This is a genomic window from Microbispora sp. H10836 (assembly GCF_012999525.1).
Taxonomy (GTDB): Bacteria; Actinomycetota; Actinomycetes; order Streptosporangiales; family Streptosporangiaceae; genus Microbispora.
In genome coordinates, this window is sequence record NZ_JABBWU010000019.1 from 1 (window position 1) to 112,863 (window position 112,863).

Below are 112,863 nucleotides of genomic sequence, written 5' to 3' on the forward strand. Positions count from 1 at the left end.
CACCACCTACTCCCTGTTCCTGCTCGTGCCCCGCCTGCGCCGCCACTGGAGACGCCCACAGCACCAGGCCTCCCCCTTGTGGTGGTCATGGGCACTCGCCCTGACCATGACCTACCTCCTAGCGCTCACCACAGCGACCTTCATCAGGAAGCACGCCCTCGTCTGGCCCGCACTCGGCAACGCCAGCACCGACATGCCCTACCACCTGGCTCTGATCGGCGAGCTGCGCAACCACATGCCGCCGAGCGTGCCGATGGTCGCCGGCGAACCGCTCTTCTACCACTGGTTCGTCTACGCCCACTTCGCCGCGTCGAGCTGGATCACCGGCATCGACCCGCTCGTGCTGCTGTTCCGCCTCGGCATGCCGCCCATGCTGGCTGCGCTGGTCATCCTGTCGGGCATGGTGGCACGGCGGGTCATCGGCTCCTGGACCGGAGCGTTCCCCGCGGTGATCTCAGCGGTCGCCGTCGGCGCCGTGAGCCTGTACACGGGCGCCGGTTACCTCTTCACCTGGGGAGGTATCGCGGACGCCTCCTGGACGAGCCCCACGCACGCTTTCGGAGGCGTCTTGTTCGCCCCCGCCGTCCTCCTCGTCATCGATCTGCGGCACCGGGGCGACACACGCGGATATGTCCTGCTCGGCGTTTTCCTGGTGGCCGTTATGGGAGCGAAGGCCGTCTTCCTTCCCATGCTTGGAGCGGGACTGGTGACAGCGGTCGCACTGGAGGTGGCTACGCGGCGCAGGCCCTCGGGGCCGACACTGGCGGCACTCGGGATGACCACGAGCTGTCTCCTCTTCGCGCAGGTCGTGCTGTTCCGAGGGGTGCGCAACGGAATGGTCTTCGACCCCGCTTCTTTTGCGAAGGTCTCGTGGACGGAGCTGACCGGTCTCCGCGACCAGCTGCCCACGATGCCCGGGCAGGTCGGGGTCACCTCGATCTATGTGCTGTGCTGGGTCATCGCGTGGGGAGGAATCCTCGGGCTGGCGAGTGCGCCGCGGTCGCTGACCCGGCCCGGGATCGCACTCATGCTCGGGATGGGCGCGGCCGGGCTGGGCGCCGCGGTCCTGTTCGGGCATCCTGGCCGCAGTCAGCTCTTCTTCCTCTACGGCGCCTACCCGTATCTCGCGGTCATCTCGGTCTGCGGAACCCTTGTGCTCGCGCGGCGAGCCCGGGTCTCGCGCCGGATGGCCGTCTGCTCCGGCGTGGCCGGAACGGCCGTCGCCTACCTGATCACCTTTGGTTGCGGGGTCACGCTTCCGCTGGGCCCGGGCAAGCCGGACGGCCTGCTCTATCGCCCCTACGCCCTCCTCCTGGCCGTCCTCCTCCTGGCCGCCGTCCTCCTCACCGTCGTCTGGGGCCGCCTTCGCGCGTGGGCGCTCATCACGATCGCATGCACGGCGGTCGGCATGACCGCGTACGTGCACGCGCGGGTCGTGTCAGCCGTCGGCCTCGCCACCGATGACACCCATCTGGTCCGGGGGACAACCGAAGCGGTCATCCCGGAGGGGGTGGCGACGGCCGCACGATGGCTGCGCGATCACTCGGCCCCGGACGACGTGGTGGCCACGAACGCGCATTGCCGCTGGAACATCCCCGGTGCCTGCGACAGGGGCCAATCCTGGATCGCCGCCCTGTCCGAGCGGCACATGCTGGTCGAGGGATGGAGCTACACCAGCACCAATCTCCTCCGGTGGCGGCCCGGGCTGGATCCGGAGCGCCTTCCATTCTGGGACGCCGAACGACTCCGGTTGAACGACGCCGCCTTCCACGCGCCGACGGCGGCGGGTGTGCGCGCCCTCCGGCATCGGTACGGCGTGCGGTGGCTGCTGGCCGTCGACCGCCTCCCGGAAGTCAACCCCCGGCTCGGAGAATTCGCGACACTCGCCTTCCACTCCAGCGACTGCTCCGTCTATCGGCTGAGCGACGGCTGAGTTCGCCATCATCGCGACACAACCACCCTGACATGGAAGCCAACATGAATATCCCTGGACGTCATCCTCGGCCCGAGCCGCGCATCTGCGAAGTGATCAAGACTCTGGACGTCGGCGGCGCCGAGGTGCTGCTGGTCGAGAGGCTGCTGTCCACGCCGCCATCGGGGAAGCGCTACACGGTGGTGTGCCTGCGCGCGTCCACCGACGAACTGACCAGACGGCTCCGGGGGGCCGGCGTCGAGGTCGTCGACCTCACCTCGAGCCCCGCCTGGCTTCGCCCGGCCCGTCTCGCTGGCGTGGTCCGCGCGCTTCGGCCGGATGTCGTCAACGTGCACTCGCCGCTTCCGGCGTCGTTCCTGCGGCCCCTCTCCCGACTCGCCAGGCCGCGTCCGGCCCTGATCTCGACGATTCACAACGTGCGCTACCGCCTGCCCACCGCGCTGCTCGACCGGGCCACGAGGTGGATGGACGCCTACACCGTGGCCGTCTCACCGCAGGTCGCCCGCGCCTGGGGCGGGCACTCGCGGAAGTTCGCGATACGCGTGCACGGGGTGCGGGTGGAGGAGCAGCGCCGGTGGGCGGCCGAGGCCGCGGCGACCAGGCGGAGCTGGGACGTGCCTCCCGGCGCGTTCCTCGTCGTGCACGTCGCGAACTTCCATCCGCAGAAGAACCACGCGCTGCTCGTCGAGGCCGCGGCGCGGGTGGTGGACCGTGATCCGCGCGCGGTGTTCCTGCTCGCCGGATCCGGGCCGCTGCTGCCCGAGGTGAGCCGCCGTGTGGCCGAGCTGGGCCGAGAGGGCATCCGGCTGCTCGGCCACCTGCCCTCCGCCGGACGGCTGATCGCCGCGGCCGACCTGCTCGTGCTCAGCTCCGGGTACGAGGGGCTTCCCGTCGTCGTCATGGAGGCCTTGGCCGCGGGAGTGCCCGTCGTGTCGACGGCCGTCGGAGGGGTGCCCGACCTGGTCGTAGACGGCGAGAACGGCTTTCTCGTCGAGCCGGGGAAGACCGCCGCCCTCAGCGACGCCATCCTCCGCGCGCTGGACCCCGAGACGCATCTGAAGCTGCGCGCGGGCGCGAGCGCGAGCGCGGAGCTGGTGGACATCCGCCGCGCTGCGGAATGGTTCGACCGGCTCTACGACGAGATCAGGGCCCGCCCATGAGAGACGTCCTCCGCCGGGCCGTCCGGCGGGTCCCGGTCCTGGGGCACCTGCGCACCTTCACCTCCCTGAGCGCGGCCGGGCTCGGAGAGGCGGTGCTTCCCGCGCTCAGCCTGATCGCTCTGGTCCGCACGACCGGCACGCAGACCTCGGGCCAGGTCATCTTCGCCCAGTCCGTGGCCGGGCTCTGGTTCCTGCTCTCCAATCCCTGCCTGGAGAACGCCGCGCAGCGGTTCGTCCCCGTGGAACAGCGCCAGACCGGGCAGGGATCGGCGCTCTTCCTCCTGCTGCTCCGGTGGAGCGCCGGCCTCGGCGCGGCGGCGACGGCGGTCGCCCTCGTGGCGGTGCTAGCCCTCGGGCTGCCAGGTCTGATCTCGGACGACGCCGCGCTGATGATCGCTCTGTCCGTGGTGGGCCGGCAGGTGACGGCGCCGTACGCCACGGCCGGCGCCGGGTTCGCCCTGGCGGATCGCCTGCGGGTCTTGGGAACGCTCCGGATCCGGGCCGCGCTGCTGTCCTTCTGCCTGTCCCTGGCGGGGCTGTACGCGGGCGGTCCACTGCTCTACCTCGCCGGGCAGGCGGTGGGCTCGCTCCTCATGACCGCCGTGATTTGCCGGGCCGCCACCCGGGCGGCGGTGTCGGCGCTCGGCCCGCCGACCGGCCGCCCGCGGCTGCCCGCGGGGCTGGCGGCGTACACGGTCCAGACGTCGCTGGGGACCGCCGTCGCCGGGATCTCGGACACGGGCATCCTCACGGTCGCCGGGCTCGTCGGCGGCCCGGCCCTCGTGACCACACTCAAGATCGCGTCGGCGCCGGGCCGTTTCTACGCCAACTTCGCCGTTCCGGTCGCCGCCATGCTCTACCCGCGGATCGCGCGGGCGGCGGCCGACGGCGAGGGCGGCGTGCGGATCAGGCGGGACGTGCTGCGTGCGACCCTCCTGCTCACGTTGGCCGGCGTCGTGGTGGTCACCACCGTGTTTCCGCTGATGAGCACGGTCATCGCCGTGGCCTACGGAAAGCAGTACGCCGGAGTCGCCGCCGCTGCGACGCCGCTGCTCGCCGCCGCTTGCGTGAAGGGGGTGGTGTGCTGGTCGAACGTCCTCCCCCTCGCGGTGGGACGGGCGGGCCGCCGACTCGCGTACCTCTCGGCGGAGGCGGCGCTTCTCGTCGCGCTGCTGGCCACCGCGAATCTGGCCGCGTCCGGCACGCTGCCCGCCGCGGCAGCGTACGGCTGGGGCGCGCTGGCGCTCGCCGCGGCCTGCTCGGCGTTCTGGATCGCGTCGCTCCCCGGCCTCGTCGAGCGGATACGCCTGCCGGAGCACCCGGTGCGGCCCGCGGCACCGGCGGAGAGCGGCGGCCCACGGACCGTGGTCTAAAGCGACGCTCGACGGCCCGCAGGCCGGAGCCCGTGACGCCGATGTACTTGCCCTCGTACGGGGAAGACGTGGAAGTGCGGCTGCCGCTCGGTGTACTCCCGGAAAACCAGGTTGTCCTGGATGTCGTCCATCACCAGCACGTGCCTGCCGGTCAGGTGGGACCGCACCCGGCGGAGGAAGTACTCCCGCCCGTCCCTGGTCTTGTCCGAGTCGTAGTGGACGTGGTCGACCATCGTGTCCGGGCGGAGGAACTCCTCGAGGTTGCTGCGGTCGCCCTTGATGCGCAGGCTCCACCGGCTCTTCAGATCGTCCGGCACCACGTAGCCGATGTAGCGTTCCGGGTCTGCAAGGGAAGTCGCTGGACATCAGCCGGCGGTTCCGTTGGCCCGCATCGCGGCGAGCATCGCCGCGGTGGACCAGTCTGCTGCCACCCCCGTCTCCAGGGCGAGGGCGGGGCGCAGCAGCCTGGTCAGCAGGTAGAGCAGCTCGATGCCGCCCGCCCCGCCCGGTCCACCCCGGCGGCGGCGAGTGCCTCCATACGCGGCCGAGCGGCGTTTTGCGAGGGACTCGACGAACTCCTTGCCTCCCGCCACAGGATGGGATCGATCCCGCTCCCCCAGGCGTCCATATCCTCGGCGTGTTTCACTGCCCAGGCGCGGGCGGCAATCCTCTCTCGGTCGTGTCCATGGCTTAGCCACGACCATATTTTCCGCGTCATTACGGGGAGATAAGCAGGGCTGACGGCATTTCGAGCGATGACGCGGATATTCATGGTCGGATGGTACGCGACCCGTTTAATCGCCCTGCGGAGCGCAACGCCAATATCTCGGAAACGGATCGGCATGGATTTTCACCCGATCGCGGGGATCGCCCACGGCCGAGCAGCCCGGCGGCTCGATTGCGGCCGGAACGAAGAAGAGCGATTTCAGAGCGCTGCTGATGGACCGATGAACGGGCAGGGCCTCGATCATGCCTCGGTAGGGAATGCGAAAAGGCTTCGCCGCCGCCGTGACGGTGTCGGCGAAAAGCTCAAATCGCGGGTTAGCGTCTCCGACGTGAACAGGCTCATCATCGAGGAGCCCGTGGTGAGACCGGACGGCCGAATTCGGGTCATGGAAATCATCGCGCGCATGAACATCGGCGGCCCGGCGACTCAGATCCTGGGACTGCGCGAACGGCTGAACACCGAGGAGTTCGATCACCGCCTCTACACCGGGCAGGTCGAGGAGACCGAGGGCGACCGGCTCGGGGAAACGGCGGCACGGGTGCACCGCGTCCCGGGCCTGGGCCGCTCCATCCGGCCGGGCGACGACTGGCGCGCGCTGTGGCGACTGGCCGCCGAGATGCGCGAGTTCCGGCCGCACATCGTGCACACCCGCACGGCCAAGGCGGGCGCGCTCGGCCGGGCGGCCGCCCGCCTCGCCCGGGTCGGTTCGGCCCGGGTGCACGTCTTCCACGGCCATCTGCTGGACGGCTACTTCTCGCCGGCCAAGCGCCGCCTCTATGTGTGGGTGGAGCGGCGGCTGGCCGCCATGACCGACCGGCTGGTGACGGTGGGCGCCAACGTGCGCGACGACCTGCTCGCGGCCGGGATCGGGCGGCCGGAGCAGTACGTCGTGATTCCGCCCGGTGTGGCGCTGGGCCGGCTTCCCGACCGGGATGCGGCCCGCGCCGGCCTGGGTCTGCCCCCGGACGCACCCGTCGTCGCCTTCGTCGGCCGGCTCACCGGGGTGAAGCGGCCCGACCGGTTCCTCGACACCGCTCGGGCCGTGCTCCACCGGCTGCCCGCCTGCCGGTTCGTCGTCTGCGGGGGCGGCGAGCTGACCGGTGAGGTGGAGCGGGTGGCCGCGGCCGCGCCGGGCGCCTTCCACCTGCTGGGGTGGCGGGCGGACGTCGAGGCCGTGTACGCGGCGGCCGACGTCGTCCTGCTGACCTCCGACAACGAGGGCACGCCGCTGACGTTGATCGAGGCCGGCATGGCCGGCACACCCGTCGTCGCCACCCGCGTGGGCAGCGTCGAGGAGGTCGTCCGTCACGGCGTCACCGGCCTGCTGGCCGCCCCGGACGCGGGCGAGCTGGCCGAGCACGTCTTCCGGCTGCTGACCGACCCGGTGCTCGCCTGCCGCATGGGCGAGTCCGCCCGCCGCTGGACGACGGAGTCCTTCGCGGTCGAGCGCCTGGTGGCCGACACCGAGGCGCTCTACCGGTCGCTGTATGCCGCGTCCAGCCCGTCGTTCCCGAGGAGCATCGCATGAGAGTCCTCGTCACAGGAGGCGCCGGCTTCATCGGCGCCAACCTCTGCCGGACGCTGACCACCCGGCCCGAGGTCGAGAGCGTCACCGTGCTGGACGACCTGAGCAGCGGGGACGCGGCCAACCTCGCCGACGTCGGGGCCGACCTCGTGACCGGCAGCATCCTCGACCGGGACCTGCTGGCCGAGCTCGTGCCCGGCGCGACGCATGTGATCCACCTCGCCGCGCGGCCCTCGGTGCCCCGGTCGGTGAAGGACCCGCTCGCCTCACACGCCGTCAACGCTACGGGGACACTCCACGTCCTGGAGGCGTGCCGGGCGTCCCGCCCGCACGTGATCCTGGCGTCCTCCTCCTCCGTGTACGGCGACTGCGCCGAGCCGTACAAGCATGAGGACCTGCCGACCCGGCCGCTGAGCCCGTACGGCGCGAGCAAACTCGCGACCGAGGCGTACGCGCTGGCGTACGCCGCCAGCTACGACCTGCCGGTTCTGCCGTTCCGCTTCTTCAACGTGTACGGCCCGCTGCAGCCGGCCGGGCACGCGTACGCCGCCGTCGTGCCGGCGTTCGTCAGCGCCGCCCTCCGCGGCCTTCCCGTGCCGATTCACGGCGACGGGCGGCAGGCACGGGACTTCACCTATGTGGGATCGGTGGCGCAGGTGGTCGCCGACGCCGCTGTCCGCCGGGTGACCAGCGTCATGCCGGTCAATCTGGCGTTCGGCACGCGGGTGTCCCTGCTGGACCTCAAGGACGCGCTCGCGCGGATCCTCGGCCGGCCGGTGGAGGCGGAGTTCCTGCCATCCCGCGCTGGGGACATCCGCGAGTCCCAGGCCTCCTCACGTCTGCTGCTCGATCGGTTTCCGGACGTACGGCCGGTGCCGCTGGAGGAGGGGCTCCGGCTGACCGTGACCTGGTTCGAGAAGGCGTCCGGCGCCTGTGGCGCATGACGCACCACTTTTGCGCACGAAGTCCTATTGCGATCCTGTCAACCTCCACTTGCTGGGAGAGATCCTTGACCACGTCAAGCGGGAACACATATCTGATCACCGGCGGGAGCGGATTCGTCGGATCCCACCTGACCGACGCCCTGCTCGCTCGCGGCGACTCGGTCGTCGCTCTGGACGACATGTCGACCGGCCGCCCGGCCAACCTCGCGCACCACGCCGGTCACCCGCGGCTGCGCGTGGTCCAGGGCTCGGTTCTGGACGAACTCATGGTGGACGAGCTTGTGCACGAGTGCGACGTCGTGGTCCACCTCGCCGCCGCCGTCGGGGTGAAACTGATCGTCGAGCGACCGCTGCGGTCGCTGACGACCAACATCCGCGGCTCGGAGATCGTGATCGGGGCCGCGCACCGATACAGGCGGAAGATCCTCGTGACCAGCACGAGCGAGATCTACGGCAAGAACTCCGGCGGGCCGCTCGCCGAGACGGCCGACCGCATCCTGGGCAGCCCCGGCATCGTCCGGTGGGCCTACAGCACGGCCAAGGCCGTCGACGAGATCCTGGCCAACGCCTACCACCGGGAGCGGGGGCTGCCGACGATCGTCGTACGGCTGTTCAACACCGTAGGCCCCCGGCAGAGCCCGGCATACGGGATGGTCATCCCGCGGCTCGTCCGGCAGGCGGTGTCCGGCGTGCCGCTCACCGTCCACGGCGACGGCACGCAGACCCGCTGTTTCGCGCACGTACGGGACGTGGTGCAGGCCCTTGTCCTGCTGCTCGACGACGAGCGCGCCGTCGGGCAGACCTTCAACGTCGGCTCCAGCGACGAGGTCGGCATCCTGGAACTCGCCAAGCTGATCATCGAGCTGTCCGGGAGCACGTCCGGCGTCGACCTCGTCCCGTACGCCGAGGCGTACGGCCGCGGATTCGAGGACATGACCCGCCGGGTGCCCGACACCGGCAGGCTGCGCGGGCTGACCGGGTGGACGCCCGCCCTGTCGCTCGACGACATCCTGCTGGAGACCATCGCCGAGGCCCGCGCCGAACTCGCGGCCACCGGCCGGTGAACGGCCACGCCGCCCTGGTCACCGCGGTCGCCGCGTTCACCGCCTGCACGCTCGCTACCCCCGTGCTGCGGCGCCTCGCGCTCCGCTGGGAGCTCACCGACCGTCCCGGAGGGCACAAGTCGCACCGAAGGCCCACCCCCTACCTCGGCGGGATCGCCATCATGCTGGCCACGGTCGTCCCCACGCTCGCGCTCGCCGGCCCGGCCGTCCCGCGGATCGCCGGCATCCTCGTCGGCGCCGTCGCCATGGCCCTGCTCGGCCTGATCGACGACGTCGCGCCGCTCCCCCCGCCGACCCGGCTGGCCGTACAGGGGCTGGCGGCCGGGGTGGTGGTGACGAGCGGGGTGGTGGCCCCGGTCACCGGAGGACGCCTCGACGTGGTGATCACGGTGCTGTGGATCGTCGTGGTGACCAATTCCTTCAACCTGCTGGACAACATGGACGGCGTGCTCGGCGGCGTCACCGCGGTCGGCGCCGCGCTTCTGTCGGCCGCCGCCTTCGTGTCCGGGCAGCCGGAGACCGGTCTGCTGCTGGCCGCCCTGTCCCCCGCCGCCCTCGGGTTCCTGCTGTACAACTGGGCGCCGGCGCGCATCTTCATGGGGGACGCCGGGTCGCTGTTCATCGGGTTCACGCTGGCCTCGTCGGCGGCCCTGCTGGTCACCGGAACGGGCCCTGGCACCGCCGTCGCCGGCCTGCTGCTGCCGACCTTCGTCGCGACCGTCGACACCGGGATCGTGCTGCTGGCCAGGCGCAGGGCGGGCCGGCCGCTGCTGCAGGGCGGCTCCGACCACCTCTCGCACCGGCTGCACCGGCTCGGGCTCAGCAAGCGGCTCACCGCCCTCGCGCTGACCGCGCTCGCGGCCGCCGCCGGCCTGGCCGACCTGGCGATGACGCTGGGCTTGATCGCCCCGGCCATCGCGGCCATCGGCGGCGTCGCCGCCGTCTTCGTCGCCGTCGTGCTGCCGCAGCGCGTCCCGGTCTACCCGTCGATCCGTCCTCGGACCTCTATCCGTGTAAGGGGCTGACTGCACCAATGGAACTGCTCTATTACGCGCGGCTGATGCGCAGACACTGGCCGCTCCTGCTGCTCTCGCTCCTCGCGGGGACGGGAGTGGCCTTCGCCGTGACCACCCACGCAACACCGAGGTACGTCGCCGGGATCACCATGCTGGTCTCGGCGGACGACCGGGAGGGCAGCCTCTCGACTGCCCTCCAGGCGGGGGCGCTGTCCCAGCAGCGGGTGCAGTCGTACGCCGCCCTGCTGACCAGCCGCCGGGTGGTCGGCCGGATCGCCGGCGGCGAGGACGTCCGGGACCTGCAGGACGCCATCACCGCCAGCCCGATCCCCAACACCAACCTGCTCCAGGTCACCGTCGCCGACAGCGACCCGGCGCGCGCCGCCCGGCGGGCCGACGCCCTGGGCTCCGCGTTCACACGGGTGATCGACGAGATCGAGCGGCCCACTCCGAAGACCCCGCCCACGGTCAGGGTCACGGTGGTCGACAACGCGGAGGTCCCCGAGGTTCCGGTCTCCCCCCGGCCCTTGGTCAACCTCGCGCTCGGCGCGCTGATCGCGCTGTTCACGGTCGTCGGAGGGATCGTCCTGCGCGACCACCTGGACACGACCGTGAAGACCGCCGACGCCCTGCGGGAGATCGCCGGCAGCTCGATCCTCGGCGTGATCGGCTACGAACGGGACGCCCGGCGGCATCCGCTGATCCTGCGCGGCCATGGCCGGTCGTCGCGGGCGGAGGCGTTCCGGTCGTTGCGGACGAACCTCCAGTTCATCGGCGTGGACAGGCAGCCGAAGTCGCTCGTCGTGACCAGTTGCCTGCCAGGCGAGGGCAAGTCGTCCACCTCCGTCAACCTCGCGATCACCATGGCGCAGGCGGGCTGGCGGGTGATCCTGGTCGACGCCGACCTGCGCCGCCCCAGCGTCCCCCGCTATCTCGGCATCGAGGGCGGCACCGGCCTCACCGACGTCCTCATCGAGCGGGCCCGGCTGCACGACGTCGTCCAGACATGGGGGCAGCCGGGCCTTTCCGTGCTGCCCAGCGGCCGGATTCCGCCCAACCCCAGCGAGCTGCTCGGCTCTGGGGGTATGCGCTCGGTGCTGGCCCAGCTCACCGAGGAGTACGACATGGTGATCGTCGACGCGCCACCGCTGCTGCCCGTCACCGACGCCGCCGCCCTCGGGGCGATCTGCGACGGCGCGCTGCTCGTCGTACGGCACGGCAAGACCCGGCGCGAGCAGGTGCTCCGTGCCGGTGAACTGTTGTCGTCGATCAACGCCCGCCTCGTCGGCACCGTGCTCAACTTCGTGCCCGCTAAGCACGGCTCCTACTACGGCTACGGCTACGGCTACGACTCGGCTGACCAGGAGACGGCACCGGAGACCCCGCAGACCCAGGCGCCCCTGCCGGTGTAGCGGGCGACTACGTGCGTGAGGCCGAGTCGTGTGACGCGGCCCCACGCGTTTCTGTGTGGTGACGGCCTCGCTCAGGCCGGCACGTGCGTCAGCAGGCGGATCGGGACGGCGAGCGCGTCCGCGATGCGGCGGGCCGCCTCCCGATAGGCCCTGCGGGAACGCCCGTAGGGGTCCGCGATGTCGGGCTGGTCCACCCGGACCAGCCCTCGTAGCGCCGCCGCCTCCGCCAGCAGGGCTCGCGCCCGTCCGGCGGGATGCCGGTGGCTCAGCACTCTGCCGGAAGGGACGGCGCCGGCGAGCGCGCCGAACTCGGCGATGGTGAACGCGCACGCGGCCGCGCGATGACGCAGGGCGACGACCTCGGCGCGATGCTCGGACGAGGCCGCCAGCACGAGATCGGCGCCGGCCACCGCCTCGGCGGTGAGCGGACGTGACGCGAAACCCGCCGGGTCCCCGCCGTGCCGCAGGAGCACCGTTCGTGCCCGTTCGGCCATCGGCAGCCCCGCCCTGGCGCGGGTTCCCGCGCTGCCCACGAGGATCGGCGAGTCCGGCCCGAGCGCGGCCAGGGCGAGCCGCTCGGCCATGGCCGACCTGCAGATGTTGCCCGTGCACACGAACAGGATGCGGAAGGTCCCCGAGCCCTCCGTATGCGTACGTTCCATGGGCGGGACGCTAGGCGGCGCCCGGCGTGCCGCCGATCGCGGCACGCCGGGTTTTACGGATCCTGTCGGTTCCCGTCGGCGCTCGTCAGGAGGAGCAGCCCCTGCTGTCGGCCGTCACCCTCGTCCGCTGCGGGCGGACGAGCGGCTGCGAGGGCACCACGGGGGCCGCCGCCGAGTACGGTTCGAGCAGGTCGATCTCCAGCGTCCTCGACTGGCCGGGCGCGAACTCCAGGACCTTGGAGTAGACGGGATGGGACCGCTCGGTCTCCGCGTAGTACGAGATGGGCCGCCCGTCGAGCCGCACCGCCGTCGCCTTGGCGCCGACCGCCGCGTACAGCGACACCCAGAGCAGGTTGGACCCGGCGGCGTGCGGGTGCCCGGGGTCGTCGAGCCGGTCGGTGACGTACGTCGGCAGCGGCCCGCGCGGCGCGTCGTTGGTCAGCCGGATCCGCACCCGGGAGGTGCGCTGCCCGTCCGGGCGGCACGGGCCGAGTTCGTAGCTGAGCGAGCGGTTCAGGTAGTAGTCGAGCTTGGTGCCGGCCGAGTTGTTGACCACCAGCCCGGCGTACGGCCCCCGCCGCTCGGGCAGCACCCCGCCGAGCGGGGTGGCCGCCAGGCGGCGCTGCTCGTCCTCGGCCCGGCTCCAGACCCGGAGCCGGTGCTCGCTGACCATGCGTTCCAAGGCGGGCAGCAGCCGCGTGGGCCGGTCCAGCGATCCGGTCAGCGCCTCGCTGACCGCGCCGGCGATCCTGATCAGGTATTTCTTGCGCTCGGCGGGATCGGGGTAGCGGGCGTAGGCCGCCCGTTCGGTGAGGTCGACGACGTTGCCGGCCGTCACCGTTTCGCCTCCGGGAAGTTTCACCGGCCCGATCGCGCCCAGGATGTAGGAGAGGGCGACCGGGTCGGTCGCGATGGCCCCGTCGAGCTCCTGGCCGGTCTGACGGCGCCACAAGCCGGTCCAGGTGACCGCCGCGTAGGGGAAGTGCGGGGAGAGATTGGACACTGACAGAGTCGTGGTCGCGCCCCGGCCGTACCGCGAGGCGAACCCCCGGCCGTGGTCGGCGACGGGCTTCGCGCTCGCCGCCATGCCGGTGTTCGCGGACAGCCGGGTGACGGACACCCTGCCGCCGTCGGCCTTGAGGATGCCGAACGCGCCGACGAGGCCCCCGGTGCCGCGGGCCTCGGCGTTGGTCTCGAAAGCCAGGAAGTAGCGGCGGGGGCCGCCACCGCCGAGCATGGGCGGCAGGAGAGCCGCGGCGTCCGCTCCCCCGCTCAGCAGGCCCCTGAGCCGGACCGTCTCGCGGAGCACGATGTCGCGCGCGCCGTCCAGGGCGGCCAGCCCCGTCGACGCCGGCGTGCGCGCGACGCGCGACCTCGCCGCCTCCACGCGGACGACGCCGTCCCGCAGCACGGGTGCCATCGCGTCGAGTGCGGCCAGCGCGCGCCGCAGGTCCCCCGGCGACTGCGCGCTCGTGGACAGCAGCGGCGCGGCGGCGCGCTCCACCCGGGTCAGCACGTCGGTGACGTCCGCTACGGACGCGGCCAGCCCCCTGGCCGTCGCCGCGCCGTCGCCCACCACCGGAAGGTGCGTGAGCAGCCCCCAATAAAGGCCGCCGGTCAGCCGCCGCGCCTCGGCCGCGTGCGTACGGGCGTCCGCGAGCGCCCTGGCGGCCGAAGCCGACCTGACGTCGCCCGCGCGCAGCCGGAGCAGGGCGGCCCGCGTCGCCTCGAGATGGTCGCGCACGCTCATCCCGAGATGGGCCGCCCAGCCCCCGGCCATCACGAGGCCGAGGGCCAGCGACGGCAGGCCGACGACGACCAGCCGGCGATTCCTCCTACTAGGCACCGCTGGACCGGCGACGCCTCGCGGACATCAGCGTGCAGCCCAGGGCGACGGCCAGCAGACCCGCACCCGCGGCGGCGACGCCCATCGGCGCGCCCGTGAACGGCAGCTGCGGGCCTCCGGCCGGGCCACCCGCGGCGACCGGTGCCGGACCGCCCCCGCCCATGGTCTCCTCGGGGCCCATGCCCGCCGCCTCGTCGAAGTCCTCGTCCTCGAAGTCCTCGTCGTCGAAGGTCTCCTCCTCAGGCATCTCCTCCTCAGTCTCCTCCTCCGGCACCTCCTCCGACTCCTCCCCGACGGGCCCGGCCGCCTCGGGCGCGCCCTGGGCGGACTGCACCGCGTTCTGCACCGGCATGACCCCGCCGTTGCCGCCCGCGCCGACGGGTGCGACGACAGGCTGCGCGTTGCTGTTCGTGGTGTCGTTGTTGGTGTAGGCCTGCGGCCAGTTCCAGCCCTGCCAGTTGTTCTGCGGCCAGATCCAGCCGTTGTTGTTGGGCTGCGTCACCTGGTTGTCGCTCACCACCACCGGCTCCGTCGGCGTCTGGACGTTCTCCACCACGACGGGCCTGGGCGGATAGACGCCGTCGCCCGACGGGAGGACGGTGAAGCCGACGGACTGCGCCGCCGCGGCCCCGGGGATCCCGAGGGCCAGCCCGCCGGCGACCGCCGCCGCCACGAAGATAGGTATTTTAGTTCGCGCCACTTGGACTCCCGATAACGGCCGCTCAATTTATTGAGCATTTGCGCTGATTGCCAGCGACATTTCGCTGCTCGACTGTTATATGCGTCCAGGGAAGACTCTCTCCATCACGGCGCACGGTGCTTACCGAAGGATCGTCCAGGTTTTCGCTTCGTTGACCACAGCCGAATAACCCCGGCGGAATGGTGCGAGACGCACACCGTACGGCTCGCGGGGGCCGTACGGCGCGGGACACGCGACGGACTTACCGCTCCTGTGCTCGACGTCTGGACAGCGAGCGGCCTCGGCCGGCACGAAGACGAGGGCCGACGACGGCGAACGGCGTTGTCCTCGCCGTCTACTCGGCGTCTGCGGAGCGGCGGCGCCGGGAGAACAGCAGGGCGCAGCCGAGGGAGAGGGCGGTGGCGAGCAGGCCCGCGCCCGCGGCGGCGACTCCCGTCGGCGCCCCCGTGAACGGCAGGGCGGCGCCACCGGCCGGACCGCCCGCGGGCGCCGCCTCCTCAGGGGTCACCCTCATCGGCACCTCCGGCACCGTCTTCTCCGGAGCATCCTCGCCGGAAGTCTCCTCGGGCTCCTCCTCCGGTGTGTTCTCGAGGTCGCTTGCGCCGGGCGCGGCCTGCGGCGCCCCCGGGGCGCTATGCGCGGCGTTCTGCGCCGGAGCGATCCCCGCGTTGCCGCCCGTGCCCAGAGGCGCGACGACGGGCTGAGCCGGTGCGTTGCCGTTCGGCGTCTGGTTGTTCGTCCGGACGCCGGGTCCGTTGCCGCCACCCCACGCGGGCTGGTTCCACGTCGGCCACCCGCCGTTGTGGTCGCTGGGCTGTGCGACCACCTGAGTCTCCGGCACAGTCGTCGGTCGCTGCTCCCGAACCGCCGCCGGCACGACCGGTTCGACAACGGTGTCCGCGTCGACGGGCCCGGCCTCCGCGTCCACCGGGGGCTTGGTCTCCGCCTCGGTCTTCTCCGGAGCAGGCCCGGCCGCAGGCTGGGACGGGGTCTCCGGTTCGGCCTTCACCACAGGCTCGACCCGGCTCTCCGGCTGGGTCACCGGCCTGGTCACCGGCTTACTCTTCTCCGGAGCCGGCCCGGCCGCATCGGTGGCAGGGACGCAAACGCAATCCGCGTCCGCCGCAGTCCCGATCGCCGCCTTCACGGCAGTCCCGATCGCCGCGTTCGCGGCAGGCTCGACCCGCACTCCTACGCCGGCCGAGGACTTAGCCCCTACCCCTACCCCCAGCCCCAGGCCCAGGCCAAGCGACAGGAGGCCCGGGCGCAGGTGGGGCGGGTTCGAGTGCCTCTCCTCCCGGGCTGTGCCGCCGGCGTTTCCGTTCCCGGCGACCACGGGGTCGCAGGGTCCGGGTCCGCACCGATCCGGATGGGTGGCGAGCCCTGGCGCCGAAGAGTGGGACTGGGCATTGGCGATGCCGTTGGCGCCGAGTGTCAGGCCGCCCGCAACCGTCACCGCCAGAAGAACAGGTACTGTGTTTTGTCGCGCCACTTTGGACTCCCGATAAAGCCGGCTCAAGCGAATAAGTATTTACTGAGTCACCAGCGGTATTTCGCCGCTCTACCGTTGTACTCATTCGGGGAAGAGCCTCCAGGTCCGGCACTCAGTGCTTAACGAAAGGATCGTTTACCTTTTCACGGCGTTGACCGATCACTCTCCACCGCAGGTGGGGCGACGGACCGCGCACACGATCGAACGGCGCGGGCCATACGGCGCGGAACACGTGACGAACTCACCGCCCCTTGGCCGGCGTGCCAAAGATTCGACCAACGCCTGTTCCAGCGCCACCGCGAGCCTGTGCGTGAAGGCGATACTCGGTCCGTGCGGGAAGAAGACGACGGGGCCGTGCGGACGGTCGTACGGGTCATCGGCGAGCTGTGCCTGCCCGCGGGGCTGGTCCTGCTGCTGTTCTACGCGTACCTGCTCTGGGGCACCGGCGCGGAGACCGAGCGGGAGCAGCGCGTGCTCCAGCAGAGGCTCGGCGAGGTGTTCGACAGGGACCGGGGGCACGCGGGCCCCGGCGCGGTGCGGCTCGGCGACGCCCTGGCGCTGCTGCGCATCCCCCGGCTGGGGGCCGGATACCGGTTCGCGGTCGTCGAGGGCGTCGGGCCGGCGGAGCTGCGCAAGGGCCCCGGTCACTTCCCCGGCACGGCGCTGCCCGGTCAGGTGGGCAACTTCGTGCTCTCCGGGCACCGCACCACCTACGCCGCGCCGTTCAACCGGCTCGACGAACTGCGGCGCGGCGACGACATCGTGGTGGACGCGCGGGACGCCCGCTACACCTACGAGGTCACGCGCAAGGAGGTCGTCGAGCCCGGGGAGGTCGACGTCGTCGACCCCGTTCCCGGCCATCCCGGGCGGCGGCCCACGACCGCGGTGATGACCATGACCACCTGCCACCCCGAGTTCTCCGCGGCGCAGCGCCTGGTCGTCCAGGGCGTGCTCGTGCGCCGCGAGGAACGCCAGGACTGACCGAGGGAGAACCGGCGTGTACAGATTCCTCTGGCGGCGGCTGCCCGGCGGCACCGCGCTCCGGCTGGCCGTCGTCCTGCTGCTGACCGGCGTGACGGTGGCCGCGCTGTGGTACGTCGTGTTCCCCTGGCTGGCCCCACGGGTGCCGATCGGGTGAACGCCCCGCCTTCCATAACGCGGTAGTAGGGGGAAATTGGCCTGTCCTCCCCCAGGCCCGCCGAACGTACGTTGGCGGCAGCCCCACCCGAGACACCCCGATCACCGGCGGGCCTCGTGGTGGTCATCCCCCAGCCGAGGAGACCCCCCATGCGAATGTCCCCGATGCGAATGTCCACGGTGCGAATGTCCCCGATGCGAGTGTCACGGTTCCTCCGGACCGTCGCGGCCCTGCTCACGGGAGCGGCCGTGCTGCTCACGGTGTCGCCGGCCCGGGCGGCCGGACCGGCCGGCACCACGGCGGCGAACACGGCGGCGAACACGGCGGCGAGCACGGCCGCGAACGCGGCGGTGCTCGTGCTGCGGTACGACGCGAGCAGGGCCGCCGAGTTCCGCACGGTGATGGACCAGGCCGCACAGGTCTGGAACGCCTCCGTCAGCAACGTCCGGCTCGTGGCGGGCACACCCGCCGACTTCGTGGTGCTCGCCGACAACGGCTGGCCCCGCACGAGCGTCACCAGGCTGGGCCGGGGCACCATCTGGATGGGCAGGGAGGCGACCGCCGAGGGCTTCTATCCCCTGCGCATCGCCACCCATGAAATCGGCCACATCCTCGGTCTGCCCGACCGGCGCACCGGCCGCTGCACCGACCTGATGTCCGGTCACAGCGCCCCGGTGAGCTGCACCAACGCCAACCCCAGCGCGGCGGAGAAAAGCGCGGTCGAGGCGAACTTCGCCGGCTCCGCCCTCCGCGCGGAGGAACCCGCCGGCGAGCTCTTCGTCGACCGTCCTGACACCGCTCGCGACCTGGTTCCCGCGCCGTAGAGCGCGTCCGGCGTGGTCGCCGTCCCCGGGTCAGGCCCGTCGTGGCCGCGGCCCGGGGACGGCCCGTGCCGCCGGGGCGAGGGGCGCCCGTGCCGTCAGGGCGAGGGTCAGAGGGCGACGCCGAGGAGCGCGTCGGCGATGTCGCGCACCAGCGCCGGTGAGGAGGCGTCGTCGCCCTCCGCCGCCGCCCAGGCGTCGATCGCCGCGAGCGCGCCCGGGGCGTCGAGGTCGCCGGTGAGGCGCTCGCGCACCGCCGCCAGCACCGGGCCGCCCGCGGGGCCCGCCGGGCGCGCCACCGCCGCCCGCCACCGCGCCAGCCTCTCCTCCGCCGTGGCGAGCTGGTCCGGCGTCCACTCCCAGTCCGTGCGGTAGTGGTGCGCCAGCAGGGCCAGCCGTACGGCCATGGGGTCGGCCGTCTGCCGCAGGCGGGAGACGAACACGAGGTTGCCCTTGGACTTGGACATCTTCTCGCCGTCCAGGCCGACCATGCCCGCGTGGACGTACGCCCGCGCGAACGGCCACTCGCCGGTGGCCACGTGGCCCTCACAGGCGCCCATCTCGTGGTGGGGGAAGATCAGGTCCGAACCGCCGCCGGCGACGTCGAAGCCGCTGCCCAGGTTGCGCAGGGCGATGGCGGTGCACTCGACGTGCCAGCCGGGCCTGCCGGGGCCGAACGGCGACTCCCAGGACGGCTCTCCCGGTCGTTCCGCCCGCCAGAGCAGCCAGTCGAGCGGATGGCGCTTGTCCTGCCTGCCGGGGTCGCCCCCGCGCTCGCCGAACAGCTCCAGCATGGTCTCCTCGGAGTAGCCCGAGACCGCGCCGAACTTGGGTGCGGCGGCGACGGAGAAGTAGACGTCCCCGTCGATCTCGTACGTGGCGCCCCGCTCGGCCAGCCGGACGATCAGATCGACGATCTCCCCGACGGTCTCGGTGACCCCGACGTACTCGCGGGGCGGCAGGATGCGCAGCGCCTCCATGTCGGACCGGAACAGCTCGATCTCGCGCTCGCCGAGGGAGCGCCAGTCGGTCCCGGTCGCCTCGGCCCGCTCCAGGAGCGGGTCGTCCACGTCGGTGGCGTTCTGGGTGTAGTGCACGTCGTGGCCGGCGTCCCGCCACACCCGGTTTACCAGGTCGAAGGCGAGGTAGGTGTTGGCGTGCCCGAGGTGGGTGGCGTCGTACGGCGTGATGCCGCAGACGTACAGACGGGCCTCGCCGGAGGGGGCCGTCTCCCGCACCTCACGGGCGGCGGTGTCGTACAGACGGAGCGGAAGGCCCGGACCAGGCAATCTGGGGACATTCGGAGCAGACCACGATCGCATGGTGTGAAGCCTATCCGCGAGGCCGGCGGACCGGTTCAGCCGGTCTGGTCCACGAGGTGTCGATCTGGTGCCAGGTGTCGGGATCGTCCGGCTGGGGGCAGAAGTCGTAGCGCAGCCCCTGCTCCGCGAGGGCGACCAGCGTGACCGACAGGCTGGCGAAGACCCGGCCGTCCGGCAGCCGCCGCCGCATGACCAGCGCGCGGGGATCGTCCCAGGCCAGCCCGGCGCCCGACGCGGGGTCGAGCCACTCCCCCCAGAACCGTTCGGACGAGCCGCCCGTGGTCCATCCGGGCCGGGCGGCCCGGGCGAACCGGGGCCGGAACCAGGCGGTGCGCGGCGCGCTCTCGCCGCGGTCCCAGCCCGTGTTCACGATCATGTGAACACCCTCGGGCAGCTTCTCCTCGGTCAGGATCTCGCCGTCCCAGCTCCACAGCCGTACGCCGTCGAGCCCGCCGAGAACGAGGTGGAAGGGGTCGTACCAGGACAGGTCGAGCGACGGGAGCTCCCCCGTGGCGGCGGCCAGGAGGGGCAGTTCGCCCCGTGAGTGACGCCGGCCCGCCGGAGCCGCCGTCCCCTCTCCGTTGAGCAGCGCCGCCACGCGCCGCCCCGCGGGATCGGCGGCCAGCCAGGTGCCGCCCGCCTCCAGGTCGCGGCCGCCGACCAGGCCGGGATACGCGGGCCAGTGCCGGTCCGGCGACATCCACGGCCGCACGACGAACTCGTCACGCACTCCCGCGAGGAGCACGGGCGTACCGGACTCCGGCTCAACGCTCACGATGACCGTACACAATGCGCGTTCCCTCCAATATCGGTAGAGACCCCTGCAGAGTGCACAATCCGCACGTTTTGCGCAAGCCTGTCTGCGGCGATCAAATCGGGGGCCACGGGATCGCGGGCCAGTCCTCGGAGGGGTGCGGGTGGACCCCGGTGGCCAGCAGCCTCTTGACCCGCTCCCACGTGGCCTCCACCTCGGCCTGGGTCAGCAGCTCACGCAGGCGCCGGCCGAGGCGGCCCCGCTCGATCTCGCGCTCCAGCCGCACCAGCACGTTGACCGACTCGCGCGGCAGCGTCTTGCCGCGCCACTGCCACAGCACGGTGCGCAGCTTGTCCTCCACCGCGAAGCAGACCCCATGGTCGACCCCGTAGACGTGCCCGTCGGGCAGCGGCAGCAGGTGGCCGCCCTTGCGGTCGGCGTTGTTCACCACGGCGTCGAAGACGGCCATGCGGCGAAGCGCGGGGTTGCGGCTGCGCATGAGGGCCATCAGGTCGGCCTCGGGATCGGCGTCGATCCACAGCTGCACCATCCCCGGGCCGAAGGGGCCGTCCCGGTAGACGGTCGGCGGCACGATGCGCCATCCCGTGGCGGCCGCCACCTCGTAGGCGGCCACCTCACGGGCCGCCAGCGTGCCGTCGGGGAAATCCCACAGGGGGCGCTCCCCGCGCACCGGCTTGTACACGCACGCCGCCGCGTGCTCACCGTCGCTGATGGAGCAGTAAAGCGTCATGTTCGTGGCCTCGACGAGTCGCCCGGCCACTTCTAAGGTGCCCTCCCGCAGCAGGCGCATGGCCGCCGCGTCGTCCAGCCCCGGCCCGTCCACGTCGCTGATGCTCGCCTCGTCCTCCGTCGTCATCCGGTTCCTCGCCCGCGCGGCGCGCCGCCGCCCTTCCAGCCGTTCACGCCGTGCCTCTCATGCCGAGAACACCCCGGGATGGTGGCCGTTGAGGCGGACGCAGATGTGCCCCTCGGGATCGAGCGGCCGGCCGCACAGCGGGCACGGCGGGCGGCCCGCTGCGACCACCTCGAGCGCCCGGCGGCTGAAGGCGCGGGCGGCGGCGGCGCTGATCCGCACCCTGAGGACGGCGGGCTCGGGCCGGTCGTCGTCCAGCGGCGGCTCGTCCTCCTCGTCGCCCTCCGTCGCCTCCTGCGCCTCGATGATCACCTGCGCGGTCTCGGGATCCCAGGCGAGCGCCATCGTCCCCACCCGGAAGTCCTCGTCGATCGGCAGGTCGAGGGGGCCCTCGTCGGCCAGTTCCGCCGGGGCCATGGCCGGGACCGGCGCGCGCCCCCCGCTGCGCCGCAGCACCTCGTCGAGCAGCTCGTCGAGGCGGTCGGCCAGCACGGCGACCTGGAACTTCTCGAGCGCCACCGTGGTGATCCTGCCCTGGCCTCGGGCCTGCAGGAAGAAGGCTCGTGCGCCCGGTTGCCCCACGGCACCGGCCACGAACCTGTCAGGCGGATCGTAGTCGAAGACCGGCATAGCCCGACCTTATGTGGTCCCGGGTCCGCCGCCGACGGCGGCGTCGCTTCCGGTGAGGGTTTCTCCCCCGTCTTCGTCCTCCGACACCTCCGGTGGGGGCACCAGGTTGGCCACTCCCCCGCCCACGTCGTTCGCCCTGAGCAGGAAGGGACGCAGGGGGGTGTAGCGAATCACCGTGACGGAGGCGGGGTCGGCCGTGATGCGCTGGAACTGGTCCAGGTGGAGGCCGAGCGCGTCGGCCACGATCGCCTTGATCACGTCCCCGTGGCTGCACACCATGTAGGTGGCCTTCTCGCCGAGCCGCTCGTTCCAGTCGCGTACGGCCCGCACGGCGCGGTTCTGCACCTCCGCCAGGGCCTCACCGCCGGGGAACACCGCCGCGCTGGGATGGGCCTGCACGACCCGCCACAGCGGCTCCTCGGCGAGCTCCTTCAACGGCCTGCCCGTCCAGTCGCCGTAGCCGCACTCGCCGAACCTGTCGTCGGTCTCGACCGTGAGCGCGCGCCCCTCGGCGACGGCGGCGGCGGTCTCCCGGCACCGCTCCAGCGGGCTGGACACGATGGCGTCCAGTTCCAGGGGCGCGAGCCGTTCGGCCACAGCGCGCGCCTGCTCCCTGCCGCGCTCGTCGAGGTGGACGCCCGGGGTCCAGCCGGCCAGCACCGGGCCGGTCATCGCGGTGAGCCCGTGCCGTACGAGCAGAACGGTCGTCATGACTGCACCACCCCGAGGGTCAGCAACGTGAGGAGGAACGTCCCCGCGAAGACGCGGTAGACGACGAAGACGATGGTCGAGTGGCGCGCGACGTAACGCAGCAGCCAGGCGATCGAGGCGTACCCGACGACGAACGACACGACGGTCGCGATCAGGGTCGCCGCCACCGGCGGGCCGCCGCCGTCGCCGACGTGCCGCAGCTCGAACAGCCCCGACAGGATCACCGCCGGGATCGACAGCAGGAAGGAGTAGCGGGCGGCGGCCTCGCGCGTGTACCCGAGGAACATCGCGCCGGTCATCGTGGAACCCGAGCGGGAGGCGCCCGGAATCAGCGGCAGCATCTGCCACGCGCCGATGATCAGGCCGTCGCGCATGTTGAGGTCGGCGACTTCCTTCTTCTTGCGGCCCATCTGGTCGGCCGCGAGCAGCAGCAGGCCGAAGACGATGAGCATGGCCGCGTTCAGCCACAGGTTGCGGGCCGGGCCCTCGATCGCGTCCTTGAACAGCAGGCCGGCGACGCCGATCGGGATCGTGCCCAGGCCGATGTACCAGCCCATGCGCGCGTCGAGGTCGCCCCGCAGCTCCGGCGTCCACAGGCTGCGCAGCCACGTCCAGGTGATCCGGACGATGTCGCGCCAGAAGTAGATGAGCACCGCGAGCATGGTGCCGAGCTGGATCACCGCGGTGAACGGGGCGCCGGGATCGTCCCATCCCGCCAGCTTGGGCACGATCAGCAGGTGCGCCGAGCTGGAGATGGGCAGGAACTCGGTGAGACCCTGCACGAGCCCGAGCACGATCGCCTGTAGTACGTCCATGGTGCGGACAGCCTATCGGCTAGTCTGTCCGCACCATGGACCAGCGACTAGTCGGGCGCAGCGGTCTGTCGGTGTCCAGGATCGGGCTCGGCACGATGACCTGGGCCCGCGACACCTCCGCCGAGGAGGCGACGGCACAGCTCACCGCCTTCGCCGAGGCCGGCGGCACGCTGATCGACACCGCGGACGTGTACGGCGGCGGCGACGCCGAGCGCCTGATCGGCCGGCTCATCCGCGACGTGGTGCCGCGCGGGGAACTGGTGATCGCCACCAAGGCGGTGCTCACCCCCGGCGGGGAGCGGGACGCCTCCCGCCGACACCTCATCCAGGCGCTCGACGCCTCCCTGGCCCGGCTCGGGCTGGAGGAGGTCGACCTGTGGCAGCTCCACGCGTTCGACCCCCGGGTGCCGCTGGAGGAGACGCTCGCCGCCGTCGACTTCGCCGTCTCCACCGGCCGTACGGCCTACGCGGGCGTGTGCAACTACACCGGCTGGCAGCTCGCGGCCGCCGCCACCTGGCAGCGGTGCGGCGACGCGCGGGCCCCGATCGTCGCGGCGCAGGTGGAGTACTCCCTGCTGGCCAGGGACGCCGAGGAGGAGCTGCTGCCGGCCGCGGGGCACGTGGGCGCCGGAGTCCTCGCCTGGTCGCCGCTGGGACGCGGCGTGCTGACCGGCAAGTACCGCACCGGGATCCCCGCCGACTCCCGCGCCGCCACCCCGCACTTCGCCGAGTTCGTCCGGCCCTACCTGGACGAGCGGTGCCGCAGCATCGTGGAGTCGGTGACCACGGCGGCCGAGGGGCTCGGCGTGTCGCCGCTCGCGGTGGCGCTCGCCTGGGTGCGCGACCGCCCGGGCGTGTCGTCGGCGATCGTCGGCGCGCGCACCCACGCGCAACTCCTCGGCGTGTTGCAGGCGGAGAAGCTGACGCTGCCGTGGGAGATCCGCGAGGCTCTGGACGACGTCTCCGACCCGTGAGCGCCGCGCCCGGTCGCGAGGCGAACGAGAATCGTCCTCACGTATCACACATCGATACCGAACTGCAACTTTCTACTGCATAACCCCGCGCTCTGGCGAAGAGTGACGGGTATGTCGGGGGATGGACCAGAGACTGCGGAAGGGGACACATGGGGATCGTAGGCAAGGCCTCCGCGATCTCCGCCGGGGCTCTCGCGATCGCCCTGGCCGGAGGACTCCCTCTCGCCGCATCCCCGGCACAGGCGCTCGACTGCACGGGGGGCGGTGGCCTGCTCTCGGGCGTCACCGGCGGTGTCTGCTCCCTGGTCGACGGCGTGGGCAAGCTGACGGACGGCGTGACCGACGTCACGGACAAGGCCACGGGCGGGTTGACGGAACCGGTCACGAAGGTCGTGGACGACACGTTGACGACGACCACCAGCGCCGCGGGCACGGCGGTCCACGACGTCGGCAAGGCGGTCGACGAGGCCGGCCAGACGCTGACCGGAGCGGCGGACACCGCGGTCGGCGCGGCGAGCGGAGCCGCCGACACGGCGACCGGAGCGGCGGCGCAGGCGGTGACGGGCGGATCCGCCGCCACGCACAGCCCCGCCCCGAGCGTCCAGAAGCTCACCGACGGGCTGACCCGCGCCGTCCAGGGGACCTGCCTGCCCCTGGTCGCCGGCGAGGGCTGCGCGTCCCAGGGGCACCGCGAGAGCGGCGAGGACGCGGACGGCGCGCGGCACGCACGGCCGGCCGGCGAGAAGCCGGCCCGGCCGAAGGCGTCCATGACCCCCGAGGGCACCCTTCCGCGCGAGCCGTACCGGCCGCGTCTCGTCGCGGCGCACGAGGACGCGCCGGACACGACGCACCGCCGGTCCAAGGTGGACCCGGACGAGGACGGCGTGATCCCCCTCCTGTGGCCCGGGCAGAAGCTGCCCGAGCTGCGCGGCGGCCCCGCGGGGGCGCCCGCGCACGCCTCCCGGTCCTACGACGCGGCGGGGACGGCCCTCACCGCGGCGCTGCTGCTGTCCGCGCTGCTGGCCACCCGCGTGGTCTCGGCACGGCGGGCGCGCGCCGGGCAGCAGGAGCCGCGCGAGTCGATCCCGCTCGAGGGCGGCCTGCGGCTGCCCGGCAGGTCGGGGCGTCACCGGCTCGCCTGAGCCCGGCCTCCCCGGCGCTCAGGAGTACCAGGTGGGCTCGGGAATCTCGTCCCGGAGGCGGTAGACCCCCACCTCGCGGCGCTTGTACGCCACGGGGTCGTGCAGGGTGTGGGTGCGCACGTTGCGCCAGAACCGGTCGAGCCCGTGGCGGGACGCGGTCGATCGGGCGCCGGTGGCCTCGAAGACACGCGAGGTGACCTCCAGGGCCACGTCGGTGGCGTGCGCCTTGACCGCGGCCACCCGCACCTCGTGCTCCCCGCGCAGCCGGGGGGTGACCTCGTCCGGGTTGAGGTGGAACCACAGGCCCTCCCGGGCGACCTCGTCGGCCAGCGCCTCGGCCGCCCACAGCTTGGCGGTGAGGTCCCCATAGAGGTCGATGACGTACGGCTCATCGACCGCGCGCTCGTGACCGCCGTGCAGCCACGGGCGGGTGTGCTCCCTCGTGTACGCCAGCCCGGTCTCCAGCGCGCCGCGGGCGATGCCCAGGTAGAAGTTGACGAACACGAGCTGGATGGTCGGCACGTTGAGAGTGGCGTAGACGCGCGGCCGGAACTCCTTGTCCACGTATCCCAGGGCGTCGCTCCACGGCGCGCGCACGCCGGAGACGGTGACGCTGCCGCTCTCGGTCAGCCGCTGGCCGATGTTGTCCCAGTCGTCGTGGAAGGCGAGCCCTTCGGAGTCGGAGGGGACGACGGCGAAGACGTGCTTGTCAGTGCCCTCCAGCACGCCCTCAAGGACGGTGACGTCGGAGACCTTGCTGCCGGTGGAGAAGGTCTTGCGGCCGTCGAAGACGAGGGTGTCGCCCTCGTCGCGCACGACGATGTCCCGGTCGCGGGGGTTGACGGCCCCGCCGAAGAACCACCGGTGCCGTGCGGCGCCGGCCTCGATCCGCTCCCACTGCTCGCGGGTGCCCACCAGTCGCGCCGCCCAGTTCCACAGGTAGTGGTAGCCGAGCAGCTGACCGATCGAGCCGTCGGCCGCGGCCACCTCGCGGACGACCCGGTAGGCGGTGGGCCAGTCCTGCCCCGCGCCACCGTGCCCGGCCGGGCCGAGCAGCGTGACCAGACCCGAGTCCTTGAGCAGCCCGATCTCGGCGTACGGGGTCTTCGCGGCCCTGTCGCGCTCGGCGGCGTCCACCGCGAGGACGGCCGCCACCTCGCCGGCGCGCGCGATCCACTCGTCGGGAGTGCGCGGCGCGGGGCCGTCCGTCCACTCCGTCCGGCTGGCGTGAGCGATGGTCACGTGTCGTCTCCTCTCGTGTGCGGCGCGTCGCGCCGGCTGTCGCTCACCAGGTTAGGCAACATTCTCTACTTGTTGAGTAGGGAAATCGCCGAACGGCCGGTAGGGTCGCCCTTGAACACCCCCTGACAAGGTGGACGACGATGCGCATCGAGCAGCTTGAGTACATCCGCGCGGTGACCCGCCTCGGCTCGTTGCGCCGGGCGGCCGACCATCTGCACCTGTCCCAGCCGGCCCTGAGCGAGACCGTGCGCAACCTGGAGCGCGAGCTCGGCGTCGATCTGCTGGAGCGGCGCCGGTCCGGCGCCACGATCAGCGACAAGGGCCGCGAGCTGCTGCCGTACATCAACGGCGTGCTGGAGGCGGTGGACCGCCTGCGCGGCGCCGCCGACGAGCAGCACCACATGGCCCGCATGGTCAGGCTGGGCACGGTCAACGCGGCCACCGTCCCGCTGCTGATCCCCGCCGTACGGGCCTTCCGCGAGGCCCATCCGGCGACACAGGTCGAGGTCGTCGGCGCGCAGCAGGCCGAGATCCACCGGCGCATCCGGGAGGGCAGCTTCGACCTGGGGCTGGTGAACTACCTGAGCGGCGACGACCTGCCGCCCGACCTCGCCACGACCGAGCTGCTGCGCGGCCGCCCGGTCGTGTGCGTACGGCCGGACAGCCCGCTGGCCTCGCTGCCCGCGGTCGAGGTCGCCGACCTGCTCCGCGAGCCCCTGATCGTGATGCGCGCCGGCTATGTCATGCACCGTCTGGTGCACCGTCTCCTCGGCGGGCGGGCGCCGTCGTTCTCGTATTCGACCGACGGCGCCGAGATGGGCAAGCTCATGGTGGCCGAAGGGCTCGGCGCCACCGTGCTTCCCGAGTTCAGCGTGGCCGGCGACCCTCTCCTGCGCAACGGCGCCATCACCTACCGGCCGCTGGCGCAGCGCGTGGCGGAGGTCCTCCTGGTGATCCAGTCGCAGCGCTCCGCCTCGGGCCCCCGGGTGGCCCGCGACCTCCACCGGCTCCTTGTGGACCGGGCACGCGAATGCCGCACCGGCGCACGGGCACGCGCCGCCGGGTGACAGGGCGGCCCTATCACTCCCCCGCCGATCGCGTGTGGAACTCCGGGCGGCGTCGCCGTAGGATCCCGAGTATCTGAGTAGGAAATACCTGGAAGGGGTCCTTCGTGTCCGCGAACGTCAGTCCCGAGCCGCTGCGGTTCGCCTACTGGGTGCCCAACGTCAGCGGCGGGCTCGTCACCAGCACGATCGAGCAGCGCACCGACTGGAGCTACGACTACAACCGGAAGCTGGCGGTGCTCGCCGAGGACAACGGCTTCGAGTACGCGCTGTCCCAGGTGCGCTACATGGCCAGCTACGGCGCCGCGTACCAGCAGGAGTCGACGAGTTTCAGCCTGGCGCTGCTGCTCGCCACCCGGCGGCTGAAGGTGATCGCCGCCGTGCATCCGGGCCTGTGGCACCCGGCGGTGCTGGCCAAGCTGCTGAGCACCGCCGACCACCTGTCGGGCGGCCGGGTCGCCGTCAACGTGGTGAGCGGCTGGTTCAAGGGTGAGTTCACCGCGCTGGGCGAGCCGTGGCTGGAGCACGACGAGCGCTACCGCCGGGCCGAGGAGTTCATCCGCGTCCTGCGGGCGAGCTGGACGGAGGACAAGGCGGAGTTCCAGGGCGACTTCTACCGGCTGCACGGGTACGACCTGCAGCCCAAACCGCTCTCCGCACCCGGCCGCCCGCACCCCGAGATCTTCCAGGGCGGCAACTCCACCGCCGCGCGAGCCATGGCCGGCCGGGTGTCGGACTGGTACTTCAGCAACGGCAAGGACTTCGACGGCGTCACCGAGCAGGTCGAGGAGGTCGGCGCGGCGGCGCGGGCCCACGGCCGCCGGGTGAGGTTCGGCCTGAACGGCTTCCTCATCGCCAGGGACACCGAGGCCGAGGCGCGCGCGACGCTGCGCGAGATCGTGGCCAAGGCCGACGTCGAGGCCGTCCACGGGTTCCGCGACGCGGTCCGCCAGGCGGGCAGGTCCGCCCAGGACGGACGGGGGATGTGGGCCGACTCCTCGTTCGAGGACCTGGTGCAGTACAACGACGGCTTCCGCACCCGCCTCATCGGCACGCCGGAGCAGATCGCGTACCGGGCGATCGAGTACAAGAAGCGCGGCGTCGACCTGCTGCTGCTCGGTTTCCTGCACTACCACGAGGAGGTCGAGTATTTCGGCCGCCACGTGCTGCCCATCATCCGCGAGCTGGAGGCGGAACTCGCGGCGCAGGGCGCGTTCCCGGTGGAACCGGCCCGGGCCTGACACCATGACCGATCTCACGACCGTCCCCGCACCCGTTCACGCATCGGGGACCGCGCACGTCGTCACCGGCGACGAGGAGGCCCTCGCCGTCGCCGCCGAGCTGGCCGGGCGGTTCGCGAGCGGCGCCGCCGAACGGGACGCCCGCCGGGTGCTCCCGGTCGCCGAGCTGGCCGAGCTCTCGCTGAGCGGCCTGCTCGGCATCACCGTCCCCCGTGAGCACGGCGGCGCCGACGTGCGGACCGCCACGCTGGCCGAGGTCGTCCGCCTGCTCGCCGCCGCCGACCCCAACATCGCCCAGATCCCGCAGAGCCACTTCGTGTACGTCAACGTGCTGCGGCAGCGGGGGTCGGCGGCGCAGCGGGCGTTCTTCTTCGCCGAGGTCCTGGCGGGCAGGCGGTTCGGCAACGCCCAGTCGGAGGCGGGTACCAGGCACGTGCAGGACTACCGCACCCGCCTGCGCCCCGCCGAGGACGGCGGCTTCGTCCTCGACGGCGTCAAGCACTACTCCACCGGCGCCCTTTTCGCCGACTGGATCACCGTGCTGGCCAAGGACCCCGCCGACCGGCTCGTCGTCGCGTATGTGCCGGCCGGCGCGCCCGGCCTCACGGTCGTGGACGACTGGGACGGCATGGGCCAGCGCACCACGGCCAGCGGCACGGTCCGGCTGGAGGGCGTGCGGGTGCCCGCCGACCGCGTCGTCCCCCACCACCTGACCTTCACCGGGCCGCAGCTGCACGGCGCCCACGCGCAGCTGCTGCACGCCGCGATCGACGTGGGCATCGCCCGCGCCGCGCTCACCGAGGCGGCCGAGTTCGTCCGCACCCGCAGCAGGCCGTGGTTCGAGAGCGGGGCCGACCACGCCGCCGACGACCCCCTGACCATCCAGCGCTTCGGCGAGCTGGAGGTCTCCGTACGGGCCGCCGAGGCCCTGCTGGGCGAGGCCGGGCGGGCGGTCGACCGCGCGCGGGAACGGCTCGACGAGGAGACCGCCGCGGCGGCGTCCATCGCGGTCGCCACGGCGAAGGCCTTCGCCGATCCGGCCGCCGTCGAGGTGACCGGCGCGCTGTTCGAGGTGTCCGGCACCAGGTCGGCGCTGGACTCGCTCAACCTGCACCGGCACTGGCGCAACGCCCGCACCCACACCCTGCACGATCCCGTCCGCTGGAAGATCCAGCACATCGGCAGGTACGCGCTGAACCGGACCCTGCCCCCGCGGCACGGCCTGATCTGATCCGGTCCCATCTGACGGAGGTTCCGCCATGTCCACCATCGTCGTCCTGTCCGGCAGCCCCTCGGCGGTCTCGCGTACCGCCGCCCTCTGCGCGCACCTCGCCGACCGGCTGCGCCTCCTCGGCCACGAGGTCGACGGCGTGCAGGCGCGCGACCTGCCGGCGGAGGCGCTGCTGTCGGCCGACACGCGGCATCCGCGCATCGCCGAGGTCGTCCGCCTCGTCGAGGAGGCGGACGGCGTCCTGGTCGCCTCCCCCGTGTACAAGGCCGCCTACAGCGGGCTGCTGAAGACGGTGCTCGACCTGCTGCCGCAGTTCGCGCTCGCGGGCAAGGTCGTGCTGCCGGTCGTCACCGGCGGCAGCCCCGCCCATGTGCTGGCCATCGACTACGCGCTCCGCCCGGTCCTGACCTCGCTCGGGGCCGACCACGTCGTGCCGGGATGGTTCGTCCTGGACCGGCACATCGCGGTCCGCGACGGCGAGGCCGGCCTCGACCCGGAGCACGCCGCCCCGCTCTACCGCGTGGTCGACGCCTTCGCGTCGGCCGTGGCCGCGCGCCGCCCGCTGCTGGCCGCGTCCTGAAGGGAATGCCATGACACTGACGTTCCACTGGTTCCTGCCCACGTACGGCGACAGCCGTCACCTCGTCGGCGGCGGGCACGGCACCGACATCACCACGGCCGGCGGGGACCGGCCGGCCTCGCTGGCGTACCTCGGCCAGATCGTGCGCGCCGCCGAGCAACTCGGCTTCGAGGGCGCGCTCACCCCGGCGGGGGCCTGGTGCGAGGACGCCTGGCTGACCACCGCCATGCTGGTCGCCGGGTCCGAACGGCTGAAGTTCCTGGTCGCCTTCCGGCCGGGGCTGCTGTCGCCCACGCTCGCCGCGCAGATGGCCGCCACGTTCCAGCGGCATTCGGGCGGGCGCCTGCTGGTCAACGTCGTCACCGGCGGCGAGGACCACGAGCAGCGCGCCTACGGCGACTTCCTCACCAAGGACGAGCGCTACGAGCGCACCGACGAGTTCCTCACGGTCGTACGCGCCCTGTGGCGCGGGGAACGGGTCACCCTGGCGGGCAGGCACGTCGGCGTCACGGACGCCGCGCTGAGCCGGGTGCCGTCCCCGGTCCCCGCGGTGTACTTCGGCGGGTCGTCCCCGGCGGCCGGGCGGGTGGCGGCGCGGCACTGCGACGTCTACCTGACCTGGGGCGAGCCTCCCGCGCAGGTGGCGGAGAAGATCGGCTGGATCCGCCGGGAGGCGGCCGCGGCCGGCCGCGAGGTGCGCTTCGGGATCCGGCTGCACGTCATCAGCCGGGACACCTCGGCGCAGGCGTGGGCGGAGGCCGAGCGCCTGCTGTCCGCGCTCGACCCGGCGGTCATCGCGTCGGTCCAGGCAGGTCTCGCGCGCAGCGGGTCGGAGGGGCAGCGGCGCATGCGGGCCCTGCACGGGGGCCGCACCGACACGCTGGAGGTCTCGCCGAACCTGTGGGCCGGGGTCGGCCTGGTCCGCGGTGGCGCGGGCACGGCGCTCGTGGGCAGCCACGCCGAGGTGGCGGAGCGCGTCGAGGAGTACCACGCGCTCGGCGTCGACGAGTTCGTGCTGTCCGGTCACCCGCACCTGGAAGAGGCCTACTGGTTCGGTGAGGGCGTCGTGCCCCTGCTGCGTCGCAGGGGGCTGTGGCGGCACCCGGTGGACACGCTGGAGGATCCGGCTCCTGCCGCCATCCCGTTCGCCGGCGCCCCGTCCCGGTGAGTGTTCCGGTGACGCTTGTTTCGGTGACGCTTGTTCCGGTGACGCCGTCCTGATGCCGTGCCGCGGGCCCCGGGCGGGACCGGCCGATCGATTCGCGCCGGCCCGCCGGACGTCAGGAGCCGGCATGCGGCCGGCGGACGCCGTCAGGCGCCCATCGCGTGGACGCCGCCGTCGACGTGGACGATCTCACCGGTGGTGGCGGGGAACCAGTCGGACAGCAGCGCGACGCACGCCTTGGCGGCGGGGGCGGTGTCGGCCAGGTCCCAGCCGAGCGGGGCCTTCTCCGGCCAGGAGTCCTCGAACTCCTTGAACCCGGGGATGCTCTTGGCCGCCATCGTGCGCAGCGGACCGGCGGCGACGAGGTTGACCCGGATTCCGTGCTTGCCGAGGTCGCGGGCGAGGTAGCGCGAGCAGGACTCGAGCCCTGCCTTGGCCACGCCCATCCAGTCGTACACGGGCCACGCCTTGGTCGCGTCGAAGTCCAGGCCGACGACCGCGCCGCCCTCCTTCATCAGCGGCAGGCAGGCGACGGCGAGCGACTTGAACGAGAACGTCGAGACGTGGACCGCCGTGGCGACGTCCTCCCACGAGGTGTTGAGGAAGTTGCCGCCGAGGCAGGACTGCGGGGCGAACCCGATCGAGTGGACGACTCCGTCCAGCCCGTCGAGGTGCGCGCCGACGCGGTCCGCAAGGGTGTCGAGGTGGTCGTTGTCCTGCACGTCGAGTTCGATCACCGGCGGCGGCTCGGGCAGCCGCTTGGCGATGCGCTCGACCAGGCTGAGACGGCCGAAGCCGGTCAGCACGACCTGGGCGCCCTCCTCCTGGGCCAGCTTCGCCACGTTGAAGGCGATCGACGCGTCGGTGAGGACGCCGGTGACCAGCAGTCGCTTCCCGTCCAGCAAACCCATGTCCAGCTCCAGTCTGTCGTCCGCTCGGTGGCCTGTTCGGTGGCCTGTTCAGTGGCCTGTTCAGTGGCCCATGCCGAGGCCGCCGTCGACGGGGATGACCGCCCCGGTGATGTAGGAGGCGTCGTCGCTCGCCAGGAACCTGACGACCCGGGCGATCTCCTCCGCCTGCGCCTGCCGCCCGAGCGGGATGCTCTTGCGGATCTGCTCCTGCTGCGCCTCGTCGAGCACCGCGGTCATGTCGGTCTCCACGAACCCCGGCGCGACCACGTTGACCGTGATGCCGCGCGAGCCGAGCTCGCGGGCCAGCGACCGGCCGAAGCCGACCAGGCCGGCCTTGGAGGCGGCGTAGTTGGTCTGGCCGGCCGAGCCGGACAGGCCGACGACGGAGGAGATCAGGACGATGCGCCCGCGCCGCAGCCGCAGCATGGGCCGCACGGCCCGCTTGGCGACGCGGTACGCGCCGGTCAGGTTCGTGTCGATGACGTCGGTGAAGGTCTCCTCCTTCATCATCGGCAGCAACGTGTCCTTGGTGATCCCCGCGTTGGCGACGACCACCTCCACCGGGCCGTGCTCGGCCTCGGCCTTCTCGAAGGCGGCGTCGACGTCGGCGGAGCTCGTCACGTCGCAGCGAACCCCGAACAGCCCCTCCGGCGGCTCGCCGGAACGGTAGGTGATTGCGACGGCGTCCCCCGCGGCGGCGAGCTCACGGGCGATCGCGAGGCCGATGCCGCGATTTCCGCCGGTGACGAGTACAGAGCGAACCATGCGACCGACGGTATCGGCTACTTGGGGGTAGTCCTCTTGTCCGCTGGACACAAGATCACAGGGTTAGGATCGTGGACATGCGCCAGATCGACCCCGACTTCCTCGCCCTGCCGCTGCGGCGGCTGGCGGACGCGGCCCTGCAGCGCGCCCGTGACCTGGGAGCCGAGCACGCCTCGTTCCGGCTCGAACGCGTGCGCGCCGAGACGCTGCGCCTGTTCGACGCCCGGCTCGAAGGCTCCTCGGACGCCGACGACCTCGGCTTCGCCGTACGGGTCGTCAAGGACGGCACCTGGGGCTTCGCGTCCGGGATCGAGCTGACCCCGGAGGCGGCGGCCCGGGCCGCCGAGGAGGCCGTGCGGGTGGCGGCGGTCAGCGCGCCCATCAACCGCGAGCCGGTGGAGCTCGCCCCCGAGCCGGTGTACGACGACGTGACCTGGGTGTCGTCCTACGAGGTCGACCCGTTCGACGTGCCGCTGCCGGACAAGGCGGCGCTGCTCGCGGAGTGGTCCTCGGGTCTGCTCGGCCGGGTCGACCACGTCTCGGCCTCGCTGACGCAGGTCAAGGAGCAGAAGTTCTACGCCGACACGGCCGGCACGGTGACCACGCAGCAGCGGGTGCGGCTGCACCCCGTCCTGACGGCGATGCGGGCCGACGGCGACCGGTTCGACGACATGCGCACGCTGGCCCCGCCGGTCGGCCGGGGGTACGAGTACCTGACCGGCACCGGCTGGGACTTCCCCGCCGAGCTGGCCGAGATCCCCGACCTGCTGGACGAGAAGCTCAAGGCGCCCTCGGTCGAGGCCGGGCCGTACGACCTGGTGGTCGACCCGTCGAACCTGTGGCTCACGATCCACGAGTCGATCGGCCACGCGACCGAGCTGGACCGGGCGCTCGGCTACGAGGCGGCCTACGCCGGCACCTCGTTCGCCACCTTCGACCAGCTCGGCAGCCTGCACTACGGCTCGCCGGTGATGAACGTGACAGGCGACCGCACGGTCGAGCACGGCCTGGCCACCGTCGGCTGGGACGACGAGGGCGTGGCCGGCCAGTCGTTCGACATCGTCCGCGAGGGCACTTTGGCCGGCTACCAGCTCGACCGGCGGATGGCGCTGCTCAAGGGGCTCGGCCGGTCGAACGGCTGCGCGTTCGCCGACTCCCCCGGGCACGTGCCGATCCAGCGGATGGCCAACGTGTCGCTCCAGCCCGCGGCGGACGGCCCGTCCACCGACGAGCTGATCTCCCGGGTCGGGCACGGCATCTACGTCGTCGGCGACAAGAGCTGGTCGATCGACATGCAGCGGTACAACTTCCAGTTCACGGCGCAGCGGTTTTACAAGATCGAGAACGGCCGGCTGGCCGGGCAGCTGCGCGACGTGGCCTACCAGGCGACCACCACGGACTTCTGGCGCTCGATGGAGGCCGTCGGCGGTCCGCAGACGTACGTGCTCGGCGGCGCCTTCAACTGCGGCAAGGGCCAGCCGGGCCAGGTCGCTCCGGTCAGCCACGGCGCCCCCGCGGCGCTGTTCCGCGGCGTACGGATCCTCAACACCGTCCAGGAGGGTGGCAAGTGAGCGACGGGGTGACCACACCGCAGGAGACGGTGGAGCGGGCGCTCGCGCTGAGCGGGGCCGACGGCTGCGTCGTGATCGCGGACGAGGGCTCGACCGCCAATCTGCGCTTCGCCGGCAACACGCTGACGACCAACGGCGTCGCGCGCTCGTCCCGGCTCACCGTGATCTCCGTCGTGGGCGCCGGGGTGGGGGTCGTCTCACGCTCCGCCGTACGCGCCGATCAGCTCGGGGACGTGGTGGCCGAGGCCGACCGCGCCGCGCGGGAGGCCCGGCCGTCGGAGGACGCCCGGGCGCTGGTGGGGGGAACCGCCGGGGAGGGCTGGGAGCGCCCGGTGGAGCCGACCTCCATCGACGTGTTCCGGGACTTCGCCCCCGCGCTCGGCGAGGCGTTCGCCGCCGCCGACGCCTCCGGCCGCAGGCTGTACGGCTTCGCCGAGCACATCGTGACCTCGACGTTCGTCGGCTCGTCCACCGGCCTGCGGCTGCGCCACGACCAGCCGACCGGGCGGCTCGAACTGAACGCCAAGTCGGCCGACATGTCGAGTTCGGCGTGGACGGGCGTGGCCACCCGCGACTTCTCCGACGTGGACGTGGCCGCCCTGGACGAGACGCTCACCCGGCGGCTGGACTGGGCCAAGCGGCGGATCAGCCTGGAGCCGGGCCGCTACGAGACGCTCCTGCCCGCGACCGCGGTCTCCGACCTGCTGATCTACCTGTACTGGGCGGCGGGCGCGCGGGACGCCGCCGACGGCCGCACGGTGTTCTCACGGCCCGGCGGCGGCACCCGGGTGGGCGAGCGGCTCTCACCGCTGCCGATCTCGCTGCACAGCGACCCGGCGCGGGCCGGCGTCGAGTGCGCGCCGTTCGTCGTCGCCCACTCCTCCGGCCGGGAGCAGTCGGTCTTCGACAACGGCCTGCCCCTGACCCGCACCGAGTGGATCAGCGACGGCACCCTGGCCAACCTCGTGCAGACCCGGCACTCGGCCGAGCTGACCGGCCTCGCCACCACCCCGCAGATCGACAACCTGATCATGACGGGGCCCGAGGGCGGCCGCTCGCTGGAGGAGATGATCGCCTCGACCGAGCGGGGCCTGCTGCTCACCTGCCTGTGGTACATCCGCGAGGTCGACCCGCAGTCGCTGCTCCTGACCGGTTTGACCAGGGACGGCGTCTACCTCGTCGAGAACGGCGAGGTCGTGGGCGAGGTGAACAACTTCCGGTTCAACGAGTCGCCGGTCGACCTGCTCGGCCGCCTCACGGAGGTGGGCGCGAGCGAGCAGACGCTGCCGCGCGAGTGGAACGACTGGTTCACCCGCGCCGTCATGCCGCCCGTCCGCGTGCCCGACTTCAACATGTCGACGGTCAGCCAGGCCAGCTAGGCGTCAGGCCGGGGCCGGGGCCTCACATCGCCTCATTCGGCGTCCTCCAGGCGGAAGCCCACTTTCATGCCGACCTGGAAGTGGGCCACCTCGCCGTCCACGATGTGCCCGCGCACCTCGGTCACCTCGAACCAGTCCAGGTGCCGCAGCGTCTGGGCGGCCCGCCTGACGCCGTTGCGGATGGCCTGGTCGACGCTTTCGGCCGAGGTGCCCACTATCTCGGTCACCCGGTAGGTGCGATCCGACATCATGTCCTCCTGCCTGTGCCTGTCGCGTGATCGTATCGCCGTGCGGGCGTCACCCCGCCTCACCCCGGGGTCTACCGTGGAAACCGTGAATCCATGGCGCTGGTTGAGAAAAGACCGCCCGGTCGTTCACCAGGTGACGGACGCCCAGCCGTCGCTGACCGACGACGTGCGCAAACGGGAGATCAGTTACCTCATCAAGATGGGCATCCGGCTCGTCTGCCTGATCCTGGCGGTGGCGGTACCGGCCCCCTGGCCCGTCAAGGCCCTGTTCGTCGCGGGGGCCGTTCTTTTGCCATACCTTGCCGTAATCGGGGCTAACCAAAGAGGTCATGAGCCTCCTCCGCCCCCGGGCTTTACGTCACCTGACCAAAACGAGATACCACGCCATCGACGCGAGATCGGGTCGTGACAAAGTCTTGACGCAACCCATGGGTTGGAGGTGTACAGTTTAGCCAAGCGCTCTGGTCCCCCGTCGGAGCGCTGGTGCCGGCGTTCCGGGCCCCCGTCGGAACGCCGATGAAGCGGCGCCGGGTGGTTTGCCCCCGTAACCACCCGGCGTCGCCCTTTTCTGACATCTTTACACGGACCTCACGGACCGGCCGTCGCGGTCGTCCCCCCTAGGAGACGGCCCTTCCGCCGAACGGCCCCCGGCGCCCGCCCTTCCCCCTCCCGCGGCGCGCCGGGGCCGTGGCAGCAGGTGTCAGGAACCGGGGCTGTCAGGAGTCACGAGTGTCAGGAGTGGCGGGCGCCTCCGCGGTCGCCCGCGCCCAGTCCTTCGCCATCCGGGACAGCCGCTCCATCGCGTCCGGCGGCGCGGTGCCGGCCCCCTGCGCCAGCCCCAGCAGGTAGGCGGTCAACGGGGCGGCCGGCCGCGCCACGCCGTGCGCCACATCCCTCGTCAGGTCGAGCACCGCGGTCCGGTCCACCCTGGCGGGGTCGATGCCCAGCTCGCGGCAGACCAGCGCCGTCCATTCCTCCAGCACGTTCACGCGCACTCCCTTCACCCCACGTCCCACGGCCCGTTCGCGGGCCGCGCGGAGATCGTCGACGGTGTCGCAATCGAACCACGGCGGGATCTCGCCCGGCGCCACCGGCGGGCGCACGGGCGCCGGCGCCAGCGGGCCGAGCAGCCCGCGCAGCGACCGCCCCGGGTACGCGCCGAGCGCCGCCCGCAGCGTCGCCGTCCGCCACGCTCCGGTGAGCCACTGCTCACGGCCCTCGTCGTCCACGAGCACCGCGCCCGCGCCGCCCTCGGGCACGGCCGCCAGGAGCGCCCCGACGTGACCGGCGACCACGAACGGCAGGTCGGCGGCGAGCAGGACGACCAGCGGGGAGGTCACCTCGGCGAGCCCGGCACGCAGCGCCGGCACGGGCCCGCCGCCGGGCGGGTCCTCACGGGTGAAAAGCACGCCCGGCATGTCCCTCGGCGGGCCCACCACGACCACGGTGCGGGCGTCGCGGACGGCCGCCGCCACGCGCTCGACCAGGGGCAGTCCGCCGACGAGCGCGCCCGGCTTGTCCGTCCCGCCGAGGCGCTCGGCCCGGCCCCCCGCCAGGATCACGGCGTCGTACGCCGCGGCTCCGGTTCCGACGCCGGCGCCGGTTCCGGTTTCGTGGACAGGACGCACGGCGGACTCCAGGACTCTTCGGGGCCCCGTCAGCCGCCGATGGCCGACATCGGACGGGCCGGCTGCAGGAACGCGGGATCGTCGATGCCGTGCCCGGCCTTCTTCCCCCGCACCGCCGCGACCCATCGCTCCGCCAGTTCCTCGTCCGAGGCGCCCGAGCGCAGCGCCGTACGCAGGTCGGACTCCTCGGTGGCGAACAGGCAGTTGCGGACCTGGCCGTCGGCGGTGATCCGGACACGGTCGCAGGCGCCGCAGAACGGCCGGGTGACCGAGCCGATCACTCCCACCCGCTGCGGGCCGCCGTCGACCAGGAACAGCTCGGCGGGGGCGCTGCCCCGCTCGCGCGGGTCGTCCTCGGCGAGGTCGAAGGAGTCCTTGAGCAGCCCGAGGATCTCGTCGGCCGTGATCATGTCGTCGCGGCGCCAGCCGTGCTGGGCGTCGAGCGGCATCTGCTCGATGAAGCGCAGCTCGTATCCCCGGTCGAGGCAGTGGCGCAGCAGCGGCACGGCCTCGTGCTCGTTGACGCCGCGCATCAGCACCGCGTTGACCTTGACCGGTGTGAGCCCCGCGGCCGTCGCGGCGGCGAGCCCGTCCAGCACGTCGCGCAGCCGGTCGCGGTGTGCGAGCCGGACGAACACGTCACGGTCGAGCGTGTCCAGCGAGACGTTGACGCGGTCGAGGCCGGCCCGCGCGAGCGGCTCCGCGAGGCGGACCAGGCCGATGCCGTTGGTCGTCAGCGACACCTGTGGACGCGGGCGCAGCGCGGCGGTCGCGGTCACGATCTCGACGAGCTCCCGCCGCAGCAGCGGCTCGCCACCGGTGAAGCGGACCTCCCGGATGCCGAGCCGCTCGACGCCGATCGTCACCAGGCGGACGATCTCCTCGCCGGTGAGCAGTTCGGGTTTGGGCAGCCAGTCGAGGCCCTCGGGCGGCATGCAGTACGCGCACCGCAGGTTGCACCGGTCGGTCAGCGACACCCTCAGATCGGTCGCGACCCGGCCGAACGAGTCAACCAGCACGAGAGGACCTCCAACCCCCAGAGAGCCTCAAGCCTAAGCCCTGCCGTCATGACGGCGACAACCTCGCTGTCCCCGCCCTGATTCCCGCCGGCCACCGACCGGCTTCGCGGCCGCCGCGCTCACGGCTTGCTCAGGGCCTCCTGCCGGCCGGCCTCCACCTGGTCGTCCAGTGACGGGACGCCGGGATCGGCGGGCGGCAGGGGTGCGACGGCGTCCGCACCACCCGAGCCCTCCGGCGCCGTCATCGGGTGGAGGCGTTCGGCGGCCCAGCCCCCCTCCGTCAGCGCCCGCCACGCGGACTCCGCCCGGACCGCGGACAGGCCGAACTCCGCGAAGAGGGCCCCTCGATCCGGAGACGCCGTGGCGGCGACGTCGTCGAGACCGACTCCGAGCTCCGCGAGCCTGGCGAGCAGCAGCGCCAGCTCCCCCGGCCGCTCCCCCACGGCGACCCGCAACCGCACCTGGCCCGGCGGCGTGCCGGTGCGCCTGCCGTGGATCCGGTTGAGTCCGGCGATCCCCCGGCGCAGCAGGTCCTCGATCCTCATCACGCTGTGACCCTCGCGCACCGGTTCGGCCGCCGCGAGGTCGTCGAGTGCGGCCAGCACGGCCGACAGGTCGTCGTTCAGCGCTCGCAGCACTCTGGCGACCGCGGCGGCGTTGGCCTGGAGGATGTCGCTCCACAGGCGAGGATCGCCGGCCGCGATGCGGGTGACGTCGCGCAGTCCCTGCCCGGCGAGCCGGAAGGCCTCCTCAGGCCCGGCCTGGAGCCGCGCCGCCATCAGGCTGGCCACCACGTGCGGGGCGTGGGACGTCAACGCCACGGCGGCGTCGTGCGCCTGGTCCTCCATCACCACGGGGATCGCACCGCACAGGGCCACCATCTCGAGCACCCGGTTCAGGGCCGGCTGCGAAGTGGCCTGCGTGGGCGTGAGCACCCATGACCGATCCTCGAAGAGGTCGGCGCGGGCCGCGAGCGGGCCCGACCTCTCCCGGCCCGCCAGCGGATGCCCGCCCACGAACGTCACCGGGTCGGAGATGGTGCGCAGCACGTCGCGGGCCGGGGCGGACTTCACGCTCGCCACGTCGGTATAGGCGTGGGCGAGTCCGCGCAGCTGCTGCTCGGCCAGCACCGCGCCCACCCTGCTGGGCGGTACGGCGATCACGGCGAGGTCCACCCGCTCCGCCGGGGCGCCGGCCACGCCGGCGCCCAGCGCCGCCGCGGTGCGCGCCGCCGTCTCGTCCTGGTCCAGCAGATGCACCATAACGCCGTGCCGGCTCACCGCGAGCCCCACCGATGTCCCGATCAAACCTGTGCCGACCACCGCCATGGTGCGCATCACAGGGTCACTCCCCCTTCTCCCGGCTGTGCCAGGTCCTCGCGCAGCGCCGCCGCGCCCCCCAGGTACACGTGCCGGACGTCGCGGACGGCTCGAGCGGTCCGCACGTGCGCGAGGACGCGCACCGTTCGGGGCAGCGCTCCCTTCACGTCCAGTTCCCGGGCGCACATCAAGGGGACGTGTGTGAGGCCGATCGCGCGCGCCGCCGCGGCGGGGAACGCGCTCACCAGGTCCGGGGTGGCGGTGAACACGATGCTGATGAGGTCGTCGGGCGACAGGTCGTTGGCATTCATGATCTTGCGGAGCATGGTCTGGACGCTCTCCAGGAGGTGCGGCTCGTCGTCCCGCTCGACCTGGATGGCGCCCCGCACCGCCCGGACGGTCATCCCCGTCCCGCCCGGGGAAGCCCCCCTCCCCGCCGGGTCCTGACGGAGCATCTCCGCGACGAGGAAGGCCAGTTCGAGGGACTGACTGCGGTTGAGCCGGGGGTCGCAGGCGGTCTCGTAGCGCCGGTGCAGGTGGTCGACGAGGATCTCGTCTCCGCCGCCCAGGCACTCGGTGACGTCGTCCCCGGTGAGCTCCACGTGGATGCCGCCCGGGTGGGTGCCGAGCGCCCTGTGCACCTCGAAGAAGCCCCTGACCTCGTCGAGCACGTCGTCGAAGCGGCGGGTCTTGTGCCCGGAGGCCGCCTCGAAGGTGTTGCCGTGCATCGGGTCGCAGACCCACACCACCTGGGCGCCCTCGGCGGTCACCTTCTCCACCAGCTCGGGCAGCCGGTCCCGGACGGCGCGCGCGCCCATCCGGGTGACGAACGTCAGCCGGCCGGGCTCACGCTCGGGGTCGAGCCGGTCGATCAGGGCCAGCGCCTCCTCCGGCGTACTGGACGGCCCCAGTTTCACCCCGATCGGGTTGCGGATCCCGGAGACGAACGCGACATGCGCGTGGTCGAGCTGCCGGGTGCGCTCCCCGATCCACACCATGTGCGCCGACACGTCGTACAGCCGCCCGGTGCGGGAGTCCGTCCGGGTCAGCGCCGACTCGTAGTCCAGGATCAGCGCCTCGTGGGAGGAGTAGAACTCGACCGCGCCGAACTCCTCCGGATCGGCCCCGCAGGCGTTCATGAAGCTCAGCGCCCGGTCGATCTCCCGGGCCAGGGCCTCGTAGCGCCGGCCCGCCGGTGAGGACTTCACGAAGTCCTGGTTCCAGGAGTGCACCTGGCGCAGGTCGGCGTACCCGCCGGTGGTGAAGGCCCGCACCAGGTTCAGCGTCGAGGCGGACGCGTGGTACATCCGCTTGAGCCGCTCCGGGTCGGGTGTGCGGGCCCCGGGGGTGAACTCCATGCCGTTGATGGAGTCGCCCCGGTAGCTCGGGAGCGTCACGCCGTCGCGGGTCTCGGTGGGCGCGGAACGCGGCTTGGAGTACTGCCCCGCGATCCGGCCCACCTTGACGACGGGCATGGAGGCGGCGTACGTGAGGACCGCGCTCATCTGGAGCAGCGTCTTGAGTTTGTTGCGGATCTGGTCGGCGGAGACCCCGCCGAAGGTCTCGGCGCAGTCGCCGCCCTGCAACAGGAATGCCTCACCCCTGGCGACGGCTCCCAGGCGGGCGCGCAGTTGGTCGCACTCGCCGGCGAAGACGAGCGGGGGGTACGACTCGAGGTCCGCGATCACACCGCGCAGAGCCTCGCGGTCGGGGTACTCGGGCTGCTGCGCCGCGGGTAGGTCTCGCCAGGACTGGCCCACCGGGGCACTCTGCGGAGAATTCATGGCTGTGGTGTCTTCCGGCTGGGGACGAGATCGTCCGTGCTTTCGATGGCCATGCACGCGTTGGGTCGCACCTTCTGCCTCACAGGTATGTGTGCCGGGTCCGCATTCCGCGCGCACCCGCCGCCACGCCCTCCGGACGCGCCGGTACGGCGAGAGCCGCCCGGAGGCCGCGGCGGCGGCCGGACCTCGGCGGGCGTGCTACTCCTCGAGCAGGTCGGGCTGCTCGGCGACGATCTCGTCCCAGAGCAGCTGGAAGCTGAACCAGCCGAGCTGCGGATCGCCGAATCCGGCGCCCGCGGCCTCGGCCTGTTCGCGCGTGAACGTCCGCGGGGTGCCGGCCGCCAGGGCGAGCAGCTGCACCTGGGCGCAGCTGTCGTAGGTGAAGAACCAGTGGACCGCCTCGTCCAGCGACCCGCCGACCGTGATCAGCCCGTGGTGCCGCAGCAGGATGGCCCGGTTGTCGCCGAGCTTGTCCGCGATGTCCCGGCCCTGTTCCAGGGACACGGAGGGGCCCTCGTACGCCTCGTACAGGGTCTGCCGGCCGTAGAAGGCGGCCGACTCCTGGTCGATCGGCTCCAGCAGGCGGCCGAGCGCGCCGAGCGCGCGCGAGTGCGCCGTGTGTCCGTGCGCCGCGGCGGTGGCGTCCGGCCGGAGCTCGTGGATCTGCGAGTGGATGACGAAGGCGCTGGGGTTGACCCGGTGCCTGCCGTGGACGACCCGTCCGGCGGAGTCGACGCAGATCAGATCGGCGACGCGTACGCGGTTGAAGGAGACGCCGAAGGGGTTCACCCAGAAACGGTCGTGGTGCTCCGGGTCGCGTACGGAGATGTGGCCCGAGATGCCCTCCCCGAACCCGTACTTGCCGAACAGCCGGAGGGCCGCCGCCAGGCGCTGCTTGCGGTGGCGGCGGGTTTCGTCGGGACTGTCGAAGGCCGGCTCGCCCGGGATGGGCAGGCCCGTCGCGGTGTCCGCGAGGTACGCCGGGCGCGGCTCGGCGGCCGTCGTCATGGTCATGGTCGTTTCACCTCTCTGCTGCTGGTCTGTGCTGCTGGACAGGCCGTGTGAGCTGGTGAGCGGGCGTGGGCGCCGGGACCCGCTACGCGGGGAGCAGGACGTCCTCGGACCGGGCGGCGTCTCCGGCCTCCGCGTGCTGCAGGATGGCCGCGACGATGTCCTCGCTGCGGTCCACCAGGGACGGGATGCCGAAGGTGAAGAAGAGGGCTCCGGCCCCGATGGTGCCGAGTCCGTACAGGCGCGGATCCGGTGCGCCGCCCGCGATGAGGCGGCTCGTCTCCCGGGCCAGCCGGAGTCCGCCGTGCGGATGGGGGCTCGCGGCGCGGCCGGCGGTGAGCGCGGTCACCAGGGACCGGGCGGCGGCCGGTATGCGGTCCTCGGACGCGTTCACCGCGTTGATCACCGTGTCGGCGCCGATGACCTCCCCGTCGGAGGTGGCGAGCTCGAAGCCGCCACCGGAGCGTACGGCGACCTTCTGGAGCCCGGACCGCACGTCCAGCCGGCCGGCGTCGACGAGTTCGAGCAGCCGCGCCGCGCTGCTCGGCGGCATGGGACAGCACAGGCTCATGACGGTGCGGTAGTGGGAACGCAGCATCGCCGCCCTGTCCCGCTCCGTCAGCAACGGCCAGACGTCGGGGCCGATGTCCGGGACCGCGCGCTGCAGGATCCGCAGGCCCGGGTCCGGCGAGTCCACCGCGGCGAGATGACGGCGCAGGCGTTCGACCGGCGGCTCCATGTCCACGTCGACGATCTCGGCGCGTATCGCGTCGAGGTCCGCGCCGGCGTCCACGAGTTCGGCCCGGACGACCGCCGTGAGGTCCTCGACGGACATCTCCCGCCGCTGCCGGGCGAGTGAGCGCATGTGGCACTTGGTGAGATGGCGCAGTTCGAGCTCGATCGGCCGCTGCCGGACGGCGGGGAGCACACCCCTCCTGGACAGGAGGGTGATCCGTCCCTGATGCCCCTGCGCGTCCAGGTGGAGGATGACGTCGACCGCGGTCAGGCCGCTGCCGATGACGGCCACGTCCTGCCGTTCCCCGATGTGGCGGAGACTGCCGGAGACAGGGTACGGGTCGGCGACGAATCCGGGTGCGCCGGTCAGCCCGTAGACGTCCCTGGGGCCGTCGCCGCCCACGCACAGAACCGCGTAGTCGAACGCGCCCGCGCTCGTGCCGCCCGTACTGAGCAGCACGTGGTCGGCGGTCCGCCGGGCCCCGGTGACCGCGGTTCCGACGAGGTCGACCCGCCAGCCCTGCCTGCGCAGTTCCCCCAGTGCCGCGTACGCCGTCTGCTCCAGGTACTCGCCGTAGACGGTCCGCGGTACGAAACGTGCTCCCGAGTAGGCGTCGACGTACCCGGCGTCGTCGGCGACGCGCTCCCGTATCTCCAGCCAGCGCTCGAAGTGGTGAAGGTCGCCCACCCGTGCCGACATGTCGTCGGGGGTCGCGTTGACCTTGATGACCTCGGTGTCGACCTGGTAGGCCCGGCCCCGCCACAGGTTGGGGGACGGTTCGAACACGGTGATGCTGCCCGGCCTTCCCCGCTCCCGGGCCAACGCGTCGATGAGGCAGACCGCGGACGCGCCGCCTCCGATCACACCGATTGAGATTCCAGACATGTGTCAGCCTCGCCTGTCGATTTATGGAGAAGGAATGGCGCTAGCCGATCCGGTTCAGGTCGATCCGATGAAATGCCCCCTGCAGAAAAACCAACGGCGCCCGCGGATGGTTCGTACCGAGCCCGACTATCTCCCCGACGAGCAGAAGATGGTCGCCGGCCACGATGTGATTCCAGTACCGGCATTCCAGCCATGCCGAGGAGTCCAGGAGCAGGGCCCCGGTCCGCTCGCCCGGCTTCGTGGGGAGACTGCTCAGGGCCTTTTTCCTTTCCTGTTCGGGGCGGGCGAATATCCGGGCCAGATCCTCGCCTTCGGCGTCGAGGATGGAAACCGCCCAGACCCGGGCCTCCATCAGATCGGACAGGAACGTCGATTCACGGCGGATACTCAGCGATATCAGCGGAGGGTCCAGCGAGACCGAGGTCAGCGAATTGATCGTCAGGGCGTTGTGTGTGCGGAGCGAAGCGGTGCCGGAGAACGTGGTCACCACGCACACGCCCGTGGCGAAATTGCGCATCACCGTGCGCAGGTCGTCCTGCACGGCGACCGCCACCTGATTTGCCGTTGGCGCCTCACCCATCGTTGGTCCTCCCGGGGAGCATCGGACACGAAATATTCAACGCATGCTCAGAAAATGACGGCCCCCGCGGGACGGACCCCCGACGGCCGCAAAGCGAAATCGAATCGGCTCGACACCGACGACATTACCCAGCGCCGGCGCGGACATTTGCCGGAGTGCGCACCGGAGATTGCCGGTGCACGACGATTTCAGGGCGACCGGGCCGGGGCGCACGCCGTTCGCGTTTTTCCGGAAAGCGCACGGGCGCGGATCAGCGCCGGAGAAAGGTTCGCCGGGCGCCGGGCCGCAGGGGGACGAAGGCGCCGGGGCCCCAGCGCAGCGCGGTCGCGTGACGGATCTCCACCGCGCGTTCCACATCGAACTCGACGATCCGCAGCGCCCCGGGCAGCGCCGCGCTTCGCCGTGTGTCCCAGTCGACTCGGGCGCGGCCGGTCAGCTGCAGGGTGTGGCCCCGTTCCCAGTCCGGGAAGAGCAGGCCGCACGAGGGGTTGAGATACAGGTTCCCCAACGTCATGTAGAAGGAGTTCCCGACGTAGTCGGGCCAGGAGAGCCTGCGCGGTCCCTCGACGGTCACGAAGCCCGGTTCCCCGCCTCGGTGCGAGGCGTCCGCGCCGTGCTCCGGGGAGTGGCTGGCGATGAAGAAGGTGTCCGCCTCCGCGATCCACCGTTGCTGTCGCGGTCCGAGATCCGCCCGGCTCGCCGCGGCGGGCCGTACGGAGCCCGGATCGTCCTCCAGCAGCACACGCTGCCGGAGGTACTTGGGGCAGTTGCCCAGCACCTGTTCGGTCCGCAGGTGGAGCCTGTCCTCGTGCCGCCGGGCCACACCGTTCACCCTGATGCGGCGCATCGTCTGCGGCTCGATCGCCAGCGTCCCCACGGCGCGCTCCGTCTCGAAGGCGTGCTCCAACGGGTCGCCCGCGACGGGCAGGGCGGCGACCACGAGGTTGTGGTGGCCGACCGGGTCGGCGAACCCCGTGTCTCCCGTGACGAGGGAGGCCCACACCGCGCCCCCGGGATCGGCGGCGCCGAGGACGAGCATGCGTTGCCGCCTCAGGAAGTCGGCGAATCCCGGCTGGATCACGTCGTCGAACATGGGAGACCCCCAGCCCGCGTGTCCCTCGCCCGCCCGCTTCTGCACGGCCTGTTCACCCTCGTGGTGGCGCGTCTTGACCACGTCGATCTCCTCGTGTCCGCAGGAAGCTCCGCCCGGCGCCGCCGACGCCGGCCCGCGCTGTCGCCGTCACCCGGTGCGGGGATACGCGCCGCCGCTGGCGGCGGCGGAAAGGCCCGGGCGACGACTGGACGCTAGCGACGCGGCCGTCCGCCCACTTGGCGGGTCGCGCACGTTTCCTTGCGCCGATACGCACGTAAATCGCCCGTGACTGCGCGTGGTAGTACGGTTCGGCGCCCGGCGGCATGACCGGATCCAGGTGGGCGGCGTCCGCGGCCCGCCGGCGATGTTTCCGAGGCACATGTGGCAGTCATCGAAAACTTCGATCGCCATAGAAAATCCGGCAAAGCGCATGTTCTCATGTCTTGCGGGCGAAGCGACCCCGGGGCGACATCAATCCGTTCAAGGACCAAGCCCCGTTTGAAGAGGTCGCGGTTGTGCCTTCGCGGAACGGCACGTCTACCACTAGGTCTTACCGACGAGGTGATTGATCGATGCTGCCTGTCCAAGTACCGAATGCACGTCAAACCGTCGTCCACACGAAACCGTTCGCGCGTTCGCAGGGTCACCTGGAGATCATTCGTGATCACCGGGCGGAGCTCGATGGGACCACGGCGGCCAGGCAGTTCGGTGAAGTGCGGTTCTCCTTGGTCGACGGAGGGCCCCGCGAACTCATCCGGCCCAGCAGGCTGATCGACCAGAGTGCCGAGGGATACCTGAGGGTATGTCGTCCGCTGGCCGGCGAGATATGGGTCTTCCAGGACGGGCGGCACGCGGTCGTGCGCGATCCGGAATTCGTCTGCTATGACAGTTTGCGGCCCTACAAAATCGTCATGCCGGAGCCGTTCCGTATGGCGACCCTGCTGTTTCCGCATCGTCTGATGGGACTCACGCCGAAGGACACCGAACTCCTCACGGCGAGGTCCTGCACCGGTTCAGAGGGACTCGGCGCACTCATGTCCAATCTTCTCATCGGGCTCGAGAAGCACAGCGGGAAAGTCGGCACGGCGATCGAGCTGCTGGGCGGAAGCGTGGCGGGCCTGGCCGCGGCCTTCTTCGCCGAGCGCATGCGGTCGCTGGCCGCCGATGCCGACGCGGGCAGGCAGGCCTTGATGCTGAGCATCCAGGCGTTCATCCGGGAAAGGCTCGCCGACCCGGACCTCACCCCGGCCGTCGTGGCCCAGCGGCACAACGTCTCGCTCCGGTATCTGCAGAAGATATTCCAGGAGCACAACATCAGCCCGGCGCGCTGGATCCGAGACGAGCGGCTGGCCCGCTGCCGGGCGGAGCTGGGCGATCCCGGGCTCGATCACCTGTCCATCGCGGCCGTGGGCGAGCGATCGGGATTCTACGGCGCCTCGCATTTCAGCCGCCTCTTCCGGGACCGGTACGGCATCACCCCCAGGGAGTTCCGGAAGCAGCGGAACACGAACCCCGCCGAGTCCACCGGCAGCCCCGCACCGATTTGACCGACCAGCGGAAAGGTGACGCAGTGACAAGCTTCGAATTCCCCGGACAGTACTACGAGCTGATGCGCAGGGATTTCCGGAACCTCGCGGCGGAGACGGATTTCCTCGCCTCTCTCCTGCCGGACGGCGGGCGGGCTCTCGATCTCGGCTGCGGGACCGGGACCAACCTCCGCGAACTCGGCGCGCGCGGCTACTCCGGCGTCGGCGTCGACCAGAGCGCCAGCTTCGTCGAGTACGCGCGGCGGATGGGCGGAGAGGGGGTCGAGTACGTGCACGAGCGGGTCGAGGACTTCGACAGCGAGGACCGGTTCGACCTCGTCTACTGCCTGTTCATGACGCTCAACTACCTGCCGCGGGCGGAGCTGCGGCGCGTTCTGCGGAAGATGCGCGGCCTGCTGCTGCCCGGTGGGCACGTCGTCCTCGAGTTCGGCCACCTGCTGAACTTCGTGGAGAGCTACCAGCCGTACACGGTCGCCCACCACCGCGGTGACGGGGTGCTCGTCACCCGGCTCGCCCGCCAGTCGCTCAACCCCCGCGCGGCGAACTGGAGGAACGAGGAGACCCTGCTCGTACGGGAGGCCGACGGCCGGGTGAGCATGTACGACAACTTCTTCGACCAGGCGGTCCTCACCGGGCCCGAGGTGCGCGAGCTGCTGGCCGACGCCGGCCTCGGGATCTCGGCCGAGTACGGCGGCTTCCGCAAGGAGCAGGTTCCCCCGCACGGGCGCGGACCGGTCGTGATCGTGGCGACCGCGGAGGGGGCGGGGGCGCTGTGACGAACGCCGGCATCTCGCTTCTCGACGGCGGTCCGGTCGTCACCCCCGACGTCCCGCATCTCGGTGAGGCACTCGTCCATGCGGCGCGGGCGGGAAGCGCGGAGGGGATCTGCTTCATCCGGCCGGACGGCTCGGAGTCCCGGATGACCTACCGGGAACTGCTGGACGCCGCCTCGCGCATGCTCGCGGGGATCCGCGCGGCCGGTGTCGCGCCCGGGGAGACGGTCGTCCTCCAGGTGGCCGACGACCCGGAGTTGCTGGTCGCCTTCTGGGCCTGCGTCCTGGGCGGTTTCGTCCCGATGCCCGTCAACGCCGGCGCGACCGCCGACCAGCGGGAGGCCGCGCCCGGGCTGCTGGAGCGGGTCTGGAACGGCTACGGGAAGCCGTGGGTGATCACGGGCGCGGAGCAGCCGCTGTCCCGGGAGGTCCTCGCCGATCCGGCCTGGCGGACCGCGTGGCTGGGAGACACCCGCCGGTTGCTCGCACACTCTCCCGACCACCGCCGGCACCGGGCCGAACCCGGCGACCCGGCCATGTACCTCCTCACGTCCGGCAGCACCGGCGTGCCCAAAGCCGTGGTGCTCACGCACGGCAACGTGCTGAGCCGCACCGCGGCCACCGCCCGGGTGAACCGGCTGGGCGGCCGCAACCGCACCTTCAACTGGATGCCGCTCGACCACGTGGGCGGTCTCGTCATGTTCCACGTCCGCGACGTCTACCTCGGCTGCCATCAGGTCCATGCCCGGATCGAGTGGGTCCTCGAAGACCCGCTGCGCTGGATCGCCGCGATGGACCGCCACCGCGCGGACACCACATGGGCGCCCAACTTCGCCTTCGGGCTCATCAACGACCAGGCGGACCGGCTGAAGGAGCAGTCCTGGGACCTCAGCCGCCTGCGGTACATCATGAACGGCGGCGAGGCCATCCGGAACGGCGTGGTCCGCCGATTCCTGGAGCTGCTCGCGCCGTTCGGGCTTCCCGCGGACGCGATGTACCCGGGCTGGGGAATGTCGGAGACCTCCGCCGGGGTGGTGGACTGCCGGTTCTCCGCCGGCGACGGCGGCGACGAGCGGTACGTCCCCGTGGGACGGCCCCAGCCCGGCACGTCCGTACGGGTGGTGGACGAGCACAACGCGCTCGTGCCCCCCGGCGCCATCGGCAACCTGCAGGTCAGCGGCGCCCCAGTGACGGGCGGGTACTACCGCAACCCCGAGCAGAACCGCCAGTCGTTCACCGCCGACGGCTGGTTCAAGTCGGGCGACCTCGCCTACATCCAGGACGGGATCCTCACCGTGACCGGCCGCGCCGACGACGTCATCCAGCTCGGCGGCGTCACCTACCACGGCCATGAGATCGAGGCCCGGGTCGAGGAGCTCCCGTTCGTGGAGCCGTCGTACACCGTGGCCTGCCTGGTGACCGGAGAGAACGGGGAGACGGAGGAGCTGGCCGTGTTCTTCCACCCCCGCGACGGGATGCCGGCCTCCGAGGCGGAACGCCTGATCCGCGGCCGGGTGGCCGACACGTTCGGCGTCGGCGTGACATACGTCGTGCCGGTCAACAGGGAGGACGTCCCCAAGACCGGTATCGGCAAGCTCCGCAGGGCGCACCTGCGCGAGCGGTTCGAGGCGGCACGCGACACCGGCCGCGTCGTGGCGTTCACGCCACGCTCCTGACCCGGCCGAGTCCGTGACGCCGGTGCCGCCGGGGGAACCGTTCCCCCGGCGGCATCCGTCGTCCGCCGCGCGGACGCCCCGGGCTGACCTGTGCGGCCTGACCGGCGCGGGCGCGTGCCCGCGTTCAGGACCCGGCGGGGATCCCCCACACGTGCCAGGTGTCGATCTCGATCCAGGCGCTCACCCTCGGCCGTTCGCGGTTCGGGTACGGCTCACCGGTGTAGTGGACGGCGAGGCGGTCGATGTCCTTCAGGTCCGGATCGTCCTGCAGCGCCACCACCCGCCCCTGCAGGCTGACGTGGCGGTACCAGCCGCCGGAGTCCAGCACCGTGAGCGACACCCGGGGATCCTTGCGCAGGTAGTCCAGCCGTTTGCGCCCGGCGTCCATGTTGACCAGCACCCGCCCGTCCTGCCACAGGTACCAGGTGGCCACGGAGACCGGTGCGCCGTCCTGGCGGACGGTGCTGATGACGCAGGGATTCGGACGGACGAGGAGTTCGGCGATGTGCTCGGGCAGAGCGCCACGGGACATGAGCGGAGACCTTTCGAGACCGGAACCGCCGTATGGCCGGTTCAGACGCCGGTGTCGCGAGCCCGCGCGTAGTGCCGGGCGGCCTTGACCCGGTTGCCGCACAGGGACATGGAGCACCAGCGGCGGGTGCCGTTACGGGACGTGTCGAGGAAGTAGCGGATGCAGTCCGGCTGGGCGCACAACCGGATGCGCTCCGGAGCCGCGGCCAGCAGGTCCAGGTAGTCGCGGACGGCGGTCCACGCCGCCCCCCACGCCGGGTCGTCGAACTCCGCCGTCTCGCCGGGTCCCTCCGCGGTGAGGGTGAGCCGGATGCGCCCATGGGCGAGGACGTCGTCGACCTGCCGGTGGACGGCGGGACCCCCCGGGCCGGCGGCCACCGCGGCCAGCACGTCGCGCGCGTGGACGACCGCCTTCAGCGACTCCTCGTCCGCGGCGAAGCGGTCGGCCAGCCCGTGGCCGGCCAGCCACACGCGCAGCCCGGAGGGCGAGTCCAGCAGGTCGTGAAGCCGGCCGTGCTCCTTCCACCGGGTGTTCAGGAGGTCGAGGGCGAGGGGTTCCCGGACGAACGGACGCGGGTCGGGCTCGGTCATGGCGACATCCTCCAACTACCGCCTGCTCTAACCACTCAATCATAAGTGACCGGTTGCAGCGCCGCGTTTCTAACCCTTAAAGTCTGCCATGACGGTTATATGGAGCACTACCTGAGCGTTCGGGAGAGGGACCATGTCACTGCCGGTCACATGGGCCCTCGCCACCGGGCATGGGGTGAGTCGGTCACGTCCGGCGTGTGCGGACGTACCAGATCGCGTGCGCGTTCGGGCGAACGGTGAGGCGCCGCCGTTCCTAGCGTGGAACCCGCTGCGAAGTGGCCAGGACTGTCACACCGTCCCGCTGTACAGGCCACGGCGGCCTGGAGTCATCAGCGGACGGCGGCAGTCCGTCGCTGCGATCGGACCAGAGACGAAGCCACGAACAGGAGGTTTTCACATGACCATGCCGGAGACTCTGCGGCCCGTGGCAGGGCGCGAGCAGGTTCCCGCTTCGCCGGAGGAGATCCTGGCGCGCGCGAGGGCGGCGGCTCCCCTGCTGCGCGAACGCTCCGAGGAGATCGAGCGCACCAGGCACCTTCCCAAGGACGTCGTGGAGCTACTCCGCGACACCGGCGTCTTCCGCATCGGCATGCCCAACGAGTGGGGCGGCCCGGAACTCACCTTCGCCCAGCAGACCGAGGTGATCGAGGCCCTCTCCTACGGCGACGCCGCGGCGGGCTGGTGCGCCATGATCGGTATGGACACCTGGATCTACGCGGGCTACCTGAACGAGTTCGTCGTCAAGGAGATGCGGGCCAACCCCGACGCGATCACGGCCGGCCTGATCTTCCCGGTCGGCCGCGCCGACCGGGTGCCCGGCGGCTATCGCGTCACCGGCCGCTGGCCGTTCGGCAGTGGCGTCACACACGCCGACTGGGTCGTCGGCGGGTGCGTCGTCCACCAGGACGGCGAGCCCGAGCCGGGGCCCGGCGGCGCGCCGATGAACTGGCGCCTGATACTGGCCCGCGGCGAGGAGTTCGAGAAGGTCGACACCTGGCACACCACCGGGCTGGCCGGCAGCGGCAGCATGGACTACCAGGTCACCGACCTGTTCGTCCCCGAGGAGCGCTCCTTCGACTTCACCCAGCCGCAGCGGTCGGGACCGTTCACCGCTCCGGACGCCTTCTTGGGCAACGTGCCCGGTGTGCCGCTCGGAGTCGCCCGCGCGGCCCTGGACCACGTACGCGAGCTGGCGGCCGGCCGGGTCGAGAAGACGACCGGCACGCCGTGGTCGGACAGCTACCGCGTGCAGACCGCCATCGGCCAGGCGGAGATGGAGCTCGCCGCGGCACGCTACGCGGTCTACGGCACCCTGCACGATCTGTGGGACCGGCTGCAGTCCGGCGTCGAACCGACCCCGGACCAGCAGGTCTCCTCGGCGCTGGCCCGTGTCAACGCGTTCAGGACGGCTCGCTCGATCGTCTCCCGGCTGTCCGACCTCGTCGGAACCGCCTCGATCTACCGGACCTCTCCCCTGGACCGCTGGCTGCGGGACCTGCACACCATGTGCCAGCACATCCTCGCCCAGGAGCAGATCGTGCAGTCGGCGGGGGCCCACCTCCTCGGCGGGACGCCTCTGGCGCCCTTCCCGCTGGGGCTCAAGGGCTGACCCGCGACGGTGAAGCCGGCCAGGGGCGAGGGCCGGCATCCCCTCGCCCCTGGCTTACCGCCGGCATCGGACGCGGGCGGCAAGAGCCTCCGCTCCAGGCTCGGGATCGGCGCTTCCCATCCCCTCGGCGCGGCGGCAGCGACAATACGACCGGAGTGGATTAGGACAGTCATGACGACTTCACCAGAAGAAAAAGTCCAGACGTTAGCCGAAGCCCAGACGAAGGCACCGGCGGAGGGGAACTCGTGGGGGCTCCGCGAGTGGGGCCTGCTCGTCAGCGTCTGCGCCGCCTTCTTCCTCGACGCTCTCGACAACATCATGGTCGGCATCGCGGTGCCGCCGATCCAGGCGGACCTCGGGATGACCACCGAGTCCGTGCAGTGGGTCGTGAGCGCGTACGTTCTCGGCTTCGGCGGCTTCCTGCTGCTCGGCGGGCGCATGGCGGACCTTCTGGGCCGTCGCCGCATGTTCCTGGCGGGTGTCGCCGTCTTCGCCGTCGGATCGCTGGTCGGCGGCATCACCAACGAGGGCCTGGTCGTGATCGTCGCCCGGTTCGTCATGGGCGTCGGCGCCGCGTTCACCGCCCCGGCCAGCCTGTCCATCATCGTCACCAGCTTCGCCGAGGGCCCGCAGCGCAACCGCGCGCTGGGCATCTACACCGCGTGCGGCGCGGTCGGCTACTCGACCGGTGTCATCGTGGGCGGCTCGCTCACCGAGATCAACTGGCGCTGGACGTTCCTGCTCCCGGTCGCCGTGGCGCTCATCGCGTTCGCCGGCGCCCTGTCGCTCGTGCCGCGCGACGCCGCGTCGGGCCGGCGCGGGGGCTCGTTCGATATCGCCGGCGCCGTCACCGTGACGGCCGCGATGCTGCTGCTCGTCTACAGCATCGTCGAGGCGCCCACCGCGGGGTGGACGTCGCCGGGCACCCTGGGGATGTTCGCCGCCTCGGTGGTGCTCCTCCTGGCCTTCGTCGTCATCGAGCGCCGGACGGCCCAGCCCCTGCTGCGCCTGGGCCTGCTGCGCAACGGCGCGCTGGTGGGCGCGAGCCTGGTCGCGGCGGCGATCCTCGGCACCTACATGAGTTTCCAGTTCATCGGCGGCCTCTACCTGCAGTCGCTGCGCGGCTGGTCGCCGATGCAGATGGCGCTGGCCTTCCTCCCCATCGGCCTGCTCATCGCGACGATCGCGCCGCGGGCCGGCAAGCTGATCTCGCGGTTCGGGGTCCGGTGGATGATCTTCGCGGGATTCGTCGCCTACACCGCTTCGTACCTGCTCTTCCTGCGGATCGACGAGGCGTCCCCGTACGCCTGGGTGATCCTGCCGAGCATTCTGCTCATCGGCGTGGCCTTCCCCTTCTCCTTCCCCGCCGCGAACGTCCAGGCGACCACCGGTGTGGCCGACTCCGAGCAGGGGCTGGCGGCCGGTGTGCTGCAGACGGGATACCAGGTCGGCGCGGCGATCGTCCTCGCCATCGTGACCGCCACGATGGCTGCCGGCGGCGAGGCGGGCGAGGCGACCGCGACCCTGTCCAGCTACCACAACGGCCTCTACGTCGTCACCGGCATCTCCGTCGTGACCATGCTGCTCACGCTCGTCGCGGCGCTGCGCGCCTCCGCACGGCGCCGGGTGGCGGCTTCGGCCGCGGTCGCCGACTACTAGAGCCCCCACGCCGCGGCCGACCGGGATCTCCACCGTCCCCGGGACGGGCTACTCCCGGTCGGTCGTACGGCGGGACGCGGCCGGCGGCGCGGCGGCACGGGCAGGAAATCGCCGGCGTCCGGTTCACGAGCAGGCCCGGCGAAGAGGCGTTCTGTTTTCGGCCCTATAAAAGTGATCCCGAGGCGCGGCTGAATTGGCGGGAAAACCCGCGCCCGGGGCCTGTTTTCACGCATCGCCTCATGCGTGACAGAATGTCGATGGACATGGTAAATACATCGCTGGAAAATGAGCGTGCACCACCTTGACCATACGCTGATCTCGGGTTATAGGGGAGACTTTGTCGTTCTGCGTGAACCTGCAGCAGCTACGCACTTTCTGTGAGGTCGCGGCCGAGCTGAGCTTTACATTGGCAGCAAAGAAGATGCACTATGCCCAGTCCAGCGTTACCGCGCAAATCAGGACCCTCGAAGAAGCCGTCGGGGCGGTCCTGTTCGACCGGAGAGGCCGCCGGATCGCCCTGACGGAGGCGGGAACGCGCCTGCTGCCCTATGCGGAAATGATGCTCCGCATCGCGGAAGCCGCGCACAAGGAAGTGGGCGGGGCCGTGACCGCGGCATAGCGCCGTTTCCGTGCGGGGTCAGCGGTCACGACGGCGCTCGACGCGCTTGCGGCGGGCGGCCTCGCGCCGGTGCTCGGCCAGCGCGCGCTCGCGCTCGCGCCGGCTCACGCGCGCCTGGTTCTTGTTGCTCTCCAAATCGAGCCGCAGCGCCTCCTGCGCCGCTTGACCCGGGCCGCAGTAACGGCGGCGTCCCCATAACGGCCATCGCCTTTCCGGGCACCGCGTGGAGCGTGGGGCAGACTGAGGGCATGGAACCGATCTCTCTCGACGTACGGGCCAGGGAACTACTCGAACGCGCCGCCGCCGCTTCCAGCGGGCGCGCGGCCGACAGCGTGCACGGCGGCCACGAGCACGCGCTGCGCCAGACGCTGCTCGCCCTCACCGCCGGGACCGGCCTCGCCGAGCACGAGAGCCCGGGTGAGGCGACCCTGCTGGTGCTGCGCGGTCATGTGCGGCTGAGCAGCGGCGACGCCTCCTGGGAGGGGCGGTCCGGGGATCTGCTCGCCATTCCCGACGCACGGCACGCGCTCGACGCCGTCGAGGACAGCGCGGTCCTGCTCACCGTCGTCAAACGCCCCTGACAGCGCCCGCCCGGCGGTTCTTTCCGATCACGGCGCGGACGGGAGGAACCGCTACACGGCCTGGAGGAAGCAGCCCAGGGCGAGCAGCGACAGGACCTTCACGACCTCCAGCGCCACGTAGTACAGGTGCGCCGTCGACCTGTGCCGCGCCGGGTCCTCGCCGGACAGGACGCGGTCGGACCTGCGGTTGAGCGGCGGGCGTACGGCGGCGATCTGGACCACCAGGGCGGCCGCGGCGAGGGCTGTGAGCGCCACCACGGCGGGGCCGGGCGAGCCCGTCGCGACCGCCGCGATCACGACGACCGCCAGCACGGCCTCGGCGGCGTTGAGGGCACGGAAGACGAGGCGGCCGATGCCGAGCCCGATCGCGATCGTCACTCCCGGCGCGCGGAACTTCAGCGGCGCCTCCAGGAATGAGATCGCCAGCACCATCCCGAGCCAGACGAAGGTGGCCGCGCCGCCCACGGCGGCCGAGGCGGAGTTCATCGTCGTTCTCCTCTCGCACGCGCGAATCGGCGGGGCACTCCGGGCGTGGTCCCGCACGGCTTGCGAGGCCGCCCTCGCCAAGGGTTCCACGCGTGCCACCCGGTTTCCGAGTGAGGGTCACGCGCGGCGCTCGTCACCCGGACCGCGGGCACGGGCCCGGTCGCTTCGCGCTGCCGGAGGTCATCTCCAGCCGGTCCGCTGCCGCAGCCAGGCGAGCGCCACCCGGCCCTGTGCGAGCTGGAACGCGCGGAGCGTGGGCAGACCTGGCGGCGGGGGAAGGCTTCCCCGCTGCAGGAAGAAGCCGGTCACGGCGGCCAGGACCGCAGTGACCGCGTCGCCGTCCGCCTTCGCCGCGACCGGGTGGCGGTCGAAGACCGCGGCCGGCGGCGGCCCGCCCTGCATGGCCACGCTCGGGAGCATCCCGAGCAGGTCGAACCACCGCGTGCTCAGGCACGCCCAGGGCCAGTCGACGACGACCACTCCGCCGTCCGCCGTGAGCAGCAGGTTGTCTGCGCGCAGATCGGCGTGGGCGAGCGTGTCGCCCTCCGCCGCTCCCTCCCACGCGGACTCCAGTTCCGCCAGCCGGTCCAGGTGGCGCCGGGCCCACGCGGCATCGGATCCGTCCATGCCGAGGCCGGCCGGCCCGGCCGCCAGACACCGCCATCCCCGGTAGTCCTCCCCGAGCCGCTCGGCGGCGGACGGGACGGCCACGGGCGCGGGGGTGAGCGACTCGGCCAGCCCGGCCATCACCCCGAGCACGACGTCGAGCTCCGCCGGGATCCAGGGCTGGGCAGGCTGCCGCCCCTCGACGTCCTCGAACAGCAGGACCACCCAGCCGTCCTCGTCGAAGGACGCGAGCAGCCGGGGCGCGGGCGCGGTCGCCGGCAGCGCGGCGGCCACCCGGGCCTCCGACCGGTGGATGCCGGGGCTGGCCGGGTTCGGCTCGGGCCCGACGGCCTTGACGAAGGCCCTGCCGCCACCCGCGAGCCGCAGGCGGGCCGCCACACCCGGGGAGAAGCCGCCGGGCTGGGTGAGAGCCTCGGTCACGCGGTCGCCCAGGTGCGTCTCGACGGCCAGCCGCAGGTGCGCGGGCACCGCGGCCCACGGCAGTCGTACGCCTCTGGCGGGCGGGGGCGGGCCGTCCTCACCGTGACGGCGACGCCGCTCCTCCCCCTGGCCGCCGGGCTCCCGGGAATCGTCGCGCATTGCGGCATGATGCGCGGCGGGCGGGTAGGGCGGCAAACGACTTTCCGCGCGATATTCGGTTGGGATTCCGGCCGCTCCCCGGCACAGTGGATCTCGATCGAGGAGGAGAACCACCATGCCGAAGCACATCGCCCCGAAGGTGCTGTCCTGGGCGAGCGAGATCGACGACGGGACGATCGACCAGGCCGCCCGGGCGGCGCGCCTGCCGTTCGTGCCCGGTCACGTCGCGCTCATGCCCGACGCGCACGTGGGCATCGGCGCGACGGTCGGCTCCGTGATCCCCACGGAGGGCGCGATCATCCCGTCCGCCGTCGGCGTGGACATCGGCTGCGGCATGGTCGCGACCGAGACCACGCTCACCGCCGCCGACCTGCCCGGCTCGCTCGACCCGCTGATGCGGCTGGTGGAGCGGCGCATCCCGGCGGGCGTGGGCAAGGGGCACGACGACCGCGCGGTGGACCGCGCGCTCGGCGAGCTGGGCCGGCCGCGCACCTCGCTCACGCCGAAGCAGGAGAACACGGTCGCCTGCCAGTTCGGGACCCTCGGCTCGGGCAACCATTTCGTGGAGGTCTGCCTCGACGAGCGCGACCGGGCCTGGACCGTGCTGCACTCGGGCTCGCGCGGGATCGGCAACCAGCTCGCCACCGCGCACATCAACGGCGCGAAGCGGCTCATGCGCGGCCTGGCGATCGGGCTGGAGGACTACGACCTCGCCTACTTCACCCAGGGCACGCCGGAGTTCACGGCGTACATCGAGGACATGCTGTGGGCGCAGCGGTACGCCATGGCGTCGCGCGCGCGGATGGACAGGGTGCTGAGCGAGGCGCTGTTCCGCGTCGTCGGCACCGGCGCCCGGGTCCGGACGATCAACTGCCACCACAATTTCACCCAGATGGAGACCCATCAGGGCAAGGAGCTGTGGATCACCCGCAAGGGAGCGATCAAGGCGGACATCGGGGACGAGGGCGTCATCCCGGGCTCGATGGGCACCCGGTCCTACATCGTGCGCGGGCGGGGCAACCCGCTTTCGTACAACTCCTGCTCGCACGGCGCGGGACGCAGGATGTCCAGGAGCCGGGCCAAGCGCGAGCTGTCGCCCGCCTCGCTCAAAGAGGCGATGCGCGGCCGGACCTGGAACTCCGACCGGGCCGCCGCGCTGGTCGACGAGCACCCCGAGGCGTACAAGCCGATCGACCAGGTGATGGCGGACCAGAAGGACCTCGTGGAGGTCCGGCACACGCTGCGCCAGGTCTTCAACTACAAGGGATGAACGGAGGGACGCCGCCGTTGCGCGCCCACGGTCTCGCGGGGCGCTGAGCCGGCCGGACGGGCGCCGGACGGACGCAGGACGAAGCCGCTCGCCACCCGGGCCGGGATCCGGTACGGCGAGACGGTGAGGTCCTGCTCCGGCACGGTGTAGTCCAGTCGGGCCAGCCGCGGCGCGAGGGCCTCCAGCAGGCCCACCGCGACCGGCTCGCCCGGGCACCGGTGGCCGTCCGCCGGGTCGCCCCCGCCCTGCGGGATCAGGTCGTACGGGCCGATCTCCCGCCCGGCGAAGCGTCGCGGGTCGAACGCGCACGGGTTCGGCCAGAGCGCCGGGTCGTGGTTCTGGCCCCAGATGTCGAGCAGCACGAGCCAGTCGGCCAGGATCGGCTCGCCCTTCCAGGTGAGGTCCGTGACGGCCTTCCCCGCGACGAACGGCGCGAAGGGGTAGAAGCGCCGCACCTCGTGGGCGAACGCCTCGGCGTACGTGCCGTCGGCGTCCTCGGCCAGGCGGACGCGGTTGACCGGCCAGCAGTGCAGGGCGTGCGCGGCGAACGTGAGGAACCAGCTCACGGCCACGGTGGGGCGCACCAGGTTGAGCAGTTCGACCGCCGCGATCCGGGGCGCGAGTGTCTGTCCGTCGGGCTCCCGGTGGCGGGCGGCCACGGCGAGCGCCGAGGTGTCCGGCACCCGCAGGGCGCCGCGCCGCACGTCCTCGACCAGTCCCGCCAGCCACGCCTCGCGGCGCCTGCGGGCGGCGCGGGCCCGCCAGTGTCGCGGGCCGGGCGACCCGAAGCCGTCGACCAGCGCGACGAGGTCGGCGGCGAGGGGCCCGGTCTCCTCCTCGGTGAGCGGGATGCCCGCCCACCGGCACGCCCCCCGCGTGATGACGCGGGCGGCCTCGTCGAAGAGCACGACGTGTCCCCTGTCCGGCCACGTCGCCACCGCCGCGTCCCACGCCGCGGTGGTCTCGTCCACCAGGGCGGCGACGCTCCGCGGCGTCATGAGCGACATGAACATGCCCTTGCGCGCCCGGTGCGCGGCCTGGTCCAGCGTGTGCACGGCGCCGTGGCCGAACAGCGTGCTCTTGATCGGCTCGGGCAGCGCGGGTGCCCGCTGGACGTGGTTGTCGTCGTAGAAGAAGCGGACGGCGTCCGGCCCGCGCAGCACGACGGCGCGCTGGCCCATCAGCCGGGTGTGGACCATCTCTCCCTGGGTCTCCCGCCATCGGGCCGGCAGCCAGGCGTAGCCCTCGAGCAGCAGGAGCAGCGTGGTGTCGAGCAGCGGCATACGTCCTGACTGCCCGCGTCCGTCCGGGAGAAACGGGTCCGGTCCGTCCGGCCGGGGGCCGGACGGACCGGTGTGACGGTCAGCCCCGGATGCAGGTGCCGCCGTTCAGCGTGAAGCCGGTGGGATCGGGGTTGGCGCCTGTGAAGGAGCCGTTGAAGCCGATCTGCAGGGACCCGCCGCCGGGGATGACCGAGTTCCACGACATGGCCGCGGCGGTGACGTCCTTTCCGGACTGGGACCAGGTGGCCGACCAGCCACTGGTGACCTTCTGTCCGGCGTCCGGGAGGACGAAGCGCAGCGTCCAGTTGTTCATCGGCGTCTGGCCCAGGTTGATGATCTTCACGGTGGCCGCGAAGCCGCCGCTCCACGACCACGCCGTGTACTCGATCTTGCAGCTGACCGGAGGCGGCGAGTAGGTGGGGTAGCCGCCCGACGCCGTGGCCGTCACCAGATCGGACGGCAGACTGAGATTGCCCGCCGCGTCCTTGGCCACCATGAAGTAGACGTACGACTGGCCGGTGACGAGGTTGCCCTCGGTGAAGTGCGTGCCGATGGGCGTGCCCACCCGCGTCCAGCCGACGGCGGTGCGCCGGTAGACGTCGTAGCCGGTGACCCCGACGTTGTCGGTGGACGACGTCCAGCAGAACGACGTCCCCTTGAAGTCGGGCAGGCAGTTGGCCTGTATCCCGGTCGGCCTGGTCGGCGGCGTCGTGTCACCCGTGGGAGGGGTCGGCGTCACGTTCGCGCCGGAGACCGCCGGGGTGCTGAGCAGTTCGGAGGGCCTGCTGGTGTTCCCGGCGGCGTCCCTGGCGACCACGTAGAACGTGTAGGTCCGGCCGTGCACCAGACCGGGGACGACGGCCGTCGTGCGGGAGGTGGAGGCCACCTCGTAGAAGCCGTTGTCCCTGAGAAGGAACACCTTGTACTCGGTGGTGTCGTCGGAGGACGCCGTCCAGCACAGGCCGACCACACCCTGGAAGCTCCCGCTCGGTGGCGGGGGCGGCGGGCACGCCCGCAGGTCGCCCGGGGCCGTCGGCGGCGTCACGTCCGCCCCCGGCGAGGGCGACGGCGACGGCGAGACCGTGGTCAGCGCACGGACGGCGTGCAGTTCGGCCGCGCCGCCCGCGAGCACGGGCGGCGCGGCGATGTTGGCCGCCAGCAGTGCGGCGGCGACGGCGCCCGCCGCGGCCCACGCGGCCGGCCAGGACAGTCTGGGCACGGTTCCACCTCTCCGTGTGACGATCTCGCCGACGAACTCGCCCGGATCATCGGTCGGCCGTACGTGCCCGTCAAAGGACCGGCCCCGTCCCCGCCGGTCGTCCCGTAAGGATTGTGAAACTTTCAGCGGGGCGGGCCGTCGCTACCGTGGCGCAATGCGAATCTTGGTCACCGGCGCGGCCGGCTTCATCGGGAGCCGCGTCGCCGCTCTGCTGCGGGACGCCGGGCACGAGGTTGAGGGATACGACCTGCGCGGCGGCGCGGGCGTCACCGCGGGTGACGTGCGGGACGAGGACGCCGTCGGCCGCGCGCTCGCCGGCGTCGACGCCGTCGTGCACCAGGCGGCCAAGGTCGGCCTCGGCGTCGACGTGTCCGACCTGCCGGCGTACGTGTCGGTCAACGCGCTCGGGACCGCGGTGCTGCTCGCCGCGATGGCGCGGCACGGGGTCGCCCGGCTGGTCCTGGCGTCGTCGATGGTGATCTACGGCGAGGGCGTCTACGACTGCGCGGAGCACGGGCCCGTGCGCCCCGGCCCCCGGGCCGGGGAGGACCTGGCCGCCGGCCGGTTCGAGCCGGTGTGCCCGCGCTGCGGGCGGGCGCTGACGCCGGGCACCGTCGACGAGGACGTCCCGCCCGATCCGCGCAACGCGTACGCCACGAGCAAGCTCGCCCAGGAGCACCTGGCGGCCGGCTGGGCCCGCGAGACCGGCGGCGCGGCGATCGCCCTGCGGTACCACAACGTGTACGGGCCGGGAATGCCGCGCGACACTCCCTACTCGGGCGTGGCCGCGATCTTCCGGTCCGCGCTGGAGGCCGGGCGGGCGCCGCTCGTGTTCGAGGACGGCGGCCAGCGCAGGGACTTCGTCCACGTCGGGGACGTGGCGGCGGCCAACCTCGCCGCGCTGGACGCGCTGGAGTCCGCCCCGCCCGGTCGGCTCCGCGCGTACAACGTGGCCAGCGGCGAGCCCCGCACGATCGGCGACCTGGCGGAGGCGCTCAGCGCGGCGCGGGGCGGGCCCGCCCCGCAGGTCACCGGCCGCTACCGGCTCGGCGACGTGCGGCACATCGTCGCCTCCCCGGACCGCGCCACCGCCGACCTGGGCTTCCGGGCGCGGATCCGCTTCGCCGACGGCATGCGCGAGTTCGCCCACGCCCCTCTGGGAACGGCGGGTTGAGTCACCAGGGCGACCGGACGAACCCCTGCAGCAGCAGGCCCGCCGCCGCCTGCGCGGCGAGCAGGCGGCGGTCTCCTGTGCGCCCTCCCAGGGCGGCGACCCACAGGGCGTACGGCAGCCAGATGCGCTCCACCTCGCCCCTGGTCACACCGCTGACGTCGAGGGCGAGCACCGCGGCCAGCGCCGCCAGCGGCAGGATCCGCTCCGCGCCCCGCCCCGGCGCCACGAGCCCGACGGCGGTGGCGGGACCGGTGACCAGGGCGAGCACGGCCAGGTTGGCAACCAGGAAGTACAGGTACGGCCGGGCCGCGCCGGGGTCGGCCGCCCATTCGGCGTGGGTGGCCAGCACTCCCGCGGGCCACCAGAAGCCACCGGCGGCGAACAGGGCGCTCACCGCGGCCATCCCGGCCAGGCAGGCGGCCACGGTCATCCGCGGCACCCCCACCGCGACCGCCGCGACGAGGGGGACGAGCAGGTACGGCACCAGGCCGTAGCTGAGGTAGGGCAGCGCGCCCAGGGCCAGGCCCGCGCCGAGGCCGAGCGCCACCCGGCCCGCCCGGCTCCGCGCGCCGAGCACCAGCAGCGCCGTCCCCCACGCGCCCACGCCCGCGAAGAACGCGTCCATGGTCGTCGCGATCCACACCGCCGCCGGGGACAGGGCGAGGTACGGCAGCGCGCGCCGGGCCGCCTCCTCCCCCGCGACGCGCCACACGGCCAGCCCGATCGCGGCCGTGGCCGAGCACCCCGCCACGACCACGAGGACGGCCGCCCAGAACGGTCCCGGCAGCCCGGCGGCCGCCGTCGCCCACAGCACCAGCACCGGCAGCGGCGGATGGCCGCGCACGTGCGTGGGGTAGGCCGGCAGGTCGCGGGTGAAGCGGGCCAGCCAGCCCAGGGGATCGCCGCCCACGGCCCCGAGCCCGGCCAGGTACTCCTGCGGGTGGGTGAACGGCCACGCCAGCCCCTCCCCCGACACGGCCAGCAGGACCGTCCAGGCGAGCGACGCGGCGAAGGCCGCCGCCAGTGCCGCGCGCATCGGCAGATGCGCGGTCAGCCGGGGCAGCACCGGGACCGCGACCACGGCGAAGGCCGCCGCCGGGAGCAGGGCGGCGGTGGGCAGGCGCGCCAGCGCGTGCAGCGGCGGGAGATGGTCGATGCGCAGCACGCCGCGGGCGTGCAGCAGGCCGCCCACCGCGAACGCGCCCGCCACCAGCGCCGCCCAGGCCGTCAGTGCCCGCCGTCGTGTCGTCACGGCCCACAGGCTAGGTTCGCCGGCGGCCACCTACCCCCCGCCGTAGTCACTTCGTAAGAACTGCGCGGCACCGGCGGCCCTAGCTTCTGCGGCATGCAGATCGATGTGGTGCTTCCCTGCCTCGACGAGGCGGCGGCGCTGCCCTGGGTGCTCGGCAGGATGCCGGACGGCTGCCGCGCCATCGTGGTGGACAACGGGTCCACCGACGGGTCGGCCGAGGTCGCCGCCCGGCACGGCGCGCTCGTGGTGACCGAGCCGCGGCCGGGCTTCGGCGCCGCCTGCCACGCGGGCCTCACCGCGGCGACCGCCCCCGTCGTGTGCTTCATGGACGCCGACGCCTCCCTCGACCCCCGGCAGGTGCCGTACGTCGCGGAGGGGGTGGTGAGCGGCGCCGCCGACCTCGTGCTGGGCCGCCGCAGGCCCGTCACGGGGTCGGCGTGGCCCGCGCACGCCCGGCTGGGCAACCGGGTGCTCGCCTGGCGGCTGCGCCGCCGCACCGGCGCCCCGCTGCACGACCTCGGCCCGATGCGGGCGGCCCGCCGTGCGGCGCTGCTCGCCCTGGACCTGCGGGACCGGCGGTTCGGCTACCCGCTGGAGATGGTGCTGCGGGCGAGCGAGGCGGGCTGGCGCGTCGGCGAGGTCGAGGTCGACTACCTGCCGCGGGTGGGCCGGTCCAAGGTGACGGGGACCGTCCGCGGCACCGTCAGGACCGTCCGGGACATGTGGCGGGCGGCGTGACGCCGGGCATCGGCCGGACCGCGGCGCAGATCGTCGTCATCGCCAAGTCGCCCGTGCCGGGGGCGGTCAAGACGCGGCTCACGCCGCCGTACACCGCGCGGGAGGCCGCCGCGCTCGCGGAGGCGGCGCTGCGCGACACCCTGGCGGCCGTCGCCGCCGCCCCCGCCGCGCGCCGGGTGCTGGCCCTGCTCGGCGAGGCGGGGCCCTGGCTGCCCGCGGGGTACGACGTGGTCGCGCAGCGGGGGGACGACCTGGCCGCACGGCTGGCCGCCGCCTTCGCCGACGCCTGGGCGGCGACGCCCGTCCCGGCTGTGCTGATCGGCATGGACACCCCGCAGGTCACCCCCGCTCTGCTGGCCGAGGCGGGGCGGTTGCTGGGCGAGCACGAGGTCGTGGTCGGCCCGGCCGCCGACGGCGGGTTCTGGCTGCTGGGGCAGCGCAGGCCCGACCCCGCCCTGCTGGCCGGGCTGCCGATGTCCCGGCCCGACACCGGGCCGCTGCTGATGGAGCGGATCCGCGCCGCGGGCGTGCGGGCCGCCCTGCTGCCCGAGCTGACCGACGTGGACACCGCCGCCGACGCGCGCGCGGTGGCCGCGCTGGCCCCCTCCTCGCGGTTCGCGGCGACGCTGGCGGCCCTCGGCACGGACGTCCCCGCGTGATCGGGCCCCTGTACGCGGAGTCGCTGGACGGCGCGCGGGTCGAGGTCGAGTCGGCGGACGGCGGGACGTGGCCGCTGGAGTCGTGGCGGTGGATCGACGGCGCGGAGGGGGACGAGGCCATGCTCGCCCGCTGCGCCGACCCCACGCTCGACGTGGGCTCGGGACCGGGGCGGCTGACCGTGGCGCTGACGAGGCGCGGGGTGCGGGCGCTCGGCATCGACGTGACCCCCCGGGCCGTCCGGCTCACCCGCCTCGCCGGCGGGCGGGCCCTGTGCCGTGACGTCTTCGGTCACGTGCCCGGCACCGGCCGCTGGGGCACCGTGCTGCTGGCCGACGGCAACATCGGCATCGGCGGCGACCCCGACGCCCTGCTGCGGCGGGTCCGCGAGCTGCTGCGGCCCGGTGGCGAGGTCGTCACCGAGCTCGATCCGCCCGGCACCGCGACCCGCTCGGAGCGGGTCCGGCTGCGCCGGGAGGGCAGGGCCACCGCGTGGTTCGCCTGGGCGCGGGTCAGCGTGTCGGACATCGGAGCGCTCGCCGGGCGCACCGGCTTCCGCCCGGCGGAGGTGTGGAGCGAGGCCGGCCGCTGGTTCTCCGTCCTGATCCCGCACCGGTGAGGCGGGCCGGAGCTTTGCCGGCCGATGAGGGGAAACGGGGCGGCGGTCCCGGTCCGTGCTGCGGCGACGCCGATAGCCTGCGCGGAAAGCAGGCGGAAGCGGACGACACCAATGCCCGGGATCGCGCGGATTGTCACACGGATGGTCGCATGGCCGTCGCGGGCACGGCGTCGAGACCTCGCCGGCCGGGGCCCCGCCGCCACAAGACGGGCCGCAGGGACTCGGGCCAGGGGGACTCGGGCCGGAGGAAACCGTCCTGACGAGAAGCGAGCCGGCGAGAAGTGGACCGGCGCGGACCTCGCCCGCGTCTCGGCCCTCACCGTCGCGGCGGCGGCGCTCTACGCGTTCTATTCGTGCCTGAGGCTGGCGCGTTTCCGGGCGGGCGCCTACGACCTGGTGATATTCGACCAGGCGATCCGATCGTACGCGCGCCTCCAGCCGCCCGTCTCGATGCTGAAGGGGGTGCACAACGGGTTCGGGCCGGGGTTCTGCGTGCTCGGCGACCACTGGTCTCCGGCGCTCGCGCTGCTGGCGCCGCTGTACCGGATCCACGACGGGCCCGCGACCCTGCTCGTCGCGCAGGCCGTCCTCCTCGCGCTGTCGATCCCGTTCGTGTGGGTGTACGCCTTCCGCGCGTCCTCGGCGGTCACGGCCGGACGGCGCGTGGCTTATCCCGTCGCGGTCGCCTACGCCCTGTCGTGGCCGATCGCCGAGGCCGTGGCCTTCGACTTCCACGAGGTGGCGTTCGTGCCGCTGCTCACGGCGGCCATGCTGGAGCGGTACCAGGTCGGGCGCAGGCGGGCCGCGGTCCTGGCGGGGCTCGCCCTCCTCCTGGTCAAGGAGGACATGGGCCTGCTGCTGGCCGGGTTCGGGCTGTTCCTCCTCACCCGCCGCTGCGACCGGATCGCGGGGGCGCTGCTCGTCGCGGGCGGCGCCGCCGCGACCCTGGTGGCGACGAGCGTCCTCATCCCGCACTTCGGGGGCAGGGCCGACTATTACTGGGCGTACTGGACACTGGGCCCGGACCTCCCCCGGGCCGTGGTGCGCGCCGTCACACGCCCGGGCGACGTCGCCGCGCTGCTCGCCGACCCGCCGCTGAAGCTGCGGACACTCGTGCTGACGCTGGCTCCCGTGCTGTTCACCGCCGTGCTGTCCCCGTTGGGCCTCACCCTGCTGCCGCCGCTGCTGGAACGCATGCTCGCCAGCACCTACCCGAACTGGTGGACGCCGCGGTACCACTACACGGCCTTCGTCGTCGCGGTGGTCTTCGCCGCCGGGGTCGACGGCGCGCTGCGGGCGGCCTCGCGTTCTCCCGGAAGGCCCGGAGTGCTCCTGCGGGGATGGGCGCTGCTGGCGCTCGCCGTCGCGTTCGCGCTCGTGCCGTTCTTCTCGTTCGGCGCGCTGTTCACGCCCGGCTTCTACACGGAGACCGCCCGGACCCGCGCGGCCGAGCGGGCCGTCGCGGCCGTGCCGGAGGGCGCGCTGGTCGAGGCGGCCGACTCCCTCGCTCCCGCCCTGTCGCCGCGTACGCGGACCCTGCTGTGGGACCGCACGCCGCGCGGGGCGCCCTGGGTAGCCGCCGACGTGGGGGCCAGGGCCTTCCCCTTCGGCTCGGTCCACGCGCAGGTCGCCCGGGTCGAGGCCCTGCGCGCGCGGGGCTACCGGGTGGTGTTCCGGGAGGCCGGATACGTGGTGCTCAGCCGGCGGTGACGACGCCGGGCGTCGCGGCGAGCAGCAGGACGTCGATGCCTGCGGCGCCGATCGCGGCGACGAAGGGCGCCCGGGGCACGCGCCGCCCGAGCAGCAGGCCGGCCGCGGCGCACGCGGCCACCCCCGCGAGCGCGAGCCATCGGGCCGGGCCGGCCGGTCCCGGAGGCCCGGCCACCAGGAGCACGGACGCGGCCAGCAGCGGCAGCGGCAGGACGGCCCGCACCCGGGCGGCGCCGAGGCGCTGCGGCCAGCCGCGCACTCCCGTGGCGACATCCGCCTCGATGTCGGGCAGCACGTTGGCGAGGTGCGCCGCGCAGCCGAGCAGCGCCGCGGCGAGCACGGCCCACCACGCCGGCGGCAGGCCGCCCGGCATCCCGGCCGCGACGAACACCGGCACCGCGCCGAACCCCGCGGCGTAAGTCGCCCACGAGGCCGCCGTGCCCTTGAGCCACAGGTTGTACGCCCAGGCCGCGGCCACGGCGAACAGGTGCGCGGCCCCGGCGACCGCGCCGCAGGCCAGCGAGATCGGCACGCAGGCCGCCAGCGCGGCGAACGCCGCGGCGCGCACCGTGCGCGCGGTCACCAGTCCCGCGACGATCGGCTTGGCCGCCCGCGCCGCCGCGGCGTCCCTGGCGGCGTCGACGGCGTCGTTGCACCAGCCCACGGACAGCTGACCGGTCAGCACGGCGAGAGCCGCCAGCGCGGTCCCCGCCGGGCCCCACCCGGCGAGCGCCACGAGCGCCGCGACCAGGGCCGTCACCGCCGCGGCCGGACCCGGATGGCATGCCAGGGCCAGCCCGGCCACCGTCCGCGACGGCCCGGCCGGCGGCTCGCCCGCGACGTCCGCCGGGGCGGTGCCCCCGGGACGCGCGCAGCGAACCGGCGCGGCGGCACCCAGGCCGGTTTCGGCCGCCGTTTCGTCGGGCAGGGCCCCTGAACCGGTCACGACCCCGAGCGTAACCGGACCTTACGGATGGGGATCGCCATCGGGCTCCGAAGGTATGCGGCGGCCCGCAACGGGCAAGAGGGACTTATTACGATTTTCGCCAGCCCGAGGATGTGAGATGACGCGGATCGCGGCCGTCCACGGTGTCGTCCCCCCTCATCGCCACTCGCAGGCGGAGATCGCGGACGCCCTGGCGAGGGTGTGTCTTCCTCCGGGCGCCGACCGCCGGCTTCTCGACAGGCTGCACGCGGGCGCCCGGGTCGAGCACCGCAACCTGGTGCTGCCCCTCGACCAGTACGGCAAGCTCGACGGCTTCGGCGCGGCCAACGACCTGTTCATCGAGGCCGCGCTCGACCTGGGCGCGCAGGCCGTGACGGCGGCGCTGGACGCGGCCGGCCTCACACCGGCGGACGTCGACATGATCATGTGCACGTCGGTCACCGGCGTCGCCGCGCCGTCGCTGGACGCCCGGCTGGTCAACCGGATCGGGCTGCGCCCGGACGTGAAGCGGGTGCCGGTGTTCGGCCTCGGATGCGTGGCGGGCGCGGCGGGGATCGGCCGGCTGCACGACTACCTGCGCGGCTGGCCCGGTCACGTGGCGGTGCTGCTCTCGGTCGAGTTGTGCTCCCTCACCCTGCAGCGCGACGACACCTCCACGGCCAACCTCGTGGCGGGCGCCCTGTTCGGGGACGGCGCCGCCGCCGTGGTCGCGTACGGGGACGACCGCGAGCCGCCCGGGGCGGGCCGCGCGGCGGGGCCCGCGGTCGTCGCCACGCGCAGCCGCCTGTATCCCGGTTCCGAACGCGTGATGGGCTGGGACGTACGCGACAGCGGTTTCCGGGTGGTGCTCGACGCCGCGGTGCCCGACGTCGTCCGCGCGTACCTGGGCGACGACGTGCACGGGTTCCTCGCCGACCACGACCTGACGGCCGGCGACGTCACCGCCTGGGTCTGCCACCCCGGCGGCCCCAAGGTGCTGGAGGCCGTCGCGGAGACGCTCGCGCTGCCGGACGGCGCGCTCGACCTCACCTGGCGTTCGCTGGCCGCCAACGGCAACCTGTCGTCCGCCTCGGTGCTGCACGTGTTGCGCGACACCCTCGCCCTGCGGCCCCCGCCGCCGGGCACACCGGGCCTGCTGCTGGCGATGGGCCCGGGATTCTGCTCCGAACTGGTCCTGCTGCGCTGGTAGGGAGACCCGTGTCGCTCTCGTACGCGCTGCTCGTCGCGCTCGTCGCGGTGGAGCGGCTCGCCGAACTCGTCGTCGCGCGCCGCAACGCCCGCTGGAGCCTCGCCCGGGGCGGGGTGGTGTACGGCAGGGGCCACTATCCCTGGATGGTCGCCCTGCACACCGGACTGCTGGCCGGATGCCTGCTGGAGGTGTGGCTGGCGGACCGGCCGTTCGTCCCGGGCCTGGGCTGGCCGATGTTCGGGCTGGTCCTGGCCGCGCAGGCGCTGCGCTGGTGGTGCGTCACCGCACTCGGCCCGCACTGGAACACGCAGGTCGTCGTCGTGCCCGGCATGCCGCTCGTGCGGCGCGGGCCGTACCGGTTCGGATGGCTGCGCCACCCCAACTACGTCGCGGTGGCGGTGGAGGGCGCGGCGCTGCCGCTCGTGCACTCCGCCTGGCTGACCGCGCTGGTCTTCACCGTGCTCAACGTGCCGCTCATGGCCGTGCGCCTGCGCTGCGAGAACGCCGCGCTCGCCACCGCCGCCCCCGGACCCGCCGCGCGTGGCGCGGGGACGGGGACCGCGGCGTGATCGACGTGCTGGTCGCCGGCGGCGGGCCCGCCGGGCTGGCCACCGCCGTCCACGCGGCCCTCGCCGGCATGGAGGCGGTCGTGGTCGAGCCACGGCCCGTCCCGGTCGACAAGGCGTGCGGGGAGGGGCTGATGCCCAGCGGCGCGGCCGCGCTGGCGGACCTCGGGGTGGCGGTGCCTGACGGCAGGCCGTTCCTCGGCATCCGCTACGTGGACGGGCGGCACCGCGTGCAGGCGGAGTTCCGGGACGGCCCGGGACTGGGCGTGCGCCGGACGGCGCTGCACGCCGCGCTCGCCCTCCGCGCGCGGGAGCTCGGCGTCCGCGTCGTGCCCGGCCGGGTGGACGCGGTGCGCGCCGCCGGCGAGGCCGTTCTCGCGTATGTGCCGGGCGAAGCCCCGCTCGGCGCGCGGTGGCTGGTCGCCGCCGACGGGCTGCACTCGCCGATCAGGGCCCGGCTGGGGCTCGGCCTGCCTTCCCGCGGTCCGCGCAGGTACGGGCTGCGCCGCCACTACCGGGTCGCGCCGTGGACGGACTTCGTGGAGGTGCACTGGGCGCCCGGCGGCGAGGCGTACGTCACGCCGGTGGGCGACGACCTGGTCGGCGTGGCGGTGCTGAGCGGCGAGCGGCGGACCTACGACGAGCACCTGGCCGAGTTTCCCGGTCTGCTCGCCCGGCTGGACGGCCCGCCCGTCACCCCCGTGCGCGGGGCAGGACCCCTGCGCCAGCGGGTGCGGCGGCGGGTGGCCGGGCGGGTGCTGCTCGTCGGCGACGCGGCGGGCTACGTGGACGCGCTCACCGGCGAGGGGATCTCACTCGCGCTGCTGTCGGCCCGCGCGCTGGTCGGCTGTCTGCGGGCGGGTCGCCCCGAGGAGTACGAGACCGCCTGGCGGCGCCTCTCGTGGCGCTCCCGGCTGCTCACGGCCACGCTGGTGCGGGCCCGGCGGCATCCCGTCGCGGCTCGGATGATCGTGCCGGCCGCGCGGCGCCTGCCCGCGGTCTTCGAGGCCGCGGTGCGGACACTCGCCTGACCCCCGCGCCTTCTGCCCCGGAACGGGCAGGGCCCCCGGAATTGTTACAGCCGGATTCACAGTTGGTGAACGCCCGTTTTTAGGACGCCACCGGCAACCCCTATATGCAGTGGTAATAGAACCTGCTTCGACACGAATGAAGTGGCCATATTTCGTGACCGGTATGCAAAGATCTAACGTGTGTACCTAATGGCGAGGCCGATGTTACGGCAAGGATGACTGGAGGGTCGTTACTTGCCTCACTTCGCCCTCATCGCCCTGCTCGTCCTGCTCGGTACGCTCCTGATCGCCGCGCTGGTGGTCCTCGCGGTCCACCTGCGCCGGCTGCGCGCCATGCAGGCGGAGGCCGTACGGCAGGCCGCGGCGGAAGCGCGCGAGCAGTTCGGCCGCGACGTGCACGACCTCGTGAGCAGCCGCCTGTGGCTGGCCACCCTGCGCAGCGAACTCGCCTACCGGCTCGCCGACGACGACAGTCCCCTGCGACCGGCGCTCGCCGACGTGGTGCAGGCGATCCGTCAGGCGTCCGCCGACATCCGCAACGTGACCCGCTCCTTCCGGGACGTCTCACTCGCCTCGGAACTGGCCAACGCGCGGGCCGTGCTGCGCGCGTACGGAACCGACTGCAAGATCGAGGTCGCCGAGGCGGAGCTGGGCGACGAGGTGAGCGCGGTGCTCGCGATCACGGTGCGGGAGGCGGTGACCAACGTCCTGCGCCACAGCAGGGCGACCCTGTGCACGATCGAGATCGTCGTGCGGAGCGGCGTGGTGACGCTCACCGTCGCCAACGACGGCGTCGATCCCTCCGTCCCGCCGGGCGACGGCAGCGGCCTGGACAACCTGCGCAACCGGGCGGCGGCGCTCCACGGCATGGTGGGAACGATCCTCGACCCGGACGGCTGGTTCCGCATCATCGTCGAGATCCCCCGCAAGGGCGGAGACCGCCGCTGACGCCGGCCGGGCTCGCCCGGCTCCAGCGGCGCGGCACGCAGCCTCCGGGACGGCCTTTCCCGGGTCTCTGAGCACCCGGCACCCGTCCGCCCGTCCCCGGGTCTGCGAGCACCCGGCCGCCGGCGGCCCAGCCCATCCGCGACCCGGACGCCCCCTTTCCGCGACTTCGATCGCCGCCGGGCGCGGCGTCCCGCCACCGCGCCGCACGGCGCCGGCGCCCACGCCCGATCGTCGCCTCGTGCCGCCACTGGCGGCCGGCGTGCGGACGCCGCGCACTTGACCAGCGATCTGACCAGATGGTCCGCGAGGCGTCCCGGACACGGCCGTGAATGGCATCACTGCCCACCCATGACTGCGTCACGGTTCGTTATGTGCAGATTTCACATAGCGCAGTTGACGGGCGTAACTTGGCCCTTCTCCTTATTTCCGGAATTCTTTGACGTGACCGGCCTAAGGGGACTTCTGGTGATTAGTAAGTACGAGATTTACTGCCTCGCAGATCCCTTGTTCTACGACACGCTCGACAGCAAGCGCGCCGAGCACCCCGACTTCGCCATCGCCGCCCGGCCCGCACCCGAGGGGTGGGCCCATCTCGCGACCGACACCTGGCTGCACTACGCGCCGATCGGCGCGAGGCTGCCCACGCAGGGATGGAAGATCCACATTTCCTCCTCACTGGCGGAGGCGGAGCGGGTGATCGCCGCGGCCTGGGACTACTGCGCGCCCCGCGGGCTGGCCTTCAAATTCCTGCGCGGCCGGCGTGTGATGACGATGCAGAACTCCAAGTACGCGTTCCGCGGGTCGAGCGGCAAGCTGGTCACCATCTACCCTGTTGACGAGGCTCAGCTGGAGCTGACGCTCAAGGAGCTCGCCGAGATCCTCGACGGCGTCGAGGGCCCGTACATTCTCAGCGACCTGCGCTACGGCGACGGCCCCCTGTTCGTCCGGTACGGCGGCTTCGCCGAACGCCACTGCCTGGACGACAACGGCGAGCGGGTGCTCGCGATCGAGGACGCCGACGGCAACCTCGTCCCCGACGTGCGCGGCCCCGCCTTCGCCCTGCCCTCCTGGGTGACCCTGCCGGCCTTCCTCGAACCGCACCTGGCCGCGCGCAACGCGGTGACGCTCCAAGGTGTGCCGTACGACGTGGAGAGCGTGCTGCACTTCTCCAACGGCGGCGGCGTGTACCTCGGCCGGGACACGCGCACCGGCGAACAGGTGGTGCTGAAGGAGGCACGCCCGCACGCCGGGCTCGACGCGGAGGGACGCGACGCCGTCACCCGCCTGCGGCACGAGGCCTCCATCATGGAGCGCCTCACCGGCCTGGACGCCGTGCCCGCTCTGCGCGACTACTTCACCGTCGGCGAGCACCACTTCCTGGTGCAGGAGTACGTCGACGGCACCTCGCTCAGCCAGCTCATCGCCCAGAAGCATCCCCTCACCCGGGCCGACCGCACGCCCGAGATGACCGCGGACTACGCGGAGTGGGCCGTCGGGATGCTCGCCAAGGTGCGCGCGGCGGTCTCGGCGCTGCACGAGCGCGGCGTGGTGTTCGGCGACCTGCACCCCTTCAACATCCTGGTGGAGGGCGAGCGCGTGGTGCTGATCGACTTCGAGGTCTCCTCGCCGGTCGAGGAGCGCAGGCGCCCCACGCTCGCCAACCCCGGCTTCGTGCCGCCGCGCGGGCTGGCCGGCGTCGAGGCCGACGAGTACGCGCTGGCCTGCCTGCACCTGGGCGTGTTCGCCCCGATGACCACCATGCTGCTACAGCTTCACCGGCCCAAGGCCGCCCAGCTCGGCCGGCTGATCACCGAGACGTTCCCGGTGCCTCCCCCGCTGATCGAGGGAGCCGTACGGACCATCCTCGGGCAGGATCCGCCCGCGCCCGAGCCGAGCCTGCTCCCGCGGCCTGGCCGGATGCGGGAGGACTGGCCCGCCGTCCGGGAGGCGCTGGCCAAGGCGATCCTCGCCTCGGCGACACCGGAGCGCGAGGACCGGCTGTTCCCCGGCGACATCGTCCAGTTCGAGCCGGGCGGCGGTGTGAGCCTCGCCAACGGCGCGGCCGGCGTCCTGTACGCGCTGGCGGCGACCGGGGCCGGGCGTTTCCCCGAGCACGAGGAGTGGCTCATCAGGCAGGCCGCCAAGCCCGGCATGGGGAGCGGCTTCTACAACGGCCTGCACGGCGTGGCGTACGCGCTGGAGGCTCTCGGCCGCCGCCGGGACGCGCTCGACGTGGCCGAGCGCTGCGTGCGGCAGCCCGCGGAAGGGCTCGACCTGAGCCTCTACCGCGGCCTGTCCGGCATCGCCCTCGCCCTGATGCACCTGCACGACAGGACCGGCGAGCCGGAGTTCCGCGACCAGGCCGCGCGCGTCGTGGCGGAGGTGGCCGACCGCCTCGGCGGCCCGGACGACGTGCCCGAGATCAGCGGCGGCAGGTATCCGCACGCGGGGCTGATGTACGGCTCGTCGGGACCCGCCCTGATGTTCCTGCACGCCTACGAGCACACCGGCGACCCCGGGCTGCTCGACCTCGCGGCCACCGCGCTGCGGCAGGACCTGCGCCGGTGCGTCGGCCGCGAGGACGGCCAACTCCAGGTGCAGCAGGGCTGGCGGACCAACCCCTACCTCGACGAGGGGTCGGCCGGCATCGGCCTGGCGCTGGACCGCTACCTCTGCCACCGGCACGACGAGACCCTCGCCGAGTCTCTCGCCGCCATCCGGTCGGTGCTGACGCTGCCGTACTACGTCCAGTCGGGCCTGTTCGCCGGCCGGGCCGGCATGATCGCCTGCCTGTCCTCAGGTTCCCGCCCCGATCCCGAGGCCGCCGCGGCGCAGATCTCCCGGCTGGCCTGGCACGAGCTTCCCTACCAGGGCGGGATGGCCTTCCCCGGAGCCCAGTTGCTCCGCCTGTCGATGGACCTCGCCACAGGGAGCGCCGGCGTGCTGTTCGCACTCGGCACCGCGCTGCACGACGAGCCGGTCCGCCTCCCGTTCCTCGAGCCCCCCGGACGGTCCCAGGCGCAGGCCCCCCTGCGCACCGCCGCCGGGTCATCCGTCCCGACCAGCACCGGAAGGAGGTGAACGCACATGGCGCTCCTCGACCTGCAGACCCTCGAGGCCCCCGGTGGTGGCCACGACGGCGGCGGCAGCAACCTGTCCCTGCTCGGCTGCACCCCGCACGAGAACAGCAGCCTCAGCCTCATCTGCGGCTGACGGACCCTCCGGTGAACACGATCTTCAGCCTCAACCGGGCTGGCACATCCATACAAGGGAGATGATCGAAATGGCGCTTCTCGACCTGCAGACCCTCGAGGCCCCGGCCGAGCGCGGCGGTGGCGGCGGCGGCAGCAACGTGTCCCTGCTCGGCTGCACCCCGCACGAGAACAGCAGCCTGAGCATCATCTGCGGCTGACGACCATCCAGATCACGGACTTCGGCCTCAACCGGGGCTGACGGCACTCATACAAGGAGCTGATCGAAATGGCGCTTCTCGACCTGCAGACCCTCGAGGCCCCCGGTGGCGGCCACGACGGCGGCGGCAGCAACCTGAGCCTGCTCGGCTGCACCCCGCACGAGAACAGCAGCCTCAGCCTCATCTGCGGCTGATAGCACGCGCAACGGAGTCCTGGGCGGTCGTCGCGGCCGCCCAGGCTTCCGCGTTTCCGGCCCCGTCCCGCCCTCGCACTCATGGAGGACCACGTGAGCTCTCGTCCGGCGGACCTGCTGATCGCGCGGGCCGTACGGCGCGGCGGCCCCTGGCTCGCGGTGCTGACCGCGACGGCGCTGCTGGGCGCCGCGGCCGACCTGCTGCTGCCCGCGGCGCTCGGCCGCGCCGTCGACGCCGTGGTGGGGGTCCCGGCGGAGAGCGGATCGAGGTCCGCGGCCGGGCTCACCGGCCCGCTCGCGGCCGCCGCGCTGCTCGTCGCGCTCGTGGTCGCCTGCGACACGCTGCGCGTGCTCGCGGCCGGCGTGAGCGGCGCGCGGGCCGCCCAGTGGCTGCGCTCCCGGGTCGTGGCCCACACGTTGTCCGCCGGCGCCGGCCTGACCCGCCACCTCACGCCGGGCGAGCTCGTCACCCGGGCCGGGGTGAACGTGGAGGAGGCGGGGCGCACTCCCGAGGCTGTGGTCACTGCCGCCACGCTGATCGTTCCGGCGGCCGGCAGCGTCGTCGCCCTCGCGCTGATCGACCCGTGGCTCGCGGTCACGCTGGTGGCCGGCCTGCTTCTGATCGTGGCCGTGCTGCGCGCGTTCATGCGGAAGACCACGGCGGCCTCAGGCGGGTACCAGCAGGCCCAGGGGGAGATCGCGGCCATGCTCGTCGGCGCCCTCGCCGGGGCCCGCACCATCACCGCGGCCGGGACCGAGGAGCGCGAGGCCGCGCGCGTGCTCGCACCGCTCCCCCGCCTGCGGGCCCACGGCCTGGCCCTGTGGCGGCTGCAGGCACGGGCGGGCGTGCAGGCCGCCGTCGTCGTCCCGCTCCTGGAGATCGCGGTGCTCGCGGTCGGCGGGCTGCGCCTGTCGGCCGGTGGCCTGACCGTCGGAGAGTTGCTCGCCGCCGCGCGTTACGTCGTGCTCGGCGCGGGCCTCGGGTCGGCGCTCGGCTACGCGGCGCGCATCGCCCGCGCCCGGTCGGCCGCCCTGCGGCTGGAGCAGCTGTTCGCCGTGCCGGCGCCCGTGTACGGGGACCGCTCGCTGCCGCCCGGCCCCGGCACCCTGGAACTGCGCGACGTGACCGTACGGGCCGACGGCGTGCGGCTGCTGAGCGGCGTCAGCCTGGTCGTGCCGGGCGGCACGTGCACGGCGGTCGTGGGCCGTTCGGGCTCGGGCAAGTCGTCGCTCGCCGCCGTGGCCGGCCGGCTCGTCGATCCCGAACGCGGCGCCGTCCTGCTGGACGGGGTGCCCCTGCGGGAGATCGGCCGCGAGCCGCTGCGCCGCGCGGTCGGGTACGCGTTCGAGCGGCCCGCGTTGTTCGGCGAGACGCTGGGCGAGGCCGTCGCCTTCGGGCTGGGCGGCCTGGACGCCCCCGGCGAGCGGAGCGCAGACGCCATGCGGAGCGGAAACACCGAGCGGAGCGAAAACGCCGAGCGGAGCGGGGACACCGTGCGGGTGGCCGCGGCGGCCGCCCGGGCCGACGACTTCATCCGGCGGCTGCCGCGCGGCTACGCCACCCCGGTCGGCGAGGCGCCCATGTCGGGGGGCGAGATCCAGCGCGTCGGCCTGGCCCGCGCGTTCGCCCAGGCCGGCCGGCTGCTGATCCTGGACGATGCCATGTCGAGCCTGGACACGGTGACCGAGCGGCAGGTGGCGCGCGCCCTCACCGGGAGCCTGTCCGACCGCACCCGGCTGGTGGTGGCCCACCGGGTGACGACCGCGGCGCAGGCCGACCAGGTCGTGTGGCTGGAGGACGGGCGGGTACGCGCGGCCGGCACGCATGACCGGCTGTGGGAGGACCCCGGCTACCGGGCGGTCTTCCGAGCCGGGGAGGACTCGTGATGAGGCGGCGCGTGCTCGCCGGGAGGGCGCGGAAGGCGGACCCGCGGCAGGCCGGCGTACCCCGAGCCGAAATGCAGGGGGCCGATACGCGACCGACCGGCGCGCGGCGGGTGGTCACGGAGGCGCTGCTGCGCGAGCCCTCCCGGCTGCTGTGGCTGGCCCTGTGGTCGCTGGCGGAGGCGCTGCCCGCGCTGTCCGGCGGGTACGCGATCGCGAGGGCCGTGGACGACGGCTTCGCCGCGGGCCGGCCCGGCTCCGGCCTGATGTGGCTGGGCGTGCTCGCCGCCGCGTGGGCGGTCGCCGCGGTGGCCGCCCGGCAGGTGCTGCTGCTCGTCGCCGGGATCGTCGAGCCCTTCCGCGACGATCTGCTGGAACGCGTGGTGACCGGGGCGCTGCGGGCCGGGCGGGGCGGCGACAGCGCGGCCGTCGCCCGGATGAACCATCAGGTGGAGCTGGCCAGGGACGCCTTCGGCGCGATCATCACGGTGGTCAGGACCTTCGTGTTCACGCTGGCAAGCGTGGCGGTAGGGCTCACGACGCTGGCCCCCCAGGTCGTCCCGCTCGTGCTGGCGCCGGTGGCCCTGGGGCTCGGCCTGTTCCTCGTCTCCCTGCCCGCCCTCGCCCGGCGTCAGCGCGAGTTCATCGTCGCCGACGAAGGTACGGCGGCCGCGGTGGCGGCGATGGCGAGCGGCCTGCGGGACGTGACGGCCTGCGGCGGCGAGGAGCGCGTCGCGGCGAGCGTCGGGCGGGAGGTCTCCCGGCAGGCGAGGGCCGCGCGGGCACTGGCGCGGGTGACGGCGTCGCGGACGCTGTCGCTGGCGGTGGGTGCGTGGCTGCCGGTCGTGCTCCTGCTCGCGGGCGCGCCCTGGCTGGTGCGCCAGGGAGTCACCGGCGGAGTGATCCTCGGCTCGCTGACCTATGTGATGCAGTCGCTCGCCCCCGCGCTCGGGGGCCTCGTGCAGGGCCTCGGCGTCAGCGGCGTCCGCCTGGCCGTCACGCTGGAGCGCATCCTGCACGCCCCCGGCCCGCCCGTCGCGCACGGCGACCGGCGGCCCGACGGGGTCCGCCTGGAGCTGCGCGGGGTGCGCTTCGCCTACGGCACCGCCGGTCAGAAGGCCGCCGAGCCGGTGATCGACGGCCTGGACCTCGTCGTGCCCGAGGGCGACCACCTGGTGGTCGTCGGCCCGAGCGGGATCGGCAAGTCCACGCTGGCGGCGCTCGTCGCCGGCCTGCTGAGCCCGGACGACGGCGAGGTCCTCGTCGGCGGCGTCCAGGCCGCGCGCGTCCATCCGGCCGCCCGCGCGCTGATCCCCCAGGAGGCGTACGTCTTCCCCGGCACCCTGGCGGAGAACCTGACCTACCTCGCGCCGGGGACGCCGGCGGAGCGGGTGGACGAGGCGGTGGCGATGTTCGGGCTGGCGGAGCTCGCGCGGCGCACGGCGGGCGGCCCGCTCGACCCCGCCGAACTGTCGGCGGGCGAGCGGCAGCTCGTCGCGCTGGCCAGGACCTACCTGTCCCCCGCCCGGCTGGTCGTGCTCGACGAGTCGACCTGCCATCTCGACCCGGCGGCGGAGGCTCGGACGGAGGCGGCGTTCGCGGCGCGCGAGGGCACGCTGATCGTCGTGGCGCACCGGATCTCCTCGGCCCTGCGGGCCCGGCGGGTGCTGGTCATGGACGGCACCCGCGTCCTGCTCGGCAGGCACGAGGAGATGGTGGCCGCCTCGCCGCTGTACGCCGACCTGGTCGGCCACTGGGAGGCCCCGGGGCCGCTACCGGCGGGAGCGGTAGCGCAGGATGCCGATGTCGCGCCCGGCCGTGGGCCAGAGCCAGCCGCACTCGGAGGCGATCTGGATCGCCTCGACGCGTGAGCGGGCGCCGACCTTGGTGAGGATGCGGGACAGGTAGTTGCGGACCGTGCCGCGTGACAGCGACAGGCGGTCGGCGATCTCGCCGACGGTCGCGCCGCCGGCGGCGGTCTCCAGGACGTCGAGCTCGCGCGCGGTCAGCGGGTTGGCGTCGGCGTCGAGCGCGGCCACCGCGAGCTCGGGGTCGATGACCCGGTCCCCCTTCGCCACGCGGCGGATGCAGTCCACGAGGTGGCCCGGCGAGGCGTCCTTCACGACGAAGCCGCGCACGTTGGCGTCCAGCGCCTTGCGCAGCGCGGTGGGCGTACCGAGGCCGGTGAGCACGACGGTCTTGCAGGAGGGTAATCGGCGGTGCAGCTCGGCCGCCGCGGTGAGGCCGTCGACACCGGGCATCCCGATGTCGAGCACCGCGACGTCGGGGCGCCGCAGGCAGCCGAGCCGGACGATGTCCTCGCCCTTGTCCGCCTCGGCCACCACCTCGAGGTCGTCCTCGCTCGACAGCAGAGCGACCAGCGCCTTGCGGATGAGGTGCATGTCCTCGGCGAGCATCAGTCGGATCAACCCAGACCCCCCTACACACGGTGCGAGCGGTTGCTCGCCGTTCGTGACCGCGGCGCTCCACTCACTATGCAGGTTTCACGCGCACGCCGGGACCTCTCTACCCCAACTGTCACCTTTAATCAGGAACCGCGTCAGAGAAAAGCCGACGCCCGGCCCCCATACGGGAGCCGGGCGTCGCGAACGGTTTCCTAGTGGCGCCAGACCTTCACGTAGTCGGTCGCCTCGGAGCCCTTGAGACGGCGGTTGCCGTCGAACCGCACCGCCCAGGTGCCGGACCGCCAGGCCCGGACACTGGCGGCGAAGTCGCCGTCGCCGTCGGTCTCGATGGTGTCCACGTACTGCCAGCGGCCGGAGCCCGAGGGCTGGAAGTAGACCTTCAGGTCCTGCGAGCCCAGCCAGCGCCAGTCGTTCCAGTAGTTGCGGCTGTCGGAGCAGTAGCGGTCGCCGCCGCGACGGCCGGAGAAGTCGTTCCAGTCGTCGTAGTACCAGTCACCCCAGCACTTCGCGACCTGCAGCGTGCCCTTGAGGGTCAGCGAGCGGCCCTTGCGGACCGGCTCGGGCGTGGCGTCGAAGCCGGCGATGCGGGTCGCCTTCGGGCCCGACGGGCGCGGCGCGTGCCACTCGTTGCGCTTCACCGTGAAGGTGCGGTCGGCGGTGTACTTCTTGCCGTCGAGGCCGATCGCCTCCACGTGCACCTTGTAGGTGCCGGTGCGGTCGCTCCAGTCGAAGCGCCACGACCGCGACGCGCGGTCGAACTTCGGACCGTCGTTCGGGCCGCCCTTGCGCTTGCCGAACCAGTGGTCGCCGCCGTGGTCGCTGCGGCCCCTCGGACCCCACAGGTCGATGTCGACGCTCTTGACGTCCTTGGTCGTGACCCGGGCGGTGACCTGGGCCGACCGGCCCCTGTTCACCACGACCACGTTCGGGTCGACGTCGACCGACACGATGCGCGGGTCCGGCGTGTACGGCTTGCGGGCGTTGTCCGCAGGAGTGGAGTCCGATGTGGGCGTCGGCGAAGGCGCGACAGGGTCCGCGTACGCGGGCGCAGTCGCGAGCGCCGTGGCGCCCATGGCGACCGCTACCAGGGCGGTAGCGACTCGTTTCTCCATGAGGCTGAATCCTCTCCCCGTTTCAGGATCGCGCCCCGGTTTGGGGCGCACCTACGTCATAGACGTCACAAGGAGGAGAAAAGTTGCCTCACTCTTAGGATTAAAATATTACAAAACAGTAACTGTCCTTTTTGCCGGATTTATGAGCTTATAGGTCATAAATCGGCCTTTATGCCTCACGCTGTGGACTTGCGTCGGCGGCATATCTGGACGTACCGGCATATTCGGCACGCCATGTGCCCTCTCCGTCCGCTCGGACCCGGGCGCTGAACCAGCCGTCCCTCCGGGTGACCGCCTCCCCGACGGTCCTCCAGCGGGGCGACCCGGCGGGCCGGAAGCGGATTTCGACCCGCTGCCCCGCGAAGGGCCGGTAGTCGACCTTCCCGATCGGATCCACCCGCAGCAGCGTCCCGGTGACCCGCACGGCGTCCCCGTCGCGCACCGCCTTGAGTCCGTCGATCTCGGTCGCCCGGCGCAGGTTGAAGCCCGCCCGGGCGACGGCCCGCTCGCCCCGCGCATTCACCGCAGTCGCGGTGACCGTCCATGGGCCGCTCCGATACCACCGCGACAACGGCTTGTCCGGGAGGAACCGCCAGGTCTCCCACTCCCCCGACGACGCCGGGGAGACGCGCCAGGCCGACCGCCCGCCCGCGGGCGACACGCCCACCATTCCGGGCATCGCGGACGCCAGCCCGCCCAGGCCCGGCAGGGGACCGACAGCGGGCACCGGCGCGGGCACGGCGGGAGCCGGGAAGCCCGGATCCGGGGAGGCGGACGGCACCGGCACGGCGTCGCCCGACGGCGGCGAGGGGGACACGTCCGGTTCGGGCTCCGTGCCGGGCTCGTCGTCTCCCGAGGGGGCGCGGCCGGGTTCCAGGACGACGGAGACGCGCTCCGCGCCGCGCGCCACCACGTCGACGACCAGCCGCACCGACCCGCTGGGGCCGACCACCGGATCGGACGGGCGCACCTCGACCGAGCGGATGGCCAGGTCACCGGGGGCGGGGGCCGGCGCGGCCGCCGCCGTCGTCGCGGCCGCGAGGGCCAGCGTCGCGAACAGAGGTCTCATCATGCCCCGTGACCGTACGCACGACCGGGGGCCGCCCCGCCCCCGACACACTCCCGGCCAGGTAAAAAGCCGGCCCGTAAAACTCGGTCCGGTCGTGCGGCCCGGTGGGAACCTCCCCGCGCTCAGCCGGTCGCGTACAGCTCCTCGATCACGCCGGCGTACCGCGCGTGGACGACCCGGCGCTTGAGCTTGAGGCTGGGGGTGAGCTCCTCGGTCTCGGCGGTCCACTCGGCGGGCAGCAGCCGCCACCTCTTGATCTGCTGCACCCGGGCGAGCCTGAGGTTGGCGGCCTCGACGGCCGCCTCGACCTCGGCGAGCACGTCCGGATGCCCGGCCAGGTCGGCCAGGGACTCGAAGGGGATGCCGCGCGCCCGCGCCCACTCGGGCGCGACCTCGCCGTCCAGGGTGAGGATCGCCACCGGGTACGGCCGGCGGTCCCCGTACGCGAGGGCCTGCCCGATGAGCGGGTGCTCCTTCAGGCGGCCCTCGATGACGGCCGGGGACACGTTCTCCCCGCCCGAGGTGATGAACAGTTCCTTCTTGCGGTCGACGATGCGCACGAAGCCGTCGTCGTCGATCGACCCCACGTCGCCGGTGTGCAGCCAGCCGTCGGTGTCGAGGAGCTCGGCGGTCGCCTCGGGGAGACCGAGGTAGCCCCGCGTGTTGAGCGGGCTGCGGGTGAGGATCTCGCCGTCCTCGGCGATCCGCACCTCGACGCCCGGCTCGGCCCGGCCCACCGTGCCGAGCTTGAAGACGTCCGGCGAGTTGGCGGTGAACGCGCCGGTCGTCTCGGTCATGCCGTACACGTCGATGACCTTCAGGCCGAGGCCGGCGAGGAACCGCTGCACCTCGATCGGCATCGGCGCGGCGGCGGTGGCGCACCAGCGGGCCTGGTCGAGCCCGATCATGCCGCGGATGAGCGACAGCAGCGCCGCGTCGGCCCGCTCGTACGCCTCCCGCACCTCGGGCGTGACCGTGTGGCCGTACTGCAGCCCCTCGATGTAGGCGAGCCCGGCGGCCATCGCGGCGCGCACGTTCTCCTGCTGCTCGGGCGGCTGGCCGGCCAGCAGCGCCTGCAGCCGGGCCGTCAGCTTCTCCCAGACGCGGGGGACGCCGAAGAACAGCACCGGGCGCACCTGGCCGAGCGTCGCGCCGAGGTTCGCCATGTCGGTGCAGAAGTACACGTGGTTGACCTTGACCAGCGGCAGGTACAGGCTGAGCACCCGCTCGGCGATGTGCGCGTAGGTGAGGTAGGAGATCTGCGTGCCGTGCATGGGCAGGTCGATCATCCGCTGCGTCGCGGTGAGTTCGAACAGCACGTTCGCGTGGGTCAGCGGGACGCCCTTGGGATTGCCCGTCGTCCCCGAGGTGTAGAGGACGCTCAGCGTGTCCTCCGGGGTCACCGCGCGCCAGCGCGCGTCCACCGCGGCCGGGTCGGCGGCCAGCGCGTCGGCGCCGATCTTAAGGAACGCCTCCCAGCTCAGGAAGCGCTCGTCGCCGGAGGGCGCGCCCTCCAGCATGACGATCCTCGTCAGCGCGGGCAGCTCGCCGAGGATCGGCTCCCAGCGGGCCAGGTCGGCGGGGCCGCCGAGCACCGCGATCCGCGCCCCGACGTCGCGGGCGACGTACGCGACCTGCTCGGGGGCGAAGGTGGCGTAGACGGAGCAGGGGACGGCTCCCGCGTGGACGGCGCCGAGGTCGGCGAGCACGTGCTCGCTGCGGTTGACCAGCATCAGCGCGACGGCGTCGCCGGGCCGCAGGCCCAGCGCGGCGTAGCCCGCGGCGATCTCCAGCACACGCCCGTGCGCCTCGGCGTAGGTCAGCGTCGTCCACTCGTCTCCGGCGGGATCGGAGTAGGCCGGCGAGTCCGGATGCTCCCGCGCGGCCCAGCTGAGCTGCTCGCACACCGTTCTGCCCGCGATCTCCCGCTCGATCGCCGCCCGGTCCTCAAGTACGCCGGTCATCGCGCCTCCCAAGGGGCATCTCGCACGCGTGGCATGCATCGCACCACAAAAGATCAGCCGCGGACAAGACCCCGGTGGCGAGAAGCGCGGCCGGATGTGATATGCGAGGCAATCTTAATCGGACAAATAAGACATCAAGGCAGGTAAGGTACGAGAACGATGCGTGACCGGGGGGAGAACGCATGGCATCCGGAAGATCGGGTCCGCCGGTGGGAGAGCGGACCTTCTTCGGCCATCCACGGGGGCTGGCCACGCTGTTCGGCACGGAGATGTGGGAGCGCTTCAGCTACTACGGCATGCGCGCCGTCCTCGTGCTGTTCCTGACGGCGCCCGTCGCGCGCGGCGGCATGGGCCTGCCCGAGACGACCGCCGTCGGCGTCTACGGCGTCTACATCGCCTCGGTCTACCTGCTCGCCCTCGTGGGCGGATGGCTGGCCGACCGGCTGCTCGGCGCGCGCAGGACCGTGCTGGCCGGCGCCCTGATCATCATGGGCGGCCACGTCAGCATGGCGATGCCCATGGCCGGGGGGTTCGTCTGGCTCGGCCTCGTGCTGATCGCGCTGGGCAGCGGGCTGCTCAAGCCGAACATGTCGGCGCTGGTGGGCGAGCTGTACCGGCACGAGGACGACGCCCGGCGCGACTCCGGCTACACGATCTTCTACATGGGCATCAACCTGGGCGCCTTCCTCGGCATCATGGTCGTGCCCTGGCTCCAGACGGGCGGCCGCTGGCACCTCGCCTTCGGGGCGGCGGCGGTCGGCATGGCCATCGGCCTGGCGCAGTACATCAGGGGGCGGGCGACCCTGTGCGGCGCCGGCGAGGAGCCGGACCACCGGCTCACACCCGAGGAGCAGCGGCGCTTCAAGCTCGTCGCGGGCGTCGGGCTCGCCGCCGGATCGGCCGCGCTGTCCCTGTGGGCGCTCAGCGGCACGCTGACCGTGGACCGTTTCGCCCTCGTGCTCACGGTCGTCACGGCGGTCGTACCGGTCGCGTACTTCGCCTTCCTGTTCTCCTCCCACGAGGTCACCGCGGAGGAGCGCGCCGGGCTGCGTGCCTACGTGTGGCTGTTCCTCGCCGCCGCGATGTTCTGGCTCGTCTACGACCAGGCCGGCAGCGCGCTGCTGCTGTTCGCCAAGCACGACACCGACCTGAACGTGCTCGGCTTCACGATCCCGCCGGGCTGGGTGGGCAACGTCAACTCGCTCGCGATCATCCTCGTCGCCCCCCTCTTCGCGCAGATGTTCCTCAAGGCCGGCACCCGGATCAGCACGCCGCTCAAGTTCGCGGTCGGCCTGGTGCTCGTCGGGCTGAGCTTCGTCGTCATGTCGGTCGCCGCGGGCATCGCCTCGGGCGGCGTGAAGGTCTCGGTCATGTGGCTGCTGTCGGTCTACCTCATCCAGACCGTCGGTGAGCTGTTCCTCAGCCCGGCCGGGCTGTCGGTCACCAACAAGCTCGCCCCCCGGGCGTTCGAGAACCAGCTCATGGGCCTGTGGTTCCTCTCCATGGCCCTCGGCGACTCCGTCGGCGGCCAGGCCTACCGGCTGACCAAGGTCGTGCCGATGCCCGCGTACTACCTCACCCTCGCGCTCGCCGCGATCGCGGCGGGGCTCGTCATGCTGGTGTTCGTCCGCAAGCTCCGCGTGCTGATGGCCGAGCACGACCACATGCCGCCCGTGCCCGCGCCCAGCTGAAGACCGGTCAGCGGATCGGTCAGAGGATCGGCGTGAGCGGCTCGCGCGGCCGGTAGCCGGCGGGATCGCGGGCGATGCGGCGCACCGCCTCCTCCAGCACGGCCGGCGGCTGCGTGAACGGCAGCCGCAGATACCGCTCCAGCGCGCCGTCCACGCCGAACCACGGTCCCGGGGCCAGCCGCACGCCCCGGGCGGCGGCGGCCGCGGCGACCGCGTCCGCCACCGGCCCGTCCAGCCGCACCCACAGCGAGCCTCCGCCGCGCGGCACCGTGAACGCCCAGCCCGGCAGCTCCTCGCGCAGGACCGCGGCGAGCGCCGCGCACGACGCGCCGAGCCCACGGCGGCGCTCGGCGCGCGCCTCCTCGATCCGCTCGAACAGGCGCGCCACCACGAGCTGCTCGAACACCCCGCCCGCGATGTCGACGGCGGCGCGGAGCCTGGCCAGGCGGCGCACCGTCGCGGCGCTCCCCCGGATCCAGCCGACCCGCAGGCCGCCCCACCACAGCTTCGAGGCCGACCCCACGCTGATCACCCGGCCGTCGGTGTCGAACGCGGCCAGCGGCGCCGCGCGGGCCGTGTCGTCCAGCGCGATCTCGGCCCAGCTCTCGTCGGCGATCAGCGTGACCCCGTGCCGGCGGGCCGCGTCCACCAGCGCGCCGCGATCGGCGTCGGACATCAGGTGTCCTGTCGGGTTCTGGAAGTCGGGGATGACGTAGGCGAGGCGGGCCGCCGACTGCCGCATCGCACAGCTCACCAGGTCGAGATGCCAGCCGTCCTCCTGGACGCCCACCGGAACCAGGCGGGCTCCCCGCAGCCGCGCCGCGTCGATCGCGTGCGGGTAGGTCGGCGACTCGACCAGCACCGGGCCGCCCGGCTCGGCGAACGCGGACATCAGCAGGTGGACGGCATGCTGGGCCCCGGCTGTGACGAGGATCTGCTCGGGCCGGGTGGGCAGCCCCCGCTCGCCGTACCTGCGGGCGATCGCCTCCCGCAGCGGCGCGAGCCCGGCCGGGTGGTAGCCCATGCCCAGCGCGTACCGGTGGTAGGCCCGGCCCGCCTCCTCCAGGGCCTCGCCGAGCAGGGCGGTCGCCGGGGGCGCGGCCGCGTGCAGCGGCAGCAGCCCGTCGTCGTCGGACGCGAGCCACGGGTTGTCGGTCCCGAGCGCACCGGCGTCGGGCAGGGCCGTGCGGCTGCCGGATCCCTGCCTGCTCTCCAGGTAGCCCTGCTCGCGCAGCCGGTCGTACGCCGCGGTCACGGTGGTGCGGCTCACGCACAGCGCCTCGGCCAGGTGCCGCTCGGCCGGCACGCGCACTCCGACGGCGAGCCGCCCGTCGAGGACCAGGCCGCGCACCGCCTCCGCGAGCGCCCGGTAGTAGGGCCGGGCGTCGGACGGCACCCGGACGAGCCGGGCGAGCTGGGGAGCGCTGAGATACCGATCCATGAAGGCCAATTTCTCTGATTGGCCCTTTCCTCGCAACCCCGCCGGCCTGCACGATGGGTCGACTATGACCGAACTCTCCACCTCCCCCACCCCCGCTCGCTCCCGCTTGTCCCTCCCCCGCCCCCGCTCGCTCCCGCTGCGGCTCGTCCGCCTCTACGCCGGCCTCGTGCTCTACGGCGGAGGCATCGCGCTGCTCGTCAGGTCCGGGCTCGGCCTCGACCCCTGGGAGGTCTTCCACCAGGGCATGTCGGTGCGCACCGGGTGGTCGATCGGCCTGTGCATCAACTTGGTGGGCGCGCTGGTGCTGCTGCTGTGGATCCCCCTGCGGCAGCGGCCCGGCCTCGGCACGATCAGCAACGTCCTGGTGGTCGGCACCAGCGCCGACGGCGTGATGGCTCTGGTCCCCGCGCCGGCGGCCTGGCCGGTGCAGTGGGCCTTCCTCCTGGGCGGCATCCTCGCCATCGCCGCCGCCTCCGGGCTCTACATCCACGCGGGCTTCGGCCCGGGGCCGCGTGACGGCCTGATGACGGGCCTCAACCGGCTCGGCCTGTCGATCCGGGTCGCCCGCACGGTCGTCGAGATCACCGTGCTCGCCGTGGGCTGGCTGCTCGGCGGCACGGTCGGCATCGGCACGGTCGTGTTCGCCCTGACGATCGGCCCGGCGACGCAGGTCTTCATGAAGGTGTGGGCTCCCGCCGGGGACACCGCCCGGCCACCGGGTACGAAGCCTGCATGATGAGGCGAGCGCTGTGGGAGGGCCTGGTCGCCAGGGCGGCCGGGGCGGCCGTGATGACCCACCGCCACGCCGGCGCCGGGCCGCTGCCAAGGGAGGAGGCCCACGCCCGGCGCTGAGGAGACACGCCGTACGGCGCGGGGGGAGGTGAGCGCATGCGGATCGAGGACTACGCGCTGATCGGCGACACGCAGTCGGCCGCCCTGATCGGGCGGAACGGCTCGATCGACTGGCTGTGCCTGCCGCGGTTCGACTCCCCCTCCTGCTTCGCCCGTCTGCTCGGCGACGAGTCCAACGGTTCCTGGCGGCTGGCCGCCGCGGGACGGGACACGGCCGCCCGGCGCGCGTATCTCGAGGACTCACTCGTGCTGGAGACCGTCTGGGAGACGCCCACGGGGACGGTCAGGGTGGTCGACTTCATGCCGGTCCGTTCCGGCAACCCCGACCTGGTCCGCGTGGTGGAGGGCCTGTCGGGGGTCGTGGAGATGACGACGGAGATCCGCATCCGCTTCGACTACGGGCGGATCGTGCCGTGGGTACGCCGGACGGGCGCCCATCTGCACGCCGTCGGCGGCCCCGACTCGGTCTGGATCCACTCGCCCATCCCGCTGCACGGCGGCGACTACCGGCACGAGGCGACGTTCACCGTCGCCGCCGGGGAGCGGCTGCCGTTCGTGTTCACCTGGCACCCCTCCCACCAGCCGCAGCCCCCGGCCATCGACCCCCTCGCCGAGCTCGGCCTGACCGTCGACGCGTGGCGGCACTGGGTCTCCCGGTGCGGCTACCGGGGTCCGTGGCGCGACGCCGTGGTCCGCTCGCTCATCACGCTCAAGGCGCTGACCTACAGCCCGACCGGCGGCATCGTCGCGGCGCCGACCACGTCGCTGCCCGAGCACCTGGGCGGCGTGCGCAACTGGGACTACCGCTACTGCTGGCTGCGCGACGCGGCGATGACCCTCGACGCGCTCCTGCGGGCCGGATACGTCGAGGAGGCGGACGCCTGGCGTTCCTGGCTGCTGCGCGCCATCGCGGGCCGCCCCGAGGACGTACAGGTCCTGTACGGCGTGGCCGGCGAGCGCCGGCTGCCGGAGATGACGCTCGACTGGCTGCCCGGCTACGAGAACTCGGCGCCCGTGCGGATCGGCAACGGCGCGGCGAACCAGCTGCAGCTCGACATCTACGGGGAGTTCGTCGACGCCCTCTACCGGGCGCGCAAGCAGGGCATGGGGCCCGACGACCACGCCTGGGCCCTGGTCACGAAGATCATGGAGTTCTTCGAGCACAACTGGGACCAGCCCGACGAGGGACTGTGGGAGGTACGCGGCCCCCGCCGCCACTTCGTCCACTCGAAGGTCATGGCCTGGGTCGCGGCCGACCGCATGGTCCGCATCATCGAGGAGCTGGGCCGGCACGGCGACGTGGAGCGCTGGCGCGCGCTGCGCGACCGCATCCACGCCGAAGTCTGCGACAAAGGCTACGACCCCGAACGCAACACCTTCACCCAGTCCTACGGCTCACACGAACTGGACGCCGCCCTCCTGCAGATCCCCATCGTCGGCTTCCTCCCCCCCGACGACCCCCGCGTCACCGGCACCATCACCGCCGTCGAACGCGAACTCATGACCGACGGCTTCGTCCTGCGCTACCCAATCGCCGAAGACAACCCCGTCGACGGCCTACCAGGCGGCGAAGGCGCCTTCCTCGCCTGCAGCTTCTGGCTCGCCGAAGCCCGCGCCCTCACCGGCCGCCACGACGACGCCGTCCAACTCTTCGAACGCCTCATCCACCTCGCCAACGACGTCGGCCTCCTCGCCGAGGAATACGACCCCAGAACAGGCCGCCAACTCGGCAACTTCCCCCAAGCCTTCACCCACATCCACCTGATCCACACCGCCCAGGCGCTGAGCGGCACGAACAGGATCATGGCGGGCCGAGCCGGTTCCTGACGGGGTCCGCGACGGCCCCGCCGTCTCCCGGTCACGGATGAGAAGAACCGCATCCGCGGGTAGCGTGACGGCATGCGGATCGAGGACTACGCCCTCGTGGGCGACATGCAGTCGGCCGCCCTGATCGGGCGGAACGGCTCGATCGACTGGCTGTGCCTGCCGCGTTTCGACTCCCCCTCCTGCTTCACCCGCCTGCTCGGCGACGAGTCCAACGGCTTCTGGCGCCTGGCCCCCGTGGGACACGAGCAGGCCACACGCCGCGCGTACGTCGAGGACACGCTGATCCTGGAGACCTTCTGGGAGACGCCCACGGGCGTGGTCAAGGTGATCGACTTCATGCCGCCCCGGCACGCCAACCCCGACCTCGTACGCGTGGTGGAGGGCCTGTCCGGGACCGTGGAGATGACGACGGAGATCCGCATCCGCTTCGACTACGGCCGCATCGTCCCCTGGGTGCGGCGCGCCGACGGGCACCTGCACGCCGTCGGCGGTCCCGACTCGGTCTGGATCCACTCCCCCATCCATCTGCGCGGAAGCGACTACCGGCACGAGGCGACGTTCACCGTCGCCGCCGGGGAGCGGGTGCCGTTCGTGTTCACCTGGCATCCCTCCCACCAGCCGGAGCCGGAGCGGATCGACCCGCTGGAGCAGCTCACCGAGACCAGGCTCCTGTGGGAGGAGTGGGTCTCCCGGTGCGGCCACCAGGGTCCGTGGCGCGACGCCGTGGTCCGCTCGCTCATCACGCTCAAGGCGCTGACCTACAGCCCGACCGGCGGCATCGTGGCCGCGCCGACCACGTCGCTGCCCGAGCACCTGGGCGGCGTGCGCAACTGGGACTACCGCTACTGCTGGCTGCGCGACGCGGCGATGACCCTCGACGCGCTGACCGGTTCCGGGTACGTCGAGGAGGCGGACGCCTGGCGTTCCTGGCTGCTGCGCGCCATCGCGGGCCGCCCCGAGGACGTACAGGTCCTGTACGGCGTGGCCGGCGAGCGCCGGCTGCCGGAGATGACGCTCGACTGGCTGCCCGGCTACGAGAACTCGGCGCCCGTGCGGATCGGCAACGGCGCGGCGAACCAGCTGCAGCTCGACATCTACGGGGAGTTCGTCGACGCCCTCTACCGGGCGCGCAAGCAGGGCATGGGGCCCGACGACCACGCCTGGGCCCTGGTCACGAAGATCATGGAGTTCTTCGAGCACAACTGGGACCAGCCCGACGAGGGACTGTGGGAGGTACGCGGCCCCCGCCGCCACTTCGTCCACTCGAAGGTCATGGCCTGGGTCGCGGCCGACCGCATGGTCCGCATCATCGAGGAGCTGGGCCGGCACGGCGACGTGGAGCGCTGGCGCGCGCTGCGCGACCGCATCCACGCCGAAGTCTGCGACAAAGGCTACGACCCCGAACGCAACACCTTCACCCAGTCCTACGGCTCACACGAACTGGACGCCGCCCTCCTGCAGATCCCCATCGTCGGCTTCCTCCCCCCCGACGACCCCCGCGTCACCGGCACCATCACCGCCGTCGAACGCGAACTCATGACCGACGGCTTCGTCCTGCGCTACCCAATCGCCGAAGACAACCCCGTCGACGGCCTACCAGGCGGCGAAGGCGCCTTCCTCGCCTGCAGCTTCTGGCTCGCCGAAGCCCGCGCCCTCACCGGCCGCCACGACGACGCCGTCCAACTCTTCGAACGCCTCATCCACCTCGCCAACGACGTCGGCCTCCTCGCCGAGGAATACGACCCCAGAACAGGCCGCCAACTCGGCAACTTCCCCCAAGCCTTCACCCACATCCACCTGATCCGCACCGCTATGGCCCTCAGCCGCTGACCGCTGCGCGGTAGCCCAGACTCCTTGCGCAGGCACGGAATCCGAGCGACCGGTACAGCCGGGCGGGCACCGGGTAGGCGTCGTCGCCACGTGGGCTGACCACCGCCCGCCGTGCACCCGCCCGCCGCGCCGCGTGCAGCGCGGCCAGGCAGACGGCACGCGCGAGGCCACGCCGCCGGTGACCCGGCACGGTGCCCGCCGGTTCGATCCGGGCGGCTTGGTTGACCTCGTCCAGCCAGACCAGGCAGAACGCGGCGGCGCTCCCGTCCGGCGCCTCGGCGATCCAGTCCAGATCCGGCCGGTACGGCCAGGCCCGCCGTACCGCCTGGTAGCTCTCCTCCGTCACCCGCGACGGATGGAACGCCGCGCGATGCGCCGCGACACGGGCGGCGACGTCACCGTCGCCCACCGCACGCAGGCGGTATCCGGCGGGCGGGATCGGCTCGGGCAGGCCGTGATCCAGGTCCATGACCATGTGCAGGAAGAAGGGCCCCTCGTCCGTACGCCGATAGCCGTGCCGGCCGAGCGCGGGGAACAGGTGCGTCTCCGCGCTGGAGACCGTGACCGTACGGGCCGGGTCCGGCACCTGCGCGGCGAACCAGTCCAGGACCTCGTCGGCCAGGAGGACCTGCGCGGGATCGGCCAGCAGGTTCAGCTGCCCGGAATCGGCCCATCCCCAGGCCGCGGTCCCGCAGTCCACGTCCCAGAGCATGGCGGGCCACTCGTGTTCCGCGCCCGGGTGCTGGAAGCGTTCCCACGCCAGATCGCCGACGTGCCAGGTCGCCCCGGGCGTCCACAGCCGCTCGGCGAGATCCTGCATCTCCCGCAAATCCTCGGCTCCGGCGTACGGCCTGCGGCCGAAGGGCACGGTCGTCATGCCGGCCAGTCTCACCCGGCGGGCGTCCCCTTCGCACCCGGTTTTCCGCGCGGAGTCAGACCTCGCGGCCGCAGCCGCGGCGCGGCACCAGACGCGCGGCCCGGGGCGCGGCTTCGGGCGCGGACTACGACTGGCCGGCGATGCGGGCGAGCAGCCGGGCGAACTCGGGCGGCGGGGCGACGACCAGCCGGGTCTGTCCGTCGTGGCTGATGAGGTCGGCCTGGATACGCGTCAGCTTGCCCCGGCGCCACCAGTACACGTGCGGGCTGAGCCCGTCGGGCCGGCCCGCGTGCTCACGGTGCGCGAAGATGCGCAGGCGCTCGATCGCGCGGACCACGCCGATGCCGGCCACCGGGTGCACCGCGACCATGCCCCGGTGCGGCAGCACGGCGAGCATGCCGTCCTCGGGCACCTCCATGTACGCCGCCAGGCGGCGCAGGTGGGCCGCCGCGCTGGGCGCGGTCAGCAGCGACACCTCGGTCCCGGCGAGGTCGAGCCGCGACACGGTGGGCCGCTCGTCGGTCAGGGCGTTGCCGATGGCCACATCGAGCGCCTCCGCCGGCGGGATCGGCCAGCAGAACGCCTCCTCCGGGCGTACGGGCCGGGCGCCGATGGTCAGCACCTCGATGAGGTCGGCGCTGAGGTGACGGCCGATGATCCGGGAGGGATCGGGGAAGGCGGGGTCGTCGGCGGCGTGGACCCGGGTGCGCAGCAGCGGCTTGATCGGCGTGAGGTTGCAGGCGTCGAACGGCTCGCCGGACACGGCGTGCGCCAGGTGCTCGGAGACCAGCATCGGCCAGTCCTCGCGGGCACGGCGACCGGCCTCCCGGCGCAGGCCGACGAGGTTCACCACCCGCTCACGCTCGGGCGAGGTCAGCGTCAGCGACATGCCGTCGGCCGCGAACACGCAGGTGTAGCCCATGGTCTCGGCGACCAGGGCCAGCAGCGAGTCGAGATCGACGTCCTCGACGGCTCTCGGAGCGGGATGATCCGGCCGCGTCCGGCTGAGCAGTCGCCGCAAGAGTCCCAACGCACCATCCCTTCGCCACCACCCGGATGCCTCCGGGGCGGGTCTCAGGTTGCCGCGTCCGAGTCGCGGAACATGCCCAGGAGAGAACACGATTCGGCAACAATAGCCACATTCGTCTCCAACCACACACTCATCTGTGGTGTGCCATGGCCCACAGGCAGCCCCGCCAGCACCGGCACACCCAGCGGGGCCAGGCGTTCGGCCAGCATGGGCAGCGGGTCGCCGCAGTCCACCCACGATCCCAGCACGATGCCCGCCGCGCCGTCGAGACAGCCCGCCTGCAGCAGTTGCGTCACCATGCGGTCGATCCGGTACGGCTCCTCGGTCACGTCCTCCAGCAGTACGACACGGCCCCGCGCGCGCAGCGCGTACGGCGTGCCGCACAGGGCGGCGAGCAAGGCGAGGTTACCGCCGGTGAGCCGGCCCTCGGCCCGGCCCGGCACGATCACCCGGTCACCCTTGATCGGCGCGGGTGTGCCGCCCTCGAACAGGGCCTCCCGCAGGTGGGCGAAGGTGACCGGCTCCGGCTCCTCCGGGCCGCCGATCACCGCGGTGGCCGGCATCGGCCCGAACAGCGTAGCCAGGCCGAGCCGGTCGGCGAAGGCCCGGTGCAGCGCGGTGATGTCGCTCGACCCGAGCAGGATCTTCGGCCCGGCCGCCGCCATCGCGTCCCAGTCGAGCAACCCGAGCAGCCGGGTGGTGCCGTAGCCGCCTCTGGCGCAGACGACCGCCGCCACCCCGGGATCGCACCACGCGTCCCGCAGGTCGGCCGCCCGTGCGGCGTCGGACCCGGCGAGGTAGCCCTCCCGCGCGAGGATCGACGCCCCGTGCACGACCCGCAGCCCGAGCCCGGTCAGGACCTCGGTGCCGCGCTCCAGCCGTACGGGATCGACCGGCCCGGCCGGCGCGACCAGCGCGACCGTGTCACCGGGCCGCAGCCGCCGGGGCAGGCCCGGGACCGTTACCGAGGCGTCACCGCCCGCCCCGCCGCGGAAGCGCTCGCTCACCCTTCAAAGGGTGTCAGACTTAGCGGTATCTATGCGACCTCCGACGCACATCCTCGTGGTCAACGGTGTCAAGGTCCGCCGTCCGGTGTTCGTTGTCGCGGCGCCGCACTCCGGCGCGGACCTGCTGGGCCGTGCCCTCAAGCGCTCACCCGGCTTCCACGTGACCATGGGCAGGGGCCCGGTGGCCCGGGTCGTCTACGCCTTCGCCAGGAGACCGTCGATCGCCCGTAGCGGCGGCGCACCGCAGGTGCTGCGCGACGTGCTGGCGGAGGCCTGGCAGGTGGTCCCGGCGGCGTGCGCGGAGTGCACATCCGCCTGCCGGGAGGCGGGCGGCATCGTCGGCGCGGGGCCGTGTGTCGGGCCGGGCGCGCTGTCCCGGTTCGGCGACGCCAGCCCCGACCTGCTCTACAGCACGCCGGTGCTGCTGCGGGCGTTCCCCGACGCCCGGCTCATCCAGATCATCCGCGACGGCCGTGACGTGGTCGCCGACATGCTGGCCGACCCCGCCTGCATGACCTGGGTCAAGCCCCACATGCTGAGCGAGGACGCCGAGTTTCCCAACCCGTTCCTCGGCGTGCGCTCGGCCGAGCACCGCGAGCGCTGGGCCGGGATGCCGCCCGCGGGCAAGTGCGCCCTGCGCTGGCGCGGCGCCGTGCGGCTCAGCGCGGCCCTGCGCCGCGAACTGCCCGCCGAGCACCTGCTCACCCTGCGGTACGAGGACATGGTGGCCTCACCGGGAGAGGCCATCGACGCCGTGTCGTCCTTCGTCGAGGCCAAGGTCTCCACGATCGCGCTGTACGGCACGAGCGTCCCCAGGCCGGGAAGCTGGCGCCGGCGGCTGTCGGCAGAGGACGCCGAACTGGTGGAGAAGGTGGCCAGGGAGGAGCTCACCCGCCTCGGCTACCGCTGAGGAGGGCCGTCTCAGGACCCGCCCGCGTCCGAGCCGGTGAACTGGGTGCGGTACAGCTCGGCGTAGGCGCCGCCCCGCTCCAGCAGTTCCTCGTGCCGCCCGCGTTCGGCGACCCGGCCGTCCTCGACCACCAGGATCGTGTCGGCCTCGCGGATGGTCGACAGCCGGTGGGCGATCACCAGCGACGTCCTCCCCCGCAGGGCGGTCTTCAGCGCCTGCTGCACCGCGGCCTCGGATTCGGAGTCGAGGTGGGCGGTGGCCTCGTCGAGCACCACCACCCGCGGCGCCTTCAGCAGGAGCCGCGCAAGGGCGATGCGCTGCTTCTCCCCTCCCGACAGCCGGTAGCCGCGGTCGCCGACGACCGTCTCCAGTTCCTCGGGCAGGTTCTTCACCAGGTCGGCGATCTGGGCCGCGCGCAGCGCCTCCCAGACCTCCTCGTCGGTCGCCTCGGGGCGGGCGTAGCGGAGGTTGTTGCCGATCGTGTCGTGGAACAGGTGGGCGTCCTGCATGACGACGCCGACCGTGTCCCTGATGCCGTCGAGGGTGGCGTCGCGGACGTCCACGCCGTTGATCCGCACGGTCCCCTCGTCCACGTCGTACAGCCGGGACACCAGTTGGGTGATGGTCGTCTTGCCCGCGCCCGAATGGCCGACGAGCGCCACCAGCTCGCCCGGATGCGCGGTGAAGGACACGCCCTTGAGCACCTCCTGCGAGGGCCCGGTGTCCGGACGGGCCACCGACTCCAGCGACGCCAGCGACACGTCGGAGGCGGCCGGGTAACGGAAGCGGACGTCGTCGAACTCGATCGTGACCGGTCCCTCGGGGATCGGCCGCGCGTCCGGCTTCTCGGCCACCATCGGCTTGAGGTCGAGCACCTCGAAGACCCGGTCGAAGCTCACCAGCGCGGTCATCACGTCCACGTGGACGTTCGACAGGCTGGTCAGCGGGCCGTACAGGCGCATGAGCAGGGACGACTGGGCGACCAGGGTGCCGAGCGCGAAGGCGCCGGAGATCGCGAGCACGCCGCCGAGGCCGTAGACCAGCGCGGTCGCCAGCGCGGCGACCAGGCCGAGCGCGATGCGGAACACCGCGCCGTACATGGCGACGATCACGCCGACGTCGCGGACCCGGCCCGCGCGCTCCGCGAAGTGGGCCGCCTCGTCGTCCGGCCTGCCGTACAGCTTGGCGACCATGGCCCCGGCCACGTTGAACCGCTCGGTCATCACCGAGCTCATCTCGGCGTCGAGCTGCATCTGCTCGCGGGTCAGCGCGGACATCCGGCGGCCGACCCACTTGGCCGGGAAGATGAAGATCGGCAAAAGGATCAGCGCGACCAGCGTGACCTGCCACGACAGCACGAGCATGGTGCCGAGCACCATGACCAGGCTGATGACGTTGGACACCACCGACGACAGCGTGCTGGTCAGGGCCCGCTGCGCCCCGATGACGTCGGTGTTCAGCCGGGAGACCAGCGCGCCGGTCTGGGCGCGCATGAAGAACGCCACCGGCATCCGCTGCACGTGGTCGAAGACCTCGGTGCGCAGGTTGTAGATCAGGCCCTCGCCGATGCGGGCGGAGTACCACCGCTGCAGCAGGCCGAGCCCGGCGTCCAGCACCGCGAGCGCCCCGATCGCCACGGCGAGCCAGACCACCACGTCGACCCGCTTGGGGGTGATCCCGTAGTCGATGATCGCCTTCATCAGCAGCGGGTTGGCGACCACGATGACCGCGTCGACCACGACCAGCGCGAGAAAGCCGGCGATCTGCCTGCGGAACGGCCGGGCGTAGCCGGCGATGCGCCGGACGATCCCCGGCGCGAGCCGCTCCTTCGTCACGGAGCTGTCACGCCGTAAGGACCGCATCACCTGGAGACCGTAGCCCCCGTTCATCATCGACATATGCCGTACATCCTCCCAGCCGTGCAGCGGTGGGAGGACTCCCCCGATTCCCCCGTCAGCTCGAAGCGAACAGTCCCGTCACTTCCTGCCCGTCAGTTCCACGCGAACGCCGCCCGCCCGTTCAGGCGAACACTGCCCGTCGACGCCAGGCGAACACCGCCCGTCAGTTCGGCGCGGACACGCCCCCGAAGAGCGCGCGGATGCGCGCGACCTGCTCGGCCCGCTCGGCGGCGGCCTGCTCCTCCAGCGTGCGTCCCGGCGCGGCCAGCAGCAGCCTCTTGGTGGCGGCCGCGGCGGCGCGGTCGGTGGACAGCAGCGCGGCGGCCAGGTCGTCCACGGCCTGGGCCAGCTCGGACACGGGCACCGCGATCTCGGCCAGGCCGAGCCGTACGGCCTCGGCGGCCCCCACGGTGCGCGCGGTAAGGCACATCTCGACGGCCCGGGGAACGCCCACGATGTCGGTCAGGGGCTTGGTCCCGGTCAGGTCGGGAACCAGCCCCAGCGCGGGCTCCTTCATGCAGAACTTCACGTCGTCGGCGACCACTCGCAGGTCACACGCGAGCGCGAGCTGGAAGCCCGCCCCGATCGCGTGGCCCTGCACGGCCGCGATCGACACGATCTCCGGCCTGCGCAGCCACAGGAAGCCCTTCTGGGCCTCCGCGATCCGCTGCTCGAACTCGGTGTCGCCGAGCGCGGCGGCGCTCGCGAACGACCCCTGTCCGGGCACTCCCTCAGGCGTGAACATGCGCAGGTCGATCCCGGCTGAGAAGGACGGCCCCTCGCCTCTGACCACGACCACTCTCACCTGCTCCGGAAGGGTCTCCCCGATCCGGGCCAGGGCCGACCAGGTGGCGAACGTCTGCGCGTTGCGCTTGTCCGGCCGGTCCAAAGTGATGGTCGCGATCTCGCCGTCCACCTCGAAGCGCAGTCCGACCTCGGCCGACACGGCCGCCGAGATCGTCGACACATCGGAGCCGCCGCCCGTCTCGGGGACGTGCTCCGAATTCCCCCCCATTGCCGCTTCCGCCATGCCTGCTCCTGCGTCCTGTGCGGAGTGGCGTCGCCTCGCACGGCCGGTCCGGTGCGGCGCACCGTCCGTGCCGGCGTCCGCCCTCCTGTTCATCTCACGGTCGCGCCCGAGCTTACCGAACATCGTTCTGGCGAGTTGGACGTGACCGCTCCTCCTGCAGGAACGAGCGGCTGCGGTCGCGCGTCTTGAGGTGGATCTCTAGCGCTTGGACTTGCCCCGGGTCGCGCCGCCGCGCCCGCGCAGAGTCACCCCGGACTCGCTCAGGATGCGGTGGATGAACCCGTACGACCGGCCGGTGGAAGCAGCCAGAGCGCGGATGCTCTCACCCGCGGAATAGCGCTTCTTGAGATCGGCGGCCAGTTTTTCCCGGTCGGCCCCGGTCACCCGGGTGCCCTTCTTCAGAGTCTCGGCCACGAGTACCTCCTGTAGTGCCAGACTTCCGCAGCGTTACCTCAGCCCATGATCAGTCATTTCGACGGGATCGGCTACCTACTCCGCGGGAAAAGATCCCTACCCGCTCAAATTAAGATCAGGCAAGCGCCACAAGATCGGAAAATTCGTCGCTCCATGCGTCCTCGACTCCGTCTGGCAACAGAATCACCCTATCCGGCTTCAGCGCCTCGACGGCGCCCTCGTCGTGCGTGACCAGCACAATCGCGCCCGTGTAGGAGCCGAGCGCGGTCAGCACCTGATCGCGGGAGGCCGGATCGAGGTTGTTGGTGGGCTCGTCGAGCAGCAGCACGTTGGCGCTCGACAGCACCAGCGTCGCGAGGGCGAGACGGGTCTTCTCGCCGCCGGACAGGACCCCTGCGGGCTTGTCCACGTCATCGCCGGTGAACAGGAACGACCCCAGCACCTTGCGCAGGTCGACGTCGGCCAGGTCGGGTCCGGCCGACCGCATGTTCTCCAGGACCGTGCGCCCGGGATCGAGCGTCTCGTGCTCCTGCGCGTAGTAACCGATCTTGAGCCCGTGGCCGGGCATGACCTCGCCGGTGTCGGGCTTCTCGATGCCGCCGAGCAGGCGGAGCAGGGTGGTCTTGCCCGCGCCGTTCAGGCCGAGGATGACGATCCGCGAGCCCCGGTCGACCGCCGCGTCGACGTCGGTGAACACCTCCAGCGAGCCGTACGACTTGGACAGGCCGCGGGCCGTCAGCGGGGTCTTCCCGCAGGGCGCCGGGTCGGGGAAGCGGAGCTTGGCGACGCGGTCGGAGCGGCGCTCTCCCTCGACGCCCGAGAGCAGCCGCCGGGCGCGCCGCTCCATGTCCTGCGCCGCCTTGGCCTTGGTGGCCTTCGCCCGCATGCGGTCGGCCTGGGACAGCAGGGCGGACGCCTGCCGCTCCGCGTTGGCCCGCTCGCGCTTGCGCCGCTTCTCGTCGGTCTCGCGCTGGGCGAGGTAGGCCTTCCAGCCGACGTTGTAGGTGTCGATGACGCAGCGGTTGGCGTCGAGGTGGAGCACCCGGTTTACCGTCGCCTCAAGAAGGTTTACGTCGTGGCTGATGATCACCAAGCCGCCCTGGTGCGAGCGCAAAAAATCACGAAGCCAGCCGATCGAGTCCGCATCGAGGTGGTTTGTAGGCTCGTCGAGCAGGAGAGTCTCCGCTCCGGAGAAAAGAATGCGGGCCAGTTCCACCCGCCGTCGCTGACCGCCGGACAGGGTCTGCAGCGGCTGGCCGAGGACGCGGTCGGGCAGCCCGAGGCTGGAGGCGATCGAGGCCGCCTCCGACTCCGCCGCGTAGCCGCCGAGGACGTGCAGGCGGTCTTCGAGACGGCCGTACGCGCGCACCGCCCGGTCGCGTACGCGCGGGTCGTCGGCGGCCATGCCGGCCTCGGCCTCGCGCAGTTCGCGGAGCACCTCGTCGAGGCCGCGGGCCGACAGGATGCGGTCACGCGCCAGCACGCTCAGGTCGCCGGTGCGAGGGTCCTGCGGCAGGTAGCCGACGCTGCCGGAGATCGTGACCGTGCCCGCGGCGGGCAGGCCCTCTCCCGCCAGGACCTTGGTGAGGGTGGTCTTGCCGGCGCCGTTGCGGCCGACGAGACCGATCTTGTCGCCCGGGTTCACCCGGAACGAGGCGCCCTCGATGAGCAGGCGTGAGCCCGCGCGAAGTTCGATGTCGGTAGCGATGATCATGATGAAGGGGACACTCCCGTAGGTGATGAGGTCAGGATCGGCAGCCGGGAGCGATCAATCGGGAGTGCGCATGGGCTCAAGTGTAATGCCGCCGTCCCCACGGCCGCCTGCGGCGAAACCCGCCCCGGCGGGCGCGGAACGCCCCCGCCCACCGGCCGCTCGCACACCGCCGCCCCGGACTCCGCGGGCCGCCCCGTCGTGCCGCCGGTCAGGGGTCGACCAGGCGGATCCGTACGGCGCGGAACTGGTCCGGCGTGGCCTCCAGGACCGCCAGCCGGGGGTCGGGAACGGTGAGGAAGGGCCCGGTCTCCAGGGCGAACAGCGGCGCGAGGCGCCGGTCCCGCCTGATCTCGTCGATCGAGCGCCGGTCCCCGCCGAGCACGACGGCCTCCAACTCCTCGATCCTCGGCACGAGCACCCGGACGGCCACGTCGGCGGCGGCCCGCAGCGCCTCGGCCGACTGCTTGTCCCTGCGCCGGGCGAAGCGCTGCTGCGACCACCCGCCCGCCGCGCTGCGCCCGTGGACCTGGCGGGAGCCGACCTTGCCGGCGACGAGGCGGGCTCCGGTGAAGACACCGGCGGCGTACCCGCCGAGCCGGGCCAGCAGCACGCCGACGGTCCGCTCACGGCACACGTGGGCCACCAGCGCCGCCGCGGGCGGGGGAAGGCGGAACCCGTCCTCATGCCCGTCGCCGGCCGGACCGTCGGGGGAGGGCCGCAGCGGCGGGAACGGCATGTGGCACTCCGCGACCGCGCCGTCCGCGGCGTCGAGACGGACCACGTCCGGCAACACCACGGCCTCGACCGCGCCGTGCCGCTCGGCGAAGCGCGCGATCCACCCCGCGAGCCGCTCGGGGGCGACCGGGATCCACCTGCCGCCGCCGGCGGCGGGCCGTGCCGTCATGGCCGATCAGCCTACCCGTGCGGTTGTCTGCCGGATCCCCTCCAACTAACGGGGAAATATAGGTGAATTTCCTCCTGCGAACGTCAACGTCCGGGGCCCGGCGTCCCACAATTCAATCGTGTCGCTCCCCTCACCGTCGGCGGCGCCGTCCGCCGCGATCCCGCAGCACGTCCCGGCGCCCGGCCCGGCCCCGGCGACCCCGTTCCCCGCGGACACCGTCCTGGAACACGACCCGGCGAACTTCGTGCGGAGGTACACCCCTGCGGCCTCCCCCCAGCCGTACGACCAGCGCGCGTACGCGCCCGGCTTTCCCGCCGAGCGCCCGGCCGCCCCGCTCTTCCTTCCGGTGGTCGACCTCGACACCGGCGGCGCGGTGGCCGTCGAGGTGATCGCCGGGGGCGCATCCCCCGCCGCCACGGACGTGGCGGGCACCGTGAACGGGGTGCTGGCCGCCGCCCGGGAGGAGGCCCTGCTGCCGCTGGTCCTGCCGATCCCCGCCGCCGCCGTGGCCGGGGGGTCGGCCGGCCTCGCGCCGCTGCACGAGGCGATGCGGATGCGCGGCCGGCGCCCGCGCGAGGTCATCCTCGCCATCGAGGGCGATCCCGTGCCCGCGGAGCGCACGGCCCTGCTGTCCGGGATCGACGGCCTGCGCGCGGTGGGCTACCTCATCGCCTTCGCCGGGCTCGGCACCGCCGCGCTGCCGCTCGACCTGCTCGCCGACGCCTCGCCGTACGTGGTCGCGCTGTCCGCCGACCTGGTGGCGCGGGGGCCGCGCGACCCCCGGCGCGGGGCGCTCGCGGAGTCGCTGGTCCGTCTGGCGCGCGGCGTCGGCGCGCACGTGCTCGCCCCCGGCGTGCGGGACGAGACGCAGCTGGCGGCGGTACGCGGCTGGGGCATCCGGCTCGCCCAGGGCCCTCTGCTCGCGCCGTCCGACTGGCGGCCCTCCCACGGGTACAACCGCGTCCACGTGCCGCTGCCGGTGCCGGAGGCCACCGCCTCCACGGCCGCGCTGGGTCCCCGGGTGCAGGAGCTCCTGCTTCCCGCGGTGACGCTGCCGGCCGAGTCGACCGCCGAGGAGGTGGTCGCCGTGCTGAGCGCCGAGCCCTCGATCACGAGCGTGGTCCTGGTGGACGAGTACCAGCGGCCCCAGGGCAGCATCGACCGCAGCCGGTTCCTGCTTTTCATGGCCGGGGCGTACGGCCACGCGCTGCACGCGAAGAAGCCGGCCGGCCGCCTGGCGGACACCGCGAAGATCGTGGCGAAGACGACCCCGGTGATCGCGGCCATGCAGGTGGCGGGGCGGGACAACGCCCGCGTGTACGACGACCTCGTGGTGGTCGACGAGGTCGGCAGGTGCATGGGCGTGGTCCGGGTCGGCGACCTGCTGCGGCACGCCGCCGACCTGCGGCCCGCCCGCTGACGCGCGGATCCGGAGGGCGCGTCAGAGCCAGCCCTGGGCCTGGGCCTTCCGGACGGCCTCGATGCGGTTGCGCGCCCCGGTCTTGTGGATGGCCGCGGACAGGTAGTTGCGCACCGTGCCCTCCGACAGGTGCAGCCGTGCCGCGATGTCGCCGATCGTCGAGCCGTCCGCCGCGGCGGACAGCACGTCGCGCTCACGCGGCGACAGCGGGTTCGGCCCGGCGCTGAGCGCGGCGGCGGCCAGGCCGGGGTCGATCACGCGCTCGCCCCGCAGCACCCGCCTGATCGCGGCGGCCAGTTCGCTCGCGGGGCTGTCCTTCACCAGGAAGGCCACCGCCCCCGCCTCCATCGCGCGGCGCAGATAGCCGGGCCTGCCGAAGGTCGTGAGGATCACCACCCGGCATCCGGGGACCCGGCGGCGCAGCTCCTCGGCGGCGGCGATCCCGTCCCTGCCGGGCATCTCGATGTCCAGCAGCGCGATGTCCGGCCGGGTCGCCTCGGCGACGCTGATCACCTCGTCCCCGTTCGCCGCCTCTCCGACCACCTCGATGTCGGGCTCCAGGCCGAGCAGGGAGGCGAGTGCTCCCCGCACCATGCTCTGGTCCTCCGCCAGCACGACCCTGATCACTCGGCCAACCTATCCGCGATCATCTCCGCCGTACGGTCCGAGGGCGGCGGAACCTCGGCCCGCAGCCGGAACCCCCGCTTGCCGGCCTCGGTCTCCAGCTCCCCGCCCGCCGCGCGCACCCGCTCGCCGAGCCCGGTCAGGCCGTTGCCCGGCTCGTACGGCCCGCCGCCGCCGTTGTCGGTGATCTCCAGCACCGCGCCCTCCTCGCCGTACGACAGGTCGATCTCGCAGCGGGTGGCCCCGGAGTGGCGTACGACGTTGGTGGTCGCCTCGCGTACGGCCCAGGCGAACAGGCCGTCGAGGTCCTCGGGCAGCGGGGTGCCGCGGGTGCGCACGGCGAGGGCGACGCCGGCGGCGGCCAGCGCGGACCTGGCGCCGTCGATCTCCTCCGACAGGCGGCGCCGGCGGTATCCGCTGACCGCCTCGCGCACCTGGGCCAGCGCCTGCCGCGCGACCGACTCGATGTCGGCCACCTCGGCGGCCGCCCTCGGCGAGCCCTGCTCGCCCAGGCGGCGGGCCAGTTCGCTCTTGAGCACGATGAGCGAGAGGCTGTGCCCCAGCAGGTCGTGCAGGTCGCGGGCGATCCGCAGCCGCTCCTCCGTGGCGGCCAGGCGGGCCGCCTCGCCCTGCGCCTGCCGCAGCTGGACGATGAGGACGCGGGTGTTGCGGACGCTCATGAACAGCACGCCGAGCGTGACGACCTGCAGCACGAGCACCCACGGCGCGCCGTCGTCCGCCCCGATGATCTCGCCTTGCACGACGACGAGCGCGGCCATGGCCGCGATTCCGATCAGGGCGCGGCGCGGCGGCAGGCCCATCGCGTAGACGATCACCAGGAAGACCGGCAGGGTCAGCCAGCTTCCACTGCGGAAGAGCAGCGGGAAGATCACCCCCATCGCCGTGGCGACGCCGAGCAGGGGGAACATCCACCGGGGGTGGTCGTCGTGGTCGCGCGGCCCCAGCACGACTCCCAGGTAGACGGCCAGGAAGGCCGCGAGCGCGGCCATCCGCCAGACCGCCTGCGCGCCGCTCACCGTCCCGTCGACCACCTCGGACACCGGGTAGAACAGGTAGATCAGGCCGAGCGACATGCCCAGCAGGCGCCTCAGCCGGGAGGCGCTCCCGTCCGTGCCGCCGAAGGTGAACACTCTGGCCAGCCGGCTCATCCCGCTGTCCCTTCCCGGGCGTGATGGATCAGGCGCGCGTCGCGGCGCCCTGTCCGATCATGCACGTGTCGTCGCGTTCTGTGCGGTCATGCACGTGTCGTCGCGCGCCGGTAGGCGACGAGAGCCAGCGCCACCAGCACCACCCCCCAGGCGAGGATGCCGGCCGCGTGGGCCGGGTGCGGGGCGTCGCCCCCCGCGATCCGCCACCCGATGCTCGCGTAGTCGTACGACGGAGTCACGTGGGCGACGCTCTTCATGGCCGCGGGCATGATGCTCTCGGGGAGCCAGAGCCCGCCGAGCATGGCCAGCCCGAACATGCCGACCATCGCGACGGGCTGCGCGGTGTCGGGCGGCAGCAGGGATCCGATCACCAGGCCGAGCGCCGCGAAGGGGATCGTGCCGGCCCACATCGCCAGGATCAGCGCCGCCCACCGCGCCGGCGGCAGCGACACGTGCTGGGTCAGCACCGCGGCCAGGCCGACCAGCACCAGCGACGGCAGGACCAGCAGCAGCGAGGAGACCAGCTTCGTCAGGATGATCGCCCGGCCTGGCAGCGGGGTGATCTGGAGCTGCCGCAGCCAGCCGCTGTGCCGCTCCTGCGACCAGGGCACGGCCGTCGACATCATGGCGGCGGCCAGCGCGCCGTACGCCGCCATCGAGACCATCAGCATGACACTGCCCCGCAGCCCGGTCGCCTGGTCGGACTCCGTCCCCCAGAGGTTCGCGTAGAGGAGGTAGAACCCGACGGGGAAGGCGACCACGAAGACGACGTAGCGCTTGTTGCGCAGCATCCGCAGCAGTTCGACCTTGATGTAGTGCCGCATCGTCAGGCCTCCTTGGTCAGGGCGAGGAAGGCGTCCTCCAGGTCGGCCCCGTGGACCTGGAGATCGCGGATGTCGAGGGTGGTCTTGCGGTACAGCGCGGCGACGGTGGCGTCGAGGTCGGTCGTGCGCAGCGTGACCCGGGCGCCCTGAAGCTCCACGCCGGTCGCCCCGGGGAGGGCGTCGAGCCCGGTGACGGGCTGCTCGCCCAGCAGGAAGCTCACCGCCTGGCCGGCGACCCCGGCCTTGATCCCGGCGGCGCTGCCGTCGGCCACGATCCGGCCGCGGGCGATCACGACGACCCGGTCGGCGTTCTCGTCGGCCTCCTCCAGATAGTGGGTGGCGAACAAGATCGTCCGTCCCTTCGCGGCGTACGCCCGCATGTTGTCCCAGAACCTGCGGCGGGACTCGACGTCCATGGCCGCGGTGGGCTCGTCGAGCAGCAGGAGCTTCGGTCCGCCCGCGATGGCCAGTGCGAACCGGACCCGCTGGGTCTGCCCGCCGGACAGCCGGTCGGCCCGCCGCCGGGCGATCTCGGTCAGGTCGGCGAGCCGGAGGATCTCCTCCAGCGGCAGCGGGCGGGGGTGGAGCCGCCGGACGAAGTCCACGGTCTCGGCGACGCTCAGCTCGGGGATCAGCGCGCCCTCCTGAAGCATCGCGCCGATCTCCCCGTTGGCGACGGCGGTCCGCGGCGGTTCGCCGAAGACCCGGATCTCACCGGACGTGGGCCGCAGCAGGCCGAGCAGCATGGTGATCGAGGTGGACTTGCCGGCCCCGTTGGGCCCCAGCAGCGCCACTGTGGCGCCGGCCGGGACCTCCAGGTCGATCCCGTCGACCGCGACCACGTCACCGTATCTCTTGGTGACCTCGGTGAAGGCGATGGCGTTCATGGGCTTCACGGTAGGAATCGGGACCCGTATGCCGTCAGTGCCCTGCCTCCGGCCTTCGCGATGACTTTTGTCATCCGCCGGGCCACCGGCCCCTCTGCCCGCCGACGCGACCGGCTCCCCCTTCTCAGCCCCGAAGCGCCCGCCCCAGGCTTCCGGATGATGTCCGCAGCGTGATAACCAGGAAAGGTGCGCCTTACGGCGACCTTCCGGGATTTCAGCCGGAATCTCGAGGCGAGTCACATACTGCTGGTGATCCCACTCGGGCTCATCATGATCATCGCGGCTCTCGACCTCACGCTGCCGCGGAGCGTTCACCTGGGGCCGCTGCTCGTCGTCGCTCCCGCGCTCACCGCGTCGTTCGCCGGCCCGAGGTGCACGGCGATGATCGGGGCGCTGGCGTTGGCGGCCGACGTGCTGAGCGGTCTCGGACAGGGCGTCCTGCGAACCTCCGAGCACAACGTCGAGATGCTCGCCCTGTTCGCCGTATCGGCCGTCGTGGTCGTCTTCCGCGTGGTCCACGAGCGGCACCTGGCTGTGCTCCACCAGGTGCGGTCGGTCTCCGAGATCGCCCAACGCGTCCTGCTGCGGCCACTGCCCCGGCGGGTCGGCCCCTTGCGCATCGCGTCGATATACCTGGCCGCGGCCGCGGAGGCGAGGATCGGGGGCGATCTGTACGCGGCCGCCCGGACCGACGGCGTCACCCGTCTGCTGATCGGTGACGTACGCGGGAAGGGGCTGCCCGCGATCAGTGACGCCGCGGCGTCGCTCTGCGCCTTCCGCGAGGCGTCACACGGCCCCACGACCCTCCCCGAGCTGATGACGCGCATGGAGACCAGCCTCTGCCAGAACCTCACCGAGCACGCCGACACCGACACGGACGCCCAGGAATGCTTCGTCACCGCGGCCGTCGCCGAGATCCCCGACGCCGAACCGAAGGTGCACGTGATCGCCTGTGGTCACCCGCCGCCGCTCCTCCTCCGCGGGAACCGGGTGCTGACCCTGCAACCGGACCAGGTCGCCCCCCCGTTGGGACTCGAACTGCTGACGGAGTCCGAACCTCGGCCGGCGACGTTCTCCTTCGAACCCGGCGACATCCTCCTGCTCTACACCGACGGCGTCATCGAGGCCCGCGACCGCACCGGCACGTTCTTCGACCTCCCCGCACGCCTGGGCGAACGGGCCGGCGAAGACGCCGGCACCCTCGTCGAACGGCTCCGCGAGCGCCTGTTCGAGCACGTGAACGGCCGCCTGGACGACGACACCGCCATGATCGCGGTCGAACGCCTGGCGACACCGGACCCCTGACATTTGTCAGCGCCCTCCCTCCTCCCCCGCCGGAAGGAAGGAGGACGCGCAGTCGTCAGGACACGCGGCGCAGGTCCATCTGGAAGTTCTGCCGCCAGGTGGCGCCGCCGTCGAGGGTGTATTCGCCGATCTCGTGCCAGTCCCTGCCGGTGAAGCGCAGGGTGTACCGGACGGTCGGGCCCGCGGTCTGGAGGCTCCACTGGAAGAAGCGGTCGCCGACCAGGGGGACGGTGGCGGTGACGTGCCCCTGCGAGAACGCCTCCCAGCGGTACTGCCCGGTCTGGTCGTCGTAGCTGACGACCGCGAGCGCGGTGTCCACGATCCTGCGCGGATCGGCCTTGTCCCGGCCCTGACCCTCCACCGTGATCACCTGGCCGCCCGCCTTGTAGGCGACCTTCTCGGTCTGGAGGAACTGCTGCCGGCCGGAGGCGGTTTCGACCCACCCCGAGCCGGCCCAGCGCCCGACCATGAAGTCGAGCCTGCGGATCGCGTCGAGCTGTGTCGTGGGGACATCGGCCGCCCCCGCGCTCGCCGCGTGTCCCGCCGCGACGGCGGGCGCGGCCGCCGCGAGGGTGAGCGCGCAGATCAACGGCACCAACAAACGGTGTAATCGAGTCATGACGCGATCTTGACACAAGGCCCGCCCGCCGCGACAGCGGGTCGGCGAAGTCCGGTCCAGAGGCGGTCTAGAGGCGGCAGGCGAAGATGGCGGTGACGAGGATGGCCTTGGCGCCGATCTCCCAGAGCTGGTCCATCACCTGCTGGTGACCCTTGCGGGGGACCATCGCCCGCACGGCCACCCAGCCCTCACGGTGCAGCGGGGAGACGGTCGGCCCCTCCATGCCCGGGGTGATGGCGATGGCCTCGTCGATGCGCTCGGCCCTGATGTCATAGTCGATCATGACGAAGTCGCGGGCCACGAGCACGCCCTGCAGCCTGCGGATGAGCTGCTGGAACCCGTTGGCCTCCGGGGCACCGGCCCGCTTGATCAAAATGGCCTCGGAGTGCGCGATCGGCTCCCCGAACACCTCCAGGCCGACGTTGCGCAGCGTCGTGCCGGTCTCCACCACGTCCGCGATCGCGTCGGCGACGCCGAGCCTGATCGCCGTCTCGACCGCGCCGTCGAGCTTGATGACCCGGGCGTCCACGCCCTGGTCCGCGAGGTGCTTGCCGAGCAGCCCGGCGTACGAGGTGGCGATGCGCAGGCCGGACAGGCCGGCGACGCCGGAGTAGGCGCCCGGCGTGGAGGCGAAGCGGAACGTCGACCGGCCGAACCCGAGCGGCATGACCTCCTCGGCCGGGGCACCGGAGTCGAAGAGCATGTCGCGCCCGGTGATCCCGGCGTCCAGGGTGCCCTCGCCGACGTAGACGGCGATGTCGCGCGGGCGGAGGAAGAACAGCTCGCAGGAGTTGTCGGAGTCGACGACCACGAGCTCCTTGCTGTCCCTGCGCTGGCGGTAGCCCGCCTCCTTCAGCATGGTCTGGGCGGCCTCGGAGAGCGCGCCCTTGTTCGGTACGGCGATGCGCAGCATGGGTGGGAGATCCTTTCAGCAGAACGAGGTCGATGGACGATCTGGAGCCGCCGCGGCGGCTACAGATGCTTGTAGACCTCGTCCAGCCCGATCCCGCGGGCCAGCATCAGCACCTGGACGTGATAGAGCAGCTGCGAGATCTCCTCGGCCGCCCGGTCCGCCGACTCGTGCTCGGCCGCCATCCAGCTCTCCGCGGCCTCCTCCACGACCTTCTTGCCGATGGCATGGACGCCGGCGTCCAGGGCGGCCACGGTGCCCGACCCCTCGGGCCGGGTGCGCGCCTTCTCTGCCAGCTCGGCGTACAGCTCTTCGAAGGTCTTCATGGTCTCTCTCGGATCGTGGGCCTGCGCGTTCAGGTTATCGGCCCCAGGGTAGTCGCGGGGGCGGACCGCCGCGCCCCGCGTCCACCCTGCGAGATCCGTCTCAGCCGAGGATCTTCCTGGCCAGCCTGAGCTGCTCCAGCGCCTGCTGCGACTCCCCGCCCTCGTGGCCGTTGAACGGCCAGACCGTGATGTCCTTCGGCCCGGCGTAGTGGTTGTAGGCCCCGAACACGGTCGAGGGCGGGGTGACGCCGTCGCGCAGGGCGGCGGAGAACCGGGCGGGCGTGGCGGCCCGCGCCGCGAAGTGCAAGCCGTCGAAGTAGTCGAGGGTCGCGAAGATCTCCTCGACCCGGGTCCGGTGGATCCCGCAGAACCGGCCCAGCTCGGCGTACGGGTCCTCGTCGGTGATCTCGACGGCGCGCCGGATGTCGCACATGAACGGCACGTTGACGAACGCGAAGGCGAGGTCCGGCACGAGCGCGGCGGCGGCGAGCGCCATGCCGCCGCCCTGGCTGCCGCCGGTCGCCACGACGCGCCCGGCGTCCACGAGGGGGTGCGACCTGGCCGCCTCGACCGCGCGCACGACGTCGGTGTAGAGCCGCCGGTAGTAGTAGCCGTCCCGGTCGAACACGCCCTGGGTGAGCTTGCCGGGGATCTGCGCGCCGTTTCCGCCGACCGGGTCGGGGGTGTCTCCGGAGCGCCAGGTGCCGCCCTGCCCGCGGGTGTCCATCACGAAGGCCGCGTATCCGGCGGCCGGCCACAGCAGCCAGTCGTGCGGCCGGCCCCGGCCGCCGCCGTACCCGATGAACTCCACCACGCACGGCAGCGGGCCCGACGCGCCCGCGGGAGCGAGGAACCACCCCTTGATCGGATGCCCGCCGAATCCGGCGAACGTCACGTCTGCCACGTCCATCAGCGCGAGGTCCGCCTCGTACGGCTCGAAGACGGGGTTCAGATCGTGCGCACGGGCCTCGGCCAGCGTGCGGTCCCAGAAGGCGTCGAAGTCGGCGGGCTCCCGGCGCTCGGGCAGGTACGCGCGCAGCTGGTCGAGAGGCATGTCGACGAACATGGGGGACTCCCGTGGGTGGTGGGCCTGGCTCGTGTTATGCCGCAAGGTTACACAAACGCCTTGTTTCAGACTTCTGACCCGGTTAAGGGTCTTCCGCCGGGGTTCGACTCCATACCATCCCCGCCGATGACCTGCGAAATGACGTTCGGGACAGCGTTACGCCCGGGTTGGCGGGATGAAACACCCTCTTGAAACTAATCCGGTTTAGTGCTGGACTCTGCACGAATTCGAAGCGTGGGAGGTGCGGCCGCACCGGCACTGCCTCGCGGTCCGCCCTCTCGGGGGGCACGACATGTCAGTCGATCACTTTCCGTAGAGATCGGAGACGTCCATGCGACGAACGACGGCGGCCACCTGCGCCGCCCTGATCGCCGCCCTCGGCGCGGGCTGCGCGACCAGCGGCACGTCGGAGACCAGGCAGGCGGACGCGAACGCCCCCGCCACGATCACGTGGTGGTCCACCGGCGGCGACGACGAGACCGCGACCTTCCAGAAGGCCGCCGACCTGTATGCCAAGACGCACCCCAACGTGACGATCAAGGTGCAGACGCTGAGCTGGGACGACGCGTACGCGAAGCTGCTCGCGGCCTCGACCAGCCGCAGCGGGCCCGACATCATCTCCGGCGGCATGACCTGGACCATCCAGTTCGGCCTGCGCGGCGGCATGGTGGACCTGCGCAAGTACGGCATCGAGCAGCTCCAGGCCCAGGCGCAGCCCGCCCAGTGGAAGTCGGCCGTCTCTCCCGACGGCACCATCTACGGCATCCCGCTCGACATGTCCACCGAGGCGCTCTACTACCGGACCGACCTGTTCGAGGAGGCCGGGCTCAAGGAGCCGCCCAAGACCTGGGACGAGCTGACCGCCGACATCGAGAAGCTCAAGAAATCCGGGGTCAAGACGCCGTTCAGCATCGACTGGGGCAACCTCGACTGGATCGGCTACTTCAACTTCCTCTACCAGGCGGGCGGCACCTTCTACACGCCTGACTGCAAGCCGTCGCTGAACACCTCCCAGGCTGAGCAGGCGCTGTCGTACTGGATCGAGCTGCACCGCGAGCACGGCGCGCCGACCGACACGGTGACGACCCCGGACGCGCTGGGCGCGGGCACCGCGATGGTCTACGGCGGCAACTGGAACGCCCTCGCCATCGACACCAGCAAGCCCGAGCTGAAGGGCAAATGGGCGATCGCCCCGCTGCCGACCGGCCCGGCGGGGCCCACGACCTTCATCGGCGGACGGGCCGTCGGCGTCACGTCGTACAGCAAGCACATCCAGCAGGCGGCGGACTTCGTCAAGTTCCTCTACACCGACGAGGCAGTCGACGCGGTGGCGGCGGAGTCGAAGGCCCGCAACATCGCCTACATCCCGCCCCGCCCGGACAAGGTCGCCGACTCGCCGTTCGCGCCGGAGCACTCGGCGGTGTTCGCGGAGATCATCAAGACCGGCGCCGCGGCGCCCGGGTGCCCCGGCTGGGACGAGAGCGCGTCCGACGTGGCCAAGCAGCTCCAGTCGGCGATCCTCGGCAAGGCCGACGTGAAGACGGCCTTGGGCGAGGCCGCCAAGGTGATGGAGCGCAACGCCGGATAGCCGTTCCGGCCGGTGACGCCTGGCCCCTCACCGGCGCGGCATCCGTCCCCCCAACCAGGCCCGGGCCGGTGACACCTGACCTCTCACCGGCCCGGGTCCGTCCTCGGCTTCCCTTCGACTGGAGACGACATGGCAACCCACACCGCCGCGCCCCGGCGACGATGGCGCCGCTACGGCACGTCCTATCTGATGCTGCTGCCGTTCCTCGGCCTGTTCGCCGGCTTCCTGGTCTGGCCGCTGGTCAACTCGCTCTACCTCAGCTTCACGAAGTT

At 72.6% G+C, this 112,863-nt stretch carries 106 protein-coding genes and 2 pseudogenes (1 of these 108 only partly in view); 53 read left to right on the forward strand and 55 right to left on the reverse strand.

Features of this window, described 5'->3' with window-relative positions:
* The 3 genes from HHX30_RS29485 to HHX30_RS29495 all read left to right on the forward strand — a co-directional run.
* Positions 1–1,933: hypothetical protein (locus HHX30_RS29485; RefSeq protein ID WP_169985768.1), on the forward strand; the 1,933-nt coding region annotated here is incomplete at its 5' end.
* Between the two features lie 92 nt (positions 1,934–2,025).
* A complete protein-coding gene (locus tag HHX30_RS29490; RefSeq protein WP_169985769.1) occupies positions 2,026–3,093 on the forward strand; it encodes a glycosyltransferase in 1,068 nt (355 codons plus the stop codon).
* Positions 3,090–4,466, forward strand: a complete 1,377-nt coding sequence (locus HHX30_RS29495) for a hypothetical protein (protein WP_169985771.1) — start codon at positions 3,090–3,092, stop codon at positions 4,464–4,466. The genes HHX30_RS29490 and HHX30_RS29495 overlap by 4 nt, the downstream gene beginning before the upstream one ends.
* On the opposite strand, the gene HHX30_RS29500 is transcribed toward HHX30_RS29495, so the two are convergent.
* Together HHX30_RS29500 and HHX30_RS29505 are read right to left on the reverse strand one after the other, a co-directional pair.
* Positions 4,463–4,786: a hypothetical protein gene (locus HHX30_RS29500; RefSeq protein WP_211592741.1), complete on the reverse strand. Its 324-nt coding sequence runs from the start codon at positions 4,784–4,786 to the stop codon at positions 4,463–4,465. The genes HHX30_RS29495 and HHX30_RS29500 overlap by 4 nt on opposite strands.
* A 45-nt stretch (positions 4,787–4,831) precedes the next feature.
* On the reverse strand, positions 4,832–5,059 hold the full coding sequence (locus HHX30_RS29505; RefSeq protein ID WP_169985775.1) for a hypothetical protein: 228 nt from the start codon (positions 5,057–5,059) through the stop codon (positions 4,832–4,834).
* Between the two features lie 462 nt (positions 5,060–5,521).
* Here HHX30_RS29505 and HHX30_RS29510 point away from each other — a divergent pair, with 462 nt between their 5' ends.
* From HHX30_RS29510 to HHX30_RS29530, 5 genes are all read left to right on the forward strand, one after another.
* The gene (locus tag HHX30_RS29510; protein WP_311922908.1) at positions 5,522–6,721 is read left to right on the forward strand and encodes a glycosyltransferase family 4 protein; all 1,200 of its coding nucleotides are present in this window, start codon (positions 5,522–5,524) and stop codon (positions 6,719–6,721) included.
* A complete protein-coding gene (locus HHX30_RS29515) occupies positions 6,718–7,662 on the forward strand; it encodes an NAD-dependent epimerase/dehydratase family protein (protein ID WP_169985777.1) in 945 nt (314 codons plus the stop codon). The genes HHX30_RS29510 and HHX30_RS29515 overlap by 4 nt, the downstream gene beginning before the upstream one ends.
* A 65-nt stretch (positions 7,663–7,727) precedes the next feature.
* Positions 7,728–8,726: an NAD-dependent epimerase/dehydratase family protein gene (locus HHX30_RS29520; RefSeq protein WP_169985778.1), complete on the forward strand. Its 999-nt coding sequence runs from the start codon at positions 7,728–7,730 to the stop codon at positions 8,724–8,726.
* On the forward strand, positions 8,723–9,751 hold the full coding sequence (locus HHX30_RS29525) for a glycosyltransferase family 4 protein (protein WP_169985780.1): 1,029 nt from the start codon (positions 8,723–8,725) through the stop codon (positions 9,749–9,751). Before HHX30_RS29520 ends, HHX30_RS29525 begins: the two co-directional genes overlap by 4 nt.
* 8 nt (positions 9,752–9,759) lie before the next feature.
* The gene (locus HHX30_RS29530; protein WP_169985781.1) at positions 9,760–11,154 is read left to right on the forward strand and encodes a polysaccharide biosynthesis tyrosine autokinase; all 1,395 of its coding nucleotides are present in this window, start codon (positions 9,760–9,762) and stop codon (positions 11,152–11,154) included.
* Positions 11,155–11,225: 71 nt separating this feature from the next.
* On the opposite strand, the gene HHX30_RS29535 is transcribed toward HHX30_RS29530, so the two are convergent.
* From HHX30_RS29535 to HHX30_RS29550, 4 genes are all read right to left on the reverse strand, one after another.
* On the reverse strand, positions 11,226–11,816 hold the full coding sequence (locus tag HHX30_RS29535) for a hypothetical protein (protein WP_169985783.1): 591 nt from the start codon (positions 11,814–11,816) through the stop codon (positions 11,226–11,228).
* A gap of 85 nt (positions 11,817–11,901) precedes the next feature.
* On the reverse strand, positions 11,902–13,662 hold the full coding sequence (locus tag HHX30_RS29540; RefSeq protein ID WP_169985785.1) for a DUF4012 domain-containing protein: 1,761 nt from the start codon (positions 13,660–13,662) through the stop codon (positions 11,902–11,904).
* The gene (locus HHX30_RS29545) at positions 13,655–14,335 is read right to left on the reverse strand and encodes a hypothetical protein (RefSeq protein WP_169985786.1); all 681 of its coding nucleotides are present in this window, start codon (positions 14,333–14,335) and stop codon (positions 13,655–13,657) included. Before HHX30_RS29545 ends, HHX30_RS29540 begins: the two co-directional genes overlap by 8 nt.
* A gap of 361 nt (positions 14,336–14,696) precedes the next feature.
* Positions 14,697–15,416, reverse strand: a complete 720-nt coding sequence (locus tag HHX30_RS29550; protein ID WP_169985788.1) for a hypothetical protein — start codon at positions 15,414–15,416, stop codon at positions 14,697–14,699.
* Between the two features lie 768 nt (positions 15,417–16,184).
* Between HHX30_RS29550 and HHX30_RS29555 the strand changes: the two genes are divergently transcribed.
* The 3 genes from HHX30_RS29555 to HHX30_RS29565 all read left to right on the forward strand — a co-directional run bounded on the left by HHX30_RS29555 (position 16,185) and on the right by HHX30_RS29565 (position 17,816).
* Positions 16,185–16,835 carry a class E sortase gene (locus tag HHX30_RS29555; protein WP_311922909.1) on the forward strand — a complete coding sequence of 217 codons (651 nt, stop codon included), beginning with the start codon at positions 16,185–16,187 and terminating at the stop codon, positions 16,833–16,835.
* Between the two features lie 16 nt (positions 16,836–16,851).
* Positions 16,852–16,992: a hypothetical protein gene (locus tag HHX30_RS29560; protein WP_169985789.1), complete on the forward strand. Its 141-nt coding sequence runs from the start codon at positions 16,852–16,854 to the stop codon at positions 16,990–16,992.
* 194 nt (positions 16,993–17,186) lie between these two features.
* Positions 17,187–17,816, forward strand: a complete 630-nt coding sequence (locus tag HHX30_RS29565; RefSeq protein ID WP_169985791.1) for a snapalysin family zinc-dependent metalloprotease — start codon at positions 17,187–17,189, stop codon at positions 17,814–17,816.
* A 107-nt stretch (positions 17,817–17,923) separates the two neighbouring features.
* On the opposite strand, the gene mshC is transcribed toward HHX30_RS29565, so the two are convergent.
* The 6 genes from mshC to HHX30_RS29595 form a co-directional block, all read right to left on the reverse strand.
* Complete coding sequence (gene mshC, locus HHX30_RS29570) at positions 17,924–19,135, reverse strand: cysteine--1-D-myo-inosityl 2-amino-2-deoxy-alpha-D-glucopyranoside ligase (RefSeq protein WP_169985793.1); 1,212 nt, start codon at positions 19,133–19,135, stop codon at positions 17,924–17,926.
* A gap of 10 nt (positions 19,136–19,145) precedes the next feature.
* On the reverse strand, positions 19,146–19,910 hold the full coding sequence (locus HHX30_RS29575) for an NRDE family protein (RefSeq protein ID WP_311922910.1): 765 nt from the start codon (positions 19,908–19,910) through the stop codon (positions 19,146–19,148).
* A gap of 94 nt (positions 19,911–20,004) precedes the next feature.
* On the reverse strand, positions 20,005–20,766 hold the full coding sequence (locus tag HHX30_RS29580; protein ID WP_169985796.1) for an SCO1664 family protein: 762 nt from the start codon (positions 20,764–20,766) through the stop codon (positions 20,005–20,007).
* Between the two features lie 57 nt (positions 20,767–20,823).
* Complete coding sequence (locus HHX30_RS29585; RefSeq protein ID WP_169985798.1) at positions 20,824–21,393, reverse strand: DUF3090 family protein; 570 nt, start codon at positions 21,391–21,393, stop codon at positions 20,824–20,826.
* 9 nt (positions 21,394–21,402) lie between these two features.
* Positions 21,403–22,104: a histidine phosphatase family protein gene (locus tag HHX30_RS29590; protein WP_169985800.1), complete on the reverse strand. Its 702-nt coding sequence runs from the start codon at positions 22,102–22,104 to the stop codon at positions 21,403–21,405.
* Complete coding sequence (locus HHX30_RS29595) at positions 22,101–22,919, reverse strand: undecaprenyl-diphosphate phosphatase (protein ID WP_169985801.1); 819 nt, start codon at positions 22,917–22,919, stop codon at positions 22,101–22,103. Before HHX30_RS29595 ends, HHX30_RS29590 begins: the two co-directional genes overlap by 4 nt.
* Before the next feature lie 35 nt (positions 22,920–22,954).
* Here HHX30_RS29595 and HHX30_RS29600 point away from each other — a divergent pair, with 35 nt between their 5' ends.
* Together HHX30_RS29600 and HHX30_RS29605 are read left to right on the forward strand one after the other, a co-directional pair.
* Positions 22,955–23,893: an aldo/keto reductase gene (locus HHX30_RS29600; RefSeq protein WP_169985803.1), complete on the forward strand. Its 939-nt coding sequence runs from the start codon at positions 22,955–22,957 to the stop codon at positions 23,891–23,893.
* A 149-nt stretch (positions 23,894–24,042) separates the two neighbouring features.
* Entirely contained in the window at positions 24,043–25,035 is a 993-nt protein-coding gene (locus HHX30_RS29605; RefSeq protein WP_169985804.1) for a hypothetical protein, read from the forward strand.
* An 18-nt stretch (positions 25,036–25,053) separates the two neighbouring features.
* On the opposite strand, the gene HHX30_RS43470 is transcribed toward HHX30_RS29605, so the two are convergent.
* A complete protein-coding gene (locus HHX30_RS43470) occupies positions 25,054–26,277 on the reverse strand; it encodes an acyl-CoA dehydrogenase family protein (RefSeq protein WP_311922911.1) in 1,224 nt (407 codons plus the stop codon).
* Between the two features lie 140 nt (positions 26,278–26,417).
* On the opposite strand from HHX30_RS43470, the gene HHX30_RS29615 reads away from it, so the two are divergent.
* From HHX30_RS29615 to HHX30_RS29635, 5 genes are all read left to right on the forward strand, one after another.
* Entirely contained in the window at positions 26,418–27,344 is a 927-nt protein-coding gene (locus tag HHX30_RS29615; RefSeq protein ID WP_169985806.1) for a LysR family transcriptional regulator, read from the forward strand.
* Positions 27,345–27,448: 104 nt separating this feature from the next.
* Positions 27,449–28,582 (forward strand): dimethylsulfone monooxygenase SfnG, encoded by a 1,134-nt coding sequence (gene sfnG / locus HHX30_RS29620; protein WP_169985808.1) that lies wholly within the window; start codon positions 27,449–27,451, stop codon positions 28,580–28,582.
* Between the two features lie 4 nt (positions 28,583–28,586).
* Positions 28,587–29,813, forward strand: a complete 1,227-nt coding sequence (locus HHX30_RS29625) for an SfnB family sulfur acquisition oxidoreductase (RefSeq protein WP_169985810.1) — start codon at positions 28,587–28,589, stop codon at positions 29,811–29,813.
* Positions 29,814–29,841: 28 nt separating this feature from the next.
* On the forward strand, positions 29,842–30,393 hold the full coding sequence (gene ssuE, locus HHX30_RS29630; RefSeq protein WP_169985812.1) for an NADPH-dependent FMN reductase: 552 nt from the start codon (positions 29,842–29,844) through the stop codon (positions 30,391–30,393).
* Between the two features lie 10 nt (positions 30,394–30,403).
* The gene (locus HHX30_RS29635; RefSeq protein ID WP_169985814.1) at positions 30,404–31,561 is read left to right on the forward strand and encodes an LLM class flavin-dependent oxidoreductase; all 1,158 of its coding nucleotides are present in this window, start codon (positions 30,404–30,406) and stop codon (positions 31,559–31,561) included.
* Positions 31,562–31,704: 143 nt separating this feature from the next.
* Here the strand turns inward: HHX30_RS29635 and fabI are convergent, their stop codons facing one another.
* Together fabI and fabG are read right to left on the reverse strand one after the other, a co-directional pair.
* Positions 31,705–32,469, reverse strand: coding sequence for an enoyl-ACP reductase FabI (gene fabI / locus HHX30_RS29640; RefSeq protein ID WP_169985816.1), 765 nt, complete (start codon positions 32,467–32,469; stop codon positions 31,705–31,707).
* 60 nt (positions 32,470–32,529) lie between these two features.
* Positions 32,530–33,234, reverse strand: a complete 705-nt coding sequence (gene fabG / locus HHX30_RS29645) for a 3-oxoacyl-[acyl-carrier-protein] reductase (protein ID WP_169985817.1) — start codon at positions 33,232–33,234, stop codon at positions 32,530–32,532.
* A gap of 77 nt (positions 33,235–33,311) precedes the next feature.
* Between fabG and HHX30_RS29650 the strand changes: the two genes are divergently transcribed.
* Positions 33,312–34,805: a TldD/PmbA family protein gene (locus HHX30_RS29650; protein WP_169985819.1), complete on the forward strand. Its 1,494-nt coding sequence runs from the start codon at positions 33,312–33,314 to the stop codon at positions 34,803–34,805.
* Positions 34,802–36,184 (forward strand): metallopeptidase TldD-related protein, encoded by a 1,383-nt coding sequence (locus tag HHX30_RS29655; RefSeq protein ID WP_169985821.1) that lies wholly within the window; start codon positions 34,802–34,804, stop codon positions 36,182–36,184. The genes HHX30_RS29650 and HHX30_RS29655 overlap by 4 nt, the downstream gene beginning before the upstream one ends.
* A 32-nt stretch (positions 36,185–36,216) precedes the next feature.
* Here the strand turns inward: HHX30_RS29655 and HHX30_RS29660 are convergent, their stop codons facing one another.
* Positions 36,217–36,432, reverse strand: coding sequence for a dodecin (locus HHX30_RS29660; protein ID WP_079314915.1), 216 nt, complete (start codon positions 36,430–36,432; stop codon positions 36,217–36,219).
* A gap of 85 nt (positions 36,433–36,517) precedes the next feature.
* Between HHX30_RS29660 and HHX30_RS29665 the strand changes: the two genes are divergently transcribed.
* Positions 36,518–36,841: a DUF3099 domain-containing protein gene (locus HHX30_RS29665; RefSeq protein WP_310741839.1), complete on the forward strand. Its 324-nt coding sequence runs from the start codon at positions 36,518–36,520 to the stop codon at positions 36,839–36,841.
* 307 nt (positions 36,842–37,148) lie between these two features.
* Here HHX30_RS29665 and HHX30_RS43475 read toward each other — a convergent pair whose 3' ends face one another.
* The 9 genes and pseudogenes from HHX30_RS43475 to HHX30_RS43480 form a co-directional block, all read right to left on the reverse strand.
* On the reverse strand, positions 37,149–38,060 hold the full coding sequence (locus tag HHX30_RS43475) for an NTP transferase domain-containing protein (protein WP_311922912.1): 912 nt from the start codon (positions 38,058–38,060) through the stop codon (positions 37,149–37,151).
* A 29-nt stretch (positions 38,061–38,089) separates the two neighbouring features.
* Positions 38,090–39,079: a GTP 3',8-cyclase MoaA gene (gene moaA, locus HHX30_RS29675; protein ID WP_169985827.1), complete on the reverse strand. Its 990-nt coding sequence runs from the start codon at positions 39,077–39,079 to the stop codon at positions 38,090–38,092.
* Positions 39,080–39,198: 119 nt separating this feature from the next.
* Positions 39,199–40,416: a prephenate dehydrogenase gene (locus tag HHX30_RS29680; protein WP_211592754.1), complete on the reverse strand. Its 1,218-nt coding sequence runs from the start codon at positions 40,414–40,416 to the stop codon at positions 39,199–39,201.
* Positions 40,416–40,802: a chorismate mutase gene (gene aroH, locus HHX30_RS29685; RefSeq protein ID WP_169986028.1), complete on the reverse strand. Its 387-nt coding sequence runs from the start codon at positions 40,800–40,802 to the stop codon at positions 40,416–40,418. The genes HHX30_RS29680 and aroH overlap by 1 nt, the downstream gene beginning before the upstream one ends.
* A 39-nt stretch (positions 40,803–40,841) precedes the next feature.
* A pseudogene (locus HHX30_RS29690) lies at positions 40,842–42,182 on the reverse strand (class II 3-deoxy-7-phosphoheptulonate synthase); the annotation flags it as partial.
* Between the two features lie 198 nt (positions 42,183–42,380).
* Entirely contained in the window at positions 42,381–43,196 is an 816-nt protein-coding gene (locus HHX30_RS29695) for a class II aldolase/adducin family protein (RefSeq protein ID WP_169985831.1), read from the reverse strand.
* A gap of 82 nt (positions 43,197–43,278) precedes the next feature.
* The gene (locus tag HHX30_RS29700) at positions 43,279–44,814 is read right to left on the reverse strand and encodes an FAD/NAD(P)-binding protein (protein WP_169985833.1); all 1,536 of its coding nucleotides are present in this window, start codon (positions 44,812–44,814) and stop codon (positions 43,279–43,281) included.
* 40 nt (positions 44,815–44,854) lie between these two features.
* Positions 44,855–45,394 carry a flavin reductase family protein gene (locus HHX30_RS29705; RefSeq protein ID WP_211592742.1) on the reverse strand — a complete coding sequence of 180 codons (540 nt, stop codon included), beginning with the start codon at positions 45,392–45,394 and terminating at the stop codon, positions 44,855–44,857.
* A gap of 250 nt (positions 45,395–45,644) precedes the next feature.
* Positions 45,645–46,568, reverse strand: a complete 924-nt coding sequence (locus HHX30_RS43480; protein ID WP_311922913.1) for a pyridoxamine 5'-phosphate oxidase family protein — start codon at positions 46,566–46,568, stop codon at positions 45,645–45,647.
* Between the two features lie 491 nt (positions 46,569–47,059).
* Between HHX30_RS43480 and HHX30_RS29715 the strand changes: the two genes are divergently transcribed.
* The 3 genes from HHX30_RS29715 to HHX30_RS29725 are packed head-to-tail and all read left to right on the forward strand — an operon-like array spanning position 47,060 to position 50,483.
* A complete protein-coding gene (locus tag HHX30_RS29715; RefSeq protein WP_169985835.1) occupies positions 47,060–48,034 on the forward strand; it encodes a helix-turn-helix domain-containing protein in 975 nt (324 codons plus the stop codon).
* Positions 48,035–48,057: 23 nt separating this feature from the next.
* A complete protein-coding gene (locus HHX30_RS43485; protein ID WP_169985837.1) occupies positions 48,058–48,810 on the forward strand; it encodes a bifunctional 2-polyprenyl-6-hydroxyphenol methylase/3-demethylubiquinol 3-O-methyltransferase UbiG in 753 nt (250 codons plus the stop codon).
* Entirely contained in the window at positions 48,807–50,483 is a 1,677-nt protein-coding gene (locus HHX30_RS29725) for an AMP-binding protein (protein ID WP_169985839.1), read from the forward strand. Before HHX30_RS43485 ends, HHX30_RS29725 begins: the two co-directional genes overlap by 4 nt.
* 124 nt (positions 50,484–50,607) lie before the next feature.
* Here HHX30_RS29725 and HHX30_RS29730 read toward each other — a convergent pair whose 3' ends face one another.
* On the reverse strand, positions 50,608–51,015 hold the full coding sequence (locus HHX30_RS29730; RefSeq protein ID WP_169985841.1) for a PPOX class F420-dependent oxidoreductase: 408 nt from the start codon (positions 51,013–51,015) through the stop codon (positions 50,608–50,610).
* 41 nt (positions 51,016–51,056) lie between these two features.
* Positions 51,057–51,605, reverse strand: coding sequence for a CGNR zinc finger domain-containing protein (locus HHX30_RS29735; RefSeq protein ID WP_169985842.1), 549 nt, complete (start codon positions 51,603–51,605; stop codon positions 51,057–51,059).
* A 397-nt stretch (positions 51,606–52,002) separates the two neighbouring features.
* On the opposite strand from HHX30_RS29735, the gene HHX30_RS29740 reads away from it, so the two are divergent.
* From HHX30_RS29740 to HHX30_RS29750, 3 genes are all read left to right on the forward strand, one after another.
* Positions 52,003–53,214 carry an acyl-CoA dehydrogenase family protein gene (locus tag HHX30_RS29740; protein WP_169985844.1) on the forward strand — a complete coding sequence of 404 codons (1,212 nt, stop codon included), beginning with the start codon at positions 52,003–52,005 and terminating at the stop codon, positions 53,212–53,214.
* Between the two features lie 171 nt (positions 53,215–53,385).
* Positions 53,386–54,873: an MFS transporter gene (locus tag HHX30_RS29745; RefSeq protein WP_169985846.1), complete on the forward strand. Its 1,488-nt coding sequence runs from the start codon at positions 53,386–53,388 to the stop codon at positions 54,871–54,873.
* 349 nt (positions 54,874–55,222) lie between these two features.
* Positions 55,223–55,492, forward strand: a complete 270-nt coding sequence (locus tag HHX30_RS29750; RefSeq protein WP_169985848.1) for a LysR family transcriptional regulator — start codon at positions 55,223–55,225, stop codon at positions 55,490–55,492.
* 18 nt (positions 55,493–55,510) lie between these two features.
* On the opposite strand, the pseudogene HHX30_RS29755 reads toward HHX30_RS29750, so the two are convergent.
* Positions 55,511–55,657: pseudogene (locus HHX30_RS29755) on the reverse strand (hypothetical protein); the annotation flags it as partial.
* Between the two features lie 83 nt (positions 55,658–55,740).
* Here HHX30_RS29755 and HHX30_RS29760 point away from each other — a divergent pair.
* Positions 55,741–56,073: a cupin domain-containing protein gene (locus HHX30_RS29760; protein ID WP_169985852.1), complete on the forward strand. Its 333-nt coding sequence runs from the start codon at positions 55,741–55,743 to the stop codon at positions 56,071–56,073.
* 51 nt (positions 56,074–56,124) lie between these two features.
* Here HHX30_RS29760 and HHX30_RS29765 read toward each other — a convergent pair whose 3' ends face one another.
* Together HHX30_RS29765 and HHX30_RS29770 are read right to left on the reverse strand one after the other, a co-directional pair.
* Complete coding sequence (locus HHX30_RS29765) at positions 56,125–56,559, reverse strand: hypothetical protein (RefSeq protein ID WP_169985854.1); 435 nt, start codon at positions 56,557–56,559, stop codon at positions 56,125–56,127.
* A gap of 180 nt (positions 56,560–56,739) precedes the next feature.
* A complete protein-coding gene (locus HHX30_RS29770) occupies positions 56,740–57,765 on the reverse strand; it encodes a phosphotransferase (RefSeq protein WP_169985856.1) in 1,026 nt (341 codons plus the stop codon).
* 115 nt (positions 57,766–57,880) lie between these two features.
* On the opposite strand from HHX30_RS29770, the gene HHX30_RS29775 reads away from it, so the two are divergent.
* Positions 57,881–59,035: an RtcB family protein gene (locus HHX30_RS29775; RefSeq protein WP_169985858.1), complete on the forward strand. Its 1,155-nt coding sequence runs from the start codon at positions 57,881–57,883 to the stop codon at positions 59,033–59,035.
* Here the strand turns inward: HHX30_RS29775 and HHX30_RS29780 are convergent.
* Both HHX30_RS29780 and HHX30_RS29785 read right to left on the reverse strand, forming a co-directional pair.
* A complete protein-coding gene (locus HHX30_RS29780; RefSeq protein WP_169985860.1) occupies positions 59,023–60,318 on the reverse strand; it encodes a cytochrome P450 in 1,296 nt (431 codons plus the stop codon). The genes HHX30_RS29775 and HHX30_RS29780 overlap by 13 nt on opposite strands.
* Before the next feature lie 79 nt (positions 60,319–60,397).
* Complete coding sequence (locus tag HHX30_RS29785) at positions 60,398–61,537, reverse strand: cellulose binding domain-containing protein (RefSeq protein ID WP_169985862.1); 1,140 nt, start codon at positions 61,535–61,537, stop codon at positions 60,398–60,400.
* Between the two features lie 154 nt (positions 61,538–61,691).
* On the opposite strand from HHX30_RS29785, the gene HHX30_RS29790 reads away from it, so the two are divergent.
* On the forward strand, positions 61,692–62,711 hold the full coding sequence (locus HHX30_RS29790; RefSeq protein WP_169985864.1) for an NAD(P)-dependent oxidoreductase: 1,020 nt from the start codon (positions 61,692–61,694) through the stop codon (positions 62,709–62,711).
* 1 nt (position 62,712) lies between these two features.
* On the opposite strand, the gene HHX30_RS29795 is transcribed toward HHX30_RS29790, so the two are convergent.
* Positions 62,713–63,963, reverse strand: coding sequence for a hypothetical protein (locus HHX30_RS29795; protein WP_169985866.1), 1,251 nt, complete (start codon positions 63,961–63,963; stop codon positions 62,713–62,715).
* A 93-nt stretch (positions 63,964–64,056) separates the two neighbouring features.
* Here HHX30_RS29795 and HHX30_RS29800 point away from each other — a divergent pair, with 93 nt between their 5' ends.
* The 4 genes from HHX30_RS29800 to HHX30_RS29815 all read left to right on the forward strand — a co-directional run bounded on the left by HHX30_RS29800 (position 64,057) and on the right by HHX30_RS29815 (position 67,687).
* Positions 64,057–64,701, forward strand: coding sequence for a glycosyltransferase family 2 protein (locus HHX30_RS29800; protein WP_169985868.1), 645 nt, complete (start codon positions 64,057–64,059; stop codon positions 64,699–64,701).
* The gene (locus HHX30_RS29805) at positions 64,698–65,360 is read left to right on the forward strand and encodes a TIGR04282 family arsenosugar biosynthesis glycosyltransferase (RefSeq protein ID WP_311922914.1); all 663 of its coding nucleotides are present in this window, start codon (positions 64,698–64,700) and stop codon (positions 65,358–65,360) included. Before HHX30_RS29800 ends, HHX30_RS29805 begins: the two co-directional genes overlap by 4 nt.
* The gene (locus HHX30_RS29810) at positions 65,357–65,977 is read left to right on the forward strand and encodes a methyltransferase domain-containing protein (RefSeq protein ID WP_311922915.1); all 621 of its coding nucleotides are present in this window, start codon (positions 65,357–65,359) and stop codon (positions 65,975–65,977) included. The genes HHX30_RS29805 and HHX30_RS29810 overlap by 4 nt, the downstream gene beginning before the upstream one ends.
* Positions 65,978–66,118: 141 nt before the next feature.
* Positions 66,119–67,687, forward strand: a complete 1,569-nt coding sequence (locus HHX30_RS29815; protein ID WP_169985869.1) for a DUF2079 domain-containing protein — start codon at positions 66,119–66,121, stop codon at positions 67,685–67,687.
* Here HHX30_RS29815 and HHX30_RS29820 read toward each other — a convergent pair.
* Entirely contained in the window at positions 67,674–68,633 is a 960-nt protein-coding gene (locus HHX30_RS29820; RefSeq protein ID WP_311922916.1) for a UbiA family prenyltransferase, read from the reverse strand. The genes HHX30_RS29815 and HHX30_RS29820 overlap by 14 nt on opposite strands.
* A gap of 118 nt (positions 68,634–68,751) precedes the next feature.
* Between HHX30_RS29820 and HHX30_RS29825 the strand changes: the two genes are divergently transcribed.
* From HHX30_RS29825 to HHX30_RS29870, 10 genes are all read left to right on the forward strand, one after another.
* A complete protein-coding gene (locus tag HHX30_RS29825) occupies positions 68,752–69,822 on the forward strand; it encodes a type III polyketide synthase (protein ID WP_169985870.1) in 1,071 nt (356 codons plus the stop codon).
* An 8-nt stretch (positions 69,823–69,830) separates the two neighbouring features.
* Positions 69,831–70,391 (forward strand): isoprenylcysteine carboxyl methyltransferase family protein, encoded by a 561-nt coding sequence (locus HHX30_RS29830; protein ID WP_169985872.1) that lies wholly within the window; start codon positions 69,831–69,833, stop codon positions 70,389–70,391.
* Positions 70,388–71,419, forward strand: a complete 1,032-nt coding sequence (locus HHX30_RS29835; protein WP_169985874.1) for an NAD(P)/FAD-dependent oxidoreductase — start codon at positions 70,388–70,390, stop codon at positions 71,417–71,419. Before HHX30_RS29830 ends, HHX30_RS29835 begins: the two co-directional genes overlap by 4 nt.
* Before the next feature lie 234 nt (positions 71,420–71,653).
* Positions 71,654–72,367 carry a sensor histidine kinase gene (locus HHX30_RS29840; protein ID WP_169985876.1) on the forward strand — a complete coding sequence of 238 codons (714 nt, stop codon included), beginning with the start codon at positions 71,654–71,656 and terminating at the stop codon, positions 72,365–72,367.
* A gap of 465 nt (positions 72,368–72,832) precedes the next feature.
* Positions 72,833–75,448 (forward strand): class III lanthionine synthetase LanKC, encoded by a 2,616-nt coding sequence (gene lanKC, locus HHX30_RS29845; protein WP_311922917.1) that lies wholly within the window; start codon positions 72,833–72,835, stop codon positions 75,446–75,448.
* A gap of 6 nt (positions 75,449–75,454) precedes the next feature.
* On the forward strand, positions 75,455–75,580 hold the full coding sequence (locus HHX30_RS29850) for a SapB/AmfS family lanthipeptide (protein ID WP_169985878.1): 126 nt from the start codon (positions 75,455–75,457) through the stop codon (positions 75,578–75,580).
* Between the two features lie 70 nt (positions 75,581–75,650).
* Positions 75,651–75,779, forward strand: coding sequence for a SapB/AmfS family lanthipeptide (locus HHX30_RS29855; RefSeq protein ID WP_169985880.1), 129 nt, complete (start codon positions 75,651–75,653; stop codon positions 75,777–75,779).
* A 68-nt stretch (positions 75,780–75,847) separates the two neighbouring features.
* Positions 75,848–75,973, forward strand: a complete 126-nt coding sequence (locus tag HHX30_RS29860; protein WP_169985878.1) for a SapB/AmfS family lanthipeptide — start codon at positions 75,848–75,850, stop codon at positions 75,971–75,973.
* 93 nt (positions 75,974–76,066) lie between these two features.
* On the forward strand, positions 76,067–77,860 hold the full coding sequence (locus tag HHX30_RS29865; RefSeq protein ID WP_311922918.1) for an ABC transporter ATP-binding protein: 1,794 nt from the start codon (positions 76,067–76,069) through the stop codon (positions 77,858–77,860).
* Between the two features lie 71 nt (positions 77,861–77,931).
* The gene (locus HHX30_RS29870; protein WP_169985884.1) at positions 77,932–79,728 is read left to right on the forward strand and encodes an ABC transporter ATP-binding protein; all 1,797 of its coding nucleotides are present in this window, start codon (positions 77,932–77,934) and stop codon (positions 79,726–79,728) included.
* Here HHX30_RS29870 and HHX30_RS29875 read toward each other — a convergent pair.
* From HHX30_RS29875 to HHX30_RS29890, 4 genes are all read right to left on the reverse strand, one after another.
* The gene (locus HHX30_RS29875; RefSeq protein ID WP_169985886.1) at positions 79,630–80,286 is read right to left on the reverse strand and encodes a DNA-binding response regulator; all 657 of its coding nucleotides are present in this window, start codon (positions 80,284–80,286) and stop codon (positions 79,630–79,632) included. The genes HHX30_RS29870 and HHX30_RS29875 overlap by 99 nt on opposite strands.
* Positions 80,287–80,474: 188 nt before the next feature.
* Positions 80,475–81,395, reverse strand: coding sequence for a hypothetical protein (locus HHX30_RS29880; protein WP_169985888.1), 921 nt, complete (start codon positions 81,393–81,395; stop codon positions 80,475–80,477).
* A 169-nt stretch (positions 81,396–81,564) separates the two neighbouring features.
* The gene (locus HHX30_RS29885) at positions 81,565–82,467 is read right to left on the reverse strand and encodes a hypothetical protein (protein WP_169985890.1); all 903 of its coding nucleotides are present in this window, start codon (positions 82,465–82,467) and stop codon (positions 81,565–81,567) included.
* A 119-nt stretch (positions 82,468–82,586) separates the two neighbouring features.
* Positions 82,587–84,428: a long-chain fatty acid--CoA ligase gene (locus HHX30_RS29890; RefSeq protein ID WP_169985892.1), complete on the reverse strand. Its 1,842-nt coding sequence runs from the start codon at positions 84,426–84,428 to the stop codon at positions 82,587–82,589.
* A 182-nt stretch (positions 84,429–84,610) separates the two neighbouring features.
* On the opposite strand from HHX30_RS29890, the gene HHX30_RS29895 reads away from it, so the two are divergent.
* Positions 84,611–86,119, forward strand: coding sequence for a peptide MFS transporter (locus HHX30_RS29895; RefSeq protein ID WP_169985894.1), 1,509 nt, complete (start codon positions 84,611–84,613; stop codon positions 86,117–86,119).
* Positions 86,120–86,138: 19 nt separating this feature from the next.
* Here HHX30_RS29895 and HHX30_RS29900 read toward each other — a convergent pair whose 3' ends face one another.
* Positions 86,139–87,560, reverse strand: coding sequence for a PLP-dependent aminotransferase family protein (locus HHX30_RS29900; protein WP_169985896.1), 1,422 nt, complete (start codon positions 87,558–87,560; stop codon positions 86,139–86,141).
* 64 nt (positions 87,561–87,624) lie between these two features.
* Between HHX30_RS29900 and HHX30_RS29905 the strand changes: the two genes are divergently transcribed.
* The 3 genes from HHX30_RS29905 to HHX30_RS29915 all read left to right on the forward strand — a co-directional run bounded on the left by HHX30_RS29905 (position 87,625) and on the right by HHX30_RS29915 (position 92,069).
* On the forward strand, positions 87,625–88,296 hold the full coding sequence (locus HHX30_RS29905; protein WP_169985898.1) for a YitT family protein: 672 nt from the start codon (positions 87,625–87,627) through the stop codon (positions 88,294–88,296).
* 152 nt (positions 88,297–88,448) lie between these two features.
* Entirely contained in the window at positions 88,449–90,239 is a 1,791-nt protein-coding gene (locus HHX30_RS29910; protein WP_169985900.1) for a glycoside hydrolase family 15 protein, read from the forward strand.
* A 72-nt stretch (positions 90,240–90,311) separates the two neighbouring features.
* Positions 90,312–92,069, forward strand: coding sequence for a glycoside hydrolase family 15 protein (locus HHX30_RS29915; RefSeq protein WP_169985902.1), 1,758 nt, complete (start codon positions 90,312–90,314; stop codon positions 92,067–92,069).
* Here HHX30_RS29915 and HHX30_RS29920 read toward each other — a convergent pair.
* The 3 genes from HHX30_RS29920 to HHX30_RS29930 form a co-directional block, all read right to left on the reverse strand.
* Positions 92,059–92,946 (reverse strand): GNAT family N-acetyltransferase, encoded by an 888-nt coding sequence (locus HHX30_RS29920; protein WP_169985904.1) that lies wholly within the window; start codon positions 92,944–92,946, stop codon positions 92,059–92,061. The two genes, HHX30_RS29915 and HHX30_RS29920, sit on opposite strands and share 11 nt — an antisense overlap.
* Positions 92,947–93,070: 124 nt before the next feature.
* The gene (locus HHX30_RS29925) at positions 93,071–93,976 is read right to left on the reverse strand and encodes a hypothetical protein (RefSeq protein ID WP_249350591.1); all 906 of its coding nucleotides are present in this window, start codon (positions 93,974–93,976) and stop codon (positions 93,071–93,073) included.
* A gap of 44 nt (positions 93,977–94,020) precedes the next feature.
* Positions 94,021–94,983 carry an LD-carboxypeptidase gene (locus HHX30_RS29930; protein ID WP_169985906.1) on the reverse strand — a complete coding sequence of 321 codons (963 nt, stop codon included), beginning with the start codon at positions 94,981–94,983 and terminating at the stop codon, positions 94,021–94,023.
* Positions 94,984–95,014: 31 nt separating this feature from the next.
* Between HHX30_RS29930 and HHX30_RS29935 the strand changes: the two genes are divergently transcribed.
* Positions 95,015–95,893: a sulfotransferase gene (locus HHX30_RS29935; RefSeq protein ID WP_169985908.1), complete on the forward strand. Its 879-nt coding sequence runs from the start codon at positions 95,015–95,017 to the stop codon at positions 95,891–95,893.
* 11 nt (positions 95,894–95,904) lie between these two features.
* Here the strand turns inward: HHX30_RS29935 and HHX30_RS29940 are convergent, their stop codons facing one another.
* The 5 genes from HHX30_RS29940 to HHX30_RS29960 form a co-directional block, all read right to left on the reverse strand.
* Positions 95,905–97,791, reverse strand: coding sequence for an ABC transporter ATP-binding protein (locus tag HHX30_RS29940; protein WP_169985911.1), 1,887 nt, complete (start codon positions 97,789–97,791; stop codon positions 95,905–95,907).
* A gap of 163 nt (positions 97,792–97,954) precedes the next feature.
* Positions 97,955–98,821 carry an enoyl-CoA hydratase/isomerase family protein gene (locus HHX30_RS29945; protein WP_169985913.1) on the reverse strand — a complete coding sequence of 289 codons (867 nt, stop codon included), beginning with the start codon at positions 98,819–98,821 and terminating at the stop codon, positions 97,955–97,957.
* Positions 98,822–99,019: 198 nt separating this feature from the next.
* A complete protein-coding gene (locus HHX30_RS29950; protein ID WP_030507271.1) occupies positions 99,020–99,235 on the reverse strand; it encodes a helix-turn-helix domain-containing protein in 216 nt (71 codons plus the stop codon).
* Positions 99,236–99,350: 115 nt separating this feature from the next.
* Positions 99,351–100,949, reverse strand: coding sequence for an ABC-F family ATP-binding cassette domain-containing protein (locus tag HHX30_RS29955; RefSeq protein ID WP_169985915.1), 1,599 nt, complete (start codon positions 100,947–100,949; stop codon positions 99,351–99,353).
* Between the two features lie 208 nt (positions 100,950–101,157).
* Positions 101,158–101,853 carry an acVLRF1 family peptidyl-tRNA hydrolase gene (locus HHX30_RS29960; RefSeq protein WP_169985917.1) on the reverse strand — a complete coding sequence of 232 codons (696 nt, stop codon included), beginning with the start codon at positions 101,851–101,853 and terminating at the stop codon, positions 101,158–101,160.
* Positions 101,854–101,971: 118 nt separating this feature from the next.
* On the opposite strand from HHX30_RS29960, the gene HHX30_RS29965 reads away from it, so the two are divergent.
* Positions 101,972–103,273, forward strand: coding sequence for an EAL domain-containing protein (locus HHX30_RS29965; RefSeq protein WP_311922919.1), 1,302 nt, complete (start codon positions 101,972–101,974; stop codon positions 103,271–103,273).
* Positions 103,274–103,294: 21 nt separating this feature from the next.
* Here HHX30_RS29965 and HHX30_RS29970 read toward each other — a convergent pair whose 3' ends face one another.
* From HHX30_RS29970 to HHX30_RS29985, 4 genes are all read right to left on the reverse strand, one after another.
* The gene (locus HHX30_RS29970) at positions 103,295–103,900 is read right to left on the reverse strand and encodes a response regulator transcription factor (RefSeq protein WP_169985919.1); all 606 of its coding nucleotides are present in this window, start codon (positions 103,898–103,900) and stop codon (positions 103,295–103,297) included.
* Positions 103,897–105,066, reverse strand: coding sequence for a sensor histidine kinase (locus HHX30_RS29975; protein ID WP_169985921.1), 1,170 nt, complete (start codon positions 105,064–105,066; stop codon positions 103,897–103,899). Before HHX30_RS29975 ends, HHX30_RS29970 begins: the two co-directional genes overlap by 4 nt.
* Before the next feature lie 86 nt (positions 105,067–105,152).
* On the reverse strand, positions 105,153–105,890 hold the full coding sequence (locus HHX30_RS29980; RefSeq protein ID WP_169985923.1) for an ABC transporter permease: 738 nt from the start codon (positions 105,888–105,890) through the stop codon (positions 105,153–105,155).
* 2 nt (positions 105,891–105,892) lie between these two features.
* Positions 105,893–106,777, reverse strand: a complete 885-nt coding sequence (locus HHX30_RS29985) for an ABC transporter ATP-binding protein (protein WP_169985925.1) — start codon at positions 106,775–106,777, stop codon at positions 105,893–105,895.
* Between the two features lie 249 nt (positions 106,778–107,026).
* Here HHX30_RS29985 and HHX30_RS29990 point away from each other — a divergent pair, with 249 nt between their 5' ends.
* A complete protein-coding gene (locus HHX30_RS29990; RefSeq protein ID WP_211592743.1) occupies positions 107,027–108,082 on the forward strand; it encodes a PP2C family protein-serine/threonine phosphatase in 1,056 nt (351 codons plus the stop codon).
* A 55-nt stretch (positions 108,083–108,137) separates the two neighbouring features.
* Here the strand turns inward: HHX30_RS29990 and HHX30_RS29995 are convergent, their stop codons facing one another.
* The 4 genes from HHX30_RS29995 to HHX30_RS30010 form a co-directional block, all read right to left on the reverse strand.
* Entirely contained in the window at positions 108,138–108,677 is a 540-nt protein-coding gene (locus HHX30_RS29995; protein WP_169985927.1) for a hypothetical protein, read from the reverse strand.
* Positions 108,678–108,768: 91 nt separating this feature from the next.
* Complete coding sequence (gene hisG, locus HHX30_RS30000; protein WP_169985929.1) at positions 108,769–109,614, reverse strand: ATP phosphoribosyltransferase; 846 nt, start codon at positions 109,612–109,614, stop codon at positions 108,769–108,771.
* 59 nt (positions 109,615–109,673) lie between these two features.
* Positions 109,674–109,937, reverse strand: a complete 264-nt coding sequence (locus tag HHX30_RS30005) for a phosphoribosyl-ATP diphosphatase (protein WP_169985931.1) — start codon at positions 109,935–109,937, stop codon at positions 109,674–109,676.
* A 100-nt stretch (positions 109,938–110,037) separates the two neighbouring features.
* Positions 110,038–111,003, reverse strand: a complete 966-nt coding sequence (locus tag HHX30_RS30010) for an acetylxylan esterase (protein ID WP_169985933.1) — start codon at positions 111,001–111,003, stop codon at positions 110,038–110,040.
* 331 nt (positions 111,004–111,334) lie between these two features.
* Between HHX30_RS30010 and HHX30_RS30015 the strand changes: the two genes are divergently transcribed.
* Together HHX30_RS30015 and HHX30_RS30020 are read left to right on the forward strand one after the other, a co-directional pair.
* Positions 111,335–112,591, forward strand: coding sequence for an extracellular solute-binding protein (locus tag HHX30_RS30015; RefSeq protein ID WP_169985935.1), 1,257 nt, complete (start codon positions 111,335–111,337; stop codon positions 112,589–112,591).
* A 129-nt stretch (positions 112,592–112,720) separates the two neighbouring features.
* On the forward strand, positions 112,721–112,863 hold the 5' end (the start) of the coding sequence (locus HHX30_RS30020; RefSeq protein WP_169985937.1) for a carbohydrate ABC transporter permease. 772 nt of this gene lie beyond the right edge of the window; 143 of the gene's 915 nt are visible here — the first part of the coding sequence; it begins with the start codon at positions 112,721–112,723; its stop codon lies off the right edge, out of view.

Bases quoted from the DNA above. Each gene is read 5' to 3' on its own strand.
- HHX30_RS29495 (WP_169985771.1), top strand. From the start codon at position 3,090: ATGAGAGACGTCCTCCGCCGGGCCGTCCGGCGGGTCCCGGTCCTGGGG.
- HHX30_RS29515 (WP_169985777.1), top strand. From the start codon at position 6,718: ATGAGAGTCCTCGTCACAGGAGGCGCCGGCTTCATCGGCGCCAACCTC.
- HHX30_RS29530 (WP_169985781.1), top strand. From the start codon at position 9,760: ATGGAACTGCTCTATTACGCGCGGCTGATGCGCAGACACTGGCCGCTC.
- HHX30_RS29535 (WP_169985783.1), bottom strand. From the start codon at position 11,816: ATGGAACGTACGCATACGGAGGGCTCGGGGACCTTCCGCATCCTGTTC.
- HHX30_RS29565 (WP_169985791.1), top strand. From the start codon at position 17,187: ATGCGAGTGTCACGGTTCCTCCGGACCGTCGCGGCCCTGCTCACGGGA.
- mshC (WP_169985793.1), bottom strand. From the start codon at position 19,135: ATGCGATCGTGGTCTGCTCCGAATGTCCCCAGATTGCCTGGTCCGGGC.
- HHX30_RS29580 (WP_169985796.1), bottom strand. From the start codon at position 20,766: ATGACGACGGAGGACGAGGCGAGCATCAGCGACGTGGACGGGCCGGGG.
- HHX30_RS29585 (WP_169985798.1), bottom strand. From the start codon at position 21,393: ATGCCGGTCTTCGACTACGATCCGCCTGACAGGTTCGTGGCCGGTGCC.
- HHX30_RS29590 (WP_169985800.1), bottom strand. From the start codon at position 22,104: ATGACGACCGTTCTGCTCGTACGGCACGGGCTCACCGCGATGACCGGC.
- HHX30_RS29595 (WP_169985801.1), bottom strand. From the start codon at position 22,919: ATGGACGTACTACAGGCGATCGTGCTCGGGCTCGTGCAGGGTCTCACC.
- HHX30_RS29600 (WP_169985803.1), top strand. From the start codon at position 22,955: ATGGACCAGCGACTAGTCGGGCGCAGCGGTCTGTCGGTGTCCAGGATC.
- HHX30_RS29605 (WP_169985804.1), top strand. From the start codon at position 24,043: ATGGGGATCGTAGGCAAGGCCTCCGCGATCTCCGCCGGGGCTCTCGCG.
- HHX30_RS29615 (WP_169985806.1), top strand. From the start codon at position 26,418: ATGCGCATCGAGCAGCTTGAGTACATCCGCGCGGTGACCCGCCTCGGC.
- HHX30_RS29625 (WP_169985810.1), top strand. From the start codon at position 28,587: ATGACCGATCTCACGACCGTCCCCGCACCCGTTCACGCATCGGGGACC.
- ssuE (WP_169985812.1), top strand. From the start codon at position 29,842: ATGTCCACCATCGTCGTCCTGTCCGGCAGCCCCTCGGCGGTCTCGCGT.
- HHX30_RS29635 (WP_169985814.1), top strand. From the start codon at position 30,404: ATGACACTGACGTTCCACTGGTTCCTGCCCACGTACGGCGACAGCCGT.
- fabI (WP_169985816.1), bottom strand. From the start codon at position 32,469: ATGGGTTTGCTGGACGGGAAGCGACTGCTGGTCACCGGCGTCCTCACC.
- fabG (WP_169985817.1), bottom strand. From the start codon at position 33,234: ATGGTTCGCTCTGTACTCGTCACCGGCGGAAATCGCGGCATCGGCCTC.
- HHX30_RS29650 (WP_169985819.1), top strand. From the start codon at position 33,312: ATGCGCCAGATCGACCCCGACTTCCTCGCCCTGCCGCTGCGGCGGCTG.
- HHX30_RS29660 (WP_079314915.1), bottom strand. From the start codon at position 36,432: ATGTCGGATCGCACCTACCGGGTGACCGAGATAGTGGGCACCTCGGCC.
- HHX30_RS29680 (WP_211592754.1), bottom strand. From the start codon at position 40,416: ATGCGCACCATGGCGGTGGTCGGCACAGGTTTGATCGGGACATCGGTG.
- aroH (WP_169986028.1), bottom strand. From the start codon at position 40,802: ATGACCGTCCGGGCGGTGCGGGGCGCCATCCAGGTCGAGCGGGACGAC.
- HHX30_RS29695 (WP_169985831.1), bottom strand. From the start codon at position 43,196: ATGACCATGACGACGGCCGCCGAGCCGCGCCCGGCGTACCTCGCGGAC.
- HHX30_RS29700 (WP_169985833.1), bottom strand. From the start codon at position 44,814: ATGTCTGGAATCTCAATCGGTGTGATCGGAGGCGGCGCGTCCGCGGTC.
- HHX30_RS29705 (WP_211592742.1), bottom strand. From the start codon at position 45,394: ATGGGTGAGGCGCCAACGGCAAATCAGGTGGCGGTCGCCGTGCAGGAC.
- HHX30_RS29715 (WP_169985835.1), top strand. From the start codon at position 47,060: ATGCTGCCTGTCCAAGTACCGAATGCACGTCAAACCGTCGTCCACACG.
- HHX30_RS29730 (WP_169985841.1), bottom strand. From the start codon at position 51,015: ATGTCCCGTGGCGCTCTGCCCGAGCACATCGCCGAACTCCTCGTCCGT.
- HHX30_RS29735 (WP_169985842.1), bottom strand. From the start codon at position 51,605: ATGACCGAGCCCGACCCGCGTCCGTTCGTCCGGGAACCCCTCGCCCTC.
- HHX30_RS29740 (WP_169985844.1), top strand. From the start codon at position 52,003: ATGACCATGCCGGAGACTCTGCGGCCCGTGGCAGGGCGCGAGCAGGTT.
- HHX30_RS29745 (WP_169985846.1), top strand. From the start codon at position 53,386: ATGACGACTTCACCAGAAGAAAAAGTCCAGACGTTAGCCGAAGCCCAG.
- HHX30_RS29760 (WP_169985852.1), top strand. From the start codon at position 55,741: ATGGAACCGATCTCTCTCGACGTACGGGCCAGGGAACTACTCGAACGC.
- HHX30_RS29765 (WP_169985854.1), bottom strand. From the start codon at position 56,559: ATGAACTCCGCCTCGGCCGCCGTGGGCGGCGCGGCCACCTTCGTCTGG.
- HHX30_RS29770 (WP_169985856.1), bottom strand. From the start codon at position 57,765: ATGCGCGACGATTCCCGGGAGCCCGGCGGCCAGGGGGAGGAGCGGCGT.
- HHX30_RS29775 (WP_169985858.1), top strand. From the start codon at position 57,881: ATGCCGAAGCACATCGCCCCGAAGGTGCTGTCCTGGGCGAGCGAGATC.
- HHX30_RS29780 (WP_169985860.1), bottom strand. From the start codon at position 60,318: ATGCCGCTGCTCGACACCACGCTGCTCCTGCTGCTCGAGGGCTACGCC.
- HHX30_RS29790 (WP_169985864.1), top strand. From the start codon at position 61,692: ATGCGAATCTTGGTCACCGGCGCGGCCGGCTTCATCGGGAGCCGCGTC.
- HHX30_RS29800 (WP_169985868.1), top strand. From the start codon at position 64,057: ATGCAGATCGATGTGGTGCTTCCCTGCCTCGACGAGGCGGCGGCGCTG.
- HHX30_RS29815 (WP_169985869.1), top strand. From the start codon at position 66,119: ATGGTCGCATGGCCGTCGCGGGCACGGCGTCGAGACCTCGCCGGCCGG.
- HHX30_RS29825 (WP_169985870.1), top strand. From the start codon at position 68,752: ATGACGCGGATCGCGGCCGTCCACGGTGTCGTCCCCCCTCATCGCCAC.
- HHX30_RS29850 (WP_169985878.1), top strand. From the start codon at position 75,455: ATGGCGCTCCTCGACCTGCAGACCCTCGAGGCCCCCGGTGGTGGCCAC.
- HHX30_RS29855 (WP_169985880.1), top strand. From the start codon at position 75,651: ATGGCGCTTCTCGACCTGCAGACCCTCGAGGCCCCGGCCGAGCGCGGC.
- HHX30_RS29860 (WP_169985878.1), top strand. From the start codon at position 75,848: ATGGCGCTTCTCGACCTGCAGACCCTCGAGGCCCCCGGTGGCGGCCAC.
- HHX30_RS29870 (WP_169985884.1), top strand. From the start codon at position 77,932: ATGCAGGGGGCCGATACGCGACCGACCGGCGCGCGGCGGGTGGTCACG.
- HHX30_RS29880 (WP_169985888.1), bottom strand. From the start codon at position 81,395: ATGGAGAAACGAGTCGCTACCGCCCTGGTAGCGGTCGCCATGGGCGCC.
- HHX30_RS29885 (WP_169985890.1), bottom strand. From the start codon at position 82,467: ATGATGAGACCTCTGTTCGCGACGCTGGCCCTCGCGGCCGCGACGACG.
- HHX30_RS29890 (WP_169985892.1), bottom strand. From the start codon at position 84,428: ATGACCGGCGTACTTGAGGACCGGGCGGCGATCGAGCGGGAGATCGCG.
- HHX30_RS29895 (WP_169985894.1), top strand. From the start codon at position 84,611: ATGGCATCCGGAAGATCGGGTCCGCCGGTGGGAGAGCGGACCTTCTTC.
- HHX30_RS29900 (WP_169985896.1), bottom strand. From the start codon at position 87,560: ATGGATCGGTATCTCAGCGCTCCCCAGCTCGCCCGGCTCGTCCGGGTG.
- HHX30_RS29905 (WP_169985898.1), top strand. From the start codon at position 87,625: ATGACCGAACTCTCCACCTCCCCCACCCCCGCTCGCTCCCGCTTGTCC.
- HHX30_RS29910 (WP_169985900.1), top strand. From the start codon at position 88,449: ATGCGGATCGAGGACTACGCGCTGATCGGCGACACGCAGTCGGCCGCC.
- HHX30_RS29915 (WP_169985902.1), top strand. From the start codon at position 90,312: ATGCGGATCGAGGACTACGCCCTCGTGGGCGACATGCAGTCGGCCGCC.
- HHX30_RS29920 (WP_169985904.1), bottom strand. From the start codon at position 92,946: ATGACGACCGTGCCCTTCGGCCGCAGGCCGTACGCCGGAGCCGAGGAT.
- HHX30_RS29935 (WP_169985908.1), top strand. From the start codon at position 95,015: ATGCGACCTCCGACGCACATCCTCGTGGTCAACGGTGTCAAGGTCCGC.
- HHX30_RS29940 (WP_169985911.1), bottom strand. From the start codon at position 97,791: ATGTCGATGATGAACGGGGGCTACGGTCTCCAGGTGATGCGGTCCTTA.
- HHX30_RS29945 (WP_169985913.1), bottom strand. From the start codon at position 98,821: ATGGCGGAAGCGGCAATGGGGGGGAATTCGGAGCACGTCCCCGAGACG.
- HHX30_RS29955 (WP_169985915.1), bottom strand. From the start codon at position 100,949: ATGATCATCGCTACCGACATCGAACTTCGCGCGGGCTCACGCCTGCTC.
- HHX30_RS29960 (WP_169985917.1), bottom strand. From the start codon at position 101,853: ATGACGGCACGGCCCGCCGCCGGCGGCGGCAGGTGGATCCCGGTCGCC.
- HHX30_RS29975 (WP_169985921.1), bottom strand. From the start codon at position 105,066: ATGAGCCGGCTGGCCAGAGTGTTCACCTTCGGCGGCACGGACGGGAGC.
- HHX30_RS29980 (WP_169985923.1), bottom strand. From the start codon at position 105,890: ATGCGGCACTACATCAAGGTCGAACTGCTGCGGATGCTGCGCAACAAG.
- HHX30_RS29985 (WP_169985925.1), bottom strand. From the start codon at position 106,777: ATGAACGCCATCGCCTTCACCGAGGTCACCAAGAGATACGGTGACGTG.
- hisG (WP_169985929.1), bottom strand. From the start codon at position 109,614: ATGCTGCGCATCGCCGTACCGAACAAGGGCGCGCTCTCCGAGGCCGCC.
- HHX30_RS30005 (WP_169985931.1), bottom strand. From the start codon at position 109,937: ATGAAGACCTTCGAAGAGCTGTACGCCGAGCTGGCAGAGAAGGCGCGC.
- HHX30_RS30010 (WP_169985933.1), bottom strand. From the start codon at position 111,003: ATGTTCGTCGACATGCCTCTCGACCAGCTGCGCGCGTACCTGCCCGAG.
- HHX30_RS30015 (WP_169985935.1), top strand. From the start codon at position 111,335: ATGCGACGAACGACGGCGGCCACCTGCGCCGCCCTGATCGCCGCCCTC.